The sequence below is a fragment of the Paraburkholderia sp. SUR17 genome, assembly GCF_029536165.1.
GTDB lineage: Bacteria > Pseudomonadota > Gammaproteobacteria > Burkholderiales > Burkholderiaceae > Paraburkholderia > Paraburkholderia kururiensis.
Genome location: NZ_CP120508.1, coordinates 1890791 through 2006133, shown reverse-complemented (window position 1 = coordinate 2006133; position 115343 = coordinate 1890791). Strand labels below are relative to the sequence as shown.

The window sequence follows — 115343 nt, the reverse complement described above, 5'->3', positions numbered from 1 at the left end:
GCGTAGCGTGCAGCAGCGTGTAGGAGCGGGTAGGCGCAGCATCCGAGGTCAGCAGGAGGAGCGGTAGAGGGGCGAGGCATGGGGCCGCCAGTCGGTGCCCCGAAAACGATAACGGAGCGTGGTTTATGTCACAACGAATTGCATATGTAACGGGCGGCATGGGCGGCATTGGCACGAGCATCTGCCAGCGCCTGCACAAGCAGGGTTTCAGGGTGATTGCCGGATGCGGTCCGAAGTCGCCGCGCCGCGTGAAATGGCTCGAAGACCAGAAGGCGCTCGGCTACGATTTCGTCGCGTCGGAAGGTAACGTTGGGGACTGGGAGTCCACGCGCGAAGCGTTCGACAAGGTGAAGGCCGAAGTGGGCGAGGTCGACGTACTCGTCAACAATGCGGGCATCACGCGTGACGTCGTGTTCCGCAAGATGACGCACGAAGACTGGACGGCGGTGATCGACACCAACCTCACGAGTCTCTTCAACGTGACCAAGCAGGTGATCGACGGCATGGTGGAGCGCGGCTGGGGACGCATCATCAACATCTCGTCGGTCAACGGGCAGAAGGGGCAGTTCGGCCAGACCAACTATTCCACCGCGAAGGCTGGCATTCACGGCTTCACGATGGCGCTTGCCCAGGAAGTGGCGACCAAGGGCGTGACCGTCAATACCGTGTCGCCGGGCTACATCGGCACCGACATGGTCAAGTCGATCCGTCCCGACGTGCTGGAGAAGATCGTCGCCACGATTCCGGTGCGCCGTCTCGGCTCGCCGGACGAGATTGCATCGATCGTCGGGTGGCTGGCGTCGGACGAGTCGGGCTTTGCGACCGGCGCGGACTTCTCGCTGAACGGCGGTCTGCACATGGGCTGATCCTGCCGGCGCCCGGTGCTGCAAGGGCGCCCACGGATCAGAAGAAGGTTGGCGGCGCGATGTTCGCGCACGGATGGCCGTGCGCCGGGCGGGCGCCGTTTCTGCGCTGTTACGCGCGAAAGGGCGATACATGACGACTACAAAGAAGAGCGCCGAACGACTGATCAAGAAGTATCCCAACCGTCGGCTGTATGACACTGAAACGAGCACGTACATCACGCTGACCGACGTCAAGCAGCTCGTGCTCGACCAGGAGGATTTCAAGGTCATCGACGCGAAGACGAATGAGGACCTGACGCGCAGCATCCTGCTGCAGATCATCCTCGAGGAGGAGAGCGGCGGGCTGCCGATGTTCTCGTCGTCCATGCTCTCGCAGATCATCCGTTTTTACGGCCATGCGATGCAGGGCATGATGGGCACGTACCTGGAGAAGAACATTCAGGCGTTCATCGACATCCAGAACAAGCTCGCCGACCAGTCGAAGAACCTGTACGAAGGCAACGCGATGAACCCGGAGGTCTGGTCCCAGTTCATGAACATGCAGGCGCCGATGATGCAGGGCATGATGACGAGCTACATCGAGCAGTCGAAGAACATGTTCGTGCAGATGCAGGAGCAGATGCAGAACCAGGCGAAGACGATGTTCAGCAGCTTCCCGTTCAAGCAGCCGGGGGGCGCCCCGGGCGCGGGCGGCAGCAGCGGTTCCGCTTCGCCTTCGGCCGGAGCGGCGCGCGGCGAGCCGAATCCGGACAAGGAACCGGAGAGCAAGTAAAGGTGAACCGCGGCGAACCGCGGCAAACGGCGGCAAACATGGTGGCTTTCGGTCTGAAGGCAGACCGAAAGCCGCCGCACATAGCCGTGAGCCGCTGCGTTGCGCCGGGGCAAGCGTGGCCCGCGCAACGCAGTCGATTCCGTTGCGACCGAAGCGGCGGGCGCTGCTACACAAGGCGCGCCCAGCGCCTCTCGCACCGAACCAGCCGGGCGCCTCCCACAGCCCCGCGCGGTACAATACGCGGTTACGCGCCGGCGCCCGCCGCGCGCGAGGAACTCCGCGAGGCGGCGCATGCGTGACCGTGTGCGACTGTCTCGCCGCCATTGTCGTCATTGCGCCGGACCTCTCTTATGCCGCCCAGCCTTTCCCCCGCTTCATCCAGCGATTCCGCCCAGCCCGCCGTCCCCAAAGTAGGCTTCGTCAGCCTGGGGTGCCCCAAGGCCCTCGTCGATTCCGAACAGATCATCACCCAGTTGCGTGCCGAGGGGTACGAGATTTCGGGCACCTACGACGGCGCCGACCTCGTCGTCGTCAACACCTGCGGCTTCATTGACGAGGCGGTGCAGGAAAGCCTCGACGCCATCGGCGAAGCGCTCACCGAAAACGGCAAGGTGATCGTGACCGGGTGCCTGGGCGCAAAGAAGAGCGCGAGCGGCACGGGTCTCATCGAGGAAGTGCATCCGAAGGTGCTGGCCGTGACGGGCCCGCATGCCGTGGGCGAGGTGATGCAGGCCGTGCACAGCCATTTGCCCAAGCCGCACGACCCGTTCGTCGACCTGGTGCCGGCGGCGGGCGTCAAGCTCACCCCGCGCCACTACGCCTACCTCAAGATCTCCGAAGGCTGCAATCATCGCTGCACCTTCTGCATCATTCCGTCGATGCGCGGCGACCTCGTCTCGCGCCCCGTCGCGGAAGTCATGCTCGAAGCCGAGAACCTGTTTCGCTCCGGCGTGAAGGAACTGCTCGTCATCTCGCAGGACACGAGCGCCTATGGCGTCGACGTGAAATACCGCACGGGTTTCTGGAACGGCCGACCGCTCAAGACGCGCATGACCGAGCTGGTGGGCGCGCTCGGCGAACTGGCCGCGCAGTACGGCGCGTGGGTGCGGCTGCACTATGTCTACCCGTATCCGCACGTCGACGAAATCATTCCGATGATGGCCGAAGGGCCGCTCAAGGGCCACGTGCTGCCGTATCTCGACGTGCCGTTCCAGCACGCGCACCCCGAGGTGTTGAAGCGCATGAAGCGGCCCGCCAACGCCGAAAAGACGCTCGAGCGCGTGCAGGCCTGGCGCAAGGTGTGCCCGGAGCTCACCGTCCGCAGCACGTTCATCGCGGGCTTTCCCGGTGAGACCGAGGAGCAGTTCGAAACGCTGCTCGACTTTATCCGCGAAGCCGAACTGGACCGCGTGGGCTGCTTCGCCTACTCGCCGGTGGAAGGCGCGAGCGCGAACGAGCTGGACGGCGCCTTGCCAGACGACGTGCGCGAAGCACGCCGCGCGCGCTTCATGGAAGTGGCCGAAGCCGTGTCGGCCAGACGCATTCAGCGCAAGGTCGGCAAGACGCTGAAGGTGCTCGTGGACGAAGTGAACGCCGACGGCGGCATTGGCCGCACGGCCGCGGATGCGCCCGAGATCGACGGCGTGGTCTACGTGGCGCCGCCTTCGAAGCCCTCGAAGCGCTACAAGGTGGGCGATTTCGTTTCCGTGAAGATCACGGGCGCGGACGGCCACGACCTGTGGGGCGAGGTCTGAGCCATGGCATCCACGGGTCCGGCAGCTTCCACAGGTCACGGCACACCGCAGATCCTCGCGCTCGGCGAGGCGATGATCGAGTTCAACCAGGTGTCCCCGAACGCGCCTGAGTACCTGCAGGGTTTCGGCGGCGACACGTCGAACTTCTGCATTGCGGCCGCGCGCCAGGGCGCCGCGACGGGCTTCGTGTCCGCCGTGGGCAGCGATCATTTCGGGCGTCTGCTGCTCGATCTGTGGCAGCGCGAAGGTGTCGATACGTCGTATGTACGCACCGACGGCGGCGCCTCCACGGGCGTGTACTTCGTCTCGCACGGGCCGTCGGGCCATGAGTTCGACTATCTGCGCGCGGGTTCGGCGGCGAGCCGTTACGCGCCGCGGGACCTGCCGCTCGATGCGATCGCGGCTGCCCAGGTCGTGCACCTCTCCGGCATCAGTCTCGCGATCAGCGTGTCCGCGTGCGACGCTGCGCTGGCCGCCATCGACCATGCGCGGGCGAACGGCGTGCGCGTGAGTTTCGATACGAACCTGCGGCTCAAGCTCTGGCCGCTCGCGCGGGCGCGCGCCGTGATGCTCGAAGCGATCCGGCAAACGGACATCTGCCTGCCGAGCTGGGACGACGTGACCGCGCTCACCGGACTCACGGGCCGCGACGAGATCGTGGACTTTCTGCTCGCCCACGGGCCGCGCGTGGTAGCGCTCAAGCTGGGACGCGACGGCGCCTACGTCGCGACGCCGGACGAGCGCCGCGTCGTGCCGGGCCACGTCGTGGACGCGGTGGATGCCACGGGCGCCGGCGACTGCTTCGGCGGCGCCTTCGTGGCGCGCCTCGTAGCGGGCGACGACCCGTTCGCCGCGGCGCGCTACGCGAACGTGGCGGCCGCACTCTCCACTCGGGGCTTCGGTGCCGTCGCGCCCATTCCGCTACGCGAGACGGTCGAACGCGCGCTCGCAGGTTGAGCGATACCTTCTCAGCGCTTACACATTCGCAGCACAAAAAGGGAGACAGACCATGCAACGGGAAGTCGTAGTGGCAAGCGGTGTGCGCACCGCCATCGGCGATTTTGGCGGCAGCCTCAAGGACTTTGCGCCCACCGATCTCGGCGCGCGCGTGGTGCGCGAAGTGCTCTCGCGCGCGCAGGTGTCGGGCGACGAGGTGGGCCATGTGGTGTTCGGCAACGTCGTGCACACCGAAGCGAAGGACATGTACCTCGCGCGCGTGGCCGCGCTCAACGGCGGCGTCGCGCAGCACGTGCCGGCGCTCACGGTGAACCGGCTCTGCGGCTCGGGTCTGCAGGCCATCGTCTCGGCGGCTCAGAGCATCCTGCTCGGCGATGCGGACATCGCGATCGGCGGCGGCGCCGAGAGCATGAGCCGCGCGCCGTATTCGATGCCGGCGGCGCGATTCGGCCAGCGCATGGGCGACGCGCGTCTGGTCGACATGATGGTGGGCGCGCTCAACGACCCGTTCCAGTCGGTGCATATGGGCGTGACGGCGGAGAACGTGGCGCGCAAGTACGGCATCACGCGCGAGGCGCAGGACGCGCTCGCGCTCGAATCGCACCGCCGCGCGGCACGCGCCATCGCGAACGGCTACTTCAAGGACCAGATCCTGCCGATCGCGATGGCGACGAAGAAGGGCGAGACCGTCTTCGACACCGACGAACACGTGCGCGCCGAGGCGTCGCCGGAGGACTTCACGAAGTTGAGGCCGGTGTTTGCGAAGGAGGACGGCACGGTGACAGCGGGCAACGCGTCGGGCATCAACGACGCGGCCGCGGCCGTCGTGCTGATGTCCGCCGACGTCGCGCAGCAGCGCGGCGTGAAGCCGCTCGCGCGCCTCGTCGCTTACGCGCACGCGGGCGTCGATCCCGCCTACATGGGCATCGGCCCCGTGCCGGCTTCGCGCAAGGCGCTCGAACGCGCGGGCCTCACGGTGGGTGACCTCGACGTGATCGAAGCGAACGAGGCCTTCGCGGCGCAGGCCTGCGCGGTCAGCAACGAACTCGGCTTCGATCCCGCGAAGGTGAACCCGAACGGCTCCGGCATTTCGCTGGGGCATCCCATCGGCGCGACGGGCGCGCTGATCACGGTGAAGGCGTTGTACGAGCTGCAGCGCATCGGCGGCCGCTACGCGCTCGTGACGATGTGCATCGGCGGCGGGCAGGGCATTGCGGCCGTGTTCGAACGGATCTGAATACGCGGCACGCCGGCAAGCGATGGGCAAGGCGCGGCAGCCGCAAGGAAGAGGGCTGATGGAAGGATTGCAGGCAACGAGGTTGGGCAACATGGGAATCGCCGACCGGCTGGCGAGGTTCGCGACCGTTGCACGGAGTGCGGCGGGCGAGTGCGATGCGATGAGCGCGACCGGCTCGAAGGGAGCCGGGTCGGGCCGCGTCAGGTCGGGCAGCGCCAGGGCCGGCCGCTTGAAGTCTGGCCACGCCAGGGCCTTCGCATTGACCTTCGCGCTGCTCGCGGCCACCCTGAGCGCTAGCGTGCCGCTCGCCGCGCAAGCGCAAAGCGACGCCGTCAAGGAACTCGCCGCGCCGCCGCCCATCCAGTTGCCGCTCAAGCCCAGCCCGGAATTCGCGAAGTTCCCGCGCTACACAGGCACGCTCGGCAAGCGTGCCATCGTGCTGCGGCTCGGACCGAAGACCGACGATCCTTCCGGCGTGCACGGCGAGTATCAGTTCACCGACACGGGCGAAGTCATCCTGATTGCCGGCGACCGCGAAGGCGACACGCTGGAAGTCGAGGAGTCGAACGACGGCACGCACATCACCGGCAACTGGGTCGGCAAGTTCGGGCCGGACGGCGTGCTGCAAGGCGATCGCATGAACGTCGACGATTCGGACCCGCAACCGTTCGACCTGCATCCGCTGGCGGCGGGACAACCGGTGCCGGCCGGGGCTGCCCAGCCCGCGGCGCAAGTGCAGGGGCAAGTGCAGGGGCAAGTGCAGGGCCCAGCCCAGGCGGCGGCTGCACCGTCCCAGCCCGCGGCGCAGCCGCCGGTGGGTGCGGCGGCGGCCTCGTCGTCGGCGCCTGCTGCCGGCGCGCATGCCGTGGGCGGCGTGAGCAATCTCACCATCGGCGATTGATCGCGCACCGATGGTCCTCCAGGGTAAGCATTGCGCGGCCGGGTACTGCGCGCGGTGCTGTCCCGCTGACAGCATCCACGTCGCGGCCGCATTGGCGGCACCTTGCACATGGCACCTTGCACATGGCACCTTGCGCACCGCGACCTCGGCTAATCTTCAGTCTACGCAGCGCGCGCCGGGCATCGGTCATTCAGTCCGCTCGCGCCGCTACCATCCTCATCCAATAACGTTCCCGTCGCGCTCGCTGCCATGACCCAACCGCCTTCCAAGCCGAACCGCCGCCTCCAGACCCGCATCGTGCGCGCCGAAGACCAGCTCACGCCGGGCTTCGAGTCATTCGCCGTGCCCGTCACGAGGGCATCCACCGTCGTCTTTCCCGATCTCGCCACCTTGCGGGCGCTCGACTGGCGTAACGACGCGCAGTGGCGCTACGGCCTGCACGCCACGCCCACCTCGCTCACGCTCGCACAGCGGCTTGCCGCGATCGAGGGCGGCAATCACGCGCTGCTCCAGCCCTCGGGGCTCTCGGCCATCTCGAACGTGTACTTCGGCATCGTGAAGGCGGGTGACGACGTGCTCATTCCCGACAACGTCTACTCGCCGAACCGCGACCACGCCGAGTGGCTCGCGCACGACTTCGGTCTCACGGCGCGCTACTACGATCCGATGATCGGTGCGGGCATTGCCGGGTTGATCCGCCCGGAAACGAAGCTCATCTGGCTGGAGGCGCCGGGCTCGGTCACGATGGAAGTGCCCGACGTGCAGGCCATCACCACCGTCGCGCGCGCACGCAACGTGATCACCGCGATCGACAACACCTGGTCGGCCGGCCTCGCGTTCCGTCCGTTCGAACACGGCGTGGATATTTCGGTGCAGGCGCTCACGAAGTACCAGTCGGGCGGCGGCGACGTGCTGATGGGCGCCACCATCACCGCGGACAAGGAACTGCACCTGAAGCTCAAGCTCGCGCGCATGCGCATGGGCATCGGCGTGTCGTCGGACGATTGCTCGCTGATCCTGCGCAGCCTGCCCAGTATGAAGGTGCGTTTCGAGCAGCACGACCGCAGCGCGCTCGCGCTCGCGAAGTGGCTGAAGACGCGCAGCGAGATTGCCGCCGTGCTGCACCCCGCGCTGTCCGACTGCCCCGGCCACGAATTTTTCGCGCGCGACTTCAGCGGCGCGGGCGGCCTCTTTTCGGTGGTGTTCGACGAGCGCTACACGCCCGCGCAGATCGACACGTTCTGCGAATCGCTGGAGCTGTTCTCGCTCGGCTGGAGCTGGGGCGGCGCGCACAGTCTGGCCATGCCGTACGACGTGGCGTCGATGCGCAGCGCGAGCCGCTGGCCGTATCGCGGCACGCTGGTGCGCTTCTACGTGGGACTCGAGGACGAGGCCGATCTGCAGGCCGATATCGAACGCTGTCTCGCGGCGCTCGATTAACCTGGGTCAGCCTGGGTCAGGCTGGATGAGCCTGGATCGGCCTCGGCTAGCGAAGGCGTTGCGGCCTTGCTGGTCGCCGCCTTATGCGGCAACGGCAACCGGCAACGCGGCCAATGTCGTGTGACGAGGTGAGTCGGGGGCGGCGATGTCAGGCAGCAAACATGAGCCGCCACGCCGCCCGCCATTTCAGAACAGGCGCAACAGCCCGTCGAGGCCAACGAAGTTGAAGGCCACGCTGGCGGCCTCGCGCACCACGGGCTTGGCGCGGAACGCCACCGAAAGTCCGGCCGCCGCCATCATCTTGAGGTCGTTCGAGCCGTCGCCCATCGCAATGGCGCGGCGCGGGTCGATGCCCATTTCCTTGCAGGTTTCGAGCAGCGTGCGCGCCTTCACGTCGGCATTCACGATCTCGCCCACCACCTTGCCCGTGAGCTTGCCGTCCACGATTTCGAGCGTATTGGCGCGCGTGTAGTCGAGGCCGAGCCGCGCCTTGAGCCGTTCCGTGAAGAACGTGAAGCCGCCCGACACCAGCAGTGTTTTCAGACCCGCGGCCTTCGCGCCGGCCAGCATGCGTTCGGCGCCGGGCGAAAGGCGCAGCCGCTCTTCGTAGACGCGCCCGAGCACGTTCGCGTCGAGCCCCGCGAGCAGGGCGACGCGGCGCGTCAGACTTTCGTTGAAGTCCTGAATCTCGCCGCGCATCGCGGCTTCCGTAATCGCCGACACCTCGGCCTTCAGCCCGCAGAAATCCGCAATCTCGTCGATGCATTCGATCGTGATGAGCGTGGAGTCCATGTCCATGGTCACGAGCCCGAAGTCCGCGAGCGAGCGGCCCGGCTCCACGAAGGCGTAGTCGAGCGCGTGGGTGGTGCAATAGACATCGAGGTCGGGACGCTGCGCCGGATCGGCGTCTTCGATACGAATGGCGTGCGCGTCGATTTCGACGGCGCGGCGGCCGCGTGCCAACGCGACGAGCGGTTTCTGGTGGGCCGGGTTGAACGGCGACGAGGCCTGGATGACGAGATTCATGGGCTATGCAGCAGCGCGCGAGGCGGGATAGTCGGAGAAGAAGGGGCGCGGAAAATCCGGCTATTGTAACGGTTCGGGGCGGGCGATCCGGTGCCGTGGCAGCGGGGGCGGGTTTGCGGCTCGGGAGTCGGTGTCGTGCTGGCGTTCCTGGTCATCGGCAGCTTTTGCACGCCGTGGCGCAGGCGTTACAGGGCCAACCCAGGGTCAACCCAGGGCCAACCCAGGGTCAACCCAGGGCCAACCCAGGGCCAACGCGCCTCGCGCGGACTTGCCGCTGTTCCGCTTGAGCGAGCGCCGGCGGCTCCGGGCGGCGCTAAGCGGCTCGAGGTGGGGCTCGAGGCGGCCCTGTCGCGACCCGTACTGGCTTCAGGTGCTCAGGCACGCATGCTGCTTGGTTCTTCGTTCAAGACCTGGGAGCGCAACATGTCACGCATGATCTGGAAAGGCGCGATTAGTTTCGGCCTCGTGCACGTGCCGGTGCAGTTGTTTCCGGCGACGCGTTCGGAGAACGTGAGCTTTCATCTGCTCGACAAGCGGTCCATGGACCCGGTGGGCTACCGGCAGATCAACAAGCGCACCGGCAAGGACGTGCCGCGCGAGCAGATCGTGCGCGGCTACGAGTACGAAAAGGAAAAGTACGTCGTGCTTTCCGACGACGAGATCCGCGCGGCGAACCCCGAATCCACGCAGACCGTCGACATCCTCGCCTTCGTGGATGCTCCCGCCATCTCGTTCTTCTATCTCGAAACGCCGTACTTCCTCGCGCCGGACCGCAAGGGCGAGAAGGTCTACGCGCTGCTGCGCGAAGCCTTGAAGGCGTCGGGCAAGATCGGCGTGGCGAGCGTGGTCATGCACAACAAGCAGCATCTCGCTGCGCTCGTGCCGCTCGGGCCCGTGCTCGCGCTCAACACGCTGCGCTGGGCCGACGAGATCCGGCCCGTGAGCGAACTCACGCTGCCGCCCGAAGACGCGAAGAAGGCCGGCGTGACGGCCCGCGAACTGGACATGGCGAAAAAGCTGATCGACGACATGAGCGAGGACTGGAACCCCGAGCGCTATCACGACACGTTCCGCGACGACGTGCTCGAACTTGTCGAGCGCAAGATCCGCGAAGGCAAGACCGAAGAGATCGAAACGCCGGAAGAGCCGCGGCCGCGGCGTAGCGCCGACATCCTGGATCTTTCGGAGCTGCTGCGGCGCAGCCTCGGGCGCGGCAAGGGCCGAGGGAGCGGGCGAGCCGAGCGCGACGAAGAGCCGGACGACGACCCGTCGGGCGGCGAAGCATCGGAGGACGGCAAGCGCGGCAAATCGCGTAGCCGTGCGCGCGGCGACGGCGCAGGCACGACAACCCGTGCGACAAACGGCACGACTGCGCGAAGCAGCCACGCCGCCGCGCGCGGCACGGGCCGCACAACGGCGCGCTCGACCTCGCGCGGCACAGGCCGCAAAACCAGCGAAACCGCGCGCAAGGAAACGCCGCACAGAAAGCGGCACGCGGCGTGATGGCGCGAGGCGCAGCAGCAGGTTGAGGCAAACGCACAAGCAAAGGCACAAGCAAAGGCACAAGCAAAGGCACAAGCAAAGGCACAAGCAAAGGCACAAGCAAAGGCAAACGGGCATGGCCGGCAAACTCGACACCTATCAGCGCAAACGCCGCTTCGATGCCACGCCGGAGCCATCCGGCGCGCCGAAGCGTGCCGCTCGCGGTACGCGCGGTACAGGTACAGGAAAGACCGCCGCCGCCACTGCGCGCGCGAAGCGGCGCGGCAACGGCCATGCGCTGTCCTACGTGATCCAGGAGCACGACGCGCGGCGGCTTCACTACGATTTCCGGCTCGAGCTGGACGGCACGCTCAAGTCGTGGGCAATACCGAAGGGGCCGAGTCTCGATCCGTCGGTGAAGCGGCTGGCGGTTCATGTCGAAGACCATCCCATCGAATACGGCAGCTTCGAGGGCGAGATTCCCGAAGGCAACTACGGCGCGGGCACGGTGCTCGTCTGGGACCGCGGCGTGTGGGAGCCCGCGGGCAGCGAAAAGGAGGCGCTCGAGTCTTACCGCGCGGGCAAGCTCAAGTTCAGGCTCGAAGGCGCGAAGCTGCACGGCGGCTGGACGCTCGTGCGAAGCGGTATGCGCGGCAGCGGAGACAAGGAGCAGTGGCTGCTCATCAAGGAGCGCGACGAAGAGGCGCGCCGCACCGACGAGTACGACGTGCTCGCCGAACGCCCCGGCAGCGTGCTTTCGCCACGCGGTGCAGCGGCGGCGCGGCCTGCGGGTGCCGCGGGTGCCGCAGGCCCAGCCGGCACTGCGGGCGCGGCACGCCGCAACAGCGCAGGCACCCCGCGCCGATCAAAGCAGTCATCGAAGGCCGACCGCCCCGACATCGTCGCCACGCGCAACACCGAGTCGCTGCGCGAGCTTGCGCGCGAGCCCGGCATCGAAGGCGCGGTAAAGGCGGCGTTGCCGGCCACGCTCAAGCCGCAGCTCGCCACGCTCGTCGATTTCGCGCCGCCCGGCAACGACTGGGTCTATGAGATCAAGTTCGACGGCTATCGCGTACTCGCGCGCATCGACCATCACGCGCGCAAAGAGACGGTGCGCATTTTCACGCGCACCGGCAACGACTGGACCGCGAAGTTCAGCCGCCAGGCGCGCGCGTGCGAGCGGCTGGACCTCGAATGCGCGTGGCTCGATGGCGAGGCGGTGGTGCTAGACCGTCACGGCATGCCGGACTTCCAGGCGCTGCAGAACGCGTTCGACGCAAACCGTCCCCAGGACATCACGATCTTCGTGTTCGACGTGCCGTTTCTCAACGGCTACGACCTGCGCGGCGTGCCGCTCGTGCAGCGGCGCGCGATCCTGCGCGCACTCCTTGCCGACGTCGACGAGCGCACCCACGGGCTGCTGCGTTTTTCCGAGGACTTCGCGGTGAATCCCGACGAACTGCTGCAAGGCGCCTGCGCGAACGGACTCGAAGGCATCATCGCCAAGCGCGCCGATAGCCATTACACGTCGGCGCGGGCGTCGTCGTGGATCAAGCTGAAGTGCCGGCAACGGCAGGAGTTCGTGATCGGCGGCTATACCGAGCCCGCGGGCAGCCGCGCGGCGTTCGGTTCGCTGCTGCTCGGCGTCTATGACGCGAAGGGCAAGCTCCAGTACGCGGGCCGGGTCGGCACGGGCTTCGACGCCGCCAGGCTGCGCGCCGTGAAGAAGGAACTCGACGCGCTCGAAACGCAGCGCATGGCGTTTGCGACCATGCCGCGCGAGCGCAGCAGCACGCCCGTGCACTGGGTGAAGCCCGAACTCGTCTGCGAGTGCAATTTCGCGCAGTGGACGGGCGACGGCCTCGTGCGCCAGGCCTCGTTCGTGAGCCTGCGCCGCGACAAGCCCGCGCGTCAGGTGACCCGCGAAGCGCCGGTGCATGCGGCGGCATCCGCGGATGAACCGGCACAGGACCGTTCGAATGAGGAGGACACCATGCAGCAGACCGGGGAAACAGTGGGAAAGCCCTCCCGCTCGAAGAAGGCTGGACGTACTGCACGTACTGCACCTACTGCACGCGGTACGTTGTCGGCGGCATCGGGCGCATCCGCTCTGTCGAAAGCCCGCTCGCGCAATGCATCGGCCGAGGTGGCGGGCGTCCGCATCTCGCATCCCGATCGGGTGATCGACCCCGACAGCGGCACGCACAAGCTCGACCTCGTCCATTACTGGGAGTGGGTGGCGCCGTGGCTGCTGCCCCATCTGCAGGACCGGCCCGTTTCGCTCGTGCGCGCGCCCGACGACATTGGCGGCGAACTGTTCTTCCAGAAGCACGCGCAGAAGCTGGAGATTCCGCACATCACCCAGCACGCGGGCCTCGATCCGGGCCACGCGCCGCTCCTGACCATCGACAGCGTCGAGGCCCTCGTGGGCGCGGCGCAGATGGGCGTGATCGAGCTGCACACGTGGAACGCGCTCGTCACGGACATCGAGCGGCCCGAGCGCATGGTGTTCGATCTCGACCCCGACCCGGCGCTCGGCTGGGACCGCATGATCGAAGCCGCGGAACTCACGCGCACGATCCTCACTGAACTGGGCCTCGAATCGTTTTGCAAGACGAGCGGCGGCAAGGGCTTGCATGTGGTCGTGCCGCTCACGCCGCAGGCCGGCTGGGACGAGGTGAAAGCCTTCTCGCAGGCTGTCGCGCAGCATATGGCCGCTACGCTGCCGGACCGGTTCAGCGCGAAGATGGGCCCGCAGAATCGCAAGCGCAAGATATTCGTGGACTACCTGCGCAACAACCGGGGGTCGAGCACCATCGCCGCGTATTCGGTGCGTGCGCGGCCGGGGCTCGGTGTCTCGGTGCCGATCACGTGGGACGAGGTTCCCGGCACCACGGCCGGCGACCAGTGGACGATCGCGAATCTTCACGAGCGGCTGGACGCGTTGCGGCAGGACCCGTGGGCCGGTTATGCGAAGACGCGCCAGCGCATTACCGCGACCATGAAAAAACGGCTTGGCGTGAAGAACTGAAGCGCGTAGCCGCATACAACGGCATACATTGACGTATAGCGTCGTATAGCGACGTATGGCGACGTATGGCGACGTATAGCCCCGGGCACGCGAGCGGAGATCGGGGAAAGCGGACTGCCGTCAGCCGCGCTCGTGGCATGTGCTGCGCCCGGCGCATCATTCCATTCCAGTAAGGAGCCTCGGATGAAAGCTGTTGGTCTTTATCGTTATCTGCCCGTCGACCATCCCGAAGCACTCGTCGACGTGGACATCCCCACGCCTGAGCCGCAAGGGCGCGATTTACTCGTGAAAGTCGAGGCGATCTCCGTCAATCCCGTGGACTACAAGGTGCGCGCACCGAAAGACACGGTGGAGAAAGCGCCGCGCATCCTGGGCTGGGACGCTGCGGGCACGGTGGCCGCCGTAGGCCCCGAGGTCGAACTCTTCAAGGTGGGCGACCCGGTGTTCTACGCGGGCAGCATCACGCGGCCGGGCGCGAACAGCGAATACCACGTCGTGGATGAACGCATCGTGGGCAGCAAGCCCGCCTCGCTCGACTTCACGCACGCCGCAGCTTTGCCGCTCACCGCGATCACGGCGTGGGAGGCATTGTTCGACCGGCTCGGCGTGTCGCCCGAAGGCGCCGATGCGGGCCGCTCGGTGCTGATCGTGGGCGGCGCCGGCGGCGTGGGCTCCATCGGCATCCAGCTCGCGAAACGGCTCGCGAAGCTCACGGTGATCGCCACGGCGTCGCGGCCCGAATCGGCGAAATGGGCGCGCGGGCTCGGCGCGGACCACATCGTCGACCACTACGGCGATATGCCCGCACAGATGAAATCTGCGGGCTTTGAGCAGGTGGACTACGTGCTGCTCTTCAACGACACGGACGCCCACTTCCCGGCCGCCGCGCAGATCGTGAAGCCGCAGGGCGCCATCTGCACGATCGTCGAGAACGCGAAGCCCGTGCCGGTCGAGCTGCTCAAGGCGAAGAGCGCGTCCTTTCACTGGGAGTTCATGTTCACGCGCTCCATGTTCGGCACGCCCGACATGATCGAACAGCACCGTCTGCTGGGCGAAGTTGCGCGCCTCGTGGATGCGGGCACGCTGCGCACCACCGTAGGCCAGCATCTGGGCACGATCAACGCGCAGAACGTGAGGCATGCGCATCAACTGCTGGAGGCGGGGCGCGCTATCGGAAAGATCGTGCTGTCGGGGTTCTGAGCGCGGCACATAGGCTCATGCGGGGTTCATGCGGGGCTCATGCGGGGTTCATGCGCGGGTCCGGGCGGCGGGGCCACGCGCAAAAAACGCGCGGCGACAAGCGGGGGAATACCTGAATCGGTGCGCGTCGCGGCGGTCGCGGGGTGGAGTTAGACTGGCAGGACACCCTAAGACTGGAAGGCAGCACCGCGCCGCATGCGTGGCCGTTTGAACGCGCGATGGCGCGGCGCCACAACAAGGAGGTGAGGTATGAGCTCCCGCCGTACACGCCGGGCCGTTGTTACCGCAGCCGTACTTGCCGTCGTTTCGGGAGGTAGATTCATGACGAAGGCCGAGGCCGCGCCGCCCGTCAAGGTGACGTCGCAGACGCCGCCCGACGGTCCCATCCAGTACACCGTCAAGGTCGTGTCGAAGGAGTTCGGCAACGCGCAGGAGACGCGCACGCTGCGGTCCGGCCAGACCGACGACTTCACGTGGAAGACCGTGCCGCCCGGCGGCTCCGTGAGCGTGAACAACCAATGCCCCGGCTACGCGGACCTGCCGCTCGACGCGAACGGTGCGCTGCTGCGTCAGACGCGGATTCGCCTTGCGCCCATCGTCGCGAGCGACGGCACGGCTACCGTGCAGTTGAGCTTCCAGGCGCAGGCGCCGCGCGGCAAGGCGACGGTGAAGAGCGGCGGCAAGACGCTGACCTGTCCGACCTTCGCAGCGACGAACCAGGTGCTGCGCTTCGCGATGCCCACCAATGGCACGGTGAAGACCGTCACGCTCACCGACGGCACGCAGGTCAGCGTGTCTGCCAAACGCTAGGCGCGGCCCGCCGTTCGCTCCACGAGCCGCGCCGCGAGAAAGCGGTGCTCGGCCGAGAACAGGTGCCGGTAGGTAAGCAGCACGGCGCCCACGGTACCGAGCGCCGACGACGCGGCGATCAGAAACATGATCACGATCTGGTAGCGCACGGCCTGCAGCGGCGATTGCCCCGCGAGCACCTGGCCCGTCATCATGCCGGGCAGGCTCACCACGCCTACCACGGCCATCTGGTTGAGCGTAGGAATCATGCCGGCCCGCACCGCCTGGCGCGCGGGCTCCTGCGCCGCTTCCCAGCGCGTGGCACCCAATGCGAGCGCCATTTCGACGCGGTCGCGCCGGGCCGTGAGTTCTTCGGTCATGCGCTCCACGCCGAGCGACACACCGGTCAGCGTGTTGCCGAGAATCATGCCGAGTATCGGAATCGCGTATTGCGGCGCGTACCACGGCCGGATGCGAATCACGACGAAGAGCCCGACGGCCGCTACGAGCCACGAACTGACCCAGATCGAGACGATGCTGTCCGCGCGCTGGCCCGCGTAGGTGCGCGAGCCGCGCTGCGCGCCCGCGAAACCGGCGATCAGCGTCATCAGCGCCATCAACGGCAGCACGGCGTACCAGCGGTCGTACTGGAACACCCATCCGAGCACGTAACCGATCGCGAGCAGCTGCACCACGGTGCGCACCGCGGCCCAGGCGAGCTTGCGTTCGAGATCGAGCTTGAGCAGCACCGACACCGCGCCGTTCACCACGATCAGCAACGCCGCGATGCCGACGTCGACGAGGCTGAGGTTTTGCAGGCTCGTGTTCATCGCGGGGACTCCTTCGGGGTGGTCGAATCGGACTGCGTCGCGGGTTGCTTGCCTTCGTGCCGGGGCCGGGTTTCCAGCGGCGCCGTGGCTGCGGCGGCGGGCGCTTCTGGGTTCGCGTCCGTTTCTGCGTTCGCGTCCATTCCGCCGAGCACGCCGGCGCGCATCGTGAGATGCCGGTTGCTGACGCGTTGCGCCTGGGCGGGATCGTGCGAGACCCAGATCGCGGCGCGTTGGGTCGTACCGCTGTCGCAGGCCTCGAACCATGCGAGCACGAGCGATTCGATGGCGCGCGACGACTCGGGGTCGAGCGACGCCGTGGGTTCGTCGAGCAGCAGCACTTGCGGATCGAGTTGCAGCACGCGCACGAGCGCCGCAATCTGCGCTTCGCCGCCGGAGAGTTCGCTTGCTCGCCGTGCGAGGAAGTCGTCGCCGCGTCCCGCCGCGCGCACGAGTGCCGCGGCGCGCTCGCGGTCGAACGAAACGTCGCGGTAGACGCGCAGCGAATACGGATAGCGCAGGTTGTCTTCCACGGTGCCGTCCAGCATGGCGGGGCGCTGGCGGATGTAGGCGACGTTGCGCCGGTAGCGCGGCATCGCCTCGCGCGAGACGGGTTGGCCGTGCCACCACACGTCGCCGCCATCGAGCGGATCGAGCAGGGCGAGCGCGCGCAGCAGCACGCTCTTACCCGAACCGGAGGGACCGGTGACGGCGGCGCGGTCGCCCGCATGCAGCGCGAGGCTGGCGGCGTGGAGCAGCAGCTGGCCGCGCTCGGCATCGCGGCGCACGATGGCGCGGGCTTCGAGAAGGGGCGTATCGGTCATGGGCGCGGTTATTCGGGGACCTGCGGCGCGGCGGCACCGCTCGCGTGGTTTCTTCGTCCGTGGCCGGATGGCTTCGCGGGCGGCCCGCACGAGGCCGGGCCGCGGTTTGCGGGGCATGCCGCGCTGCGGCATCATACGGAGCCTTCGGGGCGTGAAAGCGGACTGGCCGCTGCGGCGGGCACGGACTCTGCTGCCGCCCTTATAAACGGTCAAAAACACAACGGAGCAGGCATGACGCCGGAGCAGACCCCCGCGCGCACTCCCGGCCGACGCGTCGGCAAGATCATCGCATGGCTCGTAGCGCTCGTCGCTGTCCTCGTCGCCGTGGTGGTCGTGGTCGCCGTGGTATTTCTCACGTTCGACTGGAACCGCGCCCGCCCCTGGGTGGACGACAAGGTGAGCCAGGCGATCGGCCGCACCTTGCGCATCGAAGGCGACCTCAAGCTGGGCTGGCAGCATCCGGTGGGCGAGACCGGCTGGCGCGCATGGGTGCCGTGGCCGCGCTTTTCGGCGGCGCACATCACTGTGGCCAATCCCGACTGGGCGAAGACGCGCTACTTCGCGACGCTCGACGAGATCGACTTCGAGGTCGAGCTGCTGCCGCTCCTCGCACATCGCATCGTGGTGCCGGTGATCAACCTCGTGAATCCGTCCGTCGATCTGGAGCGTACCCAGGACGACCGCAACAACTGGACCTTCAAGCTGCCGTCGTCGAGCGGGCCGTCCACCTGGAAGCTGGATCTGCACGATGTCGCGTTCGCCAAAGGCTATGTCGCGTATGCGGACCAGAAAACGAAGGCCGACGTGCAACTGACCGTGGACACGCTGGGCCAGGCGATTCCGATCGGCGACGTGATGGCGGCGCAGGAAAATGCGTCGCGCAACGCGTCGGCGCAGATGGTGGGCAAAGCGGGCGCGGCGCGGCTGGCGGCCCAGGCGAAGGCAATCGAGGCGTCGGAGGCTGTCGAGGCTTCGGGGGCTGTCGAGGCTTCGGGGGCTTCCGGCGCTTCAGGGGCTTCCGGCGCTTCTGGCACTTCGGTTCCGGGCGCGACTGCGGCTGCTTCCGGTTCGCGGACGGCGGCCGCGTCGGCTCCGGGCACGCCAGGTTCGGTCAGTTCGGGGTCGGCGGCCAGGGCTCCGGTGGCCTCGGCGAGCGCGGTCGCCTCGGCGGGCAGCGGCTTCGCCAGTGCAAGCAGGGCCGCCAGTTCCAGCAGTGCCGGCAGTTCAAGCAGCACCGCCAGTTCAAGCAGCACCGGCAGTTCAAGCAGCACCGGCAGTTCAAGCAGCACCGCCAGTGCAAGCAGCACCGCCAGTGCAAGCGAAGCCGGCCGCGCTACTGCCACGCCTGCCGCCGCACCGCTCTACGCCATCGGCTGGACGCTGAAGGGCACCTACAACCACGCGCCCGTCTCCGGCGCCGGCAAGCTGGGCGGCATACTCGCGCTGCAAGACGCGAATCGCCCGTTCCCCGTGCAGGCCGACGTACGCGCGGGCGACACGCACATTGCGCTCGTGGGCACGATCACCGATCCCGCGCACCTCGCGGCCGTCGATCTGCGCCTGTGGCTGCAAGGCGCAAGCATGGCGCATCTCTACACGCTCACCGGCATCACGTTGCCCGAGACGCCGCCTTACGCGACGGATGGCCGGCTCGTCGGCCAGTTCAAGCGCGACGGCAACGTGTTCCGCTACGAGAATTTCACGGGCCGCGTGGGCGGTAGCGATCTCAACGGCACGCTGGCGTGGTTCCAGCGTCAGCCGCGGCCGCTGCTGCAAGGCCAGCTGGTGTCGAACCTGCTGCAGTTCTCCGACCTCGCGCCGATCATCGGCGCCGATACCAACGCGAGCAAGCGCAAGCGCGGCGACGTCTCGAAGCAGCCGGCGGACCGCGTGATTCCCGTCGAGGCATTTCGCACCGACCGCTGGAAGGCCATCGACGCGGACGTGACGCTCACGGGCCGGCGCATCGTCAAGAACGCGAACCTGCCGATCACGGACCTCTACACGCACGTGCTGCTGCGCGACGGCGCGCTCTCGCTGCAGCCGCTGCGCTTCGGCGTGGCGGGCGGCACGCTGGATTCGAATATCGACCTCGACGGCAGCGGCGTGCCGCTCAAGGGGCGTTTCGCCACCGCGGCGCGTCACCTGAAGCTCAAACAGCTGTTTCCGGGCGTGAAGTCGATGCAATCGGCGCTCGGCGAGATCAACGGCGACGCGTCGCTCACGGCCACCGGCAATTCGCCCGCCGCGCTTGCCGCCACCTCGAGCGGCGAGGTGAAGGCGCTCGTGACGCAGGGCACCATCAGCCTGCTGCTCATGGAAGCGGCGGGGCTCAACGTGGCGAACGTGGTCTATGAAAAGCTCTTCGGCACGCGCGACGTGAAGATCAACTGCGCCGCCGCGGATTTCGTCGCGACCGACGGCGTGCTCGACTCGCGCGTGTTCGCACTCGATACCGAGGACGCGGTGATCAACATCGACGGCAAGGTGAATCTTCACGACGAGTCGATGGATCTCCACATTCATCCCCATACAAAGGGCTTTCGTGTGTTCTCGCTGCGCTCGCCGCTCTACGTGAAAGGCACGTTCAAAGACCCGCACGTCGGCGTGGACGCCGCCGCGCTCGCGTTGCGCGGCGGGGCGATGGTGGGGCTCGGGTTGCTCAATCCGTTCGCAGCGCTGATTCCGCTCATCGCCCCAAGCAACAACCAGCCGTTGCCATGCGCCAATCTGCTCGCGCAGATGCGACAGCAGCCCACGGCTCCGCCGCCGGGACAGAAGGAGAAGGCGCCGCGTCTACCACCGGCGGGCACGGGCGCGCACGCGCCAGGTGGTGCGGCCTCGCGATAGCAGGCCGGACCGGCAGGGCTTACCCAGGATTTAGCTGGAAGTGTTCAAGCGACGCCCGGGCCTGTTATGAACTGAACAGGCCCGGCGCAGCAGACCCTAGCGCAGCGAGCGCGGCGTGGCGTCGCCCGCCGCGTCTTGGCGCCGCGCGCCACGACGGGCGGCGAGCCCTGCGCGCGTAGCGCCGAACTCGGGCAGAATCCGCCCGCGAGCGCGGCTCGCAAAGACAAGGAAGCCGAAACCGTCGGCCTCATACCAATAACCGCCGTTCTCGAGACCGTCGAGCGGCTGCTCGAGCGCATTCGCAATGGATTCGATACAGCGGCGGCGCAACTCCGCGGTGGCCGGGTAGGGCGGCTGCGCGCCGCGCACGCTGCACAACAGCACGTCGAGTCCGGGGAGGACATGCGCATAGAGCACGGGCTCGTCCTGAGCGCGCGCACGCGCGATCTTCGTGTCGAGCTGGCCGAACGGTTTGAAATGCGTGAGTACGGCGAGAAAGGACTCGTCGCTGTCCGCCTTCACGCGCTTACGCTTCTTCGGGAAGGACATAAACATTCGCCTGAAAAGGAATTGCAACAAACGCAGCGTTCTCATGCGACCACTCCCGGCCTCGCGCGCCGCACGTCGATCTTTTATAGCATACGAAAATGCCGGATTCACGATGATTCGACCAACTGTCCGACTCATGTGCACCGCACGTCTCATGCCGGACCGCGCGCCGCGCTGCAGGCGTCTCCGGACTTCTGTCTGTAGCCATAATATAGACCGGCATGCCCGCGCAGTGCATGCAGGCCCCATAAAAAAGGCCGTCTTGCACGCTGTTAGTGTGTGCCTTATGTGCGCTGGCGCTTGCAGGGCGGGTCGTTGAAATATCTGCCGTTCAACAGGATAATGGGCCGCTTCCGTACATGCGAAGTTCCCGCCCTCGCGGGGCGCCCGTCTATCCGTTCGGGCGCGGCCCGCAGCGTCGCGCATGTCGTGCAGAAGTGCACAAGAGCATAAGAGCCACGAGCGCACGATTCGGCAACCTGGACGCCTATCGATGAAACTGTTCACCAAGGGTCTGCTGCTGATCGCCGTGCCGAGCGCCGTCGAACTGGCGCTGTTGGGGTTCGTGTTCGGCACCCAGGAAGAGGCCATGCAGGCCGCGAAAGGCGCGGCGGACAGCCAGCAGGTTCTCTGGCAGGCCACCACGCTCGCCCAGCCGCTGTTGCGCGAGGCGGCGCGCGTGCGCACAGGCGTGGTGCTGGGCGACCCGTCTTTCATCGACCGGCGCGCCATCTGGGCCGACTTCTCGGACCGTCTCGGCCAGCTCGAACATCTCGTGGCCAACCAGCCCGAACAGGTAGCACGCGTGCACCGCATGCGCGCCGCGGCAGAGGCCTGGCGCACCGAGGTGTCGGGCGTGGCGAGCGCGCTCTACGAAGGGCGCACCATCGGCCCTTATGCCGACGCCCAGAACGATGCGCTGCCGCCGCAAATCCAGCTCGTGCGCACACAGCTTGACGATTTCATTACCGAAGAGCGGCGCCGCGATTCGGAGAGCCGTGCATCGCTCGCGCTCACGCGCACGCGCCAGCAGGCCGCGCTGATTGCTGCCGTGGTGGGATCCATGCTGATCTGGGCGGGTTCCGCGTTCGTGTTCGCGCGCAACATCGGCAGGCGGCTCGCGGTGCTCACGGCCAATGCCGGGCGGCTCGGCAACAGCCAGCCGCTCACCGCGCCGCTGTCGGGCAACGACGAGATCGCGGCACTCGACACCGTGTTGCACGACACCAGCGCGCGGCTGCGTGGCGCCGAGCGCGAGCAGACCGAACTCAAGGCGCAGCTCGAAGCGCGCGCGGCCGAACTCGCGCGCCTGAACGAGCATCTGCGCCAGGAGACGCAAGACAACGAGATGTTCATTTACAGCGTCTCGCACGACCTGCGCTCGCCGCTCGTGAACCTGCAAGGGTTTTCGAACGAACTGCAGGTCTCGTGCGACGACCTGCGCACCACGGTGGAAACGGCGCGACTGCCCGCACCCGAACACGAGCGCCTCGCCGAAGTGCTGGACGGCGACATCCGCGAGTCGCTGCAGTTCGTGCGGCACGCGGTGAGCCGGGCGGCGGCCATCATCGACGCGCTCCTGCGCATTTCGCGCGCGGGGCGCGTGGAGTACCACTGGCAGCGCGTGAGCATAGGCCGTGTGATGGCACGTATCGTGGACGGCCTGGAAGGGACGCTCGCCGGGCGCGGCGCCTCCATAGCGGTGCGCGAATTGCCGCCGGCATGGGGCGACCCGGCAGCGATCGAACAGGTGTTCGGCCAGTTGACCGGCAACGCGCTGCGCTATCTCGACCCCGCGCGGCCGGGCCGCATCGAGGTGGGCGCGCTCGACCCCGAACCGGAAGAGCCCGTCGACGAACACGATCCGGCCGCCGTGCCGCGCCCTCGCATGCGCACCTACTATGTGCGCGACAATGGCGTGGGCATTCCCGCGGGCTCGCTGCCGGGCATGTTCCGCGCGTTCTCGCGTCTGCGCACCGACACGGCCGAAGGCGAGGGCATCGGCCTTGCCATCGTGCGGCGCACCGTGGAGCGGCACGGCGGGCGGGCGTGGGTCGAATCGGTGGAAGGCGCCGGGTCCACGTTCTTCTTCACGCTGCCCGAGCAGCCCTTGCGTGCACCATGAAGCTAACCTCAGAGTGCACCGGACAACCAACCGCGAAGCAAACCACCCAGCCCACCATGCCGAGATCTCACGTCCGCCTCGCCACGCGCCACGCGCGCCTCTCCTTCCGGAGCCAACCATGACACAAGGAGAGACCGTCAGCATCGTGCTCGTCGAAGACGACGACGGCCATGCGACGCTCGTCGAACGCAACCTGCGCCGCTCGGGCATTTCGAACGGCTTTCTGCGCCTTCGGGACGGTGCCGAAGCGCTCGACTACTTCTTCGGCGATCCGGCCGCGCACGCGGAGCGCGCCTGGCCTGCGCGCGACCAGCTCACGAACGTCGTGGTGCTGCTCGACCTGCGCATGCCGCGCGTGGACGGCTTCGAGGTGCTGCGCCGGCTGAAGGCGTCGCCGGAAACGGCCGCGGTGCCCGTGATCGTGCTCACCACCACCGACGACCCGCGCGAGATCGAACGCTGCTACGAACTGGGCTGCAACGTCTACATCACGAAGCCCGTCGAATATGACGCGTTCATCGAGGCGGTACGGCGGCTCGGCTTCTTCCTTCAGGTCGTGAAGCTGCCGCAGGGCCAACGGTTCGCTTCACATGGATGACGACGCGGCCGGCGCCGCACCCCGGGGAACCGCTACGAACGAACGCTTTTTCACAACACACGCCGCCGCTTCCACCAGCATGACCGACCGCGCTACGCCTGCCGCCTACATTCTCGTCGTCGACGACGACGAAGGCATTCTCCGTCTTGCCCGCAAGTCGCTGATGCGGGCCGGCGTGCGCGTGGCGACCTGCACGGGCGCCGCGAGCGCACGCGAACTGATCGCCGCCGAGGCGCCCGATCTGCTCGTGCTCGACTATCAGCTCGACGGCCCCGAAACCGGGCTCGATTTCTTCCGCCGCCTGCGCGCCGAAGACGTGCGCATTCCGGCCATTCTCGTCACGGGTTTCACCGACGAGTCGCGCGTGATCCAGGCGCTGCGCGCGGGCGTCTCCGACGTGGTGCCGAAGTCGGGCGACTATCTCGACTATCTGCCCGAAGCGGTGGAGCGCGTGCTCGCGCAGATTCGCCTGCAACGCGCGTCGGCCGAAGCGCTCCTGCTGCTCGATCGCGAAGAGCACTACCGCACGCTTTCCGAGGCGCTGCCGCACCTCGTGCTCACGTGTCGCTCAGATGGCCGCTGCGATTTCATCTCGAAGCAGTGGGTGGAGTACACGGGCCTCGACGAAACGCGTTCGCTGGGCCTTGGCTGGCTCGACGCCGTGCACGCCGACGACCGCGAAGAGGTGCGTCGCACCTGGCTTGCGGCGGTGTCGGGCGGCGCGACGGGTTACTACCACCACGAAATGCGGATCCGGCGCCACGACGGCGCGTACCGCTGGTTCGACGTGCGCATCGTCGCCGTGCGAGATCCGCGCGGCGGCGTGAACAAGTGGTTCGGCAGTTGCACGGACATCCAGCCTCAGCGCGAGGCGATCGAGGAACGCGAACGGCTGCTCGCCTCGGAGCAGGCGGCGAGACAGGCGGCCGAAGACGCCAATCGCGCGAAGGACCGCTTTCTCGCCATGCTGTCGCACGAGCTGCGCACACCGCTCACGCCGGTGCTGGCCGGCACGCGCGTGCTGGACATGATTGTCGATCTGCCCGAGCAGGCGCGCGCGAGCGTGCGGATGATCCGCCGCAATATCGAACTGGAAGCGCGCCTGATCGACGATCTGCTCGATCTCACGCGCGTGGCCAACGGCAAGCTGAGCCTCACGCTGGAAACGGTGGACGTGCACGAGGTGATCGACAGCGTGCTCGAACTCTTTCGCAGCGAGATTCAGGTCAAGCAGCAGGACGTGCACATCGACACGGCGGCGCGCCATCACTACGTGCGCGCCGACCGCGCGCGCCTGCAGCAGATGCTATGGAACCTCGTGCGCAACGCCGCCAAATTCACGCCCGACGGCGGACACATCTACGTGCGCACGCGCGACGAAGGTTCGCAGATCCAGATCTCGGTGGAAGACACCGGCATCGGCATTGCGCCCGAGCAGATCGGCAAGCTGTTCAATGCGTTCGAGCAGGGCAGCCACAACATGACGCGTCAGTTCGGCGGCCTGGGGCTGGGCCTTGCGATCACGAAGGCACTCACCGACGCTCATGGCGGCCACGTGAGCGCGAAGAGTCCGGGCGTGCATTGCGGCGCGACCTTCACGATCGTGCTGCCTGTCTGCGAGCCGCCGCAGGCTGAGCCGGCGGCGCCCGTGTCGGCCGTATCCATGGCCGCGTGCACGTTGACGATCCTGATGATCGAAGATCACGAGGACACGGCCGAGGTCATGGCGCAGCTTGTGCGCAGCCTTGGTCATGACGTGACGGTGGTGAGCCTCGTGGCCGATGCGTTGGCGGCGGCCCAGAGCATCGAGTTCGATCTCGTGATCAGCGACGTGGGTTTGCCGGACGGTACAGGCCTCGATTTCATCCGCGCTTTCCGCGAGCATTCGGCGGTGCCGGCCGTTGCACTGACCGGCTTCGGCACCGACGAGGACGTGCGCCGCAGCATCGAAGCCGGTTTCACCTGGCATCTCACCAAGCCGGTGAATTTCGCGCAGCTCGAACAGCTGATCGAGAGCGCGGCGAGGCAGAAGGCCGAACCGCCGGGGGCGACGCCACCACTCGAGCAGACGGCGCGCGACGTCGATCTGGGCCTATAGCGCTCGATAGCCCCTCGTTGCTCTGCCGGCGCAAACCGCGAGCAGAGCAATATGCCGGCAGGTATCAGCGCGGCTGGCTCTTCAGCGTGTCGCGAATCTCGCGAAGCAGCAGCACGTCTTCGGGCGTGGGCGCCGGCGCGGCGGGCGCGGCTTCTGCGGGCTGGCGCAGCTTGTTGATGAACTTCACCATCAGAAAGATGATGAACGCGAGGATGAGGAAGTTGATCACGGCCGTGATGAACGAGCCGTAGCCGAACACGGCCACGCCGGCTGTCTGCAGATCTTTATACGAATCGGGGTTGCCCTTGAACGAGGGCGGAATGGTGCCGAGCCGGACGAACTGGTTCGAGAAATCGAGGCCGCCGGTGACAACGCCAATGACCGGCATGATCAGGTCCTTGACGACCGAATTCACGATGGTGGAAAACGCGCCGCCGATGATGACGCCGACCGCCAGATCCATCACGTTGCCCTTGACGGCGAATTCCTTGAATTCCTTGATCATGCCCATGGGGCGGACCTCCTTGAAGTTATTGATTGGGTAGCGCGGCATTAAAGCACGCCGTTCGGCCAATGATAGTCAACGTCTTACCGTGAGGGTAGCGATTCGCGCTGCGAGGCGAGGCTCATGCCCTCAAGCCGGTTTCGTGCCTGCATGTGCGCCCGCACCCGCCACCGCGCGGCCGATGTGCACGACGAAGCTCGCCGGATCGATGTTGGTGCCGCACAGAAGCACGCCCACGCGCTTGCCCTGAACCGTCTCGCGCAGCGGTCCGACGAGCGCCGCCGTGGCGGCCGCGCAGGCCGGCTCGACGGCGAGCTTGAGCTGGTTGAAGAGCAGCAGCATGGCCGCGCGCAAGGCGTCGTCGGAAACGGTCACGATGCGGTCCACGTGGCGGCGGCACAGTTCGTAGCTGTATTGCTCGGTGAACGGCGCCATCAGCGAGTCGGCAATGCTCTCCACGTGGCTCATCTTCACCGTGTGATTGGCCGCGAAGCTGCGGCTCATCACGTCGGCGCCTTCGGGCTCCACGCCGTACACGTGCACGCGCGGATTGGCGAGGCGCAGCGCCGTGGCCACGCCGGCCGCGAGCCCGCCGCCGCCTATGGGCACGATCACGGCGTCGAGGTCGGGCGTCTGCGTGGCCCATTCGTAGCCGAGCGTCGCAGTGCCGAGCACCGTGCGATAGCCGTTGAACGGATGCACGTAGTAGCGGCCTTCTTCTGCCTCGACCTGGCGCACGGTTTCGAAGGCTTCTGCCGGGCTGCCGGCCATGACGATCTCGGCCTTGTACTGGCGGCACAGCGCCACGCGCGCGGGATTGGCCGAATGAAACAGCACGACCTTTGCGCCGATGCCGAGCCGCATGGCCGCATAGGCCACGGCCACCGCATGATTGCCGCCCGACACGCAGGTCACGCCCGCGCTGCGCTGGGAGCTGTCGAGCGCGAGCATGTTCGTGAACGCGCCGCGCGCCTTGAAGCTGCCGCCCGCCTGCAACAGTTCGAACTTGAAGTTGACGATGGTGTCTTCGAGCGACGGAAAGTCGTGGCGCTCGAACACCGGCGTTCGCACTACCCACGGCGTGAGCGCGAAGTGCTGCGTGGCGATGTCGTCGAGCGTGGGAATCGGCTCGCCGTCTATCGTATGGTCGGTGTGCTGCGGGGTGGCGGTGGACATGGCGCGCGGGCGTCGGCGTGAACGGTTTGCGAAGCGTGCGCGTTAGCGCAGCTGCGCCTCGAGCGACATGCTGTGAATGAATCGATGCAGGAAGCGCTCGCATTCGGCGAGCTGCGTGAGCGCGACGAACTCGTTCGCCTTGTGCGCCTGCTCGATGTCGCCTGGCCCACACACCACGCTCGGAATGCCGGCCCGCGCGAAGAGTCCGGCTTCGGTGCCGTAGGCGACTTTGCGCCGGCCGGTGTCGGACGTGAGTGCGCGCACGAGCTGCGTGACGGCGGCCGCTTCGGCGTCGTCGAGGCCCGGTGCTGCGGCAACCTTCGTAAATTCGATGGCGGCGGCTGCGTGCTCACGTTGCATCTTCGGCAACAGCGTTTCGCGTGCGTACGACTCGATGCGCGAGAAGATCGCGTCGGGGTCGAGCGTGGGCAGATTGCGGAATTCGAAGGCGAAGGTGCATTCGGCGGGCACCGTGTTCACGGCATTGCCGCCCGCGATGGTGCTGGTCTGCGCCGTGGTGAACGGCACGTCGTAGAGTTCGTCGAACGGGCCTTGCTCGCGGAAGCGGTCCGCCATGTCGCGAATGTGGCAGATGAGACGCGCCGCGTATTCGATCGCGTTGAGCCCCTTCGGCGTGAGCGACGAGTGCGCGGCCTGGCCGCGCACGCAGCAGCGATACACGTTGATGCCCTTGTGGGCGATGATGGGCCGCATGCTGGTCGGCTCGCCCACGATGCAGCCTTCGGGCGCGACGCCGCGCTTCACGAGTTCGTCGATCATGAGCGGGGCGCCTACGCAGCCCACTTCCTCATCGAACGAGAGCGCGAGGTGAATCGGCTTCGCGAGCTTCGTGGCGAGCATCGTGGGAACGAGCGTGAGCGCGGCGCCGATGAAGCCTTTCATGTCGCAGGTGCCGCGGCCGTACAGGCGGCCGTCGCGAATCTCGGGCTTGAACGGATCGCTGTCCCAGGCCTGGCCGTCCACGGGTACCACGTCGGTGTGGCCCGAGAGCACGATGCCGCCTGCGATGCGGTCGTCGTGCGCCGGAATGGTCGCAAACAGATTGGCCCACTTGCCGCTATCGTCGTGCGTGAGGGTGGACTGCACGCCGAGCGCGCGCAGCGCGTCGCGCACCGTCTCGATCAGACCCAGGTTTGGATTGCGGCTCACCGTGTCCATCGACACGAGGCGGGTCACCCACGGAAGCGAAGCGGGGGAAGCGTTTGAATCGGATGAAACGGAAGATGCGGAAGGAGGGACGGCGGAGGGTGCGGAAGACAGACCGGGCGACGTGGCGGGATACGCTGACGCAGCAACCTGGGACATGGCAGAACTCCACTGGTTTATCGTTGGATCATACAGAAAAAGCCGAGCCTCGCCAAAGGCTTGCGGCGTAAGGTAAGCGACCAGTAAGGGCTCGGCAAGGGGTTTGCGCGTTGCAGCATGAATGCCTTGCGCTCTGGTATCGAGGAGCGTGAGCGGAGCACGAAGCAGCACGAAGCACCTCGAAGCAGCACGAAGCAGCGCGAAAGACACGCGCGGCGCGCAGCGCGTGTCGTCCTGCAAGCCGCCCGCCGCGAAGCGCAGCGGGCGGTGCAAACCGCAGCCTTCGCGTGGCTTGCCCTGCTTACCGCACCGACGTGGCGGCGCCAGCGGCCGCATGACGGGCCGGCGTGCCGAGCGCGCGCAGCGTTTCCTTGACGGTGGCCACGCGCACGGCGAGGTCGGGGCTGCGGGTTTCGATGCGCAGCTTGTCCTGACCCGCGAGCTTGATGTGCCGGTTCTTCTGCACCATCTCGATGATCCGCATGGCCTCGATGGGCGGGTTCGGCACGAACTGCAGTCCGATCACGGCTTCGCCCGCGTCGATCTTCGAAATGCCGAGCGGCCGCGCGGCGAGGCGCAGGCGGTGCGTCTCGACGAGCGCGTGCGCCTGCGGCGGCAGCTTGCCGAAGCGGTCGATCAGCTCTTCCTGGATGCTGTCGATCGCGTCGTCGTGTTCGCAGTTTGCGAGGCGCTTGTAGAGCGAGAGCCGTTCCTGCACGTCGCCGCAATAGTCGGCGGGCAAGATGGCGGGCGCGTGCAGGTTGATCTCGGTGGTTGCGGCGAGCGGCGCGTTGAGGTCCGGTTCGCGGCCTTCCTTGAGCGCCTTCACGGCGTCGTTGAGCATGTCCGTGTAGAGCTGGAAGCCGATCTCCTGAATCTCGCCCGACTGCTTGTCGCCCAGCACTTCGCCCGTGCCGCGAATTTCCAGGTCGTGCATGGCGAGATAGAAGCCCGCGCCCAGCTCCTCCATCTGCTGGATGGCTTCGAGGCGGCGCTGCGCCTGCTTCGTGAGGCCCTGCGGGTCGTGCACCAGCAGATACGAATAGGCCTGGTGATGCGAGCGGCCCACGCGTCCGCGCAACTGGTGCAACTGCGCGAGCCCGAACTTGTCGGCGCGATGGATCAGGATGGTGTTGGCCGTGGGCACGTCGATGCCGGTCTCGATGATGGTCGTGCACAGCAGCACGTTGGCGCGCTGGGCCACGAAGTCGCGCATCACGCGTTCGAGTTCGCGTTCGTGCATCTGGCCGTGGGCCACGGCGATGCGCGCCTCGGGCACGAGGGCTTCGAGCATCGCGCGGCGGTTCTCGATGGTCTCCACCTCGTTGTGCAGGAAGTACACCTGGCCGCCGCGCTTGAGTTCGCGCAGCATGGCCTCGCGGATCACGCCGTCTTCCTCGCGCCGCACGAAGGTCTTGATCGCGAGGCGCTTTTGCGGCGCCGTGGCGATCACCGAGAAGTCGCGCAGGCCTTCCAGCGCCATGCCGAGCGTGCGCGGAATCGGCGTGGCCGTGAGCGTGAGCACGTCGACTTCGGCGCGCAGCGCCTTGAGCGCTTCCTTCTGGCGCACACCGAAACGGTGTTCCTCGTCGATGATGACGAGCCCCAACCGCTTGAACTGCACGTCCGACGAAAGCAGCTTGTGCGTGCCGATCACGATGTCCACGGTGCCGTCGTTGATCTGCTGGATCGCGGCGTTGACTTCCTTCGTCGACTTGAAACGCGAGAGTTCGGCAATGCGCACGGGCCAGTCGGCGAAGCGGTCCGTGAAGGTCTGCGTGTGCTGTTCCGCAAGCAGCGTGGTGGGCGAGAGCAGCGCCACCTGCTTGCCGCCCATCACCGCGATGAACGCGGCGCGCAGCGCGACTTCGGTCTTGCCGAAGCCCACGTCGCCGCAGACGAGGCGGTCCATCGGCTTGCCGCTCGTCATGTCGCCGATCACGGCCGCAATCGCAGCGGCCTGGTCGGGCGTTTCCTCGAAGCCGAAGCTTTCGGCGAACTTCACGTAGTCGCGCGGTTCGAGCTTGAACGCATGGCCCGCGCGCGAGGCGCGGCGTGCATAGAGGTTGAGCAGTTCGGCCGCGGTGTCGCGAATCTGCTGGGCCGCCTTGCGGCGCGCCTTTTCCCACTGACCGGAGCCGAGCGCGTGCAGCGGCGCGCTTTCGGGGTCCGCGCCGCTGTAGCGCGAGATCACGTGCAACTGCGAGACGGGCACGTAGAGCTTGCTGTCGCCCGCGTATTCGAGGTGCAGGAACTCCGTTTCGCCTTCGCCGAGGTCCATCGTGATGAGCCCGCAGTACCGTCCGATGCCGTGCTGCGCGTGGACCACGGGGTCGCCCACCTTGAGTTCGGAGAGGTCGCGCACCATCGAATCGACGTTGCTCGCCTGCTCCTGGCGGCGCCGGCCCGTGCGGCGCACGAGCGTGCCGTAAAGCTCGGTCTCGGTAACGACGGCGAGCCCTTCGGCCGGCACGATGAACCCGTTCGCGAGCGGCGCGACGCCGAGCGAGAAAGGCGCGTCGCCCGTGAGCCAGTCTTCGAAGCTGTCGGTCTGCGCGGGGCGCAGGGCGTTATCGGCGAGCAGTTGCGCGATGGTCTCGCGGCGTCCCGCCGATTCGGCCGCGAACAGCACGCGGTTCGGCGTGGTGGCAAGCCAGGCGCGCAGTGCGGCGACGGGGTCGTCGGCGTGGCGGTCGAGTGCGAGGCCTGGCAGCGGCGCGGCCCAGCCGCCGCCGCTTGCGCCCGGCAGCACGAGGCGCGCGAACGGTTTGGCGAGCGTGAAAAAGTCGTCGTCGGAAAGGAACAGCCGCTGGGGTTCCAGAATCGGCCGGTCGCGGTCGTGCGAGAGGAAGCTGTGGCGCTGCTTCGTGTCCGCGGTGAAGCGGCGGATCGCCACGTCGAGGTCGCCCGAAAACACGAGGTGGGCCGCGGGCGGCAGGTAATGGAAGAGCGTGGCCGTCTCTTCGAAGAAGAGCGGCAGGTAGTACTCGATACCGGCCGACGGCACGCCGTTGCCGATGTCCTTGTAGATCGACGCGCGGCTCGGGTCGCCTTCGAACACCTCGCGCCAGCGGCTGCGAAACGCGGTGCGCGCGGTTTCGTCGAACGGAAACTCGCGGCCGGGCAAGAGGCGCACGTCGCGCACGGGGTAAAGGCTGCGCTGCGAGTCGGGGTCGAACGCGCGGATCGAATCCACCTGGTCGTCGAACAGGTCGATGCGGTACGGCAGCGGCGAGCCCATCGGATAGAGATCGATCAGCGAGCCGCGCACGCAGTACTCGCCGGGACGCACCACCTGGCTCACGTGCTCGTAGCCCGCGAGCGTGAGCTGCGCCTTGAGCTTCGCTTCGTCGAGGCGCTCGCCCTGCGCGAACGAAAACGTGTAGGCCGCGAGGAACGACGCGGGCGGCATGCGGTACAGCGCCGTGGTGGCAGGCACGAGCAGGATGTCGCAACGGCCTTCGCCCAGGTCGTGCAGCGTGGCGAGCCGCTCGGAGACGAGGTCCTGGTGCGGCGAAAAGGTGTCGTAGGGCAGCGTCTCCCAGTCCGGCAGCAGACGCACGCGGGCATTCGGCGCGAAGAAGGTGATTTCCTGCGAGAGCCGCTGCGCGTCCACGGCGCTCGCGCAGACCACCGCGAGCAGCGGAATCTTGTCGCGGTAGGCGAGATGGTAGCGGGCGATCAGAAGTGCATCGGACGACCCGTGCGTGCCGTCGAACGCGAAGCGCTGCCCGCTCTTCACGAGCGCGACCGGGCAGGCCGGCGGCAACGGAGAAGACGGGGACGACGATGAAGCGGCGGTATCGGACATAGGAAAGGGAGCGGCCTTGGGCGGCAATGAAGCCGTGATGATGCGCGATTGCAGCGGCCGCCGGACCGCGCTCGGGCGTGCTCCGGCGTCAACGCAAAGGACCTATTATAAAATCCGTCCTTCCATTTGGCTCCCGCAGCTTTCGCACCCGGCTCAGACGGGCGCTCCGGCGAGCGGCGTCCGCAAGCATCCGACTACTGTGACCTCACGCCTTTTTGCCCTCATTCCGTGCGCCGGCACCGGCAGCCGTTCCGGTTCGGCCATGCCGAAGCAGTACCGTACCGTGGCCGGCCGCGATCTGCTCCACTACACGCTTTCCGCGTTCGACGCCTGCAGCGAATTCGCGCAGACACTCGTTGTAATCTCGCCCGACGACGCCCATTTCGACGCGCGCCGCTTCGCCGGCCTGCGCTTCGCGGTGCAGCGCTGCGGCGGCGCTTCACGCCAGGCGTCGGTGCTCAACGGCCTCATCGCGCTCTCGGGGTTCGGTGCGCGCGACGACGACTGGGTGCTCGTGCACGATGCGGCGCGTCCGGGCATTACGCCCGCGCTGATCCGCACGCTGGTTGCCGAACTCAAGGACGACGCCGTAGGCGGCATCGTGGCGCTGCCCGTGGCCGACACGCTCAAGCGCATGGCGCCTGCGCAGCCGCCGCACGTGGCGCGCACCGAGTCGCGCGACGGCCTCTGGCAGGCGCAGACGCCGCAGATGTTCCGGCTTGGCATGCTGCGCCACGCGATCGAGCGGGCGCAACAGGAAGGCCACGACCTCACCGACGAAGCGAGCGCGATCGAATGGCTTGGTCACGCGCCGCGGCTCGTGCAGGGCAGCCTGCGCAACTTCAAGGTGACTTATCCCGAGGATTTCGATCTCGCGGAAGCGATCCTGAGCCGGCCGGCTGCTCAGTGATCTTGAAGTGAGCTTGAACTGAGCTCGAGCACCCCCGAATTTTCACTACGGACTTACGCATGGATTTCAGAATCGGACAGGGCTATGACGTACACGCACTCGTGCCGGGGCGCCCGCTCATCATCGGCGGGGTGACGGTGCCTTACGAGCGCGGGCTGCTCGGCCACTCGGATGCCGACGTGCTGCTGCACGCGATCACCGACGCGCTCTTTGGTGCGGCGGCGCTCGGCGACATCGGCCGGCACTTTCCCGACACCGACACCCGCTTTGCGGGCGCGAACAGCCGCGTGCTCCTGCGCGAGTGCGCGGCGCGCGTGAAGCAGGCGGGCTTCGCCATCGCGAACGTCGACAGCACCGTGATCGCGCAGGCGCCGAAGCTTGCGCCGCACATCGACGGCATGCGCGCCAATATCGCGGCCGACCTCGAATTGCCGCTCGACCGCGTGAACGTGAAGGCCAAGACCAACGAGAAGCTGGGGTACCTCGGGCGCGGCGAGGGCATCGAGGCGCAGGCGGCCGTGCTGCTCATGCGGGCGTGATTGACGCGTGTTGCGGCGAGAGCCGGGCAGGATTGCCGGATGGCGTGCCGCGAGCCCGCGTCCGGTAAAAAGACCGTGAAATAAAAGAACAAAAAGTCGTAAAAGCGTTGCCATGCTCTAATGGACGCTCGCGGTCGCGGCAATAACGGGCGAACCTTCGGCCCGGATTAATTTCAATATTTGTCGCCCTATACTGCGCGGGTACTGGCATGCAGGAAGGGCGATGAGCGCAGCTCGAGAACTTCGAGGCCATGTGAGGGGCCTCAATGGCATACGGGCGCTGGCGGTGACGCTCGTGTTCGTTGCTCACAAAGGCCATCTGGGCAGCATGGGCGAAGCCGTGGATGCCGGAAAACTGGGCGTCTGGCTGTTCTTTCTCATCAGTGGTTTTCTGATCATGGGGGAACTGCATCGCAATCGCCTGCGTATTGAAGAAGCGAAAGAAGCGGGCGCGCGGCGTAATGCGGCGCTGTACGTGTTTTATATGAAACGCGCGCTGCGTATTTTCCCGGTTTATTACCTTTTGCTTGCGGCACTCGCGATTGCACATCATCTGTTTTATCAGCGCGAGGTGAATCTCGGCTTGCCGTGGCATGTCCTTTATCTTTCGGATTACTGGATCGGATTCGTGCAGGACGGCTGGCCGGGCACCGTTTCGCATTTCTGGAGCCTCGCCGTCGAGCAGCAGTTCTATCTGGTGGCGCCGTTCGTGCTGCTGTTCACGCCAGCGTCACGCCACGTCGCGCTGTGCGCGGGCTTCGTTGCCGTCGCGGCCGTCGTCCATGTGGCGCTCGATGCGGGTGGGGCGAGTCCGCCGCTCGTTTATGCGTGCTCGCCGTGGAACTTCGCGTTGCTCGCGCTCGGGGGCATGGGCGGTATTGCCTGTGCGCGCCATCGGGTAGTGGCCGCCGTGGCAGGCGCCACGCTCACGTTGCTTGTATGCGCGGCAGGGCTCGTTGCGGTGCTGGTGTGGCGGGTTTCGACGCGCGGCGCCCCGGCCGATGGCGCGCTGGCGGGGGTGCTCGACGTCGGCCTGTCTTTCACGCTGCTCGGCGTGTTCCTCTGGATCGTCAACCGGCAGAACAGCATGCTCGTCTCGGTGCTCGAATGGCGTCCGCTCGACTACTTCGGCACCGTCAGCTACGGCTTCTACCTGTTCCACAACCTGATTCCATCGAAGCTCGGCGAAGCGCCGTATCTGTATGCGCGTCTTCATGTGCCTGCGTGGCTGCAGATTGGCTTGCCGGTGATGCTTCAATTTCTGCTTGCGCTGCTGCTCGCGCATCTATCGTGGCAGTTGCTTGAAAAGCGTTTGCTGGAACTCAAGAAGCCGCTCGAAGCGGCGATTCGCAGGCGCCTTGCCGGGCAGCAACCGGCAGTGGACCTCGGCGCACGCTAAGTCGCCTGCGACGGCTCGCGATCGTTCAGCGCCGTTTGCTGCCGTGCGCGACCACGCACGCGCAGCCCAACGCGTACCGCGTGCCTACGCGTTCTCCGCGGCAATCACCTGCGCGGCCGCGTTCACCACCGCGGCAATACGCCCGACGTCGCGCAATTGCGTCGACGACATGCCTTCTTCAGCGAGCGTGTCGAAGTGCGACTTCACGCAGAAGTGGCATTTGCCGACGATCGATGCGGCCAGCGCGTACAGTTCGAAGCGGCGCCTGTCGACGCCGCCGTGCGACGCATAGGCGTTCATGCGCAGACCGGCCGGTTGCGATTTGAGGTCGGCATGGCCGGCCATCTCCCCATACGGATACCAGACGTTGTTCATGCCCATCAGCGCGGCCGCGGCGAGCGCGCCGTGGGTTTCCTCGGGCGACAGCACGCCGGCGTCGCGGATGGTCTTCACGATCGTCGCGCTCTTCGCGGCAAAGGCGGCGGCGAGTGCGACGCCCACGGCGTCGTTGCCTTCGAGCGACGAACGCGCAATCGTGCCGTCGAGGTTCAGGCGGATGTCCTTCGCGTAGTCGGGAATGCGCTCCTTGATCGCGGCAAGAAACTCCATCAATACCTCCTCGTGGTCGCTTCGTGATCAGTCGGCAAGAAGCTCGCCCGCTTTGCCGGGCATGGCGAGCCGCTTTGTCGCGCTCATAGCGTGGCGCCGCCGACCGCGCGGTTGCAGGGGCATAGCTCGTCGGTCTGCAGGCCGTCCAGAATGCGCAGTACCTCGTCGGGGTTGCGGCCCACGTTCAGGTTGTTGACCGAGACATGCTGGATCGTGTTGTCCGGGTCCACGACGAACGTGGCACGCAGTGCAACGCCCGCTTCCTTGTCGCGTATGCCGAGCTGGTCGATCAGTTCGCCCTTCACGTCGCCGAACGAATAGTGGTTCAGCTTGTCGAGGTCCTTGTGCTCGCGGCGCCAGGCGAGCTTGACGAACTCGTTGTCGACGCTGCCGCCGAGGAGCACCGCGTCGCGCTCTTCGAACGCTTTTTGCAGCTTCGCGAATTCGACGATCTCTGTCGGACACACGAACGTGAAGTCCTTGGGGTAGAAGTAGATGATCTTCCACTTGCCCGGGAACGACGTTTCCGTGATTTCTTCGAACGCCGACGCGCCGTTTTCTTCATGGTTGTTGAAGCCCGGCTTCGCAGCGGTGACGGTGAAAGCTTCGAGTTTGTCGCCCACGGTTTTCATGCGCTTGCTCCTGTGCAGAGATGGATTCGATGAAAGACAGAGCGGTGACGCTCCGGTCAGCGGGAGCGCATCCGCTACACCTGCAAAGACTGGTCTATTGACTGGGTTGTTCAATAGAAATTGTCTAAACGTCGGGAGGATGCTTTTAGGCGTACGGCGTCAGCATGGGTTGTGCCCGCGCGCTGACAGCGGGACCCGTGCGGGTCATGATGCGCCGGCTGCCGGCGCGAGCGAGGGGAGGCGCTGCAGAAATGCCGGCGTGGCCCGCCGGATCAAACGCCCTTGGCGAGCGGAAATTCGATCGTGACTTCGAGGCCCGGGCCCGGTGCACGGTTACGCAGCCGCAAGGTGCCGCGGTAACGGCCCACGAGGCGTTGCACGATCGCCATGCCGAGACCCGTGCCGTTGGCCTGCGTGCGCGCCGAATTGACGCGGTAGAACGGCCGCGTGACGAGCGCAAGCTGGTCCTCGGGAATGCCGGGGCCTTCGTCCACCACGGAAAGCTCCACGCGCGAATGCGAGACACGCGTTTCCAGCATGACGTGCGGAATGCCGTCGGTCTCGCTGATGCCGTACTTGCGGGCGTTCTCGATCAGGTTGCCCACCACGCGACGCATGTCGGTTTCATCGGCTTCCACCACGGCAGCGGGCGCAAGCCGCGTGATCAGGCGCATGCCGTCTTCGGACGACATGCGCGCGGCGAGCTCGCTTGCGATCACCGAGAGGTCGACCTTCTCGGGCTGACGCTGCACGGGCCGCGCGTAGTCGAGGAAGCGGCCGATGATCATGTCCATCTGCTCGATGTCGTCGATCATCGCGTCCTTGGTCGTCTGGTCCGACGGACTCATTTCGGTTTCCAGCCGCAGGCGCGCGAGCGGCGTGCGCAGGTCGTGCGAAATGCCCGCCAGCATCAGGGCGCGGTCGGCTTCCAGCTGCTCGAGGTCGCGCACCATCTGGTTGAAGCTGCGGTTCGTTTCGGCGGCCACGCCCATGCCGCGTTCGGGCAGCGGCTCGGGCGACTGCCCCGAGCCCACCTTGCGCGCGGCCATGGAGAGCCGCGAGAACGGGCGGTTCACGAGGCTCGTAATGAACGCTGCGCCGAAGAGCGAGAGCGCGAGCGCGAACACGCCCCAGCCCACCCATTGCAGGCCCGTGACGTTGTCGAGCTGATCGCGATCGAGCGCGACCCAGTAATCGTCGTCGTCGATCTTGAAGCTGATCCACACGCCGGGAATGTCGTTGACCGACTGCGCGATCACCGTGTCGTCGCCGAGGCGACTGCGGATGTCGTGCTCAATCAGCCGGTTCAGCGATTCGTCGGGCTGCAGCTTGTATTTGTCGGTGGTCTCGCGCGGATAAACGCGCACGCCCTCGTTGCTTTCCAGGTCCTGGAGAAGCGCACGGCGCAGATCCGGATCGGAGTAGAGCAGGGCGGTGCGGGTGAGCTTGACGATGGCGACGAGCTGAAGCGCCACGCGCTGCGCGCGGGGCTCGCGCTCGATCACGCGAAAGCTCTGGAACCACGCCGCGAGACTTACCGCAATGAGGAGCGCGATCAGCAGGAAGGTGCGCCAGAAAAGTCCGCCGAAGGCGTGCGTGAGGACGCGCCGGTCAATCCGCATGGACCGTCCCTGTCAGAGAAACGAACCGCAAAGCTGGGCTCGGGATCAGGCTGCGCCGTCCGGAATGAACACGTAGCCGAGTCCCCAGACAGTCTGAATGAAGCGCGGGCTGCCCGGATCGGGTTCGATCAGTTTGCGCAGGCGCGAAATCTGCACGTCGAGGCTGCGGTCGAACACTTCGTACTCGCGACCGCGGGCGAGCTCCATGAGCTTTTCGCGCGAAAGCGGCTGGCGCGGATGCCGGGCAAACACCTTGAGTACCGAGAATTCGCCGGTAGTGAGCGGAATTTCCTGGCCGGCCTTGGTGAGCGTGCGCGTGGCCAGATTGAGGGCGAACTCGCCGAACTCGAACACCTCCGTGGTTTCGGAGGGCGCGCCCGGGAGCTCGGAAGGCGACTGGCGACGCAGCACTGCATGAATGCGTGCCACCAGTTCGCGCGGATTGAACGGCTTCGGCAGATAGTCGTCGGCGCCCATTTCGAGGCCGACAATGCGGTCCACGTCTTCGCCCTTGGCCGTGAGCATGATGATGGGCGTGCGGTCGTTGCTGCCGCGCAGACGGCGGCAGATCGAGAGGCCGTCTTCGCCGGGCAGCATCAGGTCCAGCACGAGCAGGTCGAAACGCTCGCGCACCCAGAGCTTGTTCATGGCCGGTGCGTTTTCAGCGACGTAGACGTTGAATCCCTGTTCGCCGAGATAGCGCCGCAGCAGGTCGCGCAGGCGCGGATCGTCGTCGACGACAAGGATTTTTGAAGGGTTCTTGGTTTCCATGGACGGCATCTTAGCGCGATTAGAAAGGGGTGCGAGTTTTGGCGAATTGCCGAGTTACAGTCAGTTACAAAATTTACCCGCCCCGTGGCACGACGTAAAGCGGCCACGCGTACACTCCTTTACTGACTGCGGCTGTTCGGTGGATACTTCATTAGACTATAACGCTCGCGCCCGCCTTCTTTGGGTCTTGCACATGCACACATGTATTTGAGGTAAGCCGTTTGCCGCGCCACGAAGGGAACAAGATGAAGGGAGGGGTCAGGCCAAGGGTGCGCCTCATCGTGACAGGGCTCGCCGTGGCCGGTGCTCTTGCGAGCCTGCTCGAACCCACTTCCGTTCTCGCTCAGCCGGCTGCCGACCGGCTTCCCCATTCCCGTCTGTCCCCACGCACGCCCAACGGCACGAAGCCGTATCGCCGCCCGGTGATTGTGCCCCCGCAGCCCGCCTCGGACCTTGCGATGCGCACCGCCGTCCCCCCCGACCTCGACCAGCGCCGCCGCGACGGCCACATGACGCCCGAAGAGCGCCGCCTGCTACGCCAGCATATCGAGGACGCCGTGCGCGAACTCTACAAGCGCTGACGACGGAAAAGGCCGGCCCGCGCCGTGTAAGAGCTGACCTCGCTACCGCAGCCCAGTCCCGAACCGGTCGACCATGAATACGCTTATGACAATGCGCCCGAGCCTTGCGCGGGTGGCGCGGCAGGCCGTGCTGGCGGTAGCAGCGTCGTGCGCCACTGCAGGGGCGCTGATTCCGCCCGCGCATGCCACGGCGATTAGCGGCGGCTTTGGTACCGGCCACCCTGTCGCCACAACGCGTATCACGGCGGCACGCACCGCTCGTCGCGTCACCGCCAGGCCACCCGCGGTGCCTTCGCACCCCACGCACGAGGCCGTACTCGACGCCGACGACGCCCGCTACTTCCTCACCCGCACCGGCTTCGCTCCCGACCACGCTGAAGTCGCGCAGTACGTCGGTCTCACGCGCGAAGAGGCCGTGGCCCGTGTGCTCTCCGCTACGCGCATCGTCGCGGTGAACCCGATGCCGTTGTGGACAGCCGAGCCCGTCCCCACGCGCGCCGAACGCAACGCATGGACACCCGACGAGCGCCGCGGCGAGCAGCAGACGCGCGGCCAGCGCTATGACGAACTGCGCGCGTGGTGGGTGCGCGAAATGGCCACCACGCCGTCGCCGCTCACGGAACGCATGACGCTCTTCTGGCACAACCATTTCACGTCGGCGCAAGACAAGGTGAGCTGGCCGCAGTCGATGGCACAGCAAAACGTGCTGTTGCGCTGCGACGCGCTGGGCAGCTTCGCGACGATGCTGCACGACGTGGCAAAAGATCCCGCGATGCTGCAATACCTCGATGGTGCGAGCAATCGCAAAGGCAAGCCGAACGAGAATTTCGCGCGCGAAGTGATGGAGCTCTTCACGCTGGGCGAGGGCCGCTATACGCAGCGTGACGTGGCCGAGGCGGCTCGCGCGTACACCGGCTGGAGTGTCGACCCCGACACAGCGGCCTACGTCTGGCAGGCGGATCGCCACGACAACGGCATGAAGACGGTACTCGGCGAAACAGGACCGTTCGACGGCGACGCAGTGCTCGACATTCTGCTCGCGCGCCCTGAGACAGCCGACTTTGTCGTACGCAAGCTGTGGCGCGAGTTCGTTTCGGACAGCCCGGACCCGGCGCAGATCGAACCCATTGCCGCTCGTTTTCGCGCGAGTCGCTACGACATCAAGGTCGCGCTGCGTGGGTTGTTTCTCACGGACGCGTTCTGGGACGAGCGCAATCGCGGCGTGCTCGTGAAGTCCCCGGCCGAATTCGTGGTCGGCGCGGTGCGCGCCTTCGACATCGGTTACGAAAGCACGGCGCCGTTCGCGGGCGCCATGCGCAACTTCGGCGAGAACCTGTTCTATCCGCCGAACGTGAAGGGATGGCCGGGCGGCGAAACGTGGATCAATAGCTCGACGCTGCTCGCGCGCAAGCAATTCGTCGAGCAACTGCTGCGCTCCACGGCTGCGGTGCCGGCCGGGCGTATGGTGAAGGGCAGCATGCATTTCGACATTGCGCGGTGGCTGACGGACTTCCGCACGTCGCCGACAGCGCGGCCAGGGCTTACCGCCGAACTGCAGTTGCAGCATGCGGTGTTGCCGTTCGCGCCGGTGGACCCGATCGCAACCGACTCCACCGCGAGCGCCTATCTGCAAGCGCTGCTGATGGATCCGGCTTACCAGCTCAAATGACGATGAACCGCGCTTGCCGAAGCGATGGCGCTCGCGGCACAGCCCGCGTTGCCGCGACGGCGGCACAGGCGAGACCGCCCGAACGAGGTACAGCATGAAACGACGCGATTTCCTGACGATGGCGAGCGCCGCCGGCATGTCGCTGTGGCTGGCGCGCGGCGCGCCTCGCGCGTACGCCGGCGAGGGTGCCTCACGCTCGGGTTCTTCAATCGCACACGGCTACGACAACCTGCTGATTCTCGTGGAGCTCAAAGGCGGCAACGACGGTTTGAACACCGTCATCCCCTACGCCGATCCGCTTTACCTGAAGCTGCGCAAGAACATCGGCATCAAGCGCGAGCAGGTCATTCAGCTCGACGAACGCACGGCGCTGCATCCCGCGCTCGAACCGCTGATGCCGCTCTGGCAGACGAAGCAGCTCGCCATCGTGCAGGGCGTGAGCTATGCGCAGCCCAACCTGTCGCACTTTCGCTCCATCGAGATCTGGGATACGGCGTCGGATGCCGGCGAATACCTGCGCGAGGGATGGCTCACGCGAGCGTTCGGGCAGCGCGCGGTGCCGCACGGGTTTGCCGCTGACGGGGTGGTGATCGGCAGCGCGGAGATGGGGCCGCTTGCCAATGGCGCGCGTGCCATTGCACTCGTCAATCCCGCGCAGTTCGTGCAGGCGTCGAAGCTCGTCACGCCTGTCTCGCTGCAAGAGCGCAATCCCGAGCTTGCGCACATTCTGGACGTCGAGAACGACATCCTGCAGGCCGCCGATCGCCTGCGCCCACGCCCGGGGCAATACACGCTGAAGACGGCGTTTCCGGGCGGGGCGTTCGGTGCGTCGGTGAAGACGGCAATGCAGGTGCTCGCGGCTTCGTCCACGCCGCAAGGCAAGGCGATGCCGGGGCAGGGCGTCGCGGTGATCCGGCTTACGCTGAACGGTTTCGACACGCATCAGAACCAGCCCGGTCAGCAGGCTGCGCTGCTGCGCCAGTTCGCCGACGGTATGGCCGCGATGCGCGCTGCGCTCGTCGAGCTGGGCCGGTGGGACAGCACGCTCGTCATGACCTACGCCGAATTCGGCAGGCGCGTGCAGGAGAACCAGAGCAACGGCACGGATCACGGCACGGTGGCGCCGCATTTCGTCGCAGGCGGACGCGTGCGCGGCGGCTTCTATGGCGTGCCGCCCGTGCTTGCGAGACTCGACGGCAACGGCAATCTGCCCGTGGGCGTGGACTTTCGCGAGCTTTACGCGACGGTGCTCGATACGTGGTGGGGCATGGATGCGCAGGCCGTGCTCAAGCAGCGGTTCGACCCACTGCCGCTGCTGCGCGCGTGAGAGATGGGTGTCGGGCGTCGCGCGTCGGGCGTCGCGAAAGGCGGGCGAGAGGTCAGCCGCCAGCGGGCTCAGCCGCGCCGCGCCGCGCGCCAGGCAATCCACAGCTTGCGGATGGGCGTGAGCACGATCTGCTGGTGCAAGACCTGATAACCCTCTCGCTCGACCTCGTCGAGCAGCGCGAGCGAGAGCGCAGCGAGCGAACGCAGCGGGCGCTGCGCACGGCGCTCGGCCGCGGGAATGGCGGCAAGCGCGCTATGCAGCGCGTCGCGCGCGCGCGTGGTCTGGAACTGCATCAGTTGCGTGAACGCGTCGCTGTAGCGGCGGTTGATGAGATCCGCGGCGGTCACGTTGTAGCGCTGCAGTTCGTCGATGGGCACATAGATTCGGCCGTGGCGCGCGTCGTTGCCGATTTCGTGGACGAACTGCGCAAGCATGAGTGCGCGACCGAGCGATGCGGCCCAGTCCTGTGCCTGGGCAGCGTCGTGTGCCGATCCTTGGGCCGATCCTTTGGCCGAGACGCGTGCGAGAAGCGCGGCAAACGTGCCGCCGACACCGTCCATGTAACGCCGCAGATTCGGGAAGTCGAGGTAGCGCGCCTGCTCGAGGTCCATCTCGAAGCCCGCCAGCAGCGCCTGCAGCGCGGGGTATTCGGCCGCGACGTCACCCAGGTGCGCGGCGAGCGCCATGGACACCGGGTGCGAGGGCGAGCCTGCCGCCAGTGCAGCCGTTTCCTTCTGCCACCACGCGAGTTTGGTGCGGCCCACGGTGGGGTCGCTCGTTTCCTTGACCGTCTCCTCGAACTCGCGCCGTAAAGCGAACAGCGCCGCGAGCAGCGGCTGCTGTGCGAGTGGCGCCTGGCGCAGTGCGTAGTAGGTGCTCGATCCAGGCGGGGCCGCCTTTTGCAGGCAGTATTCGTCGAAATTCACAGTGCGGGCGGTAGGGGCAGGGGACGGATCTCTCGCCGACGTGCACGCCGGCCATCGCGCAGCGGCGCGTCTGCCGCGATCATGCGCGGTGGTATGCGATGGGGTGCGTCACGCGAAACAGCAAATTCTAGCACTGCAGCGGGTTGCAGATTCAGTGCGCATGCAGACAAGCGTGAGGCAATCGGTTAGAATCTCGCCCTCACGCGATTCCGGCGTGCGGCGCCCGCCGCACCAATGCCGGCAGCGGTGCCGGATATCGGGCCGGCGGCAGCGCCAGGAGCGTTGCCGCGTGCCCGGCGGCGAGGATGGCGAAATTGGTAGACGCACCAGGTTTAGGTCCTGACGCCAGCAATGGTGTGCGGGTTCGAGTCCCGCTCCTCGCACCATCATCTATTTGACTCAGTAGCATCGAACGTCTGTGCGGCCGGCTTTGTCCGGCCGTTTTTTCGTGCCGTTTTTTCGTGCTGGGTTTTCGTGCGGAGCGCGGCATGTACGCCGCACGACCGCGCATGGTTGCCCCCGCAACCGTCCTCTCCTATCCTGCATGGGCTTGCTTCATCCGCCTTTATCCAACACTCGGCCGCGCCGGGAAAGGAGACCGCCATGCAGACCGTCGACGCCACGCATCCGGTTTCGGCTGCAAGCGCGACCGACGAGCGCTCGCTTCGTGTTTTGCTCGCCGGCACCTACCGGATCTTCGCCATGCTCGGCTGGACCGAACTGATCTACAACCACATCACCGTGCGCGTGCCTGGCCCCGAGCGGCACTTTCTGATCAATCCGTTCGGGCTGCATTACTCCGAGGTCACGGCGTCGAATCTCGTCAAGATCGATCTCGACGGGCAGGTCGTGGACGGGACCGCGGCGCGGGTGAATCCCGCGGGCTTCGTCGTGCATGCGGCGATTCATCGCGCGGTGCCTGACGCGCACTGCGTGATGCACACGCATACCACGGCCGGCCTTGCCGTTGCCTGTTCTGAGCGAGGGCTCGAGAACTCGAATTTCTATTCCGCGCAACTGCACGACGCCGTGGCGTACCACGATTTCGAAGGCGTCACGATTCACTCCGACGAAGGGCCGCGGCTCGTTGCGAATCTTGGTGCGAAGCGCCTGATGATCTTGCGCAATCATGGGCTGCTCGCCATCGGCGAGACCGTTGCGCAGGCGTTTGCGCGGCTCTGGACCCTCAACCGCGCATGCGAGGTTCAACTCGCGACAGCGTCGCTCGGTGCGGCGCGGCTCATTCCCGACGAGGTATCGATGCGCTGCACGCGCGACGCACTGCAGTTCGATCCGCGTCACGGCGCGGGGCAGGATGTGCTCGATGCCATGCTGCGGCAGGTGGATCGGATCGATCCTTCGTACAAGGCGTAGCGTGTCGCTGCGCGTCTCGGTTCAAGGCAGACATGAAAACAGGACAGATCAGAACGACAGTAGTGGGCGCGGGCGCGATCGGCGGATTGATCGCGGCGGCAGCGGCCCGCGCAGGGCACGCGGTGAGCGTGGTTGCACGAGGCAAGACGCTCGACGCCATTCGTGGCGACGGCATTCGCATCATCGACGAGGAGGGCGAAACGGTGACGCGCGTGATCGCTACCGACACGCCCGCCGAACTGGGCGTACAGGACTTCGTCGTTGTCGCGCTGAAGGCGCAGGCGCTGCCGGGTGTGGCTGCGAGTCTTGCACCGCTCGTGGGTCCGGATACGGTGATCGTCGCCGCCATGAACGGTTTGCCGTGGTGGTTCCTCGCGGGCACGGACGGGCCGCTCGCGACCACACCGATCGAGGCCGTGGACCCTAACGGCGCGGTGTCGGCCGCGTTGCCACCGCGCCGATCGATTGGCTGCGTGGTGCATCTTTCGTCGTCCACGGATGCGCCGGGCGTGGTGCGGCGCGGGCGCGGCAATCATCTGATCGTAGGCGCCCCGCGCGTGGCGAACGGCGGCCCGGGCGCGCCTGACGCGCTAGACGCCCACGCAGCGGCATTCGCCGGTGCGATGCGCGAAGGTGGCTTCGACGTGGCCCTCGCGGACGACATCCGTACCGAGATCTGGGCCAAGCTCTGGGGCAACATGAATATGAATCCGTTGAGCGCGCTGACGGGTTCTACCTCGACGCAACTGCTCGACGATCCGTTCACGCATGCGCTCGTGCTGCGCATGATGGAGGAAGCCGAAGCGATCGGCGCGCGCCTTGGCCTCTCCACGGGCATGAGTCCGGCCGAGCGCATTGCCGTGACACGGCGGCTCGGATCGTTCAGGACGTCGATGCTGCAGGACTTCGAGGCGGGACGCCCGCTCGAGGTAGGGCCGATCCTCGGCGTGTTTCCTGAGTTGGGTAGAAAACTCGGTGTGCCTACGCCGTTTTGCGACGCGGTGCTTGGCTTGCTGAGACAGCGTGCGGCGAACAGCGGACTGTGATTCTGGCTGTGAAGAGAACGACGAAGCGGGGCGATGAGCCGCGACGACAAAGCGGCCAGTAACGTAGGCCGTAAAGCGGCCGCTGACACCGGCCGGATGCCCCGGATGCCCAGGATGCTGCGGACGCGGCTTCAGCCGGCCGCTCGCGTCAGCGCGTTCGCAATCACCTTGTCGAGCATGTTGCCGAGCGCGACGCGCTCGGCGTTGTCGAGGCAATCGAACAGGTCCGCGTTCCATTTGCGGGCAATGGGCATCACGCGGCGATAGAGCGCGCGGCCTTCCGGCGTGAGCGAAACGAGCACGACGCGTCCGTCCGCGGGATCGCTGTCGCGGGCCACCAGCCCCCGGCGGATCAGCGCTTCCGCGGCGCGGCTCGCCTGGCTCTTGTCGAGATTCGCGTGGCGCGCGAGGTCCATCACCGAGAACGGCCCGAACGATCCCACCGCGGCAATGATCCGGGCCTCGGGCAGCGTGACGTCGAGCTTCGACTGGTAGCGTTCGCTGATACCGCGTTCGGACAGCTTGTTCAGGACGTGCAGGCGATAGGTCAGAAACTGGTCGAGTCCGGCTTTGTCGTCGGCCTTCATGGGGGTCCTGGTCGTAGTGGGGAGGGCGGCGTAGTGACGCGGGCAACATGACGCCGTCATGACGCTGTGATTGTTGCTGCAACTGTGCAGCCGGTCAACGCGCGGCGTGATGCCGACGCGTCGCTGCACGTCGATACTGGAGATGACGCGCGTGGCACGACTCGCGCGGCATGCGGCATGAATCACGGTGTCGTTGCGCGAGATGTGTGGTCGACGCGCCTCGCGTTGTGCCTGTGTTTTTTCTTGCTCGCAGCGTCGATCGTCGATCAGCGCACGCCGTATTTCAGGCGGGTCAGTTGTTCCGCCTCGTTGGCGAGCAGTTGCGCCGCGTCGCGAATGGCCGTGTCCAGCGTGATAGGACCCGGCGCCGGCGAGAAGCAGCCGCTGAAGTGCTCCGCCAGTCTGGGCAATGCGGCGGGATCCACTGCGCCGGAGAGCAGCGACGCCGGCACGCCGGCAGCGCGCGCGTGGCGACAGGCGACAAAAGGCGCCTTGCCGTGGAGCGTTTGCACGTCCGAGCGCCCTTCGCCGGTGATCAGCCAGTTCGCGCCGGCGAGTGAGGCGTCGAGGCCGGCCTCGCGGGCCACCACTTCGGCACCGGGCTCGAAATGCGCGCCAAGCATGCGAAGCGCGAAGCCAAGCCCGCCCGCGGCGCCCGCGCCCGGCTCATGACGCGCCGTGCGCTGCAGCGCGGCTTCGAGCAGATCGGCAAAACGCGCAAGCAAGCGGTCGATGGCCTCGACCTGTTCGGGCCGGACACCCTTCTGCGGGCCGAATACGGCGGTCGCGCCATGCTCGCCATTGAGCGGATTATCGACATCGGACATGCCGACGAACGTGGCTTCGGCCACGCGCGCGTCCAGTCGCGAGACATCGACGCGCGCGAGGCGCGCGAGCGAGGCCGGCGTGGGTTCGAGGGCTTCGCCGGCGGCATCGAAGAGCTTCAGGCCGAGGCCAGCGAGCAGGCCGGCGCCACCGTCGTTGGTGCTGCTGCCGCCCAGCGCCACATAGAAGCGCCGCACGCCCGCGTCGAGCAGAGAGCGGATCGCTTCGCCCATGCCGCGCGTGCTGCGCGCCTCGACGGGCACGCTCATGCCGTCCGCGTCCGTGATGCCGACGATTTCGGCGGTCTCCACGATGGCGCTGCCGTCTTCGAGCAAGCCCACCGCCGCCTCGCGCGCCGTACCGGCTGCGCCGTGCACGCTGAGGATGCGCCGCACGCCGCCGTGCGAGAGCAGCGCATCGAGCGTTCCTTCGCCGCCGTCGGCCATGGGACACAGACGCACGGTCGCATCCGGGCGCGCGCGACGCACGCCTTCGGCGATGGCGGCGGCCACCTCGGCGGCGCTGAGCGAACCCTTGAAGGAGTCGGGAGCGATGACGACGACAGGCGCGACGGACGTGTCTGACATAGTGTTCCTGGGTGTCTCGTGAAAGTTGGAATAATCGGCAAAGGCGTGGCGTGGGGCCACCATCGGGCCGCCACAGTGCCCTACGCGCGATGCGCGCCCGTTAGCTTATCAGCCTCGCTCGCGCCCGCGATACGGGCGCTCGCATGACGGACATCGGACGCTTGCGCCCGAATGTTTGCGCAAGGCGACCCACGCCGAATACGGCAGGTACGCCGATTCCGCTTGAGCGCGTCAATAGTTTGCTAAACTACTGGGCTCTTTTGACCAAACCGTGCTGGAAGTGGCCTCAAAGTGGGTGCCCGGAAGGCGGTTCCTGGACTGTGGCAGGTACGTGCAGCAAGTGCGTGCAACAAGTGCGTGCAACAAGTGCGTGCGGCAGGCGCGCCGCAGATGGGCCGGGGCCAAAGAGACTCGAGGCCGGTGCCGGCCGCGGCGAAGCGGCTCTCAGGGCTCGGTTCGCAGAACCGGGGCTGCAGCGCAAAGCAGCCTACGCGGTGGCACCGCGCGGTACGGCAAAGACTGACAGATTCGCTCGAATAATTTTAGGACGATTGAAGCCATGGCTAACGTTGTTGAAAACCTCGGCAAGCTCGAACGCCGCGTGACGATTTCCCTGCCGAAGGAGGCCGTGCAGAAGGAGATCGAGTCCCGTATTCGCCAGATCGCGAAGAATGTGCGCATGCCGGGCTTCCGCCCGGGCAAGGTGCCGCTCAAGATGGTCACGCAACAGTATTCGGGCCAGGTCGAAGCGGAAGTGCTGAGCGACAAGGTCGGCAAGGAGTTTTTCGACATCAGCCGCGCCGAGAATCTGCGCGTGGCCGGTCAGCCGAGCTTCAGCCCGAAAACGGACGCCTCCGAAGGCGCCTACGCCTTTGACGCGACGTTCGAGGTGTATCCGGAAGTGACGCTCGGTGATATCTCCACGGCCGAGATCGAGCGCACGACCACCACGATCAGCGAAGCCGAAATCGATCGCACGCTCGACATCCTGCGCAAGCAGCGCGTGCACTTCCACGCCCGCGGCGAAGCCGGCGAGCACGGCGATGGCGGCGCGGACGCGGCGGCCAAGGACGGCGACCGCGTGACCGTGGACTTCGTCGGCAAGATCGACGGCGTCGCGTTCCAGGGCGGCAGTGCCGAAGACTTCGCGTTCGTGCTCGGCGAAGGCCGCATGCTGCCGGAGTTCGAGAAGGCGGCGCAGGGCCTGAAGGTGGGCGAAGCGCGCGAATTCGACCTGAAGTTCCCGGACGACTATCACGGCAAGGAAGTGGCCGGCAAGACCGCGCAGTTCACGATCACGATGAAGAAGGTCGAATGGCCGCATCTGCCTGAGATCGATGGCGAATTCGCGAAGTCGCTCGGCATCGCCGACGGCGATCTCGTCAAGATGCGCGCCGAGATCAAGGAAAACCTCGAGCGTGAAGCGAAGCGTCGCACCCAGGCTATCGTCAAGAACCAGGTCATGGACGCACTCCTGAAGATCGCCGAGCTGGACGTGCCCAAGGCGCTCATCGAGCAGGACCAGGAGCGTCTCGTCGAGATGGCGCGTCAGGACCTGATGCAGCGCGGCGTGCCCAACGCGAAGGACGCGCCGATCCCGGCCGAAATGTTCAAGGATCAGGCCGAGCGCCGCGTCAAGCTGGGCCTTGTGCTGGCTGAACTCGTGAAGCAGAACGGCCTCGAGGCAAAGCCCGAGCAGATTCGCGCCGAAGTGGACGAATTCGCCAAGAGCTACGAAGACCCGAAGGAAGTCGTCCGCTGGTATTATTCGAACAAGCAGCGCCTTGGTGAAATGGAAGCGTTCGTCGTCGAAAGCAACGTCGTCGAGTTCGTGCTCAGCAAGGCGAAGGTGACGGACAAGGAAGTCAGCTTCGAAGAACTGGCAAGCGCGACGGCGCAGGCGTAAGGCGTCGCTGCAACGGCGTGCCGGCTGTCGGAGCGACGGCCCGCACGCCGTTTTTTCGTCCGCGTTTTTTGGCCCTTCCCACGGTATGGTTGAATAGCGCGGCGTTCGTCGCCACGTGGCGAATCAGACGATATTTTCCGGACAAGGACTCATTGCATGACGACTCGCGCTCAATTGCTGGACACGCTGGCTTCCCACGCGCCGCGGGACTTCGAGACTCAGGCGCTTGGCCTCGTGCCGATCGTCGTGGAAACGAGCGGCCGTGGCGAGCGCTCGTATGACATTTACTCGCGTCTGCTCAAGGAACGCGTCGTGTTCATGGTCGGCGAAGTGAACGACCAGACGGCCAACCTGGTGGTGGCCCAGATGCTGTTTCTGGAAAGCGAGAATCCGGACAAGGACATCAGCCTCTACATCAACAGCCCGGGCGGCTCGGTTTCGGCTGGCATGGCGATCTACGACACCATGCAGTTCATCAAGCCAGATGTATCGACGCTGTGCATGGGACTGGCCGCCAGCATGGGCGCGTTCCTTCTGGCGTCGGGGGCGAAGGGCAAGCGTTTTGCGCTGCCGAACTCGCGCGTGATGATTCACCAGCCGCTTGGCGGCGCGCGCGGCCAGGCATCGGACATCGAGATCCAGGCGCGCGAAATCCTCTACCTGAAGGACCGGCTCAACCATCTGTTGGCCCATCACACCGGTCAGCCGGTCGAACGCATCTCGCGCGACACCGACCGCGACAACTTCATGTCCGGCGAAGATGCGCAAGCGTATGGCCTCGTGGACCAGGTCTTGCATAAGCGCCCCTGACGCGGCGCGCTTTCCGCCCAAATTGGGGTGGGAGCGCCCGGCGCAGCGCTTGTGAAATAATCGGGATCAGCGCCCCCGCGGCCTGCGGCCATCACGCCGTCATAGCAGTGCGGTTCACGCGCTCCCGCCGTTGCGGCGGGAGGAAACGGCGTATCATGTAACAGAGTGTCCGGAGGCTCATTTATCCATGGCGGACAAGAAAGGTTCTAACAGCGAGAAGCTGTTGTATTGCTCGTTCTGCGGCAAGAGCCAGCATGAAGTGAAAAAGCTGATTGCTGGTCCGTCGGTATTCATCTGCGATGAATGCATCGACCTCTGCAACGAGATCATTCGTGACGAGGCAGCCGGCGCGGGTGTCGAGGCGGGTCTGTCGAAATCCGACTTGCCGAGCCCGCAGGAAATCCGCGAGATCCTCGATCAGTACGTGATCGGCCAGGAGCGCGCGAAGAAGATTCTCGCGGTAGCGGTCTACAACCACTACAAGCGCCTCAAGCATCTCGACAAGAAGGACGATGTCGAGCTTTCCAAGAGCAACATTCTCCTGATCGGGCCCACGGGCTCCGGCAAGACGCTGCTCGCCCAGACCCTGGCGCGCCTGCTCAACGTGCCGTTCGTGATTGCGGACGCCACCACGTTGACGGAAGCCGGTTACGTCGGCGAGGACGTCGAGAACATCATCCAGAAACTGCTCCAGAACTGCAATTACGAGGTCGACAAGGCGCAGCGCGGTATCGTCTATATCGACGAAATCGACAAGATCAGCCGGAAGTCGGACAACCCGTCCATCACGCGCGATGTGTCGGGCGAGGGCGTGCAGCAGGCCCTGCTGAAGCTTATTGAGGGCACGATGGCGTCGGTGCCGCCGCAGGGTGGTCGCAAGCATCCTAACCAGGACTTCATCCAGGTTGACACCACGAACATCCTGTTCGTCTGTGGCGGTGCGTTCGACGGGCTGGAGAAGGTCATTACCGATCGCACCGAGAAAACCGGCATCGGCTTCGGCGCCAGCGTGAAGAGCAAGCAGGACCGCGACGCCGGCGAGGTGCTGCGCGAAGTGGAACCGGAAGACCTGATCAAATTCGGCTTGATCCCCGAACTGATTGGCCGTCTGCCCGTGGTCGCCACGCTCGGCAAGCTGGACGAAGCGGCACTGATGCAGATTCTGGTCGAGCCGAAGAATGCGCTCGTCAAGCAGTACCACAAGCTGTTCGCGATGGAACGTGTCGAACTGGAGATTCGCCCCGGCGCGCTGCAGGCCGTGGCGCGCAAGGCAATCCGCCGCAAGACCGGTGCGCGCGGGCTGCGCTCGATTCTGGAACAGGCGTTGCTGGACGTGATGTACGAGCTGCCCGCAATGAAAGGTGTCAGTAAGATCATCATCGATGACAACGTGATCGAGGGCGATGGCAAGCCGCTTCTGATCTACGAGGACGCACCGAAGGTTGCAGGGTCGAATTGATCGGCTAAAGAGTTGTGGAAAAAAGCCGTTCATGGGAGTGTGAACGGCTTTTTTCGTTTATCTTGTGGTCAAGGCGTACTTTTTGGTGTCACTGAACTTTTCCCACACGCTTGAGGCTTGCAATCGATTTCGCCGGCCTCACCTACCGAACAATCTGATTCCATCCATGGGGAAATGAAATGTCAGGAACCCAACTCCTCCCGCCCGAACGCACCACGCTCCCGTTGCTCCCGCTGCGCGACGTCGTCGTGTTCCCGCATATGGTGATTCCGCTCTTCGTGGGCCGTCCGAAGTCGATCAAGGCTCTCGAGGCGGCGATGGAGGGCGGCAAGCACATCATGCTCGTCGCGCAAAAGACTGCCGCCAAGGACGAGCCCACCGAAAAAGACATGTATGAAGTGGGATGTATCGCCAACATCCTGCAGATGCTCAAACTGCCCGACGGTACCGTGAAGGTACTCGTGGAGGGGTTGCAACGCGCGAAGACGCTTTCCATCGAAGAACAGGAAACGCAGTTCTCGTGCGAAGTGATGCCGCTCGAACCGGATCATGCCGACAGCGCCGAGACCGAAGCGCTGCGCCGCGCGATCGTCTCGCAGTTCGACCAGTACGTGAAGCTCAACAAGAAGATTCCGCCTGAGATTCTCACGTCGCTTTCGGGTATCGACGAGGCCGGCCGTCTCGCGGACACGATTGCCGCGCACCTGCCGCTCAAGCTCGACCAGAAGCAGCACATCCTCGAGATGTTCCCCGTCGTGGAACGCCTCGAACATCTGCTCGCGCAACTCGAAGCCGAGATCGACATCCTGCAGGTCGAAAAGCGCATCCGCGGACGCGTGAAGCGTCAGATGGAGAAGAGCCAGCGCGAGTACTACCTGAACGAACAGGTAAAGGCGATCCAGAAGGAACTGGGCGAGGGCGAAGAAGGCGCGGATCTCGAAGAGCTCGAGAAGCGCATCACCGCCGCGCGCATGCCCAAGGAAGCCCGCAAGAAGGCCGACGCCGAGTTGAAGAAGCTCAAGCTGATGTCGCCGATGTCGGCTGAGGCGACAGTCGTGCGCAACTACATCGATACCTTGATCGGCCTGCCGTGGCGCAAGAAGAGCAAGGTCAACAACGACCTCTCGAACGCCGAGCGCGTGCTCGACGAAGATCACTTCGGGCTCGAGAAGGTGAAGGAACGCATTCTCGAGTACCTCGCGGTCCAGCAGCGCGTGGACAAGGTGAAGGCACCTATTCTGTGTCTCGTCGGGCCTCCCGGCGTCGGCAAGACCTCGCTGGGGCAGTCCATTGCACGTGCGACGAACCGCAAGTTCGTGCGCATGGCGCTGGGCGGCGTGCGTGACGAGGCCGAGATTCGTGGCCACCGCCGCACGTATATCGGTTCGATGCCGGGCAAGATTTTGCAAAGCCTCACGAAGGTCGGCGTGCGCAATCCGCTCTTCCTGCTCGACGAAGTCGACAAGATGGGCATGGACTTCCGCGGCGATCCCTCGTCGGCGCTGCTCGAAGTGCTTGACCCGGAGCAGAACCACACGTTTGCAGACCACTACGTCGAAGTGGATTTCGACCTCTCGGACGTGATGTTCGTGGCGACGTCGAACTCGCTGAACATTCCGCCTCCGCTGCTCGACCGGATGGAAGTGATCCGTCTGTCGGGCTATACCGAGGACGAAAAGGTCAGCATCGCGCAGCGTTACCTGCTGCCGAAGCAGAAGAAGAACAACGGCCTGAAGGAAGGCGAGATCGAAGTCGCGGAGCAGGCTATCCGCGACATCATTCGCTACTACACGCGTGAAGCGGGCGTGCGTTCGCTCGAGCGTGAAGTGTCGAAGATCTGCCGCAAGGTCGTGAAGATGCTTCTGCTCAAGAAGGCCGAAGGTGCGGTGAAGGTGGACGGCAGTAACCTCGACACCTTCCTCGGCGTGCGCAAGTACGACTTCGGTCTCGCGGCGAAGGAAAACCAGATCGGTCAGGTGACCGGTCTCGCGTGGACGGAAGTGGGCGGCGACCTGCTGACGATCGAAGCGGCCGTCATGCCGGGCAAGGGCAACGTGATCCGTACGGGCTCGCTTGGCGACGTGATGAAGGAATCGGTCGAAGCGGCGCGGTCGGTGGTGCGTTCGCGTTCGCGGCGTCTTGGCATCAAGGACGAAGCGTTCGAGAAGCAGGACATCCACATCCACGTGCCGGAAGGGGCGACGCCGAAGGACGGTCCGTCCGCCGGTATTGCGATGACGACGGCGCTGGTGTCGGTGCTCACGGGTATTCCGGTGCGAGCCGACGTTGCGATGACGGGCGAGATCACGCTGCGCGGTGAAGTGCTGCCCATTGGTGGCTTGAAGGAAAAGCTGTTGGCAGCGCACCGTGGCGGCATCAAGCTCGTGCTGATTCCGGAAGAGAACGTGAAGGATCTCGCAGAGATTCCGGACAACGTGAAGAACGCGATCGAGATCGTGCCGGTCCGCTGGATCGACAAGGTTCTTGAGCTGGCGCTCGAACGTACGCCGGAAGCCTTGCCGGAAGAAGAGGTGAAGAGTACGCCGCCGGTTGGCGAGCCGGGCAAAGAGTCTGGTGCGACGGATGTCGTGAAGCACTAGGAACCGATAGCCGTTCTTCTTGCAGTCGTCCTGAAACCCGCGGTTTTTGCCGCGGGTTTTTTATTGCCCAGAAAGCTTCGAAAGTTCGCCGGGAAGGCCTGCCCGATCAGGCTCAACCCCGCTTGACACAAGGGTTTCGGCCTCTTCTAATGACCGGGCCCGGCGCGTTGCCGGGGCCGTCATTTCCCGCGCTTCGTGCGCACTCAGAATTGCCCAAACACATTCTCGGGGGCTGGAATGAATAAAACGGAATTAATCGACCACATCGCTCAACAGGCTGACATCTCGAAGGCCGCAGCGGGACGTGCGCTCGAAGCCGTGATCGCTGGCGTGAAGGGGACGTTGAAGAAGGGTGGTACGGTCACGCTCGTCGGCTTCGGCACATTCGCCGTCGGCAAGCGCACCGCGCGCACGGGCCGCAATCCGCGTACGGGCGCGGCGATCAAGATCAAGGCAGCCAAGGTGCCGAAATTCAGGCCTGGCAAAGCTCTGAAAGATGCGCTAAACTAGCGGGCTCGTTGGTTGATGAGTTGGGCGCTGCAAACAATGCCGCGTCTTACGCGTAGTCAACCGGCAGGCAGTCATGAAGCGTCGCAGCCGAAAGGTAATGGCGCAAGACCGAGGGACGGGTGCTTAGCTCAGTTGGTAGAGCGGCGCCCTTACAAGGCGTAGGTCGGGAGTTCGAGCCTCTCAGCACCCACCAGTTCCCGGTCGGTCCGCCACGTGATTCAGGTACATCGAGCTTGAGGCAGGTGGCAGGGCATCAATAAGGAGTGGTAGTTCAGTCGGTTAGAATACCGGCCTGTCACGCCGGGGGTCGCGGGTTCGAGTCCCGTCCACTCCGCCAGTCAAGCAAGAAGGCGAACTCCGGTTCGCCTTTTTTATTGCCCGCTGTTGTAATATCGGGCGTTCTGTTTTAGGGCTAACGGCTACGCATGCTCGATTTTTTCCGCAATCACCAACGGCTGATGATGTTCATGCTCATCCTGGTTGTGCTGCCAGGTCTGGGCTTCGTAGGCATCCAGGGTTTCCGCGGCTTTTTTGACGACAGCGCGAATATCGCGAGCGTCAACGGGCACAAGATCACGCGCGTCGAGTACGACAATGCGATCCGTCAGCAACTCGATCGCGCCCGGCAGGTGCTCGGCGCCCGCTTCGATCAGAAGCAGTTCGATACACCCGAGCGCCGGCGCCAGATGCTGGACGGACTGATCCAGCAGCGCGTGCTCGCCGATGAAACCCAGCGTCTGCATCTCACGGCATCGGACGAAGCAGTGCGGCGCGTGCTGCTGGCCGACCCGATCATCTCGTCGCTGAAGAAGCCTGACGGCACGATCGACCTGGAGCGATACAAGGAACTGCTCGCCATGCAAGGCATGACGCCCGAGCAGTACGACGAACGTATCCGTTATGGCCTCGCGACTCAGCAACTGCCCGACGCAATTCAAAGTTCTGCGTTCACACCCAAGGCGCTCGCCACGCAGCTCACGGATCTGGCTGAGCAGCAGCGTGAGGTTCAGGGGTTTGCGTTCCGCGCGCGGGACTACGCCTCGAAAGTGCAGCCTACCGATGCGCAACTTCAGGCCTTCTACGACGCACACCGCAACGACTTTGCGACGCCCGCCACGGCTACGATCCAGTATGTCGTGCTGTCCCCGGCCACGGTGGCTGCGGCCGTCCAGCCTTCCGATGCCGACCTGAAGAAGTACTACGACGACAACATCGCGCGCTATCGCACCGAAGGCGAAGTACGTGCGAGCCACATCCTGATCGCGGCGCCGAAGGATGCAAGCGCGGCCGACAAGGAGAAGGCGAAGCAGAAGGCGCTCGCCGTGCTCGCCGAAGTGAAGGTGCACCCGGACCAGTTCGCGCAGATTGCGCAGAAGGAATCGCAGGATCCGGGCTCGGCATCGAAGGGCGGCGATCTTGGCTACTTCACGCGCGGCATGATCGCAGGTGGCCAGGCGTTCGACGACGCAGCGTTCAAGCTCAAGAAGGACGAAGTGAGCGACGTCGTGCAGACGGACTTCGGCTATCACATCATCAAGGTCACGGACGTCAAGCCGTCCGCCACGAAGCCGTTCGATGAAGTGAAAACCGCGATCGCGAGCGAAGTGAAGTCCCAACAGGCCGCGAAGCTGCTTGCGGACGAATCGGAGGGCTTCTCCTCAACGGTGTATGAACAGGCGAAAAGCCTGCAACCCGCTGCGGACAAGTACAAACTGACGCTGCAGACCGCCACCGTGTCCCCGACGCCCAACCCGGCGCTACCGGCGGACAGCCCGCTCAACAACCCGAAGTTGCTGGCCGCTGTGTTCGCAGACGACTCCGTGAAGTCGCACAACAACACCCAGGCCATCGACGTGGGCAACAGTACGCTCATTTCGGCCCACGTCACGGAGTACAAGCCGGCCGCGGTGCCTGCCTTCGATGCCGTGAAAGACGCTGTACGGCAAAAGGTGATCGCGGAACAATCCGCTGAGCTTGCACGCAAGGACGGCACGGCCAGGCTGGCCGCGTTGCAGAAGTCGAAGTCGACGGACGGTTTCTCCTCGCCGCTCAAGGTGTCGCGCAACGATACGCAGGGCGTGCCGCCCGCTGCGCTGAGCGCAATTTACAAGGCCGATGCGAAGAACTTGCCAGCCTACGTCGGAGTGGATCTTGGCGCCGACGGTTACGCAATCTACCGCGTGAACTCGATCGTTCCTGCCGCTCCCGTCGATGCTCAGCGCCTTGCAGGTGCCCAGCAGCAGATCGCTCAGGTGTCGGGGCAAGCGCAGGTGCAAGCCTACGTCGATGCTGTACGCGCCCGTTCGAAGGTGAAGTTGTATGGCTCGGCGGATTCGCCGAGCCAGCCTCAGAGCGGTAACTGAGCAGCGCGCACGCGCCGGCTAACAACGGTATCGGTCGGGCCCGTTCGTGGCCCGGCACATGAAAACAAAGCCCCGCATTCGCGGGGCTTTGTTTTTCTGCACACCGGTTTGGCGTGCGTCGTTTGCAGACGAACTCAACGGTACACGCGAACGATCAAACGAACGCCCGAGCGAACACCCAAGCGAACACGACAGTCACAGGCACGCACTGATGTCGCCGGTTGCGTCGCTGCCCGCGGCGCCGTTCGGGCGGAAACCAGCCCACGTGCCGCCCTTGCCCGACCACGACGGACGAATCACGGCAGCCGCACCATTGGGTGGCTGCTGGCCCGGCGCGTAGACATCGACGGCCTGGCCGTTTGCCAGCATGACCTGCGAGGTGACCTGCTGCTGCGACTTGTCGGCCCATTTCTGGGCGACGCACTGCGCGACAGTGGCCGGCGGCTGCCGGCTTTCTCCAACGGATTGCACGCCCGCGGGACGCGTGGCGCACGCCGATATTGCAACCGTAAGCGCGATAAGCGGTAAGTATTTCACGGCATCTCCCTCCTGTTGCGCTCTGAACGAGCCGGTTGTTGAAGGTGAAGCGAACGTGTCAGATCACCCCTTGCCGGTCATGTTCCGCATCTTCCGGAAACAAGATGTAAAGCGCGCCTTACTGCGTGGCGGGGTTGCGCAGGAGCGGCTTGAGCGTCGGCCAGACGTTGTCGAGCAACGCGGGCTGCGCCTGCTGCGTGGGATGGATCTGGTCCGCCTGGAACATGGCCGGTTTGTTCTCGATCCCTGCGAGCAGGAAAGGTACCAGGGGTATGCGCATGTCCTGCGCGAGCTGGCCGTACAGGCTGTGGAACTTTTGCGTGTAGGCCGGGCCGTAGTTGGGCGGTACGTACATACCGACCAGCACCACTTTCGCGTTGCCGCGCCGCACGCTTTCGACGATGGCGCGCAGGTTGGCTTCCGTGGTCGCGAGCGGTACGCCTCGCAGGGCGTCGTTGGCCCCCAGTTCCACGATCACGATGGCGGGCTTGAGCCGTTGCATCAGCGCAGGCAGGCGCGAGCGGCCGTCGCTGGTGGTGTCGCCGCTGATGCTTGCATTGGCAACGTTATAATCGATCCGCTCGCTGGCGAGGCGCTGACGCAGCAGCGCCACCCAGCCGCTGTCGCGCGGCAGGCCGTATTCGGCGGAGAGGCTGTCGCCCAGCACCACGATGACGGGCTTGCCGGACGGCTGATCGTTCGCGGCAGACGCATCCTGCGGCAAGCAGGCGGCTCCCACGGTGACAACGGCCGCAGCAGCCGCAACCATGCCCCGTGCCGCGACAAGTCGCATGGCGCGTACTTTCAACCTGTGCTTCATCATGCAAAAGAAAACAGATCCAGTCATCGAAGTGCGGGGTGTGTGCAAGAAGGTCAAGGACGCGACAGGCGAGCTCACGATTCTCGACGACATCAATCTGTCGATCGAGGCCGGCAGCAGCGTAGCGATCGTCGGCGCGTCCGGCTCGGGCAAGTCCACGTTGCTCGGATTACTCGCCGGATTGGACAGCGTCACGTCCGGCTCGGTTCGGCTGCTGGGTCATGAACTCACCGAACTCGATGAAGACGGCCGCGCCGCATTGCGCAGCGGCTCGGTCGGTTTCGTCTTCCAGTCATTCCAGTTGATGCCTCACCTCACGGCGCTTGAAAACGTCATGCTGCCGCTCGAACTGCAAGGCGGCGTGTCGGCTCGTGAAGCCTCGGCGCGCGCGCGGGAACTGCTCGAGCAAGTGGGCCTGCGCGAGCGCACGGGGCACTATCCCAAACTGCTTTCGGGCGGCGAGCAGCAGCGCGTGGCGTTGGCGCGCGCGTTCGTCACGCGTCCGGCCATCCTGTTTGCGGACGAGCCCACGGGCAGCCTCGACGCCGCAACCGGCCACGCCGTGATCGACCTGATGTTCGACATGAACCGCGCACATGGCGCGACGCTCGTGCTGGTCACGCATGATGTCGAACTTGCGCGCCGCTGCGACGCCACCGTGACGATCGAAGCGGGCCGTCTCGTCTGAGCGGCCCGCGGCCTTTCCCCGCTTCGTTTGCCGTTCAGCGTTTCAACGCCGAGCGCGCCCGCGCGATCAGGGCGGACGTCGACGAATCGTGTGCCTTCACGTCGCCGGCAGCGGCAGTGAGATCGGCCTCGACCACCTTGCCGAGAATCTTGCCGAGTTCCACGCCCCATTGGTCGAACGGGTTGATGTTCCACACCGTGGCCTGAACCAGCACCTTGTGCTCGTAGAGCGCGATGAGCGCGCCGAGCGAGCGTGCCGTCAGGGCATCGACGAGCAGCGTGGTGGTTGGGCGGTTGCCCGGAAACACGATGTGCGGCACGAGTTCGGGCTTGTTCGGGCCGGCGATCTTGCGCGCTTCCTCGACCGTGCGTCCCAGCATTAGCGCCTCGCTCTGCGCGAAGCAGTTCGCGAGCAGCTTCGCATGGTGGCTCGCGAGCGGATGCTCGGGCGTGAGCACGGCGATGAAGTCGATGGGTACGATCGTCGGGCCCTGATGCAGCATCTGGAAGAACGCGTGCTGGCCGTTCGTGCCGGGTTCGCCCCACGTCACGGCGGAGGTCGGGTAATCCACCGTCGCGCCGTCGAGCCGTGCCGACTTGCCGTTGCTCTCCATCTCCAGTTGCTGGAGGTACGAGGGCAGGTAATGCAGCGCCTCCGAGTAGGGCGCAACGAGATAGCTCTGTGAGCCGAAGAAGTTGCGATACCAGATACCGACGAGCGCTTGCAGCACCGGCAGATTGCGTTCGAGCGGCGCCTCGCGGAAGTGCCGGTCCATGTCGTTCGCGCCGGCGAGCAGTTCGTCGAACTGCGCGGGGCCCACGGCAATCATGATCGAGAGGCCCACCGCCGACCACAGCGAATAGCGTCCGCCTACCCAATCCCACATTTCGAATACGTTTTCGCGGTCGATGCCGAACTTCACGACTTCCGCCGGGTTCGCCGAAACGCCGACGAAATGCTTCGCGAGCCCGCTCTCGGCGCAGCCGCTCGCCACGAACCAGTCGCGCATGGAGCGCGCGTTGGTCATGGTTTCGAGCGTGGTGAACGTCTTCGACACCACGATGGCGAGCGTTTCCTCGGGGTTCAGTCCTTCGAGCGCGCGATGTAGGTCCGCGCCGTCCACGTTGGACACGAAGTGCGTCGAGATGTCGGGCGTCGCGAGGTGATGCAGTGCGTGCACGACCATCTTGGGCCCGAGGTCCGAGCCGCCAATGCCGATGTTCACCACGTGGCGGATGCGCTTGCCCGTGTGTCCCGTCCAGGCGCCGCTGCGTACCTTGTCGGCGAACGCGGCCATCTTCGCGCGCTCGGCCTTCACCTCGGCATGGAAGGGCGCTTGCGGGTCCGTTGCGCGCAGCGCGGTGTGCAAGGCCGCGCGGCCTTCGGTGGGGTTCACGACTTCGCCCGCGAACATCGCGTCCCGACGCGCTTCGACACCGGCCTCGCGTGCAAGCTGAACGAGCAGGCGCAGGGTTTCGTCGGTGATGCGGTTCTTCGAAAAATCGGCGGCGAGACCGCCGCCCGTGAACGTGAAGCGTTCGGCGCGGGTCGGCGCGGTATCGTTCTGCGGCGCGAACCAGTCGCGCAGTTGGGCGTCGCGAATTTGCCCGTAGTGCGTTTGCAGGGCGGACCAGGCGGGAAGCGATTTCAGCGTCGTCATAACGGTTCGTCTAACGATGGGGGCGAAGGGGAAAGGCGGCGCAGTCGCAAATCACCGCCGGCGATGAGGCGTACGAGCCCCGGCGCGCCATGCACCTGCTGCTCATGAGGAACGACGGGCTTGCCGCGAAACAGAGCGACGTGGGGCGCAGTCGCATCACGTCGATCACTCGCGGGACCACATCGCATCGCGAAGGCAGCAGGACCGCCGATCAGGCATTGCAACACATAAGCATTGCAGCAGGGCGGCGGCGGAAGGCGGCGCAGTGGGTCAGTATAGCGTCGTCGTGTGACCGCGGCATGCTCAGGAACTCAGGGCGCGTCGCGGTAGAAGAGCCGGTTGAGCAGCGCACGGACCATCGGCGCGAGTTCGCCCGCCGTGAGCCCCGCGGGGCCGTCGCCGCGCGCCGTGAGATGTTCCGCGGCAAGACCATGCAGATAGACACCGGCGAGCGCGGCGTCCCAGGCCGGCAGCCGCTGCGCGAGCAGCGCACCGATGATGCCCCCCAACACGTCGCCGGTCCCGCCCGTGGCGAGGCCGGCATTGCCCGTGGGATTCACCGCGAGTCGGCCGTCGGGCGCAGCAATCACCGTGCCGCTGCCTTTGAGCACCACAACCGATGCGAAGCGCGAGGCGAGCGCCCGTGCGGCAGCGAGCCGGTCGTGCTGCACGCTGCGCGCGTCGGAGCCGAGCAGGCGCGCTGCTTCCAGCGGATGCGGTGTGAGCACGCAGGGCGACGCAGGCGCCTTGCGTGTCACCAGTTGGCCGGCCAGTGCTTCGTCGCGGGAAAGCAGGTTTAGCGCGTCGGCATCGAGCACTGCGGGCACGCCCGTTTGCAACGCGCGGGTCACCACGTCGCGCGCGTGGTCGCTGCCGCCCATGCCGCAGCCCACGGCGAGCGCGTCCATCGTGTCGAGCGGCAGATCGTCTGCGGCATGGAGCATGAGTTCGGGATGCGGCGCGTCGTAGGGCGGCCAGCCGCTACCGATGAACGCAACGTGAACCTTCCCCGCGCCCGCGTAGAGCGCGGCTCGTGCCGCGAGCACCGGTGCGCCGCACATGCCGGTGTCGCCGCCCACCACCGCGAGGCTGCCGAACGTGCCCTTGTGCGTGGCGAAGCCGCGTGCCGGCAGATGCGATGCGAAGAGGGCGGGCGCGTTGAGCAGCGCGGGCGTATTGAGAAGTGCGGGCGTCTGCGTGTCGACGCCGATGACGCCGATGACGCCGATGGTCGCGACCGTGACCGTGCCCGCGCAATCACGCCCGGCAGTCATGAAGAGCCCAGGCTTCGCACCGATGAAGGTGAGCGTGTGCGTCGCGCGCACCGCCACGCCGCCGCCCACGATGTTGCCGGTATCGCTGTCGAGCCCGCTCGGCACGTCGAGCGCCAGCACGCGCCCGTGAGTGCGCGCATGCTCGCCCAGACGCCCGGCGAGGGCAGCGAACACGCCGTCGAGCGGCCGTCCGAGCCCAATGCCGAACATGCCGTCCACCAGCCAGCCGAAGTTTTCGAACGAAGCGGGCGGTTCCACCGAAATGGGCACGCCCGCGGCGCGGGCTTCGGCCAGCGCCCAGCGCGCATCTTCGGGCTTCACGTCGACCGGCATGCAGACCTCGACGGCGACGCCTGCGCGCAGGAGTTGCGTCGCCATCACGAGCGCGTCGCCACCGTTGTTGCCGGGGCCGGCGACCAGCCAGACCGGGTGGGCCGCATCGACGGAACCGTCATGCGCGGCGTGCTCCCGCAGCCAGTGCGCCGCAGCGGCGCCGGCACGCGCCATCAGCGTGTGGGCGGGCAGCGTGGCTTCGGCGTGTGCCTCGCAGGCGCGCAGGTCCGCTACCGTGAGCAGCGGCAGCGCGCGGTCCTGAGTGGAAACAAGCGCGGGGGAGGTAGGCGAGACGGGCGAAGAGGCGGGCGAGGAGGCGTCGGTCATGGCGGCGGGTCGGAGAGGAACCCCGGTTGAGGAAGCCGGGTGAAGAGCCCCGCCACGGCGCGTCGGCTAGTCTTGCAGCCGCTCGGGCCGCAGCGCGGCGAGCGTGTCGGGCGGCACGGCAGGCGTTGCGCCCGACACGAGGTCTGCAACCACTTTAGCAGAGCCGAGCGCCACGCCCCAACCGGCCGGGCCATGTCCGGCGTTGACGAACAATCGCGGGTGGAGCGCATTGCCGACAGCGGGCAGGCCGTCCGACGCGAGCAGCTTGAGCCCTTCCCATGGCAGCGCGGCGGAAATCTTCGCCGCGCCGGGCACCCAGTCGCGCGATGCTTCGCCGAGCAGCGCGAGCGCGTCTTCGGTGAGCGCTTCGGGCAACGGCTTGTCGGCGAGCCCGGCCGCCTGCAGCACCGCGCCGCCGGCAATGCGCAGGCGCTGGCTGAGCGGCGCGATCACGATGCGCTTCACGCTGTCGATCACGGTCATGTGCGGCGCGCATTCTTCGTGCGCGATGGGCGCGGTGAGCGTGTGCAACCGCAGCGGATAGAGCGGCAGGCGCAGCCCGAGGCGAGCGGCGAGCGGCAGGCTGCCCGCGCCCGCGGCGAGCACCACGGCGTCACCCGAAATCACGTCGACTTCACGCGATCGTGCCGGTTCGCCTTCGCGCGGCGCCAGCTCGACTGCGGCGCGCGTGTTATCGAGGCGGATCGCGGTGACTTCGCGGCCGGTCTGGAATTGCACGCCGCCTTCGGTGTCGAGCACCTGTTTGAGCAGTTTGACGAAGAGCGGGCAGTTCGCGGTGCGTTCGGACTCGAACAGCACGCCGCCCGCAAAGGCGGGCTCGGACGGCACGGCGCGCTCGTGTTCGGCGCATTCGGCAGGCGTGAGCACGTGATGCGGCACCTCGAAGCGGCGCAGCAGGTCGAGTGCAGGCTGCGTGAGTTCCCAGTCGGCGCTGCCGCGCACGAGGTGCAGCACGCCGGTGCTCTGCTCGAATTCGAGTCCGAAGCGACTTTCGATATCGGTAAGCGCGTCGCGCGCGGATTCCACGAGCGGGCGCAGCCGCTCGTACTGCGCGGCGAACGCATTCGCGTCCTGCAGCGCGGCGAGCCGGCGTACGAAGGCGCGCGCGGGCCCGTTGAAGCCAGTCTTGCTGATGACGCCGCTTGCCACGCCGCGGCGGCCCGACATGAAGGTCGGGCCGAACCAGACGTCGAGCGGCGTGGGCAGCACGATGCCGCTATGTCCCCACGTGGCGCCCTGCGCGACCGTGGCGTGGCGTTCGACGACGCACACGCGGTGGCCCGCGGCGCGCAGCTGGTAGGCGGTGGCGACGCCGACAATCCCGCCGCCGATGACGATGACATTCATGATGATTCGATCTGCCGGCCGGAGCGCCGCGGTGCGCGGTGCTTGCCGTGTAGGGGCATGCCCTTGGGGAGCATGTGGCGCGCACAGCGCGCGCCGGTCCGATGAAACCGGCAATGATAGCAGTCAAACGATACAAAGCGCGGCACGCACGCGGCATGCACGCGGCAGCGAGCGCGGCCGGGGACGAGCCCGGGGCGAGCACGCGCAGCAACCCGAAAACGCCCGGCGCAGCCCCGTCGCGCCAAGCCCGGCGGCCCCCACGAGGGGCGGAAAGAGGCGCTTCCGGGTTATAATCGCGGTCTCCCTTTCGCCTCACGTCGCCTTCTCGCGCGACGCATCAGTCCACCGACGCAAGGTCTAGTCCAGTCCATGGCTCACTTCTCGTGTTTCCCCGGCGCGTCCGCGCTTTCCGATTTCCGTCAAACCCGCCTGCTCGAAACGCTCGGCCGGATCGACGCCAACATCGTCGGCGTGCGCGGCCAGTTCCTGCATTTCGTCAACGCGACGAGCCCGCTCGGCGAGGAAGACCGCGCGAAGATCGAGGCGCTCATGCACTACGGCGCGCCGTTCGACGCGGACGAGGCGCGTGGCGCCGAGGAAAGCTTCCTCGTGCTGCCCCGTTTCGGCACCGTGTCGCCGTGGGCCAGCAAGGCGACGGACATCGCTCACCACTGCGGTCTGCATCAGGTGCGCCGCATCGAACGCGGCATCGAATACACGGTGCTGCTGAAGACCGGCCTCTTCGGCGGCAAGAAAGGGCTCACGGACGAGGCGCGCGCCGCGGTGGCCGCCGCGCTGCATGACCGCATGACCGAGAGCGTGGTGGCCTCGCGTGACGACGCCCGGCATCTGTTCGACGAACTGCCCGCGAAGCCGCTCGCGACCGTCGACGTGATCGCGCACGGCTGCGCCGCGCTCGTGACCGCGAACGGCGAGCTGGGGCTCGCGCTGGCGGAAGACGAGATCGACTACCTCGTGGAGGCGTTCACGAAGCTCGGCCGTAATCCCACGGACGTCGAACTCATGATGTTCGCGCAGGCCAACAGCGAACACTGCCGCCACAAGATCTTCAACGCGCAATGGACTATCGACGGCGAGCCGCAGGACGTGTCGCTGTTCCAGATGATCCGCAACACCGAAAAGCTCAATCCGCAGGGCACGATCGTCGCGTACTCGGACAATTCCGCGATCATGGAAGGCGCCACCGCCGAGCGCTGGTTCCCGCGCAAGGCAACGGACGGTCCGAACGAGAAGTACGGCCGCCACACCGAGCTCGTGCACACGCTCATGAAGGTGGAGACGCACAACCACCCCACGGCGATTTCGCCGTTCCCGGGTGCCGCCACAGGCGCCGGCGGCGAGATCCGCGACGAAGGCGCGACCGGGCGCGGCGCGCGTCCCAAGGCGGGTCTGACGGGCTTCACGGTGTCCAACCTCGAGTTGCCCGATGCCCGCGAGGCCTGGGAAAACGCCCGCGACGTGGCCCAGCCGCTCGCGCACCGTGATCCCTCGGCAGAAGGCATGTATGGTGCCTATGGCCGCCCGGACCGCATCGCGTCGCCGCTGCAGATCATGATCGACGGCCCGCTCGGCGGCGCCGCGTTCAACAACGAATTCGGCCGGCCGAACCTGGGCGGCTACTTCCGCGTCTACGAGCAGAACGTGGCCGGCACCGTGCGCGGCTATCACAAGCCCATCATGATCGCGGGCGGCATCGGTAACATTTCGTCCGGGCATACGCACAAGCACGATTTGCCGGAAGGTTCGCTGCTGATCCAGATCGGCGGCCCGGGCATGCGCATCGGCATGGGCGGCGGCGCGGCCAGCTCGATGGCCACCGGCACCAACACGGCAGAACTGGATTTCGACTCGGTCCAGCGCGGCAATCCTGAAATCGAACGGCGCGCGCAGGAAGTCATCAACGCGTGCTGGCAGCTGGGCGACGGTAATCCGATCCTGAGCATTCACGACGTCGGCGCGGGCGGTCTCTCGAACGCGTTCCCGGAACTGGTCGACGGCGCGGGCAAGGGCGCGCGTTTCGAGCTGCGCAAGGTCGCGCTCGAAGAGAGCGGCCTCTCGCCGCGCGAAATCTGGTCAAACGAGGCGCAGGAGCGCTATGTGCTCGCCATCGCGCCGACCGACCTCGCCCTGTTCGAAGCGATCTGCGCGCGCGAGCGCTGCCCGTTCGCCGTGGTCGGCGTGGCGACCGCTGAGCGTCAGTTGAAGCTGATCGATGCCGAGCATGCCGCCGCGGGTGAACCGCAGCCCGTCGACATGCCCATGGACATCCTGCTCGGCAAGCCGCCGCGCATGCACCGCGACGTGAAGCGCGAGGCGAAGACGCTCACGCCCGTGGACGTGACGGGCGTCGCCTTCGACGAAGTGGCTACGAGCGTGCTGCGCCACCCGACGGTGGGCAGCAAGTCGTTCCTCATTACGATTGGCGACCGCACGGTGGGCGGCACCAGCGTGCGCGACCAGATGGTCGGCCCGTGGCAGGTGCCGGTGGCCGACTGCGCGATCACGACGATGGACTACGCGGGCTTTCACGGCGAAGCCATGACGATGGCCGAGCGCACGCCGCTCGCCGTCATCGACGCGCCCGCATCGGGCCGCATGGCCGTGGGCGAGGCCATTACGAACATCGCGTCGGCGCCCATCGCGTCGCTCGACAAGCTCAAGCTCTCCGCGAACTGGATGGCCGCGTGCGGCTCGCCGGGCGAGGACGCGGCGCTCTTCGAAACCGTGAAGGCGATCGGCATGGAACTGTGCCCGGCGCTCGGCATCGGCATTCCCGTGGGCAAAGACTCGCTGTCGATGCGCACGAAGTGGGACGAGAACGGGGTCGCGAAGGAAGTCGTGGCGCCGGTCTCGCTCATCATCTCGGCCTTCGCGCCCGTGGAAGACGTGCGCCGCCACCTCACGCCGCAACTGCGCACCCACGACGAAGCCGGCGAGGCGCTGGACTCGGTGCTGATCGCCATCGACCTCGGCCGCGGCAAGCATCGCATGGGCGGCAGCATCTTCGCGCAGGTCACGCAGCAGATCGGCGACGCGGTGCCCGACGTGGACGACGCCGAAGACCTGAAGCGCTTCTTCAACGCCATTCAGTCGCTCAACGCGAAGGACCAGTTGCTCGCCTATCACGACCGCTCGGACGGCGGCCTTTGGGCCACGGTCTGCGAAATGGCGTTCGCGGGGCACGTGGGCGTGTCGCTGAACGTGGACATGCTGACGCTGGACGCGGACCACGAGTTCGACTACGGCGACGCCAAAGACTGGGCAAAGCAGACGAGCGGCCGTCGCGAAGACCGCACGCTGCGCGCGCTGTTCTCCGAGGAACTGGGCGCCGTAATCCAGGTGCGCGCAGCGGAGCGCGACGTGGTGCTGGGCGCGCTGCGCGAGCATGGTCTTTCGACGTGCTCGCATGTGATCGGCAAGCCGAACACGCACGACACCATCGAGATCTATCGCGACGCGAAGAAGGTCTACAGCGCGCCGCGCGCCGAACTGCAACGTGCGTGGAGCGAAGTGAGCTGGCGCATCTCGCGCCTGCGCGACAACCCCGCGTGCGCCGACGCCGAATACGACGCGCTGCTCGACGCGAACGACCCCGGCATCACGCCACGCCTCACGTTCGACCCGGCCGAAGACGTGGCTGCGCCGTTCATCGGCAAGGGCGCGCGGCCGCGTGTGGCGATCCTGCGCGAGCAGGGCGTGAACTCGCATCTCGAAACGGCCTATGCCTTCGACCGCGCCGGCTTCGACGCGCACGACGTTCACATGAGCGATCTGCTGGAAGGCCGCGCGACGCTCGCCGACTTCACGGGCGCCGTGGCTTGCGGCGGCTTTTCGTACGGCGACGTGCTGGGCGCAGGCGAGGGCTGGGCGAAGACGATCCGCTTCAATGCCCAACTGGCCGACATGTTCGCCGCGTTCTTCGCGCGCAAGGACACGTTCGCGCTCGGCATCTGTAACGGCTGCCAGATGCTGTCGAGCCTCGCCTCGATGATTCCGGGCGCCGAGGCATGGCCGAAGTTCACGCGCAACAAGTCGGAGAAGTTCGAAGCGCGCTTCTCGTTCGTCGAAGTTCAGGCGTCGCCGTCGCTCTTCTTCGCGGGCATGGAAGGCTCGCGCATTCCGGTGGCGGTCGCGCACGGCGAAGGTTTCGCCGACTTCTCGCAGCAGGGCGACGCGGCGCGCGTGGCCGTGGCGATGCGCTTCGTCGACCATCAAGGCTCGGCGACCGAACGCTATCCGTTCAATCCGAATGGCTCGCCGAACGGCATCACCTCGGTCACCACGCCGGACGGCCGCTTCACGGTGCTGATGCCGCACATGGAGCGCGTGCATCGCACGGTGCAGATGAGCTGGCATCCCGAGGGCTGGGGCGAAGCGAGCCCGTGGATGCGCGTGTTCCAGAACGCGCGCCGCTGGCTCGGTTGACGGGTCTTTCGGGCGGCACGCCGCCATAAACGACAATGCCGCCCGAGGGCGGCATTGTTTTTGGAAGCGCGCCGCTGCAACAGCAACGGCGCCGTTCCGTTCGGCGTTACTGGATCTTCGCCTGCTTGCGCAGGTTTTCCTCGAACGCCTGAAGCTTTTCCTGCTGCATCTGCTGGACGATCTGCGTCTTCACCTGTTCGAGCGGCGGCGGGGTGATGTCGCGAATGCCGTCCACGCGGATGATGTGCCAGCCGAACTGCGTGTGCACCGGCGTATCCGTCATCTGGCCTTGCTGGAGCTTCTGCGCCGCTGCGGCGAACTCGGGCACGTAGGCGCGCGGATCCGACCAGTCGAGATCGCCGCCGTTCTTGCCCGATCCCGGGTCCTTCGAGTACTGCTTCGCGAGGTCTTCGAAGCTCGCGCCGGCCTTGATCTTTGCGATCAGGTCTTTGGCCTGCTGCTCGTTGTCCACGAGGATGTGGTGCAGGTGATATTCCTTGCCGCCCGCCTCATGAACCAGCTTGTCGTAGCGTGCCTTGATATCCGCATCCGTGGGCGCGTTGTTCTTCATGAAGTCTTCGATCAGCGCGCGCAGCACGACGGTCTGCTGGGCAACGGCGATCTGCGCCTTGATGTCCGGCCGCGTGGGCAGCCCGCGGCGCGCCGCTTCTTGCATGAGGATTTCGCGATTGACCAGCTCTTCGCGCACTGCCGTTTGAAGTTGCGGCGTGTCCTGCTGGCCTTGATGCACGAGCTGTGCGATCAGCGCGTCGGCGCGCGACTTCGGAATCGGCGTGCCGTTCACGACGGCGATGTTCTGTGCAAACGCGGGCGCGGCCGCGAACGCAGCCAGCATCACCCAGAGACGGGTCTTCTTCAAGGTCATCGGAAAAGTCCTAACGGAGCAAAGAAATGTGGGCTTGCTAGCGGGGCAGCGAGCCGGCTTCTTCGGGCGTGTACGCCGTGATGGCGAGCGCGTGAATGCCGCGCTGCAGCGCATCGGCCAGCGCATCATACACCATGCGATGCCGCGCCACGCGTGGCTTGCCCGCGAACGCGGCGGCCACGATCGTCACGCTGTAATGGCCGCCGGCAGAGGCGCCGGCGTGGCCCGCATGCTGCGCGCTGTCGTCGCGAACGTCGAGGGAAACCACGGGCGCAAGTGCCGCGCAAAGGCGGCTGCGGATGAGCGCGAGGCGCTCGTCGGGGCTGGCGTGCAGGAAGGTGTCGCTCACGTCTTACTCCTCTTCCTTCATGTACTTCGCGAGCCACAGGCTCTGCCCGACGATGAACACCACCAGCAGGCCGGTCGCGCCGAAGAGCTTGAAGTTGACCCAAGTGTCGGTCGTGAAGTTATAGGCAACGAACAGGTTGACGAAGCCGAGCAGCACGAAGAACACGGCCCACACGATGTTGAGCTGGCCCCACACGCGGTGCGGCAGCGTGATCTGCTTGCCCATCATCGCTTCGATCAGATTCTTGCCGAACGCGAACTGCGAAAACACGAGCACGACGGAAAACGCCCAGTACAGCACCGTGGGTTTCCACTTGATGAACGTGTCGTTGTGGAACACGAGCGTTGCGCCGCCGAACACGGTGACGACGCCGAGGCTGATCCACAGCATCGTGTCGACCTTGCGATGCCGGAACGCGACCCATGCGATCTGCACGAGCGTCGCGGCAATCGCGACGGCCGTGGCCGGGAAGATGCCCCACACCTTGAACGCGATGAAGAACAGGATGATGGGGAACAGATCGAACAGGAATTTCATCGTGGGTTGAGGTTCCGGAGAATGGGAGGTGCGGGCGCAGCCGGGGCGGGTGCGGCGCGCGAAACATCTTGCGTCGTGCCGCGTTGCCGCCCGGCGCGTGGCGGCGTGGAATCGCGGGGCCGGGCAATACGCTCAGTCGTTGCCGGAATCGGGGGCGTACCGGCGATGATCAGCCAAGACTGGCAAAACCCGGCGCCACCAGCAAAACCCGCCGTTATTTCGGCTCGAATTGTAGCGCAGCCGAATTGATGCAGTACCGCAGGCCGGAGGGTGCGGGACCGTCTTCGAAGACGTGGCCCAGATGGGCGCCGCAATGCTTGCAGCGCACTTCGATGCGAAGCATGCCGTGCGAGCGGTCGGTGCGTTCTTCGATGACCTCGCCGTTGATCGGGCGGAAGTAGCTCGGCCAGCCGCAACCCGCGTCGAACTTCGTGTCCGATTCGAACAGCGGCGTGCCGCAACAGACGCAGTCGTAGACGCCGCGGTCCCAGTGGTCCCAGTAGCGGCCCGTGAACGGGCGCTCGGTCGCGGCGTGGCGCGTCACCTGGTACTCGGTTTCGGAAAGCTTCGAGCGCCAGTCAGCGTCGTCCTGGTGTCCGGGGTAGGCGTCGGAGTTGTGATCGTCCTCGGTCATGGTGTGTCCTGTGGGTTGTTTCTGTGGGTCTTGCCCGGGGGGCTCTCCCATGAGTCTTTCCCATGGGTCTTTCCCGCTAAAGGGCGAAGAACGGTGGCATCGCGAATCGTGCGATCACGACGAGCAGCTCACTTCGAGCGAGCCGGCCCAGTCGGGCGGCAGCGCCGCATAGCGCTCGTATTCGGGCTGTTCGTCGAATGGGTGTTGCAGCACGGCGGCGAGGCGTTCCACCTCGCTGAAGTCTTTTTCCTTCGCGCGGCGAATCGCCGTTTCCGCAAGGTGATTGCGCAACACAAACTTCGGATTCACGCGATTCATGGCCGCGGCACGCGACGCGTCGTCGCGCGCTTCCGCTGCGAGCCGCGTGCGATAGTCGGCGGCCCAGGCGTCGAAGGCTGCGCGGTCGAGGAACAGGTCGCGCACCGGCGCGTCGGCGCTCACGTCGTCCTTTCTGTGCTTGGATACACGGGCGAGATGGCGGAACGTCAGCGTGAAGTCGGCGCGGTTGGCGTGCATGATTTCGAGCAACCGGTTGGCGAGTGCGTCGTCGCCGTCGCGCGCGGTCTCGAGACCGAGCTTGTCGCGCAGCCGCTGTTCGAGTGACGGCGCGAAGCGTTCCTTGAAACCTTCCAGCACGCGCTGCGCGTCTTCTACGGCACGCTCGCCGCGCTTCGCTTCTTCATGGCGCTCACCGATGACGGGCAGCAGCGCCTGCGCGAGGCAGAACAGGTTCCAGTAAGCGATCTGCGGCTGCATGCGGTACGCGTAGCGGCCCTGCGAGTCCGAGTGATTGCAGATGTGGCCGGCGTCGAAGCCGTCCATGAAACCGAAGGGACCATAGTCGATGGTGAGGCCGAGAATCGACATGTTGTCGGTGTTCATCACGCCGTGGCAAAAACCCACCGCTTGCCACTGCGCGACGAGCCCGGCCGTGGACTGCACTGCCTCGGCAAGCAGCGCGAGGTATGGGTCGTCGGCTTCGCGGCAGTGCGGATAGAAGCGCTCGATGACGTGATCGGCGAGCGTGCGCAGCGCATCGACGCGGTCGTTCGCGTAGAAGTGTTCGAAGTGGCCGAAGCGCACAAAGCTGGGCGACACGCGCGTGACCACTGCCGCCGTTTCGATCTCCTCGCGTCGCACCGGCTGATCCGAGCCCGTTACGCAAAGCGCACGCGTGGTCGGAATGCCCAGGTGGTGCATGGCCTCGGAGCACAGGAACTCGCGAATCGACGAGCGCAGCACGGCGCGTCCGTCGCCCAAGCGCGAATAGGGCGTGCGGCCGCTGCCTTTCAGTTGCAGCTCATAGCGCCGGCCGGCGTGCTCGACTTCGCCGAGCCCAATCGCGCGTCCGTCGCCCAGTTGCCCGGCCCACACGCCGAACTGGTGTCCCGAATACACGGACGCGTAAGGCATCGCATGATCGGACCAGTCGCGGGTGGTGTTGCCGCTGAACCAGGCGGCGAAGCCGGGGTCTTTTACGACAGCAGGATCGAATCCGAGCAGCCGCGCCGTCTCTGCCGAAAAGCCCACGACGTAGGGCTCCGGCAGCGGCGCGGCGGGCAATCGCGTCATGAAGGTCGGCCCGAGCCCCGCGAACGCGCCTTCGCGCGACGTCGTGATGGACGACGTGACGCGCGAGAGCACGGACGTGGATGCGCCCTGTTCGACAGTGCCCGCCGTGGCGGAAGAATCATCGGAATGGGTGGTCACAGCCGCGTCGCTACGGCCGGCGGCTTGTGAAGTGCCTGGTGAAAACGACATGTTGAGCGCCTCTGGATTAACCGATATTGTAAGTCCGCGTCCGCGGGCCTGCAGGCGGCCTGGCCGGCCCGGTCAAGGCCTCACGGCTGGGCCGTAGCGAGGCTTCAGTGGCGAGGGCTTCACACTGCCGCCGCGGCTACCGCGGTTCTGTCCTCCGCGGCGCCTCGCGAAATGTCGAGCGGCCTGCCATCGCAGCGCCGTGACAGACACGGTAAAGACAAAACGAGCACAGAACGAGGTGAGGAGACCCGTGCCAATGACAACGCCGCTCCTGGGACAGATGATGGACGTGCCGCTCAACGTGTCGTCGCTGATCGCGCACGCCGCACGCTATCACGGCACCACCGAGATTGTGTCGCGCCGCATCGAAGGCGACATTCACCGCTACACCTATCGCGATTGCGAACGGCGCTCGAAGCAGCTTGCCCAGGCGCTCATGAGGCTCGGCATCACAGCGGGCGAGCGCATCGGCACGCTGGCCTGGAACGGCTACCGGCATCTCGAGGCCTACTTCGGGGTGACCGGTTTCGGCGCGGTGTGTCACACCATCAATCCACGCCTTTTTCCCGAGCAGATCGCGTTCATCGTCAACGATGCCGACGACCGCTATGTGCTGTTCGACACCACCTTCGCGCCGCTCGTTGCGCAACTCGCGCCGCAGTGCCCGAACGTGCGCGCCTGGGTCGCGCTGACCGACGAGGCGCACCTTGCTGCCTGCGCGTCCATCGCGGCGCCCGTGCTCTGCTACGAAACGCTGCTCGCAGCCGAAGACGGCGCGTTCGACTGGCCCGTGCTCGACGAACAGAGCGCATCGAACCTCTGCTACACGTCAGGCACCACGGGGCATCCGAAGGGGGCGCTGTATTCGCACCGGTCGTCTGTGCTGCATGCGTTCGGGGCGTCGCTGCCCGACGCCATGGGGCTGTCGTCGCGCGATTCCGTGCTGCCCGTCGTGCCGATGTTCCATGTGAACGCATGGGGCATTCCGCATGCCGCGCCGCTTTCGGGCGCCAAGCTTGTGCTACCGGGCAAGGACCTCGACGGCAAGTCGCTGTTCGAGCTCATGGAGGCCGAACGCGTCACGTTTTCAGCGGGCGTGCCGACCGTCTGGATGGGCCTGCTCAACCACGTGCGGCAACACGGCACGCGGTTTCACTCGCTCGAACGAACGGTGATCGGCGGCTCGGCCTGTCCGCCTGCGATGCTGCGCGCCTTCGAGGACGACTACGGCGTGCGTGTGATCCACGCCTGGGGCATGACGGAGATGTCGCCGCTCGGCACGCTGGCGAGCCTCAACTGGGAGCAGTCCCAGCGGCCGCGCGAGGCGCAGCACGCGCTGCTGCAAAAGCAGGGCCGAACGATGTTCGGCGTGGACATGAAAATCGTCGGACCGGACGGCGCGGAGCTGCCCTGGGACGGCGTGGCGTTCGGCGACCTGCACGTGCGCGGGCCATGGGTGATCGACCGCTACTTCCGCCACGACGAATCGCCGCTCGTGAACGGCTGGTTCCCGACCGGCGACGTCGCCACGATCGACGCCGACGGCTTTCTCAACATCACCGACCGCAGCAAGGACGTCATCAAGTCGGGCGGCGAGTGGATCAGCTCCATCGACATCGAGAACATTGCCGTGGCGCATCCCGCCGTGGCCGAGGCCGCGTGCATCGCCTGCGCGCATCCGCGCTGGACCGAGCGGCCGCTGCTCGTGGTCGTGAAGCGTGCGGGCAAGACGGTGACGCGCGAAGACCTGCTCGCCTTCTACGAAGGCAAGGTCGCGAAGTGGTGGATTCCGGACGACGTGGTGTTCGTCGACGAACTGCCGCACACCGCAACGGGCAAGCTGCAGAAGCTCAAGCTGCGCGATATGTTCCGTCACCACGTGCTGCCGACTGCGCTGGGTGGGGAATGCGGTGGCCTGGGTGGAGACTGAGCCACCACTCGCGCAGTTAAATTGAACGACCGTTCTTTTTTGTGTATGCTCCAGCTGACCCGGGTTTGTCGGACAATGCAGCCGACAGCGCCCAACGCGCACCGGCAAGCATGGAGGCAGACACATGGCAGTCGACTACACGACCCGGGACGGCATCGCCGTCCTTACCCTCAATAACCCGCCCGTCAACGGATTGGGCCACGCCACGCGGGCCGGCATCGTGGCAGGGCTCGACCGCGCGAATGCCGACCCGGACATCGTCGCGATCGTGCTCACGGGTGCCGGCAAGGCCTTTTCGGGCGGCGCCGACATCACCGAATTCAACACGCCCAAGGCCACTCAGGAGCCGATGCTCGGCACCGTCATCAAGGCGGTCGAAGCGAGCGCCAAGCCGGTCGTAGCCGCCATTCACAGCGTCGCGATGGGCGGCGGACTGGAGCTTGCGTTGGGCGCGCATTACCGCATCGCGGCCCCCGGCGCGCAGATTGCGCTGCCGGAGGTCAAGCTGGGCCTGCTGCCTGGCGCCGGCGGCACGCAGCGTCTGCCGCGTGCGGTGGGCCTCGAAACCGCGCTCAACATGATCGTGTCCGGCACGCCGGTGATGTCGGAAAAACTCGCCGGCACGGGGCTCTTCGATGAAATCGCGCAAGGCGACCTGCTCGACGCGGCGCTCGCGTTTGCGCGCAAGGTGGCGCACAAGGGCGGCACGCATCCGCTGTTGCGCAAGCGCGAGATCGAGCATGCGAACGCCGCGGGCTTCATCCAGTTCGCGCGCAACAGCGTGGCCGCGGTCGCAAGGCACTATCCGGCGCCGCACAAGTGCATCGATGCAGTCGAGGCTGGCGTGAAGAACGGCTTCGACAAGGGCCTTGCCATCGAGCGTGAATGCTTCATGGCGCTCGTGCAAACGCCGGAAAGCCGCGCGCTGCGCCACGCGTTCTTCGGCGAACGGGCAGCAAGCAAGATTGCCGACGTACCCGCCGGCACGCCGGTGCGCAAGATCGAAAAGGTCGCGGTGATCGGCGCGGGCACGATGGGCGGCGGCATCGCGATGAACTTCGCCAACGCCGGGTTGCCGGTTACGCTGCTCGAAACGAAGCAGGAAGCGCTTGACCGGGGCCTCGCCACGATCCGCAAAAACTACGAAGCGAGCGTGAAGAAGGGCAAGCTCAACGCCGATTCGCTCGAAAAACGCATGGCGCTGATTCGCGCGACGCTCGCGTGGGACGACCTGAAGGACGCGGACCTCGTCATCGAAGCCGTATTCGAAGAGCTGGGCGTGAAAGAGCAGGTGTTCCGTCAGCTCGACGAAGTGGCGAAGCCGGGCGCGATCCTGGCCTCGAATACTTCGACGCTGGACCTGAACCGCATCGCGTCGTTCACGAAGCGGCCGCAGGACGTGGTGGGCATGCACTTCTTCAGCCCGGCCAACGTGATGAAGCTGCTCGAAGTGGTGCGCGGCCGCGAGACGGCCAAAGACGTACTCGCCACCGTGATGCAGGTCGCGAAGACCATCCGGAAGACCGCAGTGGTCTCCGGCGTGTGCGACGGCTTCATTGGCAACCGCATGATCGAGCAGTACCTGCGCCAGGCGCTCTTCATGCTGGAAGAAGGGGCGCTGCCTGCGCAGATCGATCGGGCCATCGAAAAATTCGGCTTTGCCATGGGCCCGTTCCGCATGAGCGATCTCGCCGGCAACGACATCGGCTGGGCCATCCGCAAGCGCCGCTATCGCGAACAGCCTGAAATGCACTACTCGAAGATCGCCGACCGCCTTTGCGAAGCCGGCCGCTTCGGCCAGAAAACGGGTGGCGGCTGGTACGACTACCAACCGGGCGACCGTACGGCGCAACCGTCCGCCGTGGTGGACGAGATGATCGTCGCGTACTCGAAGGAAATCGGCGTGGCGCGCCGTAAGATCGCCGACGACGAGATCGTGGAGCGACTCGTGTTCGCACTCGTCAACGAGGGCGCGAAGATTCTGGAAGAGGGCATCGCATCGAAGGCATCGGACATCGACATGGTCTATCTGACCGGCTACGGTTTTCCGCTGTGGCGCGGCGGCCCGATGCTGTACGCCGACACGGTGGGCCTTTACAACGTGGAGCGGGCCATTCGCCGCTACGCCGCGCAACCCAACGGCGACGCCTGGCAGATCGCGCCGCGCATCGTCGAACTGGCGGCGCAGGGCCGCGGTTTTAATTGACCCATTGACCTTTAGCCGCAGCGAACACCAGCGGAGTGACGAGATGAAAGGCGTACACGAAGTTCTGCTCGTCGTGGACGTGCAGAACGATTTCATGCCCGGCGGCGCGCTCGCCGTGCCGCACGGCGACGAGATCGTGCCGGTCGTGAACCGGCTTGCACGCGGCTTCAGTCACGTGATGCTCACACAGGACTGGCACCCGGCCTCGCACGTTTCGTTTGCGGCGAACCATGCGGGCCGTGCGCCGTTCGAAACCATCGCGCTGCCGTACGGCGACCAGGTGCTGTGGCCCGCGCACTGCGTGCAGGCCACGCCCGGTGCGCAGTTCCATAGCGAGCTCGACGTGCCGCATGCGCGCGGCGTGATCCGCAAAGGGCACCACGCGAACGTGGACAGCTACTCGGCGTTTCTCGAAGCCGACCGCAAGACGCCCACGGGTCTTGCAGGCTATCTGCGCGAGACAGGCGTCACGCGCGTGTGGTGCTGCGGACTCGCCACGGACTACTGCGTCGCGTGGTCCGCGCTCGATGCGCGCGCGGCCGGGTTCGAGGTGGTCGTAATCGAAGACGCTACACGCGCCATCGACCTCAACGGCTCGCTTGCCGTGGCCTGGCAGCAGTTGCAGGCCGCGGGCGTGAGCCGCGTGCAGAGCGCCGAGGTGCTGCGCTGAAGGCAGAGCCGCCAAAAGCGCCCCAAAAGCGCGGCCACACCCACACATCAACAGCAACATGAATGGCAGGAGACAGGCATGACTGACGCAGTAATCGTATCGACGGCCCGCACGGGTCTCGCCAAATCGTGGCGGGGCGCATTCAACATGACGCACGGCGCGACGCTGGGCGGCCACGTGACGAAGGCCGCCGTCGAGCGCGCGAAGCTCGACCCTGCGCGCATCGAAGACGTCATCATGGGCTGCGCGAATCCCGAAGGCGCGACGGGCGGCAACATCGCGCGCCAGATCGGCCTGCGCGCGGGGCTGCCTGTCAGCGTGCCCGGCATGACGGTGAACCGTTTCTGCTCGTCGGGCCTGCAAACCATCGCACTTGCCGCGCAGCGGGTGATGGCGGGCGAGGGCGACGTCTACGTGGCGGGTGGCGTGGAGTCGATCTCGTGTGTGCAGAACGAGATGAACCGCCACATGATGGCCGAAGGCTGGTTGCTCGAACACAAGCCCGAAATCTACTGGACGATGCTGCAGACGGCGGAGAACGTCGCGAAACGCTATTCGATTTCGAAGGAGCGCCAGGACGAATACGGCGTGCAATCGCAACTGCGCGCGGCCGCGGCGCGCGAGGCGGGGTTGTTCGATGCGGAGATCGTGCCCCTGACCGTGCTCGCGGGCGTCGCGGACAAGGCGAGCGGCCGTCTCTTCACGCAGGAGGTGACGATTGCCGCCGACGAAGGCATTCGTGCGGACACCACGCTCGAAGGCGTGGCGAAGATCCGCACGGCGCTGCCGGGCGGCGTCGTCACGGCGGGCAACGCGAGCCAGTTCTCGGATGGCGCCTCGGCCTGCGTGGTGATGAACGCCAAGGTGGCGGAGCGCGAGGGGCTCGAGCCGCTCGGTATTTTCCGCGGCTTCGCGGTGGCGGGCTGTGAGCCGGACGAAATGGGCATCGGCCCGGTCTTCGCCGTGCCGAAACTGCTCAAGCAGGCGGGGCTCAAGGTCGAGGACATCGACTTGTGGGAGCTCAACGAAGCGTTCGCCGTGCAGGTGCTCTATTGCCGCGACAAGCTCGGGATTCCGAACGAACGGCTCAACGTCAACGGCGGCGCGATTGCGGTCGGCCACCCGTACGGCGTGTCGGGCTCGCGGCTCACGGGGCATGCGCTGATAGAAGGCAAACGCCGCGGCGCGAAGTTCGTGGTGGTCACGATGTGCATCGGCGGCGGGCAGGGCGCGGCGGGATTGTTCGAGGTGGTGTGAGGCGAGTAGGAGGGCGGGAGCGGCGGGGCAGTAAGAAGTGACGTTGGTGTTTATCGAGGGCTGCGCCATGAAGTTGCGTCACGAAGTTGCGTCATGAAGCTGCGGGCGCGGCCGGATAAACGGCGGCGCGCCCGCGAACCTTGCTGCGTTTCAGACCATAGGACCATAGGACCATCAGCCCATCAGGTTTGCGGATCGGCGCTCTGATCCGGGGATGCATCCGCGGCGGGCTGGGCGGCTGCATCGTCTGCCTGCTCGTCGTCTTTTTTCTCCAGATGCTTTTCGAGTGCGCTGGCGCCTTCGAAGCCGGCGACTGCGGCGAGCCCTTTGGTGAGAAGCGATGCGTCTGGATCGACCTTCTCCGTTGCCTCCACTGCTGCGATCGCACCCGCGATCTCACCTACCGTATTCAGAATTCCCATGGCAATCACCGTCAAAGTGGAACATCAATCGTACGAATCGACTCGCTGGCCACTCGGGTAGCAGGCGGATAGCGAGTCGCTGCGGCGGCCGTTACCGTCGCGCCGCCGGAGGGAACATTAGCACCGCGACGCGCTGGAAAGTGCGAAGAATTGTTAAACGGAAACCCGGCATGAAGCCGACCATGGCGTGCGCGAGGAGCCGCGACTGAAGCGGCCAACCGGATGACGGAGAAGGCACGATGCCTCCGCGCGGCGCGGTTCGCGGCCATCCAGGCCGCGTAGGCGAGCAGGTATCATGGCGGCTTGCCACCCGCACGGCGTGGCACCGCGCGCCACGGCGGGCGAGCCCGCGCCGTTTCAGACCAACCCGACTACAGGTGAACAAGTTGATCCGTCATATCGTGATGTGGAAGCTCAAGGAAACCGCCGAAGGCGCCACGCGTGAACAGAACGCGCAGACCCTCAAGGCGAAGCTCGAAGCGTGCCGCGGCATCGTGCCGGGCATCGAGCATCTGGAAGTGGGGCTTGCGGCGCCCGGCCTCGAGTCGACCTACGACGTGGTGCTGGTCTCCGATTTCGCCGACAAGGCCGCGCTCGACGCCTATCAGATCCATCCCGTGCACGAGGAAGTGAAGAAGTTCATCTCCGGGGTGCGCGAAGCGCGCCAGTGCGTGGACTACGAAGTGTGAGCCTCGCGATGAGCGACGCACAGCCTCCGGCGGGAGCAAGCCCACAAACGCCGCCCATGATCGAAAGCCCGTTCGTCGATCATCTCGGCGTGCAGGTCGTCCGTGCCGCCGACGGCGCGAGCGAAGTCGTGCTGCCGCTTGCGCCGATGCATCTGAACACGTGGGACGTCGCGCATGGCGGCGTCACCATGACGCTCGCCGACGTCGCGCTCGCCATGGCGGCGCGCAGCCTCGCGCCGGACGGCGTGGGTGTAGTCACCGTCGAAATGAAAGTGAACTTCATGCAGCCGGGCCGCGGCGAATTGCGTGCGTCGGCGCGCGTGCTCCATCGCTCCACCACCATGGCCTACTGCGAAGGCGAGATTCGCGACACGGCCGGTCACTTCGTCGCCAAGGCGCTCGGCACCTTCAAGTACATGCGCCGCCTCGCCGTGGGCCGCGAGATCACGCAGCAGCGGCTGCGCACCGATCCGACAGCGCGTCCCGGGCCGAGCGACGGCTGAGCGTTTCACCCGGCTGGCGCGCCGCGCGCGGATCGTGGCGTGCCGCTTCCTGTCTCGCTTCCTGTTCCCGTCACCTGTCCCGCTGGCTCAATCCAATCGAAGAGGTGCCTGTCATGTCCCCGACCAATCGTCAGATCCTGCTGGTCTCGCGGCCGCCCATGCCGGGGCCCGCCACGCCGGACAACTTCCGGCTCGTCGAAACGCCGCTGCTGCCGCTGGAAGCGGGCCAGGTGCGCGTGCGTAACCACTATCTGTCGCTCGATCCGTACATGCGCGGCCGCATGAACGACGCGAAGTCGTATGCGCCGCCTCAACCGCTCAACGAAGTGATGCTGGGCGGCACGGTGGGCGAAGTGGTGGAGTCTACGCATCGCGACTTCGCCGTGGGCGACAAGGTGGTCGGCATGTTCGGCTGGCAGGAGTACGGCACCTCCAACGGCGAGGGGCTGCACAAGGTGGACGACACCCACGTGCCGCTGTCGGCGTACCTCGGCGCCGTCGGCATGCCGGGCGTGACCGGCTGGTATGGCCTCAACCGCATCATCGGACCGAAGCCGGGCCAGACCGTGGTGGTGAGCGCGGCGAGCGGCGCGGTGGGCAGCGTGGTCGGGCAACTGGCGAAGCTCGCCGGATGCCGCGCCGTGGGCATCGCGGGCGGCGCGGAAAAATGCCGCTACGTGGTGGAGACGCTCGGCTTCGACGCCTGCGTCGACTACAAGGCCGGCAATCTCTACGCGGACCTCAAGGCCGCGACGCCGCAGGGCGTGGACGGCTACTTCGAGAACGTGGGCGGCGCGGTGCTCGACGCCACGCTTGCGCGCATGAATCCGTCCGGACGCATCGCGCTGTGCGGCATGATCGCCCGCTACGACGGCGCGCCCACGCCGCTCGCCCATCCCGAACTGATGCTCACGCAGCGGCTGCTCGTACAGGGTTTCATCGTGACCGAACATCTCGATTGCTGGCCGGAGGCGCTGCGCGAACTGGGCTCGCTCGTCGCGCAGAAGAAACTGCATTACCGCGAGAGCATTGCCCAAGGGCTCGAACGCGCGCCCGAGGCGTTCATCGGCCAGCTCAAAGGCCAGAACTTCGGCAAGCAGTTGGTAAAGCTCATCTGAACTGAGTGGAGCTTATCTTCGATATGACCGTTCCCTTCGAGTTCGACGGCAAGGTCGCCGTCATCACCGGCGCCGCGAGCGGATTCGGCCGGGCTTTCGCGCAGAAGGCAGCCGTGCTCGGCATGAAGCTCGTGCTCGCCGATGTCGACGGCGACGCGCTCGCCGCGTGTGTGACCGCGCTGTGCGACGAGGGCGCCGAAGCCGTGGGCGTGGCGACCGACGTGTCGCAATCCGCGCAGGTCGAGGCGCTCGCGCAAACGGCGCTCGATACCTTCGGCAAGGTGCATCTGCTTTTCAACAACGCGGGCGTCGGTACGGGCGGCTTCCTCTGGGAGAACACCGAAAACGACTGGACGTGGGTGCTCGGCGTCAACGTGATGGGCGTGGCACACGGCGTGCGCGTGTTCGCGCCCATCATGCTGCGGCAGAAGGAGCCGGCACACATCGTGAACACGGCGTCGGTAGCCGGGCTGCTGGCGCCGCCCGCCATGGGCGTCTACAACGTGTCGAAGCACGCCGTGGTGGCGTTGACCGAAACGCTCTATCACGATCTGAACATCGTGGGCGGCGAGGTGGGCTGTTCGCTGCTGTGCCCGGCGTTCGTACCGACCGGCATCGCCGAATCGCATCGCGCGCGGCCCGAGGCGCTGCGCAACACAGAGGCACCCACGCGCTCCCAGGCCGTCGCGCAAGTGCAGCTTCAGCGCGCGGTGAAATCGGGCAAGCTCTTGGCCGCCGACGTGGCCGAGCTCACCTTCGACGCCGTCCGCGAGCGGCGCTTCTACATCCTCACGCATCCCGCGATTCTGCCCTCCGTGCATCTGCGCCACGAGGACATCGAATTGATGCGCAACCCTACCGATCCGATGTCGTTGAAGCCTGAGACGGGGTACTCGGCGTGACGCCACTGAACCCCAAGATCGCGCTGGTTCTCGACATGGTGGCGCGCGCAAAGCGGCCGCCGTATCACGAACTGACGCCGGTCGAGGCACGCGCCTCTTACGAGCGCAGCGCGCCCATTCTTGAAATTGGGAGCGCCCCGATGTTCTCCGTGGAGGACATCGAGGTGCCCGTGCGCGACGGCGCCGCCATTCGCGCGCGGCTCTACTTTCCCGTCGAGCCGCAATGGGCGGAGCCGCTGCCCGCGCTCGTCTACTACCACGGCGGCGGGTTCACGGTGGGCAGCGTGGATACGCACGATGCGCTGTGCCGCATGTTCGCGCACGACGCGCATTGCGCGGTGCTCTCCGTGGACTACCGGCTTGCGCCCGAGCATCGCTTCCCCACTGCGGTGAACGACGCATTCGATGCGCTCGCGTGGCTTCATGCGAACGCAGCCGTCTACGGCATCGACGCGGCGCGCATCGCGGTGGGCGGCGACAGCGCCGGCGGCACGCTCGCCACGGTCTGCGCCGTGCTCGCGCGCGACGCGGGCATCCCGCTCGCGCTGCAACTGCTGATCTATCCGGGCGCCTCGGCGCATCAGCAGACGGAGTCGCACGCGCGGCTCTCTGAAGGCTATCTGCTCTCGGGCGACACCATTCAATGGTTCTTCGCCCAGTACGTGCGCGAGCCCGACGATCGCAACGACTGGCGCTTCGCGCCGCTCGACGGCGAGCGCGATGCGCCGTCGTTCGATCGTCTCGCGCCCGCGTGGATCGCGATTGCCGGGTACGACCCGCTCAGCGACGAAGGCAACGCTTACGCCGCCAAGCTCCGGGCTGCGGGTAACGTCGTCACGTTGGCCTGCTATCCGGACATGATCCACGAGTTCTTCAAGATGGGCGGCTTCGTGCCCGAGGTCGCACACGCGCATGCCGATGCGGCAGCGGCGCTGCGCGCGGCGTTTGGGGCGGTTTGAGGTGGGCTTGAGGCGGTCTGAGGCGGTTTTGGGGCGGTTTGAGTGGCGAGCGGGCGGCGCGGTATTTCACGGCGTGGCCTGCCTCTTGCCGTGACCGCGCTCTGTGTGCGCTGCGACTACCACGCGCCACAACGCGTCGCAACGCGCGCTACGTCCCGCTACAACGCGCGCGTCACGTCGAACGCGTACTCGCGTTCATAGTGGCCGGGCCGGGCGATGCGGTGAGAACCGTTGTCGTCGCTGCGCTCGATCGCTTCCACGCTGATCGCTTCACCGTGTACGGCCACGCGTAAGGCCGTCGTGCCGCGCGTGCCGTAGTCGGGCGTGTCGATGAACGCCGCCGAAAGCGCGCGCTCGCGTTCGAGCGTGATGCCGGTGGCCGGCAGTTCGTCGTCGCGCGCCAGTTGCGGGTCGCGCATCATCTCGACGAGGCTCGCGAGCGGCGCATGAGGGTCTGCCGCGAGGCGCGTGGCCAGCTCGCTGCGCTTTCGCACGAGCTTGGGCCACGGCGTGTCGAGCACGGCGTTCGAAATGCCGTGCGTGCCGGCTTCGAGCAAGGCGGGCGGGGCGCTCGACCGGTTGCAGTACCAGCCCAGTTCGCGCCGCGTCCAGTCGCCCACGATCAGGTTGAAGCCGTTGTAGATCTCGCCGTCGCGCGCCACGCGCCGCAAGTAGTCGAGCGGCGTTGTGCGGGGTTGCGTCAACCACGCCGAGACGAGTGTGCCGCGTGTCGGCGCGTCGGCGCGCATTTCACGCGGCGCGCGGTAGTTCGTGAGCGCGGCGAAGCGGCCGTCGCGCGTCATGCCGAGCCACGTGCCGCCGCCCACGAGATCGCGCCCGGCCAGCAGCGTGGGCGCATCGGACCACCAGTGCATCGGCTCGGCGGTGCGCCTGAAGAATTCGTCGCGGTTGGCGGCTAGCGTGAAGAGCGCGCCCTCGGTGGCGTCGGGGCGCCAGTCGAACACGATCAGGCACATGGCGTCGCACCGGCCACGCCGTGAAGACTGCCGGCCGTCACCGCGTCAAGCCTCGACCGGCAGCGAATAGGGCAGCGGCTCGAACGCGAGCGCCGGGCCGTCTGCGGCGCCCAGGTGCACGGAGCCGGATTCGAGCGCGGCGAGCTTGATTTCGGCGAGCACGTCGTACACGCCGGCGGGCGCCGCCGCGGCGTTGACCACCATCCCGCACGGCTGGCCGGGATCGTCCGAATGGAACAATTCTGCGCCGGCATGAAGAGCGCCGGCTGCGGCCCCGGCAGCCGCGTCGGCCTCGGCGCCGATTCGCGCGAGCGCCGTGCGCCGCTTGATCGTGCCGCGATACTGGCTGCGCGCCACCACTTCCTGGCCGGGGTAGCAGCCTTTACGGAAATTGACGCCGCCCAGCACGTCGTAATTGACCATCTGCGGCACGAACTGCTCGACGACGGGCTGCGTGATGCGCGCCTCGCCCGCGCGAATGTCGAGCCAGTCCCACACCGCGGGCGACACCTGCGCGAGTTCGGAGAGCGTCCCAAGCCGCGCTTCGACCTCGGCCTTCGGGCCAACCCACAGATAACGCAGGCGCCCCGCGGCGTCCGGTACGCGGATGAGCGACCCCGCCGCGCCGTCCACCTTCACGTGCACGCCGTCGGGCAGCGCGTCGAACACGCGCGAAAGCGCACCGCGCACGTCGCCGGCGAGGCCCACCACGGCGACCGCATCGCTTGCGTCCGCGAGCCTGGCCTTGGCGCGCAGGATGAACATCGAGAGGCGCTTTTGCACCGCCGGCTGCACGTCCTTCGACACCAGCAGCCGGATCGTCTCGCCCGTGCGCCAGGTGAGGAACGACGCGAGCAGCCGGCCCTTCGGCGAGCAGTAGCCCGCAAGGCGCGCGTTTGCGGCGTCGAGGTGCTGGATGTCGTTGGTGAGCTGGCTGTGCAGGAAGTTGGCGGCGTCGTCGCCCGTGGCGTCGATGGCGCCGAACTGCGTGAGACGCATCCAGGCGCCGCGTTCCAGCACGGCGTCGAAGTCGCCGGCAGCGGGGCGTTCAAGGGGAGCAGCGGCGGTGGTGACGGCCGCCGTGGCCGGAGCGGGAGCGAGCGGTGAGTTCATGGAAACGGGATTGAGTCAATCCTGACTTGAGCGAGGGCAAGCAAGTATTATATGGGGTCTATCTGAGCCCTGTTTCGCATGTCCCTGCTGAAGAAATGTCTCGCCGCCGGCACGGCGCTCGTCGTCCTGGCGGTTGCCGCTCTGGCGGGCGGCGTCTGGTATTGGGCGACGAGCCCCGTCAAGCTTGCCGCTTCCCAACTCGACGTCTCCATCGCTCCGCACAGCACGTTGCGCAGCGTGACCGCGCAGCTCGTGCGCGGCGGCGTACCGGTGCAGCCGGAGCTGTTCGTCGCCATGACGCGCGTGGTGGGCCTGCAAAGCCAGGTCAAGGCGGGCAATTACGAGTTCAAGGCGGGCGTCACGCCGTGGCAGGTGCTGCAAAAGCTCGCGCGCGGCGACGTGAACGAGTTCGCGGCGACCATCATCGAAGGGTGGACGTTCAGGCACATGCGCGCGGAGATCGACGCCAATACCGCGCTCGCGCACCAGACGGCCGGCATGAGCGACGCCGAACTGCTGAAAGCCATCGGCGCCGCCGATACACCGCCCCTCGGCAACGCCGAAGGGCTGTTCTTTCCGGATACGTATCTGTTCGACAAGGGCACGAGCGACCTGGACGTGTACCGCCGCGCCTACCGCCTGATGCAGCAGCGCCTCGCCGAAGCGTGGGCCGGCCGCGCGCCGGGCTTGCCGTTCCGCACGCCGTACGAGGCGCTGACCATGGCATCGATCATCGAGAAGGAGACCGGCAAGCCCGCGGACCGGCCGCTCGTGGCCGCCGTCTTCGCGAACCGGCTGCGCGCGGGCATGCCGCTGCAGACCGACCCCACCGTGATCTACGGAATGGGCGCGAGCTATACGGGGCGAATCCATCGGCGCGACCTGCAGACGGACACTCCCTACAATACCTACACGCGGATGGGGCTGCCGCCGACGCCCATTTCGCTGCCGTCGGTCGCGTCGCTGCAGGCGGCCGTGAATCCGGCACCCAGCGCGGCGCTCTATTTCGTGTCGCGCGGCGACGGCACCAGCATCTTTTCTGACACGCTCGGCGATCACAACAAGGCCGTCGACAAGTACATCCGAGGGCAATAAATGGCGCGCGGCAAATTCATTACGCTCGAGGGCATAGACGGCGCGGGCAAGACCACCCATCTCGCGTGGCTGCGCGAGCGCCTCGAGCAGAAGGTCGGCCCCACCGGGCACGCTGTGGTGATGACGCGCGAGCCGGGCGGCACGCCGCTTGGCGAAGCGCTGCGCAATATCCTGCTGCACGAATCCATGGACCTCGAAACGGAGGCGCTGCTGATGTTCGCCGCGCGCCGCGAGCACCTCGCCCAGGTGATCGAGCCGGCGCTCGCGCGCGGCGACTGGGTGCTCTCGGACCGCTTCACCGACGCCACCTTCGCCTACCAGGGCGGCGGCCGCGGACTGCCGCGCGACAAGCTCGAAGCGCTGGAGCGCTGGGTGCAGGGCGGCTTCCAGCCGGATCTCACGGTGCTCTTCGACGTGCCGCCGGAAACCGCCAGCGCCCGGCGCGGCGCGGCGCGCGAACCGGACCGCTTCGAAAGCGAGTCCGACGCCTTTTTCACGCGCACGCGGGCCGAGTATCTGCGTCGCGCCGAAGAGGCGCCGTATCGTTTTGCGATTGTCGACTCGACGCAGAGCATCGAAGAGATTCGCCGGCAGCTGGATGAGATCGTGGCGGCGCTGTGAAACCGGCAATATCCTCATGCATCGCACGAATAATTTCTCGTAATCGATTGATTTTAAAATAGAAAAGATGATCTATCCGTGGCAGGCCGACGACTGGAATCGCCTTCAGCAACTCCGTGCGCACTGGCCGCATGCGCTGCTGCTGCATGGGCAGGCCGGCATCGGCAAGCTCGACTTTGCCCGGCATCTCGCCAAGGGGCTGCTCTGCGAGGCGCCTCAGGCCAACGGTGAGCCGTGCGGCGCTTGTGCCGCCTGCAACTGGTTTGAACAGGGCAATCACCCGGACTACCGGATCGTGGTGCCCGAAGCGCTAGCCGCTGAACTGGGCGCCACCGCCGCAGACGAAGGCAAGCCCGAAAAGGACGACGCCGACGACGGCAGCGGCAAGAAGACCCGCACGCTGAGCAAGGAAATCAAGATCGAGCAGGTCCGTGCGCTACTGGACTTCAGCGGCATCGGCTCGCACCGGGGCGGCATGCGCGTGGTCGTGCTCTATCCAGCCGAGGCACTCAACGTCGCGGCGGCCAACGCGCTGCTCAAGACGCTCGAGGAGCCGCCGGCGGGCGTCGTGTTCCTGGTGGTGTCGGCGCGTATCGACCGGTTGCTGCCCACCATCGTGAGCCGCTGCCGCCAGTGGCCGATGGGCACGCCCTCGGCGCAAGACGCCACCGCCTGGCTCAAGGCGCAAGGCGCCGATGACGCCGAAGCGCTGCTCGCCGAAGCAGGCGGTGCGCCGCTCGCCGCGCGCGCGCTTGCGCACGACGAAAACCGCACGCTGCGCGACTGGACGCTGGCCCAACTCGCCGCCGGGGCACGCTGCGACGCGTTCGCCTGCGGCGAGACGCTGCAGAAACTGCCCGTGCCGCTCGTGATCGGCTGGCTCCAGCGCTGGCTCTACGATCTTCTGGCGCAGCGCACGGCGGGCCGGCCGCGTTACTTTCCGCAGGCGTCATCGGCGCTCGCGCGTTGCGCCGGCGAGATGAACACCGACGCGTTCGCGCGTTTCCAGAGAACCGTGACGCGCCAGCGCAGGGTGGAGAACCATCCGCTCAACGCGCGTCTGGTATTCGAGGAACTGTTTCTGGGTTATCGGGAGCTGTTCGGCTGACGGCGGGCGCGGTCAAGTCGACATTGCGGCGTCATTGCGCCACCGTCGCGTTGCCCCGTTGCCGTTGCCGGCGCCTTGCCTTCCCGAAATCCTCTGTAAGCCTAGCCGGATACTTGCCATGACCCTTTCGTATCGCGATGCCACGCTCGACGATCTGCCCGCCATTGTCGCCATCTACAACTCCACGGTCGCCTCGCGCCAGGTCACGGCGGATCTGGAGCCGGTCAGCGTAGACAGCCGGGTGCCGTGGTTCCATGCGCACGGGCCCGCCACGCGACCGCTGTGGGTCGTGGAGGAGGCCGGCCGCGTGGTCGCGTGGCTCAGCTTCTCGGACTTCTATGGCCGCCCGGCTTACCGGCATACGTCGGAGGTCAGCATCTATCTGGACGAGGCCGTGCGCGGCAAAGGCCTCGGCCGGCAATTGCTCGCCGCAGCCCTTCAGGCGGCGCCTGCGCTCGGCATTCACTCGGTGCTGGGTTTCATCTTCGGCCACAATGAGCCGAGCCTGCGGCTCTTTCGCGGCTACGGCTTCGAGACCTGGGGCACGCTGCCGCGCGTCGCGGTGCTCGACGGCGTGGAGCGCGATCTCGTGATTCTCGGCAAGCGGGTCGATGCCGAGGGGTGATAGCCGGTCGATCCCGTCGCGCTGATGCCGCGTAACGGTCGCTGAGACTGGCTCTTCGCGCGTTGCCGGTTACCGGACGCAAACCCTGCCGCAAACGCGGACGCAAGCTATCCGCACGTCCGCCACACTTGCCGGTCAAACCCCGCAACCGTCATTCATAACCCACCACAACCGACCCGCGCAGGATTTCCCCATGTTTGTCGACTCGCATTGCCACATCAACTTCGAAGGACTCGGCGACCGCCTGCCGCAGGTGCTCGAAAACATGCGCGCGCATGACGTGAGCCACGCGTTGTGTGTTTCCGTCGATCTGGAAACGCTGCCCTCGGTGCTCGACATCGCGGGCACCTACGAGAACGTCTACGCGTCCGTGGGCGTGCATCCCGATCACGAGGAGGCGAAGGAGCCGACCGTGGCCGAACTCGTCGAACTGGCGCAGCACCCGAAGGTAGTGGCGATCGGCGAGACCGGGCTCGATTACTACCGCCTCGGCGAGCGCACCATCGCGGACATGGAATGGCAGCGCGAGCGTTTTCGCACCCACATTCGCGCGGCGCACGCCACGGGCAAGCCGCTCATTGTCCACACGCGGGCGTCGTCGGACGACACGCTGCGCATCATGGAAGAGGAGCGCGCCAGCGGGCCCGGCGGCGTGATGCACTGCTTCACCGAGCCCTGGCCCGTGGCCGAACGCGCGCTGGCGCAGAACTTCTACATTTCGCTCTCGGGCATCGTCACGTTCAAGAGCGCCACCGACGTTCAGGACGTGGCGCGGCGCGTGCCGCTCGAGCGCCTCCTGATCGAAACCGATTCGCCGTATCTCGCGCCTGTGCCGTACCGCGGCAAGCCCAATGAACCTGCGTACGTGAGTTATGTCGGAAGGTTCATTGCCCAGCAACGCGACGTCACCGACGCCGTGGTGGCCCAGGCGACCACGCGCAACTTCTTCCGCCTGTTCCGTATTCCTGCTCCCCAGGATGTCTGAAGGCGCGGCGGTACATGCGGCGAGTGTGCAGGCAATATTTCAGTATGATCAGTAAGATAGACAAATAATTTAAGGTAAAACATGAAATTCGATCTTCGGCCTTCGCGCGCTATTGCAGGTTTCCTGGCAGACGGTTCTTTGGTGAACCATCGGGCTGCATCGTCCCGGCATGCCGGTGTTGCATCGGTATCGGCTTTGCTGCGGCGCGGCGTAGCGTCCCTGGCGCTCGCCGCCGGGTTCGCCGGCACGCTGGTGGCCGCGCCCGCGCAGGCAGCGCCTGCGGACACGATGATCAAGGCCGTGAAGTTCGACGACGTGAAGGAAGTCAACAAGCAACTCGCGAACGGCATGGACCCGAACCTGACCGACGACCAGGGCATCCCGCTCCTCGTGCTGGCGGCGCGCGAGCAGTCCAACAAGGTGGCCGCGGCGCTCGTCGCGAATCCGAAGACGAATATCGAGGCGCAAGACAAGGCAGGCGAGAACGCGATGATGCTCGCGGCGCTGAACGGCGACCTCGACCTCGTGAAGCTCTTGATCGCGAAGGGCGCCGAGGTCAACAAGAAGGGCTGGGCGCCGCTGCATTACGCGGCGGCGAACGGCCACGACGACGTCGTGAAGCTGCTGCTCGATCAGTCGGCCTATGTCGACGCGGGCTCGCCCAACGGCACCACGCCGCTCATGATGGCCGCGCGTGGCAACCATATTTCGACAGTCAAGCTGCTGCTCGACAACGGCGCGGATCTCAACGTGAAGAATCAGCTGGGTCTCACGGCGCTCGACTTCGCGAAGCACTACAAGGCGCCGGACGTGGTGGAAGGCTTGACCGCCCGTATCGCCCAGACGCAGCAGCAGGCGCCCGCGGCTGCGTCGGCACCGCAAAACAGTGCAAAATAGCGGATTGATGCGCCGCGCGCGGAAATGAAGGGCCGCCCACGCGGCGCATCGTTGCATTGCTCGCTTTTCTTGCGCGATCGTTGCATCCTCTTTTTCGGCCGGCAGCGGGGCCGGGCGCATCCTGCGCGCGACCGCGCCGGACCACACGTATGCATCAAGGGAGAATCATGCTGCGGGTTCTGATCCGGGCCGGCGCTTGCGCCGGCGCGCTTGTCTTGCCGGTTGCCGCCTTCGCGTTCACGGCGAGCGACCTCAACCGCCTTTGCATGAAAACGGACGTGGCGTCGCGCGCCGCATGCGCTGCCTACATCGAAGGCGCGGCAGACGGCGTGTTCAATACCATCGACGCCATTGGCGGCACCACCGGCCCGCGCGTGGGTCAATACTTCTGCCTGCCGCCGGACGCGCGCTCCGCGCAACTGACGGACGCGGTACGCAAGTACATTGCCGACAATCCGAACGTGGCCGGCTACAACGCGAGCACGGCGGTTTCTCTGGGGCTCGGCAAGGCCTTTCCCTGCAAGACCGGCAACTAGCCGCGAGCCGCCGGGTAACCGGGCGCCGTTGCCGGCCTGGGGCTGTGCCAGCGGCGGGCTGCACGGGCGGGCAGCGTTTGCTGAGGGCGGCCACGCGGGCGCGCCGCGGCAGATTGTGGGAAGCGGCGTCGCTGCGTGACGCAAGGCTGCTTGCGTGAAAGGTCGCCCGGGAGGCCGCCCCGCAGGCTGCCCCACAGGTTGCCTGATAAGTCGCCCGTCTTCCCGCTACCGGGAGAAGGAGGAGAAGGCCGCTCATGATCACGATCGACGATCTCGAACGCATCGCCTCGGCACCGCTGGAAGCGTGGCCGGGAACGTTGCTCTTCACCGCGATCGGGCTTGCGTTCGCTTTCGGCGTCCACTGGGCAGGCGGCCGCGTGCTTATCCGCATCGCGCGGCCTTATCCGATTCTCAGCGTCTTTCTGCGCTACATCGACAAGCCGGCGCTCTTCGTCGTCGCGATTCTCATGCTCGAAATCGTCTGGTGGGAGGCGCCGGACACGCTCCATTTCATCGGCAGCCTGCGCGATCTCGCGGCGTTCGCGCTGATCGGCGGGATGACCTGGCTTTCCGTGCGCTCGGCCGCCGCGATCGGCGAAGCGATCATCGAGGCGCATCCGCTCGATACCGCGGACAACCTGCAGGCGCGGCGCATCCATACCCAGGCGCGGGTGCTGGCGCGCTCGGTGATGGTGGTGATCGTGATCGTCGGCGTAGGCGCGGCGCTCATGACCTTTCCGAACGTGCGGCAGATCGGTGCGAGCCTGCTCGCCTCGGCCGGCGTGGCGGGTCTGGTGGCCGGTATCGCCGCGCGGCCGGTGCTCGGCAACCTGATTGCGGGCTTGCAGATCGCACTGTCCCAACCGCTTCGCCTCGACGACGTGGTGGTCATTCAGGGCGAGTGGGGCCGCATCGAAGAGATCACGGGCACCTACGTTTCGGTACGGCTCTGGGACCAGCGCCGGCTCATCGTGCCGCTTCAGTGGTTCATCGAAAACCCGTTCACGAACTGGACGCGCAGCAGCGCGGAGATTATCGGCACCGTGTATCTCTGGCTCGACTACCGCATGCCGCTCGCGCCGCTGCGCGAGGAACTGGCGCGCATCGTCGCCGAAGCGCCCGAGTGGGACCGGCGTGTGCAGGTGTTACAAGTGACCGACACCAGCGAACGCGCGATGCAGTTGCGTATTCTCGTCAGTTCGCAGGATTCCGGGCTGAACTGGGACCTGCGCTGCCGCGTGCGCGAAGGGCTGCTCGACTTCGTGAACCAGCATTACCCGCAATACTTGCCGCGTGCACGGGCCGAAGTGTCGGCGGAACTGGAGAGCAGCACGCATGGCGCGCACGGCCGCCACGTGCCAGGCTCGCGACACCACGCATCGAGCACGGCGGCGCATACCGAGGCCGACCCGGTGGCGGGCCGCAGCGCGCGTGCCGCAGGCCGCGCGGCGCGTCCGTCTGACGACGACGAACGGGCTGCCGGCGACGTGCCTGCCCCCGTCGACGGCGAGGCGAGAGGCAGCCAGCCGGCCCAGGCGCAAGCGCCGGACCGATAGCGCGCGACTGGACGCGGCCACGGTGGCTGGCCCGCCAGATCGGTCCGTCTTGATACGACACGGCAGCCATCGCGTTCACGGCGACCGCCACGGCTAAGCCGCGCAGGTTCCGGCAACCCGCACAAACACAAGGACGAGGCACCGCAGCGACAGGCGCGATAACCTCACCACCACACGCCACGAGACCGGCGCAACGCGAGCAGACGAACACTCGGCACAACAGGAATCGGGAGAACAGGTTTCATGGGCAGACTGATCGTAGTATCAAACCGTGTGGCCACGCCCACGGAGACGAAAGGGTCCGCGGGCGGCCTCGCCGTCGGCGTATTCGGCGCGCTCAAGGACGCGGGCGGCGTGTGGTTCGGCTGGAGCGGCGACGTGGTGAGCGAGACGGTGGCCAACGCGGGGCCCGTGCTGGAGCAGGAGGGGTCGGTAACCTTCGCCACCGTGGGCCTCACGCGCAAGGACTACGACCAGTACTACCGCGGTTTTTCGAACGCCACGCTGTGGCCGGTCTTCCATTACCGCAACGATCTGGCCCGCTACGAGCGCGACGAATACGCGGGCTACCGGCGCGTCAACGCCTGGCTCGCGCACAAGCTCACCAGGCTGATCGAGCCCGACGACGTCATCTGGGTCCACGACTACCACCTGATTCCGTTTGCCGAGGCCTTGCGCGCCGAAGGCGTGACGAACCTGATCGGCTTCTTCCTGCACATTCCGTTTCCCGCGCCGCAGATCCTGCTCAACATTCCGCCGCACGAAGAACTCGTGAAGTCGTTGTGCTGCTACGACCTGATCGGCTTCCAGACGCGCAACGACCAGGTCGCATTCCACGACTACCTGGTGCGCCATGCACGCGGCGAAGTGACGGACACGGGCGAAAGCGAAGGCGCAGTTGCTTCGGCGTTCGGCCGCACGCTGCACACCGGCGTGTATCGCATCGGCGTGTTCCCCGACGAGATCGCCGAGCAGGCGAAACGCTACGAAAGCCGCCAGCACGTGCTTGACCTCAAGCAGAGCCTGGAGGGCCGCAAGCTCATCATGAGCGTCGACCGGCTCGACTATTCGAAGGGGCTCGTCGAGCGCTTTCGCGCCTTCGAGCAACTGCTGGAGCGCGCGCCCGAATGGCGCGGCAACGTTACGCTCGTGCAGATCGCGCCGCCCACGCGCTCGGATGTCGATACCTACCAGCAGATCCGCCAGGAGCTGGAAGGGGAAGCCGGGCGCATCAACGGCCGCTTTTCCGCGCTCGACTACACGCCCATCCGCTATCTCAACCAGCGCTACGACCGCTGGAAGCTGATGTCGCTGTTCCGCGAATCGCAGATCGGGTTCGTCACGCCGCTGCACGACGGCATGAATCTCGTCGCCAAGGAATACGTGGCGGCGCAGAACCCCGACGATCCCGGCGTGCTCGTGCTCTCCATCTTCGCGGGCGCGGCTGCCGAGCTTTCGGGCGCGCTGCTCGTCAATCCGCACGACGCCATCGGCATGAGCGAGGCGCTGCAAGAGGCGCTGGCGATGCCGCTTGCCGAACGCAAGGCGCGCCACGAAACCAACATGACGGCGCTCCGGAAGAACGATCTCGGCGTGTGGCGCGACTCGTTCCTGCGTGACCTGCGCAGCCTGAAGCGCGAGGCGTGACGACATGGCGGCATGGCGGCGCGACGACATGACCTCAGCAAACGGGACAGCCACGGCATGAACGGCGAGCGCGAACGCGAGGCGATGCTCGGCACGCTCGCCATCGCGGGTTACCGGTCGCTGCGCGAACTGGTGGTGCCGCTCGCGGCGCTCAACGTGGTGACGGGACCGAACGGCAGCGGCAAGTCGAACCTCTATCGGGCGCTGCGCCTGCTCGCGGCGACGGCGCGCGGCGGATTGATTGCGTCGCTCGCGCGCGAAGGCGGTCTGCCGTCCACGCTCTGGGCTGGCCCCGAGCGCTTCTCGCGCGGCATGCTCGCGGGCGAGGTGCCCGTACAGGGAACGCGCCGCAAGGAGCCCGTGAGCCTGCGGCTCGGCTTTGCGGGCAGTACGTTCGGCTACGCGATCGACCTTGGCTTGCCGCTGCCGGGCGTCTCGCAGTTCCAGCTGGACCCCGTCATCAAGCGCGAGTGCATCTGGAGCGGGCCGATGCTGCGCCCGTCGGCGTTGCTCGTGGACCGGCAGGGCGCGACGCTGCGTACTCGCGACGAGGAGGGCGAGTGGGCGCCCGTGGCGCAGCCCATCGCGAGCTTCGATAGCATGATGACCGAGTTCTCGGACCCGAAGACCGCGCCCGAGATGATCGCGGTGCGCGAGCAGATCCGCTCGTGGCGCTTCTACGACCATTTCCGCACCGACGCCGAGGCGCCTGCGCGCCAGCCGCAGATCGGCACCCATACGCCGGTGCTGGCCGACGACGGCGCGGACCTCGCCGCGGCGTGGCAGACCATCCGCGAGATCGGCAATCCGCGGGCGCTCGACGCCGCCGTGGAAGACGCGTTTCCCGGCTCGAGCGTGGCCGTGGTCAACCACGACGGGCGCTTCGAGGTGACGATGCAGCAGCACGGCCTGCTGCGCGCCCTCAAGGCGGCCGAACTCTCGGACGGCACGCTGCGCTATCTGCTGCTCGTCGCGGCGCTGCTCACGCCGCGCCCGCCTGCGCTGCTCGTGCTCAACGAGCCGGAAACCAGCCTGCATCCCGACCTGCTGCCCGCGCTGGCGCGGCTGATTGCCGATGCGTCCACGCGCTCGCAGGTGCTCGTCGTCTCGCATGCGGCGCGGCTCATCGCGGCGCTGGAGCGCGAGGGCGGCAGCCACTCGATCGTGCTCGAAAAGACGCTGGGCGCCACGCGCATCGCCCAGGCCGACGAACTCGATTTGCCCGCCTGGAAATGGCCTGCACGCTAAGGGCCGACACGCTAAGGGCCGGCACACTGAGGGCCGGCACGCTGAGCGCCGTCCGCGACGAGGCCGTGCGCGCCATTTTCTCTTGAAAAGCATACTGTTTCGCGACTGTAACAGCGCTTTTCAATTGAAATACCAGGGGCGCGGGCGCGGCGGCTGAACAATAATCCACCCATCGGCCGTACCTGCCGCGCGGGCAGACGCGTGCGCGCGAGCCAGCGTTCAAGGTTCAGGCCGTTTCATGGAGAGACCAATGAGAATTGCGCAGATCGCACCGTTGACCGAATCGGTGCCGCCGAAGCTCTACGGCGGCACCGAGCGCGTCGTGTCGTACATCACCGAAGCGCTGGTGGAACTCGGTCACGACGTGACGCTCTTTGCCAGCGGCGACTCGATCACGAGCGCGAAGCTCGAACCCGTGTGGCCGCGCGCGCTGCGGCTCGACCCGGGCATTCGCGACCGCGTCGCGCCGCACATGCTGCTCATGGAACTGGTGCGCCGCCAGGCCGACCAGTTCGACGTGCTGCATTTCCACATGGACTACTACTCGTTTTCGGTATTCAAGCGCCAGGAAACGCCGTTCGTGACCACGCTGCACGGGCGGCTCGACCTGCCCGAACAGCAGCCGGTGTTCGATACGTTCAACACGCAGCACGTCGTCTCTATCTCGAATGCGCAGCGCCAGCCGTTGCCGCAGGCGAAGTGGCTCACCACCGTCTATCACGGGTTGCCGGAGCGGCTCTACACGCCGCAGCCGGTGGAGCAGCGCTACCTTGCGTTCCTCGGACGCATCTCGCCGGAAAAGCGCGTGGATACCGCGATCCGCATCGCGGGCCGCTGCGGCATGAAGCTGCGCATCGCGGCCAAGGTGGATGCCGCGGACCGCGAATACTTCGACCGCGATATCCGGCCGCTGCTTGAACTGCCGCATGTCGAGTACATCGGCGAAATCGACGATTCGCAAAAGGCCGAGTTTCTCTCGGGCGCCCATGCATTGCTGTTTCCGATCGACTGGCCCGAGCCGTTCGGGCTCGTGATGATCGAGGCGATGGCTTGCGGCACGCCGGTGATCGCGTTCAATCGCGGCTCGGTGCCGGAGGTGCTGGACGAAGGCGTGAGCGGCTTCATCGTGGAAGACGAGATCGGCGCGTGCGCCGCCGTGAATCGGCTCAATCGCGTGTCGAGGGCCGGGGTGCGCCGCTGCTTCGAGGAGCGCTTCACGTCGCACCGCATGGCGCAGGAGTACGTGGACGCTTATCAGTCTGTGATTCGCGCGCAAAAGCGCTCGCGCTTCAAGGTGATCGACGCGTCCACGACGTGAAGCGCTTTCACGCTGCGGCGCACGCGAACGAAGCCGTGCCGTCGCGGCCGTGCTGATGTGCTGATGAAACGACACAGGCGCAGCCGAGGCCCGCAGAGCAGGCTCCGGCTGCGCCTGAGACGTGGCGGGCCCGACGCCCGCCGACGCCCGTGATACTCAGATGTGAAGGCGCGAAACCTTCGTGCCAGTCAGCGACAGGTCGCCCATCAGGCCGGCGTTGGTCAGCACGATGACCTGCACCGGCGCGGTGGCCGTGTTCGAGTCGATGGCGCCGTTGGCGCCCACCTTCACGAGCGCGACCGAGGCGTCGCCGCCCACCGCCCAGCCGTCCGAACTGCGGAATTTGTCGAGGGAGTCCTGCGTCATGAACAGGAAGACGATGGCCTTCGACTGCGCGCCCGCCTGCAGTCCGAACGAGCCGGTTGCGGTGCTGTAGTAGCCCACGCTGCTGCCGCCCACGCGCAGCGCGCCTTCGCCGTACTGGCCGCCCACGATGAAGCCGGCCTGGATCACCGACGGGAACACGAGCACGCCACGCGCCTTGGCCACGAGTTCGCGCGAGCCCGGCACGGTCTGATACAGGCGCGACAGGGTGCCGTCCACGCTCGCGTCGATGGAGTGGCGCTTGGACGCATTGGTCGACGCCGTATTCGACTCGTTGGGCGTGGTCGTGCAGCCCGCGAGCGCCAGCGCGCCGAGCAGGACCGCGGTGGAAGCCTTCAGAATCAGGTTGCGTTTTTGCATCGTTTTTTCTCCGTTGTGGTTTCCGGAAGCGGCCGCCGACCCTCGGCGGCGGCCGGGAACTGCCTGGCCCGTTATAACACGGGGACCATGACGGCCTCCCTGGACGCGACATCGTGCTACATCGCACCCGTCACGCTTGTGGCTGTGTGCTCGAGGGCGTTTAGCCATGCGCGGCGGGTCTCGCTTGCCGTACGGGGAGGCCCGCGGCAAGCGGAGGGTGACGTCGGCTACTCGAGGTTAGCCACTGTGTCACTGCGCGGCGGGTTCGCATGCCGCGCGTGGCTCAGTCATGGCTGGAGTAGCAAGCGGTGTGCCCCGGTGGCATCAGGGCCCGCGGGCGAATGGACGGCGTGCGGGGGAAGTTGTGACCGACTGGAATGCCAATCGAAAGGAATCGGGTGCGCGACACCCATTCAATGGGGAGCCGGCCGCTTGACGGGAGGGCGCTCGACGGGCGGCCGTCTGAGCGCGCGGCGGATGCCCGCGATCAGGAGCCCCACGGCGAAGAGGGTGGCAGCCGGCACGATCCAGTAACCCACGAAGGCGTGCCAGAGATAGCTGGCGAGGGTGGCGCGCCGTACGGCGTATTCGTCGCGCGCCTCCTGCTGGCGCGTGGCGTTCGCGGCGAGCACGTCTTGCGGACACCCGGCGCCGGCCGCTTCATCGGGGGTGCCGTGGCAGCGTTGCGGAGCACCGGCGGCACGCTGGGCATCGGTGAATGTCCAGGACGTCAGCGCCTGTTGCAGGTCCGCCCGGTTGTAGGCCATTTCTTCCTGGATCTCGCGCACAGCCACGATCGCCACGGGCACTGCCCAGAAGACGATCACGATCAGCCAGCGCCGCACCCAGCGGTTTTGTCTCCATGCCATCCCTGCCTCCGTTCAATGCACTGCGGCATCAACGACCGGTCGGCGCCCGATGGCTCATTGTGTTTGCATGTGATGGAAGCGCCGCCTTGGCCGCCATCATAGAAGAAAACGGCCGACGTGGTGTACGGGCGCGCTGCGGCAACGGGAGGGGGAAACGGGGCTGAACAGAAGGACTGCGCTCGGCCCAGGCGGGCACCCGGGCCGGATAGAGCGTGTACGACCGGCCGGTGTCAGTTCTTGGTCGAGAGGCACGACTTCATGAACGCCTTGCGCTCGTCGCCCTTCTTGCCGGTGGCCTGCTGGTTGCACATCTTCATGCGGTCTTGCTGGCTCATCGGGCCGGACGCGGCGGCGGGAGCATCGGCCGAAAGGCATTGCTTCATGAACGCTTTGCGCTCGTCACCCTTCTTGCCGCTGGCTTGCGTGTTGCAGGCCTTCATTTTCTGCTGCTGCGTATTGGCAGCGGCAGGCGCAGCAGGCGCGGCAGTTTGAGCAAACACCGGCGCAGCGAATACGCCACCCAGCACGACTGCGGCGATAGCGGATTGGATTTTCATGGACACACTCCCATCAGAGATTGGACTTTCTCGTTGTCATGTCAGGGCGGCATGGACGGCGCCAGTTTATCGGCACCGTCCCGCGCGTGGCAAAGCCGCTCTGAAAACGAGGCGGCGGCGGCTTTGGTTGACAAAGGGCAGGCAGGTTATACCCTGGGCAGGCGAGGACACACGGCCTGGCGCGCACGCTTTCACGTTTGGCCTGCGGCGATATGATTCACATGCAATGCGCCGTGGCCGGCACAGATGGCGGCCGCCCGGTTTTACCTCAAGCTTCGTCACGGAGACGTCAATGCACTATCTGCTCATGTACGACGTTGCACCCGACTATCTTCAGCGCCGCGGCGAATATCGCGCCGCGCATCTGGCGCTCGCCTGGGCCGCGGCCGAGCGCGGCGAATTGCTGCTGGCGGGCGCATTGACCGACCCCGTCGACGGCGCCGTGCTGCTCTTCACGGGTGAAACGCCCGCCGTCGCCGAAGACTTCGCACGCGCCGATCCCTACGTGCGTGAAGGGCTCGTCACGCGCTGGCAGGTGCGGGGCTGGCAGACCGTGGTCGGCGAGCAGGCCGCCACGCCCGTGCGCGCCCAGTGAAGCGCTTTTATCCAGGCCGTATCGCAGATTGAAGCGCTGTGCAGACTATGCGTGAAGCATCGCAGGCGTATTGCGCATTACGCAATTGGCATGGAATGACGGTATTCAGCGCAAGCTATATCGACGTGATAAGAAATTCATAAAAAAATCGATAAGCCGCGAGTGCTCCGCTGATATGTGACATTAGCTGTCACAAAGCCGGTTGAGGCCGCCGGACCTGCGTCCGGCGTGCTGCCGCTGCCATCATTTCCGTTTTCAAGCCAGCCGCATCTACGCCGCAAAAAGGACAAGTTTGTTTCCATGCGTAACAACTGTCTCTGTCATATTCATGCAAACCCTGGTGATGGTATGCTTCGTGCACAAATTCTCCCATGCACGAGTGAGACCCCGTTTTGTGCGTCGCGCCGGGGAATGTTCGCACTACCTCAGTGCGACCGTTCGAAAGTGGCACAAAACGCATAAGCCTATTGTGCAACCGAGGGCACGACACGAATCACCGTTTCATGAAATTCGTGCGTGTTCAAAGCCGCAGCCCGGCCTGGCTGCGTGGAGAAACACATGTTTTTCGATGAGCTAAGCAATGAAGAATGGGCGCAGGTGGCCGCGCTCGTTTCCGACGAGCCAGTCGTGCGCCTGAACCGGCGCGGCCGGCCCCGTGCCGAGCCTCGCGTCGTGGCCAACGCTGTCCTCTGGATACTGACCACGGGCGAGCCGTGGTCGAAACTGCCGGGCCGTTATCCGTCCGGGCCAACCTGCCGGCGCCGCTTCGAAGAGTGGCAACTGAACGGCACGCTGGCCGAGGTGGTCCGCATTCTCTCGCAAGGCGGCCGCAAGTTCGCCTACGTGCCTGAACCGTCGGCGCCCGTCGTACGCCAGACTGCGCCCGCCAGCCCCCCGCCCGCGCGCGAAGAAAGCGTGCGCGCGGACGGCATGCGCGGCGTGTTCTGGAAGAGCCCCGAATCGTGGCAGACACCGGATGCCACGCCGGGCTGGCGCGCGTTCGGCCGTTCGCTCGATTCGCTCGGCCGTCTCGATCCCATCGCGAACATCACGCGTCAGCTTACCGGTGCACCTGAAAGCGATGCGGCGGATGCGAACGCGTCGGGCGCAGCGGCGGCGGCCGGGCAGAACGTTACAAATTTGCCTTCGTCGCCCCAGTCGACTCGCCCGCTTCAGACGTCCGACGGCCAGGAGGTCGTTACACGCGACCCGATGTGGTCGAGTCTGCCTGTACAGGGCGAGCAACTGGTGGATCGCCGCGGCTATGTGATTTACGCGATGGCGCAGCCGATTCCCAATCGTCTGTATCGAGCCGCCGCCGAAATCATGCGCGATGGACGCCGTGTCGAGCGCTCGGGTCTCGTCGGTCCGCGTTTCGACGATGCCGACGACGCGCAACGCTATGCGCTGGAGTGGGCGCAGCAGTGGATCGACCGCGATTGCCGCACGCGTGCAGCAGCGCAGCAGCTCGCGCAACAACGCGAAGGCTGCGCCGCGGGCGCGCCCGTGGCCAGCCGGCCGCCGCTTGCCAATCAGGTGCAGAGGGCGTTGCCCACCGTGCCGAACGCAGGCCCTGTAACGCGCAGTGCGGCGGACGCGCTCAACGTGAACGCGCGATGGGTGGCGCTGCGTCGCTACCCGACCGACGTCGTATCAAGAAACGAAGATGCTGGGCTGGATGGGATCGGCAACAGCGAAGCGCAAGGCACAAGTCTTTCGCAGCCCGCGCAGCAACGCACGGCAGAACGCATGCCGGAACGCGCACCCGATCACGGGCCCGAACGCGCACCGAGAGTCTCGCAGTTCCTGACGCATGCGAACTGAGGCACGCGAACTGACTCACGTGAACTGAGGCATCGCACGCCACTGCACGCGACCCGCGTCTGAACTAATGCAGTGATCTAACTCAGTGATCCGAGGCAAGGGCACAACCTCATCGCAATCGCGACCGGCCCATGGGCGGCAGGCGAGCGAAAGTCGCTTCGCCGCCGCAGGAGCCGGCTAAACAGGCTCGCCCCGCCGGTCCACCTCCACGCGTCACTGTCGCCCGTAGGTATCGTCGAAGCGCACGATGTCGTCTTCGCCCAGATAGGAACCCGACTGCACCTCGATGATTTCGAGCGGCATCTTGCCCGGATTCTCGAGCCGGTGCGTGACACCCAGCGGGATATAGGCCGATTCGTTTTCGGAGACGATGAAGCGCTCCTCGCCGCGCGTGACGAGTGCCGTGCCGCGCACGACGATCCAGTGCTCCGCGCGGTGGTGATGCATCTGCAGCGAAAGGCGGGCGCCCGGTTTCACGACAATGCGTTTCACCTGGAAGCGCTCGCCCATATCCACGGAATCGTAGTGGCCCCAGGGGCGGTGGACCTTGCGATGGTTCGCCGCCTCGGTGCCGCGGCTGCTGCGAATGCGGCCCACCACTTTCTTCACGTCTTGCACGTGCGCCTTGTCGGCCACGAGAATGGCATCGGGCGTTTCCACCACGACGAGATCGTGCGTGCCGACGCAGGCAATCAGGCGTCCTTCCGAATGAGCGAAGGTGGTCTGCGCGCCTTCGAACAGCACGCGGCCGCGGCCCACGTTATGAGCCTCGTCCTTCGGCGAAATCTCCCAGATCGCGTCCCACGATCCCACGTCGGACCAGCCCGCCGCGAGCGGCACCACGACGCCCGTGACCACGGAAGTGTCGCTGCCCAGTTGTTCCATCACTGCATAGTCGATCGAATTGGACGGCGACGAGGCGAACGCTTCGCGGTCCACGCGAAAGAAGTCGCCGTCGTCGCGGCCGCGTTCGCAGGCCGTGACGCACGCTTCGTGAATGGCCGGCTCGAAGTGGCGAATCGCCTTGAGCCACGTGGACGCACGCATGATGAAGATGCCGCTGTTCCACCAATACGCATTGGAGGCCACGTATTGCTGCGCGAGTTCGAGATGCGGCTTTTCGACGAAGCGTTCGAGACGCCGCGCTTCATCGCTTGCCTCGTTGCTTGACTCGTCGCTTGACCCGTCGCCCTGAGCGAACGGCTCGCCCACGCGGATATAGCCGTAGCCGGTCTCCGCACGCGTCGGCACGATGCCCATCGTCACCACGCGACCCGCCGCGGCATGCTGCACACCGGCCGCCACCGCGGCCTGGAATGCGGCGAGGTCGGTTACGGCGTGGTCTGCGGGCATGATGACCATGATGCCGTCTTCATCGGCGGCCGTAATCGAGAGTGCAGCAACGGTGAGTGCCGGCGCCGTGTCGCGCCCCGTGGGTTCGAGAATCAGGCGTGCCACCTTGCCGCTCACGCGCAATTGCTCCGCTGTCGTGAAGCGGTGCTCCTCGTTGCCCACCACGACGATCCGCTCGGCGAGCGGATAGCCCGCGTCGAGCGCATCGAGCCGGCATGCCGTGGATTGCAGCAGCGAATCATCGCCAAGCAGTCCGATCAATTGCTTCGGATACTGCTCGCGCGACATGGGCCACAGGCGCGTGCCGGAGCCGCCCGCGAGTATCACCGGATGGACCTTCAGTTTCACGCCGGCCGGAGCGGCCATACGAGCGCCGGCGCCAGCCGCCGCTGCAATTACCGGATGAGACATGTCGTTCTCCTCACACAGGATCGAAGATCAGTGCGAGCAGTTGTAGCACGACGTAAATAGTCAATAAAACGCATTACGAAACTTCTGCAAAAGCGCTTTATTGAAACGAATTCGATATTCGATAAATCGCATAACGATTGTGGCGTTTTTATTTCGCTGACGGATGAAATTAAAAAAATAAAAGGAAAGAAAAGCCGCCACGGCTCGACCCGGGAAAGGTGCGCATTGGACGAACTGCGGAGCGGAGCGGCGCGAAATGTCTGACAAGATGTGCCCGTGTCCCGCTGGAGGGCCTCTGCGGCGCCCCGTTGGCCCCGTAAACGCCGCAAAAAAGCAGCAATTACCGAACAAAAATAGACAAAATTCGGTAATGTCTACCGATACATTTCGAGATATTTTGCGTGCTTGCGGGCCGAATTTTAATACCGCTTTATTGATACCTGTACGAGGGTATTCACTCATATTCCCGGACGGAACACGAACTTGATCGACAATCCGAGGTGCGGTTCATGCTGAGCGTTCTATCCAGAGTCATCGATATTGCGATGGTTGCCGCGGGCGCGCTGATTGCCGCTGCCTTGCATGGTGGGTCGCTCGTCTGGCTCACGGACATGCAGAACGTCGCGCTGGCGTTCAACTGCCTGCTGATGATCTGGATATTTCCGGCCTTCGGCATCTATCAGTCGTGGCGCGGCAAGCCGCTCTACGACCTGCTGGGCCGCGTGGCGCTCGCGTGGCTCGCGGTGGAAGGCATGGGCATTCTCATGAGCTTCAGCCTGCACCGCGCGGACATGCTGTCGCGGCTGTGGCTCGGCTACTGGGCAATTGCGACCGTCGCGCTCCTGATCGTGACGAAGACCGTCGTGCATACGGTGCTCAAGGGGCTGCGCCGCGAGGGCTACAACCAGAAGGCCGTGGCGATCGTGGGCAGCCCACGCTACGCACGTTTTCTGATCGAGCAGATGCGCGGGCGCCCCGAGGCCGGCTTCAAGCCTGTCGCCGTGTTCGACGACGGCAGTCTCAGCGCGACAGGCGAGGCGGCGACGCCCGACACGGGCGCGATCGAAGGCGTGCCCGTCGAGCACAGGTTCGCCGCGATGATCCAGTTGATCCGCCATCGCGGTATCCGCGAACTGTGGCTCGCGCTGCCCATTTCGCAGGAGCGCACGATCCATCGCTTCGTGAAGGAATTGCGCCACGACTTCGTCAACATCCGGTTCATTCCGGACGTGCAGAGTCTCTCGCTCTTCAGCCAGCCCGTGGTCGATCTGCTGGGCGTGCCCGCGATCAACCTGGCGGCGTCGCCCATCACGGATCTGCGCGTGCTGCCGAAGCTCGTGTTCGACCGGCTCTTCGCGCTCGCGGCGCTCACGGCGCTCTCGCCGCTGATGCTCGTGATCGCCGTGCTCGTGAAGCTCTCGTCGCCGGGCCCGGTGTTCTTTCGCCAGAAGCGCAAGGGCATCGACGGCAACGAGTTCGAGATCTACAAGTTCCGCTCGATGAAGGTGCATCGCGAAGAAGCGGGCAAGGTGACCCAGGCGCGTCGCGGCGATCCGCGCATCACGGCGGTTGGAGCCTTCCTGCGCCGCACGAGTCTCGACGAGTTGCCGCAGTTCATCAACGTACTGAAGGGCGAGATGTCGGTGGTAGGTCCGCGCCCGCATGCGCTGGAACACGACGACATCTACAAGGACCTCGTGAAGGGTTACATGCACCGCTACCGCATCAAGCCCGGCATTACGGGCTGGGCGCAGATCAACGGCTATCGCGGCGAGACGGACCGCATCGAAAAGATGATGGGGCGCGTGAAGCTCGACCTCTACTACATGCAGCACTGGACCTTCTGGCTCGACCTCAAGATCGTAGCGCTGACCATGTGGAAGGGCTTCGCGGGCCGCAACGCGTATTAGTGGAATAGCGCAACAGAGCGGCGCGGCGCGGCGGCGCGCGAGGAGCACGAGGCGCACGCCACACGATTCGACACGGCGCGGCCCGTTCCGCTCCGTTTTCTGAAACCGGATGTTTTGTCCTCGAGGTGTGATTCATGAACCTGACGATCATTGGAAGCGGCTACGTTGGCCTCGTTACCGGCGCGTGTCTTGCCGACATCGGCAACGACGTGTTCTGCCTCGACGTGGATGCACGCAAGATCGACGTGCTCAACAGCGGCGGCGTGCCGATCCATGAACCGGGTCTGCAGGAGCTCATCGCGCGCAACCGCAAGGCGCGCCGTCTCACGTTTTCAACCGACGTGGAAGCCGCGGTCGCCCACGGCGACGTGCTCTTCATCGCCGTGGGCACGCCGCCCGACGAAGACGGCTCGGCGGACCTGCAATACGTGCTCGCCGCGGCGCGCAACATCGGCCACTACATGAACGGCTTCAAGGTGGTCGTCGACAAATCGACGGTGCCGGTGGGCACTGCGGCGCGCGTGCGCGAGGCCATTGCGGGCGAGCTGCGCGCGCGCGGCGTGCAGCACATGTTCTCCGTGGTCTCGAACCCCGAGTTCCTGAAGGAAGGCGCGGCCGTGGAAGACTTCACGCGGCCCGACCGCATCGTACTGGGCTGCGACGACGACGTGCCCGGCGAAAAGGCCCGCGAACTCATGAAACGCCTGTACGCGCCGTTCAATCGCAACCGCGAGCGCACGCTATACATGGACGTGCGCTCCGCGGAGTTCACGAAGTACGCCGCGAACGCGATGCTCGCCACGCGCATCTCGTTCATGAACGAGCTTGCCAATCTGGCCGACCGTGTGGGCGCCGACATCGAAGCCGTGCGTCGCGGCATCGGCTCCGACCCGCGCATTGGCTACGACTTTCTGTATGCGGGGTGCGGCTATGGCGGCTCGTGCTTTCCGAAAGACGTCCAGGCGCTCGTGCGCACCGCCGACGAGCAAGGCCAGAGCCTTCGCATCCTGCAGGCGGTCGAGGCGGTCAATGAAACGCAGAAGAAGATTCTTGCGCACAAGATCGTCGCGCGTCTGGGTGAAGACCTGACCGGGCGCACGTTCGGTGTGTGGGGCCTCGCGTTCAAGCCGAATACCGACGACATGCGCGAAGCGCCCAGCCGCGCGCTGATCGCGGCGCTGCTCGCGCGCGGCGCCACGGTGAAGGCCTACGACCCGGTCGCGACCGATGAAGCGCGCCGCGTGTTCGCGCTCGACCTCGAAGGCGCGCCGCAGCAGCAGGCCCGTCTCGTGTTCGTCGACGACGAGATGGAAGCGGCCGAAGGCGCGGACGCGCTCGTGATCCTCACCGAATGGAAGGTCTTCAAGATGCCGGACTTCGAAGCGCTGAAGGCGCAGCTGACGATGCCGCTCGTCTTCGATGGCCGCAACCTCTACGAGCCCGAAGCGATGGCCGAACTCGGCATCGAGTATCACGCCATTGGGCGGCAAGGCGCGATTGCAGGCGCACGCGCCAACGTGCAGCCGCGCACGGCAGGCAACGTGCCGGCGGGCGAAACCGCCAAGGCATGAGACCGCAATGAGACCGCAACAGGCGACGGAGAGCCCGCGATGTTCAACAACGTCCTGATCGTTTGCCATGCGAACGTGTGCCGCTCGCCGGCCGCGGAGCGGCTCTTCCGCGCGCAGGCGGGGCACGCCGCAAGGGCGGCCCGCTCGCCGCGCACGCCGGCCTTTCACTCGGCCGGCATTCGCGCCATGGAAGGCGGCGGCATGGACCCCGTGATGGAGCGCCTGCTCGCGGAGCGCGGCATCGCAGCCGGCGCCCATCACGCGCGGCGGCTCACGCGGCGGCTCGTTCGCGACGCGGACCTCGTGCTCGTGACCGAGCGCCGTCAGGTGAAAGACGTGGAAGCGCTCGAGCCCACCTCGCGCGGCAAGGTCTACGCGCTCGGGCAGTGGGAAGACTCGGACGTGATCGACCCGCATGGCCGCGACGAAGCGGCATACCGCGACAGCTTCGCGCTGATCGAACATCTGGTGAAGGGATGGCTGGACAAAATATGCTGAAGAGAAACATCGGAATCGTCTTGACGCTGACCGCTTTCCTGTCGGCCTGCGCAACCGCGCCCGGTAACTACCTCGATACGTCGAGTCTGAAAGACTCCAGCGAGCAGAAGCAGCAGGAAACGTATCCGGTGCACCTGATCGACTCGCAGCTCGTGGCCACGCAGATGCAGGCCGCTGCGGTGCCCGTGGATCTGCCGGCATCGCGCTACGCGAGCCCCGCGGACTACGTGTACCACCTCGCGCCGCAAGACATTCTCGGCGTGACGGTCTACGACCATCCCGAACTTTCCACGCCCCAGGGCAGCACGTTTTCCACGGGCGGCAATACCACGCAGACCGTCGCGCAGGCGCTCACGCAGCCCTACACGAACGCGCTGTCGGGCCAGGCCGACCCGTATGGCCAGACCGTTGCCGCCGACGGCACCATCTATTTCCCGTTCGTGGGCCGTATCCGCGCCGCGGGCAAGACCGTCAACGAACTGCGCGACGAACTCTCGAAGGGGCTCGTGCGCTATATCCGCAATCCGCAGGTGGACGTGCGCGTGCTCGCGTACCGCAGCCAGAAAGTGCAGGTGACGGGCGAAGTGAAGCAGCCCGGACCGCTTGCCATCAGCGACGTGCCGCTCACGCTCGTGGATGCCATCACGCGCTCGGGCGGCACCACCGCGGACGCCGACATCCAGCGCGTGCGCCTCACGCGCAACAACAAGCTCTATGTGCTGGACGCGAACCGTCTGCTCGATCGCGGCGACGTGACGCAGAACGTGATGCTGCAAAACGGCGACATCGTCAACATTCCGGACCGCTCCGACAGCCGCGTGTTCGTGCTGGGCGAAGTGAAGACGCCCACGCAGATGCCCATGCTGAAGGGCCGGCTCACCATTGCGGACGCGCTCACGCAGGCCGGCGGCATTCTGGACACCGACGCCAACCCGCGCCAGATCTACGTGATGCGCGGCATGATGGACAACCCCACGAAGCCGGACGTGTACCGGCTCGACATGACGCAGCCGAACTCGATCATGCTCTCCACGAAGTTCCAGTTGCAGCCGCTCGACGTGGTCTACGTCGGCACGGCCGCCTCGACGACGTTCAACCGCGTCCTTCAGCAGGTGCTGCCGACCATCCAGACCATCTTCTACACGAAGCAGATCACGCGCTGATGCACGACATGACGCGCACGAACTGCCTCTTATCCATCGGGACCGAACTGTGAGCACGCAAGCAAACACTCCACTGGGCATCACGGCCCGAACCGAAGAAGAGGACGTGGTCCTCGGCGATCTGCTGCAGGTATTGCTCGACGACATCTGGTGGTTGATCGCCATTGCCGCCATGGTCGTCGGCATCGCGGTGTTCTACTGCTACGTCGCGAAGCCCGTCTACACGGCCGATGCGCGCGTGCGCGTGGAGGCGGCGGACTACACCTCGCAGCCGCTCACGCAAACGCAGACGGGCGCCGCGGTGTCCACGGGTTCGTCCGCGCTGCCCACCGACGCCGAGATCGAAATGATCAAGAGCCGCAGCGTGGTGGAGCCCGTGGTGGATCAGTTCAAGCTCAACTTCTTCGTGGCGCCGAAGACGTTCCCCGTGCTCGGCAGCCTTGCCGCGCGACTCGCCACGCCGGGCGAGCCCGCGAAGCCGTGGCTCGGCCTCGATTCGTACGCGTGGGGCGGGGAAGTGGCGAACGTCGATTCGATCGACGTGGACCCGTCGCTGGAGGGCAAGAAGCTCACGCTCGTCGCTCAAGGCGCGAACCGCTACACGCTGGAAGACAGCGAAGGCCGTCTGCTGTTGCGCGGCGAAGCCGGGCAAGAGGCGCAGGGCAACGGCGTGACGATGCTCGTGAGCCGGCTTGTGGCGCGGCCCGGCACGCGCTTTACGGTAGTGCGCCTCAACAACCTCGATGCCATCTCGGCGTTCCAGTCGGCCATCAACGTGCAGGAGCAGGGCAAGCAGACGGGCGTGATCCAGATCTCGCTCGAAGACACCGACGCGGGCCGTGCCGCGCAGATCGCCAACGCGCTCGCGCAGTCGTACGTGCGCGAGCACGTGGCCACCAAGCAGGCCGACGCGAACAAGATGCTCGACTTCCTCAAGGCCGAAGAGCCGCGCCTGAAGGGCGACCTCGTGCGTGCGGAGGCGGCGCTCACGGCTTACCAGAGCAAGTCCGGCTCCATCAACGCGAGCGACGAAGCGAAGATTTACCTGGACGGCAGCGTTCAATACGAGCAGCAGATCTCGGCCATGAAGCTGCAGATCGCCTCGCTCGACCAGCGCTTCGGCGAAGACCACCCGGTGCTCATCGCGGCGCGCCAGCAACTCGCGCAGCTCGAAACCGAACGCGCGAAGTACGACACGCGTTTTCGCGATCTGCCCGCCACGGAAGTGAAGGCCGTGCAGCTGCAACGCGATGCGAAGGTGGCCGAAGACATCTACGTGCTGCTGCTCAACCGCATCCAGGAACTCTCCGTGCAGCGCGTGGGCACGGGCGGCAACGTGCATATCGTGGACGCCGCCATGCGGCCCGGCATGCCGTCGAAGCCGAAGAAGGCGCTCATCGTATCGGCCGCCGCGATACTCGGCCTCATCGTGGGCACGGGCTTCGTGTTCGTTCGCCGCAACATGTTCAAGGGCATCGCGGACCCGGAGCACATCGAACGCACCTTCCACCTGCCCGTGTACGGCATGATCCCGCTTTCCACGGAACAGACCGCGCTCGAAAGCGCCGTGGTGCGCGGCGGCAATCGCCTGCGCTCGGTGCTTGCCAGCGTGCGACCCAAAGACGTCACCGTGGAAAGCCTGCGCAGTCTGCGCACCGCGCTGCAGTTCACGATGATGGACGCGAGCAACCACGCCATCATGCTCACCGGCTCCATGCCCGGTGTGGGCAAGAGCTTTCTCACCGTGAACCTCGCCGTGCTGCTCGCGCACTCGGGCAAGCGCGTGCTCATGATCGACGGCGACATGCGGCGCGGCGCACTGGAACGCTACCTGGGCGGCCCGCAGGACAACGGCTTCTCGGAACTGCTCTCGGGGCAGATCGCGCTCGAAGAAGCGATCCGCACCACCGAGGTCGACAACCTCCAGTTCATTTCCTGCGGACGCCGGCCGCCGAATCCGTCCGAGCTGCTGATGTCGCCGCGGCTCGCCCAATACCTCGACGCGCTCGCGAAGCGCTACGACGCGATCCTGATCGACACTCCACCTGTGCTGGCCGTGACCGACGCCGCCGTGATCGGCGCGCACGTGGGCACTACCTTCGTCGTGGTGCGCTCGGGCATGCATAGCGAAGGCGAGATCGGCGACATGCTCAAGCGCCTGCGCGCAGGCGGCGTGCACGTGCAGGGCGCCATCTTCAACGCGATGCCGCAGCGGGCGCGCGGCGCCTACGGGCGCGGCTATGCAGCCGTGCAGGAATATCTGAGCGCGTGACGTCTCAGCCCAGGTACCTGTTCAGTCATACGTCAAACGATACCCAGGAGCCAGAATGAAAGTCTCGGTACTCGTTCCCACCTTCCGTCGCCCCGCGGATCTCTCGCGATGTCTCGCCGCGCTCCAGCGGCAGCAGCGCCAACCCGACGAAGTGATCGTCGTGGCGCGCCCCGACGACGACGCCACGCACGAATGCCTTGCCAAACACGTTGCGAGCCGCGTGCTGCCGCTCGTCGTGGTGCCTGTGGAGCAGCCGGGCCAGGTGGCCGCACTGAACCGCGGCCTCGATGCCGCCACGTGCGACGTCGTGGCCATCACCGACGACGACGCCGCACCGCGTGCCGACTGGGTCGCGCGCATTGCGATGAGCTTCGAAAGCGACCCGCGTCTCGGTGCGCTGGGCGGTCGCGACTGGGTGCACGAGAAGGGCCGCGTGCTCGACGGCGCGCGCCCGCTCGTCGGCAAGCTGCGTCTGTCGGGCAAGATCGTGGGCAACCATCACCTCGGCGTGGGTAGCGCGCGCGAAGTGGACGTGCTCAAGGGCGCCAACATGAGCTACCGGCGCGAGGCGATTCGCCACATCCGCTTCGACAACCGGCTGCGCGGCGCGGGCGCCCAGGTCCACAACGACATGGCCTTCAGCATGAGCGTGAAGAACGCGGGCTGGAAGCTCGTCTACGACCCGCAGGTGGCCGTGGACCATTTCCCTGCCGAACGCTTCGACGACGACCGTCGCGACGCGCAAACCATGCAGGCCGTGCGCAACGCCGCCTACAACCTGCATCTGATCCTGCGCGCCCAGTTGCCGCCGCTGCGCCGCGAGACAGCCTGGTGGTGGTACGCGCTGGTGGGCACGCGCGTCTATCCCGGCTTCGTACATGCGGCGCTTGCGCTGGCCTCGAAGCGCGGACGCACCACCATCGCCCGCTGGCGCGCGGTGCGAACGGGCGCGCATGAGGCACGGCGCGCAGCGCTATGACCCACGCCGTTGACCGCGCTCGAGGTCCTGCCCTGGCCCGCGAACACCTTCCGGAGAACCGCATGAGCGTGACCCACGTCCACGTGCATCTTTTTTACGGCGCCGATCCGCGCTACTACCGAAAGGGCGAGAACATCGGCTGCCTGTATGGATATCACCACGCCGAGTCGCCTGAATTCGCGCTGTCCTATTCGGAGGACGCACGCGAAGGCGCGCCGGTGCGGCTTGCGCGTCGCGCGCTCAAGGCCGTGCTCGGTTTCGACTTCATTCACACGTGGCGCAATCGCTCAGCCATCCTGAATTCGGACGTGATCTGGACGCATACGGAGCACGAGCATCTTTCCGTGGCGTTGCTGCTGCTCCTGCTGGGCCGGCGCGCCGCACCGCCGATGCTGCTCGCCCAGAGCGTGTGGCTCTTCGACAAGTGGCCGCAATACGGCGCGCTGCGCCGCGCGTTCTATCGCAAGCTGATTGCGCGCGCCGACATGCTCACGACGCTTGCCAGCGAAAATGCCGCGCTGTGTCGCGACTATCTGAAGCGCGAGGCGCGCCACGTCTACTACGGACTCAACACCACGGACTTCCCCGTGCGTGAACCCGAGGCCTGGACACCGCATGCGCCGCTGCGCATCGCGGCCATCGGCAACGACCGCGATCGCGACTGGGAAACGCTCATCAAGGCGTTCGGCCACGACGCGCGCTACGCCGTGAAGCTGGCTACGCGCCGGCGCATTCCCGCTTCGCTGCACGCACCGAACGTGGAAATCGCGTCGGCTTCGGGACTCAAGAAGCAGCACGCGCTCTACGACTGGGCCGACGTGATCGTGGTGCCGCTGCGCCCCAACTCGCACGCCTCGGGCATTACGGTGATGCTCGAAGCCGCGGCGGTGGGCAAGCCGATGATCGTGACGAACGTGGGCGCGCTCGCGGACTATTTCGACGGCAAGGCCGTGTCCTACGTACCGCCGTTCGACGCGCAAGCGTTGCGCGCGGCCGCAAACCGGCTCGTGGCGCAGCCCGCGGTGGCCCTTGCCCAGGCACGCGCGGCGGCGGCGCAACTCGTTTCGCGCGACCTCACGACGCAGCACTTCGCGCAGCAGCACGTCGAGATCACACGCGAGATGCTGCGCCTTGCGCGCCCGCAATCTCAACCTCAGCCCGTGTCACCTCGTGCCCGCGCAACGGCCGCCGACGAAGCGAAGGCGACCGAAACCGCCGTCATGCGGCGCGCGCCGAGCGAAGCAAGGGGAGGGCGATAGCCGATGACGATGTCCGTCACAGGCCCCGTTCATCCGAACGGCGGTGCGGCGAATGGGAGCATGCAGGGCGCGCAGGCGCCTGCTGCCCGCGCGTCGCGCCTCTTCGGCGGCGACTGGCTCGAATGGATGCCGCCGGTTGCGCTCTGGGTGATTACCGCCGCGTTGATCGTCGCGCACCAGGGCACGGTGCTCACGCTCGCGTTTCCCGTGCTCGCCACGGTCACGGGCGTGTGGCTCTATTTCCGCAGCCCCGCGCGCTACGTCGGCTTCATGTGGTGGACCTGGTTTCTGAGCCCGGAGGTGCGGCGCCTTGCCGACTACGGCAAGGGCGGCTTCACACCCACGAGCCTGATCCAGATCGCGCCGCTCGCAGTGACCATGATCAGCGCGCTCTCGCTGCTGCGCTACTACCCGGTGCTCGCCCAGCGGCGCGGGTTGCCGGTGCTGCTGATACTAGGCGGCATCGGTTATGCCTTCATCGTGGGCGTGGTGGCAAGCGGGCCGCTCGCGGCCACCTACGACCTCGCGAACTGGATCTACCCGGTGCTGATCGGCTTTCACATCATGGCCAATACGCGCCAGTATCTGCAGTATCGCGACACCATCGTCAACACCTTCATCTGGGGCATGCTCGTGATGGGCGCCTACGGCGTGGTGCAGTTCTTCATCATGCCGCCGTGGGACGCCATGTGGATGATCGGCTCGAACATGAACTCGCAGGGCGACCCCGTGCCGTTCGGCGTGCGCGTGTTCAGCACGATGAACTCCTCCGGCCCGTTCGCGTTCGCGATGATGGGCGCCATGGTGCTCGTGATGGCCGCGCAGCATCGCTTTCGCTGGGTGGCCGGCGCGCTCGGCTTCCTCTCGTTTGCGCTTTCGCTCGTGCGCTCGACCTGGGGCGGCTGGGTCATCGCGCTCCTCATCCAGCTCATGAAGTCGAACAACCGCGTGCGCGTGCGCATCGTGGCAAGCGGCGTGCTGCTCGCGGGCCTCAGCGTGCCGCTGCTTGCCGTGGGCCCCGTCGCCGAGCGCATGCAGGCGCGGCTCGACACGCTCGTGAACCTGCGCGACGACCAGAGCTACGCCGCGCGCAACGAGTTCTACGCCAACTTCGCCAAAACCGCGTTCACCGACGTCACGGGCGAAGGGCTGGGCGCCACGGGCGCCTCGACCAAGCTCTCGAGCGACAGCGGCGAACTGGGCAAGTACGGCAGTTTCGACAGCGGCGTGATGAACATTCCGTTTGTGCTCGGCTGGCCCGGCACGCTGCTCTATCTCGCCGGCACGCTGTGGCTGCTCGCGCGGGCCGTGCGGGCGTCATTCGCGCTGCGCGAGGACCGTTATGCCTCCGCGTGCCTGAGCCTTGCGCTCGCCATCTTCGCGATGCTCGTCTTCACCAACTCGCTTGTGGGTACCGGCGGCCTGTTGCTGTTTTCAAGCGTGTTTTCCATTCTTTCCGCGGCACACTGGCAGAAATCTCAGAAAGCCATGCGCAGACGTGCCGCAACGCTCAACGGAGGCACCTGATTGAGAGTCGCCATCGTCACCCACGTGGTGCGCCACAACGACGGCCAGGGGCGCGTGAATCACGAGATTGCGCGGGCCGCGCTCGAAGAGGGCATGGAGGTCACGCTGGTGGCCTCGCACGTCGCGCCGGAACTGCTCGCACATCCGCGCGTGCGCTGGGTCTGCGTGAAGCCCGGCAAATGGTGGCCCACCAACCTGCTGCGCCAGCAGGTTTTTGCCGCAAAAAGCGCGCTGTGGCTGCGCGCGCATCGCAGCGAATACGACGTGCTGCACGTGAACGGCTTCATCACGTGGGCGCGTGCGGACGTGAACACCGCGCACTTCGTGCATAGCGGCTGGGCGCGCAGCCGGTACTACCCGTTCGGTATCGGCCGCAGCCTGTGGTCGTCGTATCAGTACGTCTATACGCGCTGCAATGCGTGGCTCGAACGCTGGGCCTATCGACGCTCGCGCGTCATCACGGCGGTGTCGAAGAAGGTGGCTGACGAGATTCGCAGCATCGGGCTCACGCCTTCCAACCGGCTCGACGTGATCTACAACGGCGTGGATACGCAGGGCTTCGCCGCGGCGAGCGGCGACCGCGCGAAATTCGATTTGCCCGCCGACGCGTTTC

Annotated in this window: 94 protein-coding genes and 3 tRNA genes (1 of these 97 cut by a window edge); 65 read left to right on the top strand and 32 right to left on the bottom strand. The window is 66.1% G+C overall.

The window, feature by feature from the left end:
- Nucleotides 1-125: 125 nt before the first annotated feature.
- The 7 genes from P2869_RS08825 (at nt 126) to P2869_RS08795 (ending at nt 7927) form a co-directional block, all read left to right on the top strand.
- Nucleotides 126-866 (top strand): 3-ketoacyl-ACP reductase, encoded by a 741-nt coding sequence (locus P2869_RS08825; protein WP_026121238.1) that lies wholly within the window; start codon nt 126-128, stop codon nt 864-866.
- 130 nt (nt 867-996) lie between these two features.
- Nucleotides 997-1638: a polyhydroxyalkanoate synthesis repressor PhaR gene (gene phaR / locus P2869_RS08820; RefSeq protein ID WP_277596237.1), complete on the top strand. Its 642-nt coding sequence runs from the start codon at nt 997-999 to the stop codon at nt 1636-1638.
- Between the two features lie 350 nt (nt 1639-1988).
- Nucleotides 1989-3392, top strand: coding sequence for a 30S ribosomal protein S12 methylthiotransferase RimO (rimO, locus tag P2869_RS08815; protein WP_017773770.1), 1404 nt, complete (start codon nt 1989-1991; stop codon nt 3390-3392).
- A gap of 3 nt (nt 3393-3395) precedes the next feature.
- Nucleotides 3396-4349, top strand: coding sequence for a sugar kinase (locus P2869_RS08810; protein ID WP_126877344.1), 954 nt, complete (start codon nt 3396-3398; stop codon nt 4347-4349).
- Between the two features lie 52 nt (nt 4350-4401).
- Nucleotides 4402-5586, top strand: coding sequence for a beta-ketothiolase BktB (gene bktB / locus P2869_RS08805; protein ID WP_277596236.1), 1185 nt, complete (start codon nt 4402-4404; stop codon nt 5584-5586).
- A gap of 160 nt (nt 5587-5746) precedes the next feature.
- Nucleotides 5747-6487: a hypothetical protein gene (locus P2869_RS08800; RefSeq protein ID WP_277598085.1), complete on the top strand. Its 741-nt coding sequence runs from the start codon at nt 5747-5749 to the stop codon at nt 6485-6487.
- Between the two features lie 249 nt (nt 6488-6736).
- Nucleotides 6737-7927, top strand: a complete 1191-nt coding sequence (locus P2869_RS08795; protein ID WP_277596235.1) for a cystathionine beta-lyase — start codon at nt 6737-6739, stop codon at nt 7925-7927.
- 186 nt (nt 7928-8113) lie between these two features.
- Here P2869_RS08795 and serB read toward each other — a convergent pair whose 3' ends face one another.
- A complete protein-coding gene (serB, locus tag P2869_RS08790; RefSeq protein ID WP_277596234.1) occupies nt 8114-8953 on the bottom strand; it encodes a phosphoserine phosphatase SerB in 840 nt (279 codons plus the stop codon).
- A 423-nt stretch (nt 8954-9376) separates the two neighbouring features.
- Here serB and P2869_RS08785 point away from each other — a divergent pair, with 423 nt between their 5' ends.
- The 4 genes from P2869_RS08785 (at nt 9377) to P2869_RS08770 (ending at nt 15476) form a co-directional block, all read left to right on the top strand.
- The gene (locus tag P2869_RS08785; RefSeq protein WP_277596233.1) at nt 9377-10456 is read left to right on the top strand and encodes a Ku protein; all 1080 of its coding nucleotides are present in this window, start codon (nt 9377-9379) and stop codon (nt 10454-10456) included.
- A gap of 115 nt (nt 10457-10571) precedes the next feature.
- A complete protein-coding gene (ligD, locus tag P2869_RS08780; RefSeq protein WP_277596232.1) occupies nt 10572-13466 on the top strand; it encodes a DNA ligase D in 2895 nt (964 codons plus the stop codon).
- A gap of 183 nt (nt 13467-13649) precedes the next feature.
- Entirely contained in the window at nt 13650-14666 is a 1017-nt protein-coding gene (locus P2869_RS08775; protein WP_277596231.1) for a zinc-binding alcohol dehydrogenase family protein, read from the top strand.
- 249 nt (nt 14667-14915) lie between these two features.
- A complete protein-coding gene (locus P2869_RS08770) occupies nt 14916-15476 on the top strand; it encodes a DUF6013 family protein (RefSeq protein ID WP_277596230.1) in 561 nt (186 codons plus the stop codon).
- Here the strand turns inward: P2869_RS08770 and fetB are convergent.
- On the bottom strand, nt 15473-16285 hold the full coding sequence (gene fetB, locus P2869_RS08765) for an iron export ABC transporter permease subunit FetB (protein WP_126877338.1): 813 nt from the start codon (nt 16283-16285) through the stop codon (nt 15473-15475). The two genes, P2869_RS08770 and fetB, sit on opposite strands and share 4 nt — an antisense overlap.
- Nucleotides 16282-17106, bottom strand: a complete 825-nt coding sequence (locus P2869_RS08760) for an ATP-binding cassette domain-containing protein (protein WP_277596229.1) — start codon at nt 17104-17106, stop codon at nt 16282-16284. The genes fetB and P2869_RS08760 overlap by 4 nt, the downstream gene beginning before the upstream one ends.
- 231 nt (nt 17107-17337) lie before the next feature.
- Here P2869_RS08760 and P2869_RS08755 point away from each other — a divergent pair, with 231 nt between their 5' ends.
- On the top strand, nt 17338-19956 hold the full coding sequence (locus P2869_RS08755) for an AsmA family protein (protein WP_277596228.1): 2619 nt from the start codon (nt 17338-17340) through the stop codon (nt 19954-19956).
- 96 nt (nt 19957-20052) lie between these two features.
- Here the strand turns inward: P2869_RS08755 and P2869_RS08750 are convergent, their stop codons facing one another.
- A complete protein-coding gene (locus P2869_RS08750) occupies nt 20053-20550 on the bottom strand; it encodes a hypothetical protein (RefSeq protein ID WP_026121240.1) in 498 nt (165 codons plus the stop codon).
- A gap of 448 nt (nt 20551-20998) precedes the next feature.
- Here P2869_RS08750 and P2869_RS08745 point away from each other — a divergent pair, with 448 nt between their 5' ends.
- The 3 genes from P2869_RS08745 to P2869_RS08735 all read left to right on the top strand — a co-directional run bounded on the left by P2869_RS08745 (nt 20999) and on the right by P2869_RS08735 (nt 25326).
- Nucleotides 20999-22630 carry a sensor histidine kinase gene (locus P2869_RS08745; RefSeq protein WP_199539990.1) on the top strand — a complete coding sequence of 544 codons (1632 nt, stop codon included), beginning with the start codon at nt 20999-21001 and terminating at the stop codon, nt 22628-22630.
- A 118-nt stretch (nt 22631-22748) separates the two neighbouring features.
- Nucleotides 22749-23228: a response regulator gene (locus P2869_RS08740; protein ID WP_017773783.1), complete on the top strand. Its 480-nt coding sequence runs from the start codon at nt 22749-22751 to the stop codon at nt 23226-23228.
- Nucleotides 23229-23307: 79 nt separating this feature from the next.
- The gene (locus tag P2869_RS08735) at nt 23308-25326 is read left to right on the top strand and encodes a response regulator (RefSeq protein ID WP_051061961.1); all 2019 of its coding nucleotides are present in this window, start codon (nt 23308-23310) and stop codon (nt 25324-25326) included.
- Nucleotides 25327-25390: 64 nt separating this feature from the next.
- On the opposite strand, the gene mscL is transcribed toward P2869_RS08735, so the two are convergent.
- The 4 genes from mscL to mfd form a co-directional block, all read right to left on the bottom strand.
- On the bottom strand, nt 25391-25837 hold the full coding sequence (mscL, locus tag P2869_RS08730; protein WP_017773785.1) for a large conductance mechanosensitive channel protein MscL: 447 nt from the start codon (nt 25835-25837) through the stop codon (nt 25391-25393).
- A 123-nt stretch (nt 25838-25960) separates the two neighbouring features.
- Nucleotides 25961-27007 carry a threonine/serine dehydratase gene (locus tag P2869_RS08725; RefSeq protein ID WP_017773786.1) on the bottom strand — a complete coding sequence of 349 codons (1047 nt, stop codon included), beginning with the start codon at nt 27005-27007 and terminating at the stop codon, nt 25961-25963.
- Nucleotides 27008-27049: 42 nt separating this feature from the next.
- Nucleotides 27050-28186: an acetylornithine deacetylase gene (gene argE / locus P2869_RS08720; protein ID WP_277598084.1), complete on the bottom strand. Its 1137-nt coding sequence runs from the start codon at nt 28184-28186 to the stop codon at nt 27050-27052.
- A gap of 448 nt (nt 28187-28634) precedes the next feature.
- On the bottom strand, nt 28635-32144 hold the full coding sequence (gene mfd / locus P2869_RS08715; RefSeq protein ID WP_277596227.1) for a transcription-repair coupling factor: 3510 nt from the start codon (nt 32142-32144) through the stop codon (nt 28635-28637).
- Nucleotides 32145-32343: 199 nt separating this feature from the next.
- Here mfd and ispD point away from each other — a divergent pair, with 199 nt between their 5' ends.
- The 3 genes from ispD to P2869_RS08700 all read left to right on the top strand — a co-directional run bounded on the left by ispD (nt 32344) and on the right by P2869_RS08700 (nt 34992).
- The gene (gene ispD, locus P2869_RS08710) at nt 32344-33054 is read left to right on the top strand and encodes a 2-C-methyl-D-erythritol 4-phosphate cytidylyltransferase (RefSeq protein ID WP_126877332.1); all 711 of its coding nucleotides are present in this window, start codon (nt 32344-32346) and stop codon (nt 33052-33054) included.
- 59 nt (nt 33055-33113) lie between these two features.
- Nucleotides 33114-33593, top strand: coding sequence for a 2-C-methyl-D-erythritol 2,4-cyclodiphosphate synthase (ispF, locus tag P2869_RS08705; protein WP_042298855.1), 480 nt, complete (start codon nt 33114-33116; stop codon nt 33591-33593).
- A 223-nt stretch (nt 33594-33816) separates the two neighbouring features.
- Nucleotides 33817-34992 carry an acyltransferase gene (locus tag P2869_RS08700; RefSeq protein ID WP_277596226.1) on the top strand — a complete coding sequence of 392 codons (1176 nt, stop codon included), beginning with the start codon at nt 33817-33819 and terminating at the stop codon, nt 34990-34992.
- An 84-nt stretch (nt 34993-35076) separates the two neighbouring features.
- On the opposite strand, the gene P2869_RS08695 is transcribed toward P2869_RS08700, so the two are convergent.
- From P2869_RS08695 to ompR, 4 genes are all read right to left on the bottom strand, one after another.
- Nucleotides 35077-35601: a carboxymuconolactone decarboxylase family protein gene (locus P2869_RS08695; RefSeq protein WP_277596225.1), complete on the bottom strand. Its 525-nt coding sequence runs from the start codon at nt 35599-35601 to the stop codon at nt 35077-35079.
- An 83-nt stretch (nt 35602-35684) separates the two neighbouring features.
- The gene (locus P2869_RS08690; RefSeq protein ID WP_017773793.1) at nt 35685-36233 is read right to left on the bottom strand and encodes a peroxiredoxin; all 549 of its coding nucleotides are present in this window, start codon (nt 36231-36233) and stop codon (nt 35685-35687) included.
- Nucleotides 36234-36505: 272 nt separating this feature from the next.
- Entirely contained in the window at nt 36506-37855 is a 1350-nt protein-coding gene (locus P2869_RS08685; protein WP_017773794.1) for an ATP-binding protein, read from the bottom strand.
- 45 nt (nt 37856-37900) lie between these two features.
- Entirely contained in the window at nt 37901-38626 is a 726-nt protein-coding gene (ompR, locus tag P2869_RS08680; protein ID WP_033350668.1) for a two-component system response regulator OmpR, read from the bottom strand.
- Nucleotides 38627-38871: 245 nt separating this feature from the next.
- Between ompR and P2869_RS08675 the strand changes: the two genes are divergently transcribed.
- The 3 genes from P2869_RS08675 (at nt 38872) to P2869_RS08665 (ending at nt 42203) form a co-directional block, all read left to right on the top strand.
- Nucleotides 38872-39207 (top strand): hypothetical protein, encoded by a 336-nt coding sequence (locus tag P2869_RS08675; protein WP_277596224.1) that lies wholly within the window; start codon nt 38872-38874, stop codon nt 39205-39207.
- A 238-nt stretch (nt 39208-39445) separates the two neighbouring features.
- On the top strand, nt 39446-40876 hold the full coding sequence (locus P2869_RS08670) for a DUF1800 domain-containing protein (protein ID WP_277598083.1): 1431 nt from the start codon (nt 39446-39448) through the stop codon (nt 40874-40876).
- Nucleotides 40877-40970: 94 nt separating this feature from the next.
- Entirely contained in the window at nt 40971-42203 is a 1233-nt protein-coding gene (locus tag P2869_RS08665; RefSeq protein ID WP_126877328.1) for a DUF1501 domain-containing protein, read from the top strand.
- A gap of 68 nt (nt 42204-42271) precedes the next feature.
- On the opposite strand, the gene P2869_RS08660 is transcribed toward P2869_RS08665, so the two are convergent.
- Nucleotides 42272-43129: a squalene/phytoene synthase family protein gene (locus P2869_RS08660; protein ID WP_277598030.1), complete on the bottom strand. Its 858-nt coding sequence runs from the start codon at nt 43127-43129 to the stop codon at nt 42272-42274.
- Between the two features lie 299 nt (nt 43130-43428).
- On the opposite strand from P2869_RS08660, the gene P2869_RS08655 reads away from it, so the two are divergent.
- From P2869_RS08655 to P2869_RS08645, 3 genes are all read left to right on the top strand, one after another.
- Nucleotides 43429-43515 (top strand) — tRNA-Leu (locus P2869_RS08655).
- Nucleotides 43516-43732: 217 nt separating this feature from the next.
- Nucleotides 43733-44503, top strand: coding sequence for a class II aldolase/adducin family protein (locus tag P2869_RS08650; protein ID WP_277598029.1), 771 nt, complete (start codon nt 43733-43735; stop codon nt 44501-44503).
- Between the two features lie 32 nt (nt 44504-44535).
- Nucleotides 44536-45549 carry a 2-dehydropantoate 2-reductase gene (locus P2869_RS08645; protein WP_277598028.1) on the top strand — a complete coding sequence of 338 codons (1014 nt, stop codon included), beginning with the start codon at nt 44536-44538 and terminating at the stop codon, nt 45547-45549.
- Between the two features lie 131 nt (nt 45550-45680).
- On the opposite strand, the gene P2869_RS08640 is transcribed toward P2869_RS08645, so the two are convergent.
- Both P2869_RS08640 and P2869_RS08635 read right to left on the bottom strand, forming a co-directional pair.
- Nucleotides 45681-46136, bottom strand: coding sequence for a MarR family transcriptional regulator (locus tag P2869_RS08640; RefSeq protein WP_277598027.1), 456 nt, complete (start codon nt 46134-46136; stop codon nt 45681-45683).
- A 266-nt stretch (nt 46137-46402) separates the two neighbouring features.
- Nucleotides 46403-47548, bottom strand: coding sequence for a glycerate kinase (locus tag P2869_RS08635; RefSeq protein ID WP_277598026.1), 1146 nt, complete (start codon nt 47546-47548; stop codon nt 46403-46405).
- 559 nt (nt 47549-48107) lie between these two features.
- Between P2869_RS08635 and tig the strand changes: the two genes are divergently transcribed.
- From tig to P2869_RS08595, 8 genes are all read left to right on the top strand, one after another.
- Complete coding sequence (gene tig, locus P2869_RS08630) at nt 48108-49454, top strand: trigger factor (RefSeq protein ID WP_017773866.1); 1347 nt, start codon at nt 48108-48110, stop codon at nt 49452-49454.
- 156 nt (nt 49455-49610) lie between these two features.
- The gene (gene clpP / locus P2869_RS08625) at nt 49611-50264 is read left to right on the top strand and encodes an ATP-dependent Clp endopeptidase proteolytic subunit ClpP (RefSeq protein ID WP_026121255.1); all 654 of its coding nucleotides are present in this window, start codon (nt 49611-49613) and stop codon (nt 50262-50264) included.
- Between the two features lie 187 nt (nt 50265-50451).
- Entirely contained in the window at nt 50452-51723 is a 1272-nt protein-coding gene (clpX, locus tag P2869_RS08620) for an ATP-dependent Clp protease ATP-binding subunit ClpX (RefSeq protein WP_017773868.1), read from the top strand.
- Between the two features lie 179 nt (nt 51724-51902).
- Nucleotides 51903-54323 carry an endopeptidase La gene (lon, locus tag P2869_RS08615; protein WP_017773869.1) on the top strand — a complete coding sequence of 807 codons (2421 nt, stop codon included), beginning with the start codon at nt 51903-51905 and terminating at the stop codon, nt 54321-54323.
- 237 nt (nt 54324-54560) lie between these two features.
- Nucleotides 54561-54833: an HU family DNA-binding protein gene (locus P2869_RS08610; RefSeq protein ID WP_017773870.1), complete on the top strand. Its 273-nt coding sequence runs from the start codon at nt 54561-54563 to the stop codon at nt 54831-54833.
- A gap of 117 nt (nt 54834-54950) precedes the next feature.
- Nucleotides 54951-55026 (top strand) — tRNA-Val (locus P2869_RS08605).
- Between the two features lie 67 nt (nt 55027-55093).
- Nucleotides 55094-55170: transfer RNA gene (locus P2869_RS08600), tRNA-Asp, on the top strand.
- An 88-nt stretch (nt 55171-55258) separates the two neighbouring features.
- A complete protein-coding gene (locus tag P2869_RS08595; RefSeq protein WP_277598025.1) occupies nt 55259-57196 on the top strand; it encodes a SurA N-terminal domain-containing protein in 1938 nt (645 codons plus the stop codon).
- A 195-nt stretch (nt 57197-57391) separates the two neighbouring features.
- Here the strand turns inward: P2869_RS08595 and P2869_RS08590 are convergent, their stop codons facing one another.
- Together P2869_RS08590 and P2869_RS08585 are read right to left on the bottom strand one after the other, a co-directional pair.
- Nucleotides 57392-57733, bottom strand: a complete 342-nt coding sequence (locus P2869_RS08590) for a hypothetical protein (RefSeq protein ID WP_126877320.1) — start codon at nt 57731-57733, stop codon at nt 57392-57394.
- A gap of 118 nt (nt 57734-57851) precedes the next feature.
- Complete coding sequence (locus P2869_RS08585; RefSeq protein ID WP_277598024.1) at nt 57852-58526, bottom strand: arylesterase; 675 nt, start codon at nt 58524-58526, stop codon at nt 57852-57854.
- 28 nt (nt 58527-58554) lie between these two features.
- Between P2869_RS08585 and P2869_RS08580 the strand changes: the two genes are divergently transcribed.
- Nucleotides 58555-59241, top strand: a complete 687-nt coding sequence (locus tag P2869_RS08580) for an ABC transporter ATP-binding protein (RefSeq protein ID WP_277598023.1) — start codon at nt 58555-58557, stop codon at nt 59239-59241.
- A 34-nt stretch (nt 59242-59275) separates the two neighbouring features.
- Here P2869_RS08580 and pgi read toward each other — a convergent pair whose 3' ends face one another.
- The 3 genes from pgi to P2869_RS08565 all read right to left on the bottom strand — a co-directional run bounded on the left by pgi (nt 59276) and on the right by P2869_RS08565 (nt 64203).
- On the bottom strand, nt 59276-60901 hold the full coding sequence (pgi, locus tag P2869_RS08575) for a glucose-6-phosphate isomerase (RefSeq protein WP_277598022.1): 1626 nt from the start codon (nt 60899-60901) through the stop codon (nt 59276-59278).
- Between the two features lie 311 nt (nt 60902-61212).
- A complete protein-coding gene (locus tag P2869_RS08570) occupies nt 61213-62835 on the bottom strand; it encodes an NAD(P)H-hydrate dehydratase (protein WP_277598021.1) in 1623 nt (540 codons plus the stop codon).
- A gap of 66 nt (nt 62836-62901) precedes the next feature.
- Complete coding sequence (locus P2869_RS08565; protein WP_017773877.1) at nt 62902-64203, bottom strand: FAD-dependent oxidoreductase; 1302 nt, start codon at nt 64201-64203, stop codon at nt 62902-62904.
- Between the two features lie 369 nt (nt 64204-64572).
- Here P2869_RS08565 and purL point away from each other — a divergent pair, with 369 nt between their 5' ends.
- A complete protein-coding gene (purL, locus tag P2869_RS08560) occupies nt 64573-68649 on the top strand; it encodes a phosphoribosylformylglycinamidine synthase (protein WP_277598020.1) in 4077 nt (1358 codons plus the stop codon).
- Between the two features lie 106 nt (nt 68650-68755).
- Here the strand turns inward: purL and P2869_RS08555 are convergent, their stop codons facing one another.
- From P2869_RS08555 to P2869_RS08535, 5 genes are all read right to left on the bottom strand, one after another.
- Complete coding sequence (locus P2869_RS08555) at nt 68756-69535, bottom strand: peptidylprolyl isomerase (protein WP_017773879.1); 780 nt, start codon at nt 69533-69535, stop codon at nt 68756-68758.
- 37 nt (nt 69536-69572) lie between these two features.
- The gene (locus P2869_RS08550) at nt 69573-69884 is read right to left on the bottom strand and encodes a BolA family protein (protein WP_017773880.1); all 312 of its coding nucleotides are present in this window, start codon (nt 69882-69884) and stop codon (nt 69573-69575) included.
- 3 nt (nt 69885-69887) lie between these two features.
- A complete protein-coding gene (locus P2869_RS08545) occupies nt 69888-70421 on the bottom strand; it encodes a septation protein A (protein ID WP_126877313.1) in 534 nt (177 codons plus the stop codon).
- 214 nt (nt 70422-70635) lie between these two features.
- Nucleotides 70636-71055: a peptide-methionine (R)-S-oxide reductase MsrB gene (msrB, locus tag P2869_RS08540; RefSeq protein ID WP_017773882.1), complete on the bottom strand. Its 420-nt coding sequence runs from the start codon at nt 71053-71055 to the stop codon at nt 70636-70638.
- Between the two features lie 114 nt (nt 71056-71169).
- A complete protein-coding gene (locus P2869_RS08535; protein ID WP_277598019.1) occupies nt 71170-72816 on the bottom strand; it encodes a protein adenylyltransferase SelO in 1647 nt (548 codons plus the stop codon).
- 256 nt (nt 72817-73072) lie between these two features.
- On the opposite strand from P2869_RS08535, the gene P2869_RS08530 reads away from it, so the two are divergent.
- From P2869_RS08530 to P2869_RS08515, 4 genes are all read left to right on the top strand, one after another.
- Nucleotides 73073-74746 (top strand): 3-(methylthio)propionyl-CoA ligase, encoded by a 1674-nt coding sequence (locus P2869_RS08530; RefSeq protein ID WP_277598018.1) that lies wholly within the window; start codon nt 73073-73075, stop codon nt 74744-74746.
- Nucleotides 74747-74870: 124 nt separating this feature from the next.
- Nucleotides 74871-76952, top strand: coding sequence for a 3-hydroxyacyl-CoA dehydrogenase NAD-binding domain-containing protein (locus P2869_RS08525; RefSeq protein WP_277598017.1), 2082 nt, complete (start codon nt 74871-74873; stop codon nt 76950-76952).
- A 43-nt stretch (nt 76953-76995) separates the two neighbouring features.
- The gene (pncA, locus tag P2869_RS08520) at nt 76996-77622 is read left to right on the top strand and encodes a bifunctional nicotinamidase/pyrazinamidase (protein WP_277598016.1); all 627 of its coding nucleotides are present in this window, start codon (nt 76996-76998) and stop codon (nt 77620-77622) included.
- A 78-nt stretch (nt 77623-77700) separates the two neighbouring features.
- Nucleotides 77701-78879 (top strand): acetyl-CoA C-acyltransferase, encoded by a 1179-nt coding sequence (locus P2869_RS08515; protein ID WP_017773887.1) that lies wholly within the window; start codon nt 77701-77703, stop codon nt 78877-78879.
- A gap of 182 nt (nt 78880-79061) precedes the next feature.
- Here the strand turns inward: P2869_RS08515 and P2869_RS08510 are convergent, their stop codons facing one another.
- Entirely contained in the window at nt 79062-79301 is a 240-nt protein-coding gene (locus tag P2869_RS08510; protein ID WP_277598082.1) for a hypothetical protein, read from the bottom strand.
- Between the two features lie 386 nt (nt 79302-79687).
- Between P2869_RS08510 and P2869_RS08505 the strand changes: the two genes are divergently transcribed.
- The 5 genes from P2869_RS08505 to P2869_RS08485 all read left to right on the top strand — a co-directional run bounded on the left by P2869_RS08505 (nt 79688) and on the right by P2869_RS08485 (nt 83472).
- Nucleotides 79688-79990 (top strand): Dabb family protein, encoded by a 303-nt coding sequence (locus P2869_RS08505; protein WP_026121261.1) that lies wholly within the window; start codon nt 79688-79690, stop codon nt 79988-79990.
- Between the two features lie 8 nt (nt 79991-79998).
- On the top strand, nt 79999-80493 hold the full coding sequence (locus P2869_RS08500; protein ID WP_199540013.1) for a PaaI family thioesterase: 495 nt from the start codon (nt 79999-80001) through the stop codon (nt 80491-80493).
- A 113-nt stretch (nt 80494-80606) separates the two neighbouring features.
- Nucleotides 80607-81611 (top strand): NADP-dependent oxidoreductase, encoded by a 1005-nt coding sequence (locus P2869_RS08495; RefSeq protein WP_277598015.1) that lies wholly within the window; start codon nt 80607-80609, stop codon nt 81609-81611.
- Between the two features lie 23 nt (nt 81612-81634).
- The gene (locus P2869_RS08490; RefSeq protein ID WP_277598014.1) at nt 81635-82513 is read left to right on the top strand and encodes an SDR family oxidoreductase; all 879 of its coding nucleotides are present in this window, start codon (nt 81635-81637) and stop codon (nt 82511-82513) included.
- A gap of 35 nt (nt 82514-82548) precedes the next feature.
- Nucleotides 82549-83472, top strand: coding sequence for an alpha/beta hydrolase (locus P2869_RS08485; protein WP_277598081.1), 924 nt, complete (start codon nt 82549-82551; stop codon nt 83470-83472).
- A 158-nt stretch (nt 83473-83630) separates the two neighbouring features.
- Here the strand turns inward: P2869_RS08485 and P2869_RS08480 are convergent, their stop codons facing one another.
- Together P2869_RS08480 and P2869_RS08475 are read right to left on the bottom strand one after the other, a co-directional pair.
- On the bottom strand, nt 83631-84449 hold the full coding sequence (locus tag P2869_RS08480) for an NRDE family protein (RefSeq protein WP_277598013.1): 819 nt from the start codon (nt 84447-84449) through the stop codon (nt 83631-83633).
- A gap of 45 nt (nt 84450-84494) precedes the next feature.
- Nucleotides 84495-85562: a folate-binding protein gene (locus P2869_RS08475; protein ID WP_277598012.1), complete on the bottom strand. Its 1068-nt coding sequence runs from the start codon at nt 85560-85562 to the stop codon at nt 84495-84497.
- 78 nt (nt 85563-85640) lie between these two features.
- On the opposite strand from P2869_RS08475, the gene mltG reads away from it, so the two are divergent.
- The 11 genes from mltG to P2869_RS08420 all read left to right on the top strand — a co-directional run bounded on the left by mltG (nt 85641) and on the right by P2869_RS08420 (nt 97198).
- Nucleotides 85641-86657, top strand: a complete 1017-nt coding sequence (gene mltG / locus P2869_RS08470) for an endolytic transglycosylase MltG (protein WP_277598011.1) — start codon at nt 85641-85643, stop codon at nt 86655-86657.
- Nucleotides 86658-87278 carry a dTMP kinase gene (tmk, locus tag P2869_RS08465; RefSeq protein ID WP_277598010.1) on the top strand — a complete coding sequence of 207 codons (621 nt, stop codon included), beginning with the start codon at nt 86658-86660 and terminating at the stop codon, nt 87276-87278.
- A gap of 67 nt (nt 87279-87345) precedes the next feature.
- Nucleotides 87346-88386, top strand: a complete 1041-nt coding sequence (locus tag P2869_RS08460) for a DNA polymerase III subunit delta' (protein ID WP_126877301.1) — start codon at nt 87346-87348, stop codon at nt 88384-88386.
- 118 nt (nt 88387-88504) lie between these two features.
- Complete coding sequence (locus P2869_RS08455) at nt 88505-89011, top strand: GNAT family N-acetyltransferase (protein WP_277598009.1); 507 nt, start codon at nt 88505-88507, stop codon at nt 89009-89011.
- 193 nt (nt 89012-89204) lie between these two features.
- The gene (locus P2869_RS08450; RefSeq protein WP_277598008.1) at nt 89205-89996 is read left to right on the top strand and encodes a TatD family hydrolase; all 792 of its coding nucleotides are present in this window, start codon (nt 89205-89207) and stop codon (nt 89994-89996) included.
- Nucleotides 89997-90077: 81 nt separating this feature from the next.
- A complete protein-coding gene (locus P2869_RS08445) occupies nt 90078-90893 on the top strand; it encodes an ankyrin repeat domain-containing protein (RefSeq protein ID WP_277598007.1) in 816 nt (271 codons plus the stop codon).
- Nucleotides 90894-91060: 167 nt separating this feature from the next.
- Nucleotides 91061-91429: a Rap1a/Tai family immunity protein gene (locus P2869_RS08440; RefSeq protein ID WP_017773902.1), complete on the top strand. Its 369-nt coding sequence runs from the start codon at nt 91061-91063 to the stop codon at nt 91427-91429.
- Between the two features lie 254 nt (nt 91430-91683).
- Nucleotides 91684-92985 carry a mechanosensitive ion channel domain-containing protein gene (locus P2869_RS08435; protein WP_277598006.1) on the top strand — a complete coding sequence of 434 codons (1302 nt, stop codon included), beginning with the start codon at nt 91684-91686 and terminating at the stop codon, nt 92983-92985.
- Nucleotides 92986-93228: 243 nt separating this feature from the next.
- On the top strand, nt 93229-94632 hold the full coding sequence (otsA, locus tag P2869_RS08430) for an alpha,alpha-trehalose-phosphate synthase (UDP-forming) (RefSeq protein ID WP_277598005.1): 1404 nt from the start codon (nt 93229-93231) through the stop codon (nt 94630-94632).
- A gap of 84 nt (nt 94633-94716) precedes the next feature.
- Nucleotides 94717-95880, top strand: coding sequence for an AAA family ATPase (locus P2869_RS08425; RefSeq protein ID WP_277598080.1), 1164 nt, complete (start codon nt 94717-94719; stop codon nt 95878-95880).
- 250 nt (nt 95881-96130) lie between these two features.
- Nucleotides 96131-97198, top strand: coding sequence for a glycosyltransferase family 4 protein (locus tag P2869_RS08420; RefSeq protein ID WP_277598004.1), 1068 nt, complete (start codon nt 96131-96133; stop codon nt 97196-97198).
- Nucleotides 97199-97354: 156 nt separating this feature from the next.
- Here the strand turns inward: P2869_RS08420 and P2869_RS08415 are convergent, their stop codons facing one another.
- From P2869_RS08415 to P2869_RS08405, 3 genes are all read right to left on the bottom strand, one after another.
- A complete protein-coding gene (locus P2869_RS08415) occupies nt 97355-97942 on the bottom strand; it encodes a YSC84-related protein (protein ID WP_042298810.1) in 588 nt (195 codons plus the stop codon).
- Between the two features lie 413 nt (nt 97943-98355).
- Nucleotides 98356-98811: a membrane protein gene (locus P2869_RS08410; RefSeq protein WP_017773908.1), complete on the bottom strand. Its 456-nt coding sequence runs from the start codon at nt 98809-98811 to the stop codon at nt 98356-98358.
- Nucleotides 98812-99041: 230 nt separating this feature from the next.
- Complete coding sequence (locus P2869_RS08405) at nt 99042-99368, bottom strand: PsiF family protein (protein ID WP_126877295.1); 327 nt, start codon at nt 99366-99368, stop codon at nt 99042-99044.
- 292 nt (nt 99369-99660) lie between these two features.
- Here P2869_RS08405 and P2869_RS08400 point away from each other — a divergent pair, with 292 nt between their 5' ends.
- Both P2869_RS08400 and P2869_RS08395 read left to right on the top strand, forming a co-directional pair.
- Nucleotides 99661-99963: a YciI-like protein gene (locus tag P2869_RS08400; protein ID WP_017773910.1), complete on the top strand. Its 303-nt coding sequence runs from the start codon at nt 99661-99663 to the stop codon at nt 99961-99963.
- A 558-nt stretch (nt 99964-100521) separates the two neighbouring features.
- On the top strand, nt 100522-101787 hold the full coding sequence (locus tag P2869_RS08395) for a transposase (protein WP_277598003.1): 1266 nt from the start codon (nt 100522-100524) through the stop codon (nt 101785-101787).
- 213 nt (nt 101788-102000) lie between these two features.
- Here P2869_RS08395 and P2869_RS08390 read toward each other — a convergent pair whose 3' ends face one another.
- On the bottom strand, nt 102001-103506 hold the full coding sequence (locus P2869_RS08390; protein WP_277598079.1) for a mannose-1-phosphate guanylyltransferase/mannose-6-phosphate isomerase: 1506 nt from the start codon (nt 103504-103506) through the stop codon (nt 102001-102003).
- A gap of 554 nt (nt 103507-104060) precedes the next feature.
- Between P2869_RS08390 and P2869_RS08385 the strand changes: the two genes are divergently transcribed.
- The 9 genes from P2869_RS08385 to P2869_RS08345 all read left to right on the top strand — a co-directional run.
- Nucleotides 104061-105461, top strand: coding sequence for an undecaprenyl-phosphate glucose phosphotransferase (locus P2869_RS08385; protein ID WP_277598002.1), 1401 nt, complete (start codon nt 104061-104063; stop codon nt 105459-105461).
- A 134-nt stretch (nt 105462-105595) separates the two neighbouring features.
- Entirely contained in the window at nt 105596-107032 is a 1437-nt protein-coding gene (locus tag P2869_RS08380; protein ID WP_277598001.1) for a UDP-glucose/GDP-mannose dehydrogenase family protein, read from the top strand.
- Between the two features lie 39 nt (nt 107033-107071).
- A complete protein-coding gene (locus tag P2869_RS08375) occupies nt 107072-107530 on the top strand; it encodes a hypothetical protein (protein WP_017773915.1) in 459 nt (152 codons plus the stop codon).
- Complete coding sequence (locus tag P2869_RS08370; RefSeq protein ID WP_277598000.1) at nt 107509-108693, top strand: polysaccharide biosynthesis/export family protein; 1185 nt, start codon at nt 107509-107511, stop codon at nt 108691-108693. The genes P2869_RS08375 and P2869_RS08370 overlap by 22 nt, the downstream gene beginning before the upstream one ends.
- Before the next feature lie 49 nt (nt 108694-108742).
- Nucleotides 108743-110965: a polysaccharide biosynthesis tyrosine autokinase gene (locus P2869_RS08365; protein WP_277597999.1), complete on the top strand. Its 2223-nt coding sequence runs from the start codon at nt 108743-108745 to the stop codon at nt 110963-110965.
- Between the two features lie 55 nt (nt 110966-111020).
- Entirely contained in the window at nt 111021-111944 is a 924-nt protein-coding gene (locus tag P2869_RS08360) for a glycosyltransferase family 2 protein (protein ID WP_277597998.1), read from the top strand.
- Between the two features lie 62 nt (nt 111945-112006).
- On the top strand, nt 112007-113203 hold the full coding sequence (locus tag P2869_RS08355) for a glycosyltransferase (RefSeq protein WP_277597997.1): 1197 nt from the start codon (nt 112007-112009) through the stop codon (nt 113201-113203).
- 60 nt (nt 113204-113263) lie between these two features.
- On the top strand, nt 113264-114730 hold the full coding sequence (locus tag P2869_RS08350; RefSeq protein WP_277598078.1) for a glucose-6-phosphate isomerase: 1467 nt from the start codon (nt 113264-113266) through the stop codon (nt 114728-114730).
- Nucleotides 114731-115343, top strand: partial view of a glycosyltransferase family 4 protein gene (locus P2869_RS08345; protein ID WP_176048979.1) — the 5' portion only. 566 nt of this gene lie beyond the right edge of the window; only the first 613 of its 1179 coding nucleotides appear in the window; the start codon lies at nt 114731-114733; its stop codon lies beyond the right edge, outside the window.

Excerpts from the sequence above, each read along its gene's own strand:
- P2869_RS08825 (WP_026121238.1), top strand. The coding sequence starts at position 126 with ATGTCACAACGAATTGCATATGTAACGGGCGGCATGGGCGGCATTGGC.
- phaR (WP_277596237.1), top strand. The coding sequence starts at position 997 with ATGACGACTACAAAGAAGAGCGCCGAACGACTGATCAAGAAGTATCCC.
- rimO (WP_017773770.1), top strand. The coding sequence starts at position 1,989 with ATGCCGCCCAGCCTTTCCCCCGCTTCATCCAGCGATTCCGCCCAGCCC.
- P2869_RS08810 (WP_126877344.1), top strand. The coding sequence starts at position 3,396 with ATGGCATCCACGGGTCCGGCAGCTTCCACAGGTCACGGCACACCGCAG.
- bktB (WP_277596236.1), top strand. The coding sequence starts at position 4,402 with ATGCAACGGGAAGTCGTAGTGGCAAGCGGTGTGCGCACCGCCATCGGC.
- P2869_RS08800 (WP_277598085.1), top strand. The coding sequence starts at position 5,747 with ATGAGCGCGACCGGCTCGAAGGGAGCCGGGTCGGGCCGCGTCAGGTCG.
- P2869_RS08795 (WP_277596235.1), top strand. The coding sequence starts at position 6,737 with ATGACCCAACCGCCTTCCAAGCCGAACCGCCGCCTCCAGACCCGCATC.
- serB (WP_277596234.1), bottom strand. The coding sequence starts at position 8,953 with ATGAATCTCGTCATCCAGGCCTCGTCGCCGTTCAACCCGGCCCACCAG.
- P2869_RS08785 (WP_277596233.1), top strand. The coding sequence starts at position 9,377 with ATGTCACGCATGATCTGGAAAGGCGCGATTAGTTTCGGCCTCGTGCAC.
- ligD (WP_277596232.1), top strand. The coding sequence starts at position 10,572 with ATGGCCGGCAAACTCGACACCTATCAGCGCAAACGCCGCTTCGATGCC.
- P2869_RS08775 (WP_277596231.1), top strand. The coding sequence starts at position 13,650 with ATGAAAGCTGTTGGTCTTTATCGTTATCTGCCCGTCGACCATCCCGAA.
- P2869_RS08770 (WP_277596230.1), top strand. The coding sequence starts at position 14,916 with ATGAGCTCCCGCCGTACACGCCGGGCCGTTGTTACCGCAGCCGTACTT.
- fetB (WP_126877338.1), bottom strand. The coding sequence starts at position 16,285 with ATGAACACGAGCCTGCAAAACCTCAGCCTCGTCGACGTCGGCATCGCG.
- P2869_RS08760 (WP_277596229.1), bottom strand. The coding sequence starts at position 17,106 with ATGACCGATACGCCCCTTCTCGAAGCCCGCGCCATCGTGCGCCGCGAT.
- P2869_RS08755 (WP_277596228.1), top strand. The coding sequence starts at position 17,338 with ATGACGCCGGAGCAGACCCCCGCGCGCACTCCCGGCCGACGCGTCGGC.
- P2869_RS08750 (WP_026121240.1), bottom strand. The coding sequence starts at position 20,550 with ATGAGAACGCTGCGTTTGTTGCAATTCCTTTTCAGGCGAATGTTTATG.
- P2869_RS08745 (WP_199539990.1), top strand. The coding sequence starts at position 20,999 with ATGAAACTGTTCACCAAGGGTCTGCTGCTGATCGCCGTGCCGAGCGCC.
- P2869_RS08740 (WP_017773783.1), top strand. The coding sequence starts at position 22,749 with ATGACACAAGGAGAGACCGTCAGCATCGTGCTCGTCGAAGACGACGAC.
- P2869_RS08735 (WP_051061961.1), top strand. The coding sequence starts at position 23,308 with ATGACCGACCGCGCTACGCCTGCCGCCTACATTCTCGTCGTCGACGAC.
- mscL (WP_017773785.1), bottom strand. The coding sequence starts at position 25,837 with ATGGGCATGATCAAGGAATTCAAGGAATTCGCCGTCAAGGGCAACGTG.
- P2869_RS08725 (WP_017773786.1), bottom strand. The coding sequence starts at position 27,007 with ATGTCCACCGCCACCCCGCAGCACACCGACCATACGATAGACGGCGAG.
- argE (WP_277598084.1), bottom strand. The coding sequence starts at position 28,186 with ATGGACACGGTGAGCCGCAATCCAAACCTGGGTCTGATCGAGACGGTG.
- mfd (WP_277596227.1), bottom strand. The coding sequence starts at position 32,144 with ATGTCCGATACCGCCGCTTCATCGTCGTCCCCGTCTTCTCCGTTGCCG.
- ispF (WP_042298855.1), top strand. The coding sequence starts at position 33,114 with ATGGATTTCAGAATCGGACAGGGCTATGACGTACACGCACTCGTGCCG.
- P2869_RS08700 (WP_277596226.1), top strand. The coding sequence starts at position 33,817 with ATGAGCGCAGCTCGAGAACTTCGAGGCCATGTGAGGGGCCTCAATGGC.
- P2869_RS08695 (WP_277596225.1), bottom strand. The coding sequence starts at position 35,601 with ATGGAGTTTCTTGCCGCGATCAAGGAGCGCATTCCCGACTACGCGAAG.
- P2869_RS08690 (WP_017773793.1), bottom strand. The coding sequence starts at position 36,233 with ATGAAAACCGTGGGCGACAAACTCGAAGCTTTCACCGTCACCGCTGCG.
- P2869_RS08685 (WP_017773794.1), bottom strand. The coding sequence starts at position 37,855 with ATGCGGATTGACCGGCGCGTCCTCACGCACGCCTTCGGCGGACTTTTC.
- ompR (WP_033350668.1), bottom strand. The coding sequence starts at position 38,626 with ATGGAAACCAAGAACCCTTCAAAAATCCTTGTCGTCGACGACGATCCG.
- P2869_RS08675 (WP_277596224.1), top strand. The coding sequence starts at position 38,872 with ATGAAGGGAGGGGTCAGGCCAAGGGTGCGCCTCATCGTGACAGGGCTC.
- P2869_RS08665 (WP_126877328.1), top strand. The coding sequence starts at position 40,971 with ATGAAACGACGCGATTTCCTGACGATGGCGAGCGCCGCCGGCATGTCG.
- P2869_RS08650 (WP_277598029.1), top strand. The coding sequence starts at position 43,733 with ATGCAGACCGTCGACGCCACGCATCCGGTTTCGGCTGCAAGCGCGACC.
- P2869_RS08645 (WP_277598028.1), top strand. The coding sequence starts at position 44,536 with ATGAAAACAGGACAGATCAGAACGACAGTAGTGGGCGCGGGCGCGATC.
- P2869_RS08640 (WP_277598027.1), bottom strand. The coding sequence starts at position 46,136 with ATGAAGGCCGACGACAAAGCCGGACTCGACCAGTTTCTGACCTATCGC.
- P2869_RS08635 (WP_277598026.1), bottom strand. The coding sequence starts at position 47,548 with ATGTCAGACACGTCCGTCGCGCCTGTCGTCGTCATCGCTCCCGACTCC.
- tig (WP_017773866.1), top strand. The coding sequence starts at position 48,108 with ATGGCTAACGTTGTTGAAAACCTCGGCAAGCTCGAACGCCGCGTGACG.
- clpP (WP_026121255.1), top strand. The coding sequence starts at position 49,611 with ATGACGACTCGCGCTCAATTGCTGGACACGCTGGCTTCCCACGCGCCG.
- clpX (WP_017773868.1), top strand. The coding sequence starts at position 50,452 with ATGGCGGACAAGAAAGGTTCTAACAGCGAGAAGCTGTTGTATTGCTCG.
- lon (WP_017773869.1), top strand. The coding sequence starts at position 51,903 with ATGTCAGGAACCCAACTCCTCCCGCCCGAACGCACCACGCTCCCGTTG.
- P2869_RS08610 (WP_017773870.1), top strand. The coding sequence starts at position 54,561 with ATGAATAAAACGGAATTAATCGACCACATCGCTCAACAGGCTGACATC.
- P2869_RS08595 (WP_277598025.1), top strand. The coding sequence starts at position 55,259 with ATGCTCGATTTTTTCCGCAATCACCAACGGCTGATGATGTTCATGCTC.
- P2869_RS08585 (WP_277598024.1), bottom strand. The coding sequence starts at position 58,526 with ATGCGACTTGTCGCGGCACGGGGCATGGTTGCGGCTGCTGCGGCCGTT.
- P2869_RS08580 (WP_277598023.1), top strand. The coding sequence starts at position 58,555 with ATGCAAAAGAAAACAGATCCAGTCATCGAAGTGCGGGGTGTGTGCAAG.
- pgi (WP_277598022.1), bottom strand. The coding sequence starts at position 60,901 with ATGACGACGCTGAAATCGCTTCCCGCCTGGTCCGCCCTGCAAACGCAC.
- P2869_RS08570 (WP_277598021.1), bottom strand. The coding sequence starts at position 62,835 with ATGACCGACGCCTCCTCGCCCGCCTCTTCGCCCGTCTCGCCTACCTCC.
- P2869_RS08565 (WP_017773877.1), bottom strand. The coding sequence starts at position 64,203 with ATGAATGTCATCGTCATCGGCGGCGGGATTGTCGGCGTCGCCACCGCC.
- purL (WP_277598020.1), top strand. The coding sequence starts at position 64,573 with ATGGCTCACTTCTCGTGTTTCCCCGGCGCGTCCGCGCTTTCCGATTTC.
- P2869_RS08555 (WP_017773879.1), bottom strand. The coding sequence starts at position 69,535 with ATGACCTTGAAGAAGACCCGTCTCTGGGTGATGCTGGCTGCGTTCGCG.
- P2869_RS08545 (WP_126877313.1), bottom strand. The coding sequence starts at position 70,421 with ATGAAATTCCTGTTCGATCTGTTCCCCATCATCCTGTTCTTCATCGCG.
- msrB (WP_017773882.1), bottom strand. The coding sequence starts at position 71,055 with ATGACCGAGGACGATCACAACTCCGACGCCTACCCCGGACACCAGGAC.
- P2869_RS08535 (WP_277598019.1), bottom strand. The coding sequence starts at position 72,816 with ATGTCGTTTTCACCAGGCACTTCACAAGCCGCCGGCCGTAGCGACGCG.
- P2869_RS08530 (WP_277598018.1), top strand. The coding sequence starts at position 73,073 with ATGACAACGCCGCTCCTGGGACAGATGATGGACGTGCCGCTCAACGTG.
- P2869_RS08525 (WP_277598017.1), top strand. The coding sequence starts at position 74,871 with ATGGCAGTCGACTACACGACCCGGGACGGCATCGCCGTCCTTACCCTC.
- pncA (WP_277598016.1), top strand. The coding sequence starts at position 76,996 with ATGAAAGGCGTACACGAAGTTCTGCTCGTCGTGGACGTGCAGAACGAT.
- P2869_RS08515 (WP_017773887.1), top strand. The coding sequence starts at position 77,701 with ATGACTGACGCAGTAATCGTATCGACGGCCCGCACGGGTCTCGCCAAA.
- P2869_RS08510 (WP_277598082.1), bottom strand. The coding sequence starts at position 79,301 with ATGGGAATTCTGAATACGGTAGGTGAGATCGCGGGTGCGATCGCAGCA.
- P2869_RS08500 (WP_199540013.1), top strand. The coding sequence starts at position 79,999 with ATGAGCGACGCACAGCCTCCGGCGGGAGCAAGCCCACAAACGCCGCCC.
- P2869_RS08495 (WP_277598015.1), top strand. The coding sequence starts at position 80,607 with ATGTCCCCGACCAATCGTCAGATCCTGCTGGTCTCGCGGCCGCCCATG.
- P2869_RS08490 (WP_277598014.1), top strand. The coding sequence starts at position 81,635 with ATGACCGTTCCCTTCGAGTTCGACGGCAAGGTCGCCGTCATCACCGGC.
- P2869_RS08485 (WP_277598081.1), top strand. The coding sequence starts at position 82,549 with ATGGTGGCGCGCGCAAAGCGGCCGCCGTATCACGAACTGACGCCGGTC.
- P2869_RS08480 (WP_277598013.1), bottom strand. The coding sequence starts at position 84,449 with ATGTGCCTGATCGTGTTCGACTGGCGCCCCGACGCCACCGAGGGCGCG.
- P2869_RS08475 (WP_277598012.1), bottom strand. The coding sequence starts at position 85,562 with ATGAACTCACCGCTCGCTCCCGCTCCGGCCACGGCGGCCGTCACCACC.
- mltG (WP_277598011.1), top strand. The coding sequence starts at position 85,641 with ATGTCCCTGCTGAAGAAATGTCTCGCCGCCGGCACGGCGCTCGTCGTC.
- tmk (WP_277598010.1), top strand. The coding sequence starts at position 86,658 with ATGGCGCGCGGCAAATTCATTACGCTCGAGGGCATAGACGGCGCGGGC.
- P2869_RS08460 (WP_126877301.1), top strand. The coding sequence starts at position 87,346 with ATGATCTATCCGTGGCAGGCCGACGACTGGAATCGCCTTCAGCAACTC.
- P2869_RS08455 (WP_277598009.1), top strand. The coding sequence starts at position 88,505 with ATGACCCTTTCGTATCGCGATGCCACGCTCGACGATCTGCCCGCCATT.
- P2869_RS08450 (WP_277598008.1), top strand. The coding sequence starts at position 89,205 with ATGTTTGTCGACTCGCATTGCCACATCAACTTCGAAGGACTCGGCGAC.
- P2869_RS08445 (WP_277598007.1), top strand. The coding sequence starts at position 90,078 with ATGAAATTCGATCTTCGGCCTTCGCGCGCTATTGCAGGTTTCCTGGCA.
- P2869_RS08440 (WP_017773902.1), top strand. The coding sequence starts at position 91,061 with ATGCTGCGGGTTCTGATCCGGGCCGGCGCTTGCGCCGGCGCGCTTGTC.
- P2869_RS08435 (WP_277598006.1), top strand. The coding sequence starts at position 91,684 with ATGATCACGATCGACGATCTCGAACGCATCGCCTCGGCACCGCTGGAA.
- otsA (WP_277598005.1), top strand. The coding sequence starts at position 93,229 with ATGGGCAGACTGATCGTAGTATCAAACCGTGTGGCCACGCCCACGGAG.
- P2869_RS08425 (WP_277598080.1), top strand. The coding sequence starts at position 94,717 with ATGCTCGGCACGCTCGCCATCGCGGGTTACCGGTCGCTGCGCGAACTG.
- P2869_RS08420 (WP_277598004.1), top strand. The coding sequence starts at position 96,131 with ATGAGAATTGCGCAGATCGCACCGTTGACCGAATCGGTGCCGCCGAAG.
- P2869_RS08415 (WP_042298810.1), bottom strand. The coding sequence starts at position 97,942 with ATGCAAAAACGCAACCTGATTCTGAAGGCTTCCACCGCGGTCCTGCTC.
- P2869_RS08410 (WP_017773908.1), bottom strand. The coding sequence starts at position 98,811 with ATGGCATGGAGACAAAACCGCTGGGTGCGGCGCTGGCTGATCGTGATC.
- P2869_RS08405 (WP_126877295.1), bottom strand. The coding sequence starts at position 99,368 with ATGAAAATCCAATCCGCTATCGCCGCAGTCGTGCTGGGTGGCGTATTC.
- P2869_RS08400 (WP_017773910.1), top strand. The coding sequence starts at position 99,661 with ATGCACTATCTGCTCATGTACGACGTTGCACCCGACTATCTTCAGCGC.
- P2869_RS08395 (WP_277598003.1), top strand. The coding sequence starts at position 100,522 with ATGTTTTTCGATGAGCTAAGCAATGAAGAATGGGCGCAGGTGGCCGCG.
- P2869_RS08390 (WP_277598079.1), bottom strand. The coding sequence starts at position 103,506 with ATGGCCGCTCCGGCCGGCGTGAAACTGAAGGTCCATCCGGTGATACTC.
- P2869_RS08385 (WP_277598002.1), top strand. The coding sequence starts at position 104,061 with ATGCTGAGCGTTCTATCCAGAGTCATCGATATTGCGATGGTTGCCGCG.
- P2869_RS08380 (WP_277598001.1), top strand. The coding sequence starts at position 105,596 with ATGAACCTGACGATCATTGGAAGCGGCTACGTTGGCCTCGTTACCGGC.
- P2869_RS08375 (WP_017773915.1), top strand. The coding sequence starts at position 107,072 with ATGTTCAACAACGTCCTGATCGTTTGCCATGCGAACGTGTGCCGCTCG.
- P2869_RS08370 (WP_277598000.1), top strand. The coding sequence starts at position 107,509 with ATGGCTGGACAAAATATGCTGAAGAGAAACATCGGAATCGTCTTGACG.
- P2869_RS08360 (WP_277597998.1), top strand. The coding sequence starts at position 111,021 with ATGAAAGTCTCGGTACTCGTTCCCACCTTCCGTCGCCCCGCGGATCTC.
- P2869_RS08355 (WP_277597997.1), top strand. The coding sequence starts at position 112,007 with ATGAGCGTGACCCACGTCCACGTGCATCTTTTTTACGGCGCCGATCCG.
- P2869_RS08350 (WP_277598078.1), top strand. The coding sequence starts at position 113,264 with ATGCAGGGCGCGCAGGCGCCTGCTGCCCGCGCGTCGCGCCTCTTCGGC.